This window comes from Streptomyces sp. NPDC019396 (assembly GCF_040632375.1).
Taxonomy (GTDB): Bacteria; Actinomycetota; Actinomycetes; order Streptomycetales; family Streptomycetaceae; genus Streptomyces.
Genome location: NZ_JBEYBS010000002.1, coordinates 57,672 through 172,208, shown reverse-complemented (window position 1 = coordinate 172,208; position 114,537 = coordinate 57,672). Strand labels below are relative to the sequence as shown.

General features: G+C 70.7%; 102 protein-coding genes (2 of these 102 running past the window's edge). 39 read left to right on the top strand and 63 right to left on the bottom strand.

The annotated features are described in order from the left end of the window. Positions 1–1,160, bottom strand: partial view of a UPF0182 family protein gene (locus tag ABZ532_RS02805; protein ID WP_361279409.1) — the 5' portion only. The gene continues 1,807 nt to the left of window position 1, outside the view; the window shows 1,160 of its 2,967 coding nt (coding positions 1–1,160); its start codon is at positions 1,158–1,160; its stop codon lies off the left edge, out of view. Positions 1,161–1,332: 172 nt separating this feature from the next. Here ABZ532_RS02805 and ABZ532_RS02800 point away from each other — a divergent pair, with 172 nt between their 5' ends. Continuing rightward, positions 1,333–1,929, top strand: coding sequence for a PPA1309 family protein (locus ABZ532_RS02800; protein ID WP_361278967.1), 597 nt, complete (start codon positions 1,333–1,335; stop codon positions 1,927–1,929). Positions 1,930–2,047: 118 nt separating this feature from the next. Here ABZ532_RS02800 and ABZ532_RS02795 read toward each other — a convergent pair whose 3' ends face one another. The 4 genes from ABZ532_RS02795 to ABZ532_RS02780 all read right to left on the bottom strand — a co-directional run bounded on the left by ABZ532_RS02795 (position 2,048) and on the right by ABZ532_RS02780 (position 5,381). Next, the gene (locus tag ABZ532_RS02795) at positions 2,048–3,136 is read right to left on the bottom strand and encodes a PDZ domain-containing protein (protein WP_361278965.1); all 1,089 of its coding nucleotides are present in this window, start codon (positions 3,134–3,136) and stop codon (positions 2,048–2,050) included. Between the two features lie 131 nt (positions 3,137–3,267). Then, a complete protein-coding gene (locus ABZ532_RS02790; RefSeq protein WP_361278963.1) occupies positions 3,268–3,438 on the bottom strand; it encodes a hypothetical protein in 171 nt (56 codons plus the stop codon). A 268-nt stretch (positions 3,439–3,706) separates the two neighbouring features. Next, entirely contained in the window at positions 3,707–4,165 is a 459-nt protein-coding gene (locus tag ABZ532_RS02785; RefSeq protein WP_361278961.1) for a molybdenum cofactor biosynthesis protein MoaE, read from the bottom strand. A gap of 79 nt (positions 4,166–4,244) precedes the next feature. Beyond that, on the bottom strand, positions 4,245–5,381 hold the full coding sequence (locus tag ABZ532_RS02780) for an SDR family oxidoreductase (RefSeq protein ID WP_361278959.1): 1,137 nt from the start codon (positions 5,379–5,381) through the stop codon (positions 4,245–4,247). A gap of 268 nt (positions 5,382–5,649) precedes the next feature. Between ABZ532_RS02780 and ABZ532_RS02775 the strand changes: the two genes are divergently transcribed. Together ABZ532_RS02775 and ABZ532_RS02770 are read left to right on the top strand one after the other, a co-directional pair. Further along, positions 5,650–7,119, top strand: a complete 1,470-nt coding sequence (locus ABZ532_RS02775) for a zinc-dependent metalloprotease (protein ID WP_361278957.1) — start codon at positions 5,650–5,652, stop codon at positions 7,117–7,119. Further along, on the top strand, positions 7,116–7,667 hold the full coding sequence (locus ABZ532_RS02770) for an NUDIX hydrolase (protein ID WP_361278954.1): 552 nt from the start codon (positions 7,116–7,118) through the stop codon (positions 7,665–7,667). The genes ABZ532_RS02775 and ABZ532_RS02770 overlap by 4 nt, the downstream gene beginning before the upstream one ends. 85 nt (positions 7,668–7,752) lie before the next feature. Here the strand turns inward: ABZ532_RS02770 and ABZ532_RS02765 are convergent, their stop codons facing one another. The 4 genes from ABZ532_RS02765 to ABZ532_RS02750 all read right to left on the bottom strand — a co-directional run bounded on the left by ABZ532_RS02765 (position 7,753) and on the right by ABZ532_RS02750 (position 11,597). After that, a complete protein-coding gene (locus ABZ532_RS02765) occupies positions 7,753–8,508 on the bottom strand; it encodes an AIM24 family protein (protein ID WP_361278952.1) in 756 nt (251 codons plus the stop codon). A 19-nt stretch (positions 8,509–8,527) separates the two neighbouring features. Next, complete coding sequence (locus ABZ532_RS02760) at positions 8,528–9,208, bottom strand: AIM24 family protein (RefSeq protein WP_361278950.1); 681 nt, start codon at positions 9,206–9,208, stop codon at positions 8,528–8,530. 13 nt (positions 9,209–9,221) lie between these two features. Further along, positions 9,222–10,790 carry a TerD family protein gene (locus tag ABZ532_RS02755; RefSeq protein ID WP_361278947.1) on the bottom strand — a complete coding sequence of 523 codons (1,569 nt, stop codon included), beginning with the start codon at positions 10,788–10,790 and terminating at the stop codon, positions 9,222–9,224. Positions 10,791–10,967: 177 nt separating this feature from the next. Next, positions 10,968–11,597 carry a M48 family metallopeptidase gene (locus tag ABZ532_RS02750; RefSeq protein WP_361278945.1) on the bottom strand — a complete coding sequence of 210 codons (630 nt, stop codon included), beginning with the start codon at positions 11,595–11,597 and terminating at the stop codon, positions 10,968–10,970. Between the two features lie 253 nt (positions 11,598–11,850). Here ABZ532_RS02750 and ABZ532_RS02745 point away from each other — a divergent pair, with 253 nt between their 5' ends. Both ABZ532_RS02745 and ABZ532_RS02740 read left to right on the top strand, forming a co-directional pair. Next, on the top strand, positions 11,851–13,008 hold the full coding sequence (locus ABZ532_RS02745) for a ThiF family adenylyltransferase (protein ID WP_361278943.1): 1,158 nt from the start codon (positions 11,851–11,853) through the stop codon (positions 13,006–13,008). A 42-nt stretch (positions 13,009–13,050) separates the two neighbouring features. Then, positions 13,051–14,499 carry an AarF/ABC1/UbiB kinase family protein gene (locus ABZ532_RS02740; protein WP_361278941.1) on the top strand — a complete coding sequence of 483 codons (1,449 nt, stop codon included), beginning with the start codon at positions 13,051–13,053 and terminating at the stop codon, positions 14,497–14,499. Between the two features lie 27 nt (positions 14,500–14,526). Here the strand turns inward: ABZ532_RS02740 and ABZ532_RS02735 are convergent, their stop codons facing one another. From ABZ532_RS02735 to ABZ532_RS02715, 5 genes are all read right to left on the bottom strand, one after another. Next, positions 14,527–14,724: a hypothetical protein gene (locus ABZ532_RS02735; protein WP_361278939.1), complete on the bottom strand. Its 198-nt coding sequence runs from the start codon at positions 14,722–14,724 to the stop codon at positions 14,527–14,529. 133 nt (positions 14,725–14,857) lie between these two features. Next, positions 14,858–15,181, bottom strand: a complete 324-nt coding sequence (locus ABZ532_RS02730) for a hypothetical protein (protein WP_361278937.1) — start codon at positions 15,179–15,181, stop codon at positions 14,858–14,860. Further along, on the bottom strand, positions 15,178–15,546 hold the full coding sequence (locus ABZ532_RS02725) for a WhiB family transcriptional regulator (RefSeq protein ID WP_361278935.1): 369 nt from the start codon (positions 15,544–15,546) through the stop codon (positions 15,178–15,180). The genes ABZ532_RS02730 and ABZ532_RS02725 overlap by 4 nt, the downstream gene beginning before the upstream one ends. A 170-nt stretch (positions 15,547–15,716) precedes the next feature. After that, entirely contained in the window at positions 15,717–16,046 is a 330-nt protein-coding gene (locus ABZ532_RS02720) for a hypothetical protein (RefSeq protein ID WP_361278933.1), read from the bottom strand. Between the two features lie 175 nt (positions 16,047–16,221). Next, on the bottom strand, positions 16,222–18,402 hold the full coding sequence (locus ABZ532_RS02715) for an ATP-dependent DNA helicase UvrD2 (protein ID WP_361278931.1): 2,181 nt from the start codon (positions 18,400–18,402) through the stop codon (positions 16,222–16,224). Positions 18,403–18,574: 172 nt separating this feature from the next. On the opposite strand from ABZ532_RS02715, the gene ABZ532_RS02710 reads away from it, so the two are divergent. Continuing rightward, positions 18,575–18,832 carry a mycoredoxin gene (locus ABZ532_RS02710; RefSeq protein WP_361278929.1) on the top strand — a complete coding sequence of 86 codons (258 nt, stop codon included), beginning with the start codon at positions 18,575–18,577 and terminating at the stop codon, positions 18,830–18,832. A gap of 94 nt (positions 18,833–18,926) precedes the next feature. On the opposite strand, the gene nudC is transcribed toward ABZ532_RS02710, so the two are convergent. The 5 genes from nudC to ABZ532_RS02685 all read right to left on the bottom strand — a co-directional run bounded on the left by nudC (position 18,927) and on the right by ABZ532_RS02685 (position 29,144). Next, positions 18,927–19,874: an NAD(+) diphosphatase gene (gene nudC / locus ABZ532_RS02705; protein ID WP_361278927.1), complete on the bottom strand. Its 948-nt coding sequence runs from the start codon at positions 19,872–19,874 to the stop codon at positions 18,927–18,929. A 50-nt stretch (positions 19,875–19,924) separates the two neighbouring features. Further along, positions 19,925–21,355: a dipeptidase gene (locus ABZ532_RS02700; protein ID WP_361278925.1), complete on the bottom strand. Its 1,431-nt coding sequence runs from the start codon at positions 21,353–21,355 to the stop codon at positions 19,925–19,927. A 10-nt stretch (positions 21,356–21,365) separates the two neighbouring features. Further along, positions 21,366–24,977 carry an ATP-dependent DNA helicase gene (locus ABZ532_RS02695; RefSeq protein WP_361278923.1) on the bottom strand — a complete coding sequence of 1,204 codons (3,612 nt, stop codon included), beginning with the start codon at positions 24,975–24,977 and terminating at the stop codon, positions 21,366–21,368. Positions 24,978–25,092: 115 nt separating this feature from the next. Next, complete coding sequence (locus ABZ532_RS02690) at positions 25,093–28,470, bottom strand: ATP-dependent DNA helicase (RefSeq protein ID WP_361278920.1); 3,378 nt, start codon at positions 28,468–28,470, stop codon at positions 25,093–25,095. 299 nt (positions 28,471–28,769) lie between these two features. After that, the gene (locus ABZ532_RS02685) at positions 28,770–29,144 is read right to left on the bottom strand and encodes an MGMT family protein (protein ID WP_361278918.1); all 375 of its coding nucleotides are present in this window, start codon (positions 29,142–29,144) and stop codon (positions 28,770–28,772) included. Between the two features lie 140 nt (positions 29,145–29,284). On the opposite strand from ABZ532_RS02685, the gene ABZ532_RS02680 reads away from it, so the two are divergent. The 3 genes from ABZ532_RS02680 to ABZ532_RS02670 all read left to right on the top strand — a co-directional run bounded on the left by ABZ532_RS02680 (position 29,285) and on the right by ABZ532_RS02670 (position 35,603). Beyond that, positions 29,285–32,209: a lysylphosphatidylglycerol synthase domain-containing protein gene (locus tag ABZ532_RS02680; protein WP_361278916.1), complete on the top strand. Its 2,925-nt coding sequence runs from the start codon at positions 29,285–29,287 to the stop codon at positions 32,207–32,209. 108 nt (positions 32,210–32,317) lie between these two features. Further along, positions 32,318–33,877 (top strand): alpha/beta hydrolase, encoded by a 1,560-nt coding sequence (locus tag ABZ532_RS02675; protein ID WP_361278913.1) that lies wholly within the window; start codon positions 32,318–32,320, stop codon positions 33,875–33,877. A 181-nt stretch (positions 33,878–34,058) separates the two neighbouring features. Further along, positions 34,059–35,603: an alpha/beta hydrolase gene (locus ABZ532_RS02670; RefSeq protein WP_361278911.1), complete on the top strand. Its 1,545-nt coding sequence runs from the start codon at positions 34,059–34,061 to the stop codon at positions 35,601–35,603. Between the two features lie 97 nt (positions 35,604–35,700). On the opposite strand, the gene moeZ is transcribed toward ABZ532_RS02670, so the two are convergent. The 7 genes from moeZ to ABZ532_RS02635 all read right to left on the bottom strand — a co-directional run bounded on the left by moeZ (position 35,701) and on the right by ABZ532_RS02635 (position 44,275). After that, complete coding sequence (gene moeZ / locus ABZ532_RS02665; protein ID WP_361278909.1) at positions 35,701–36,879, bottom strand: adenylyltransferase/sulfurtransferase MoeZ; 1,179 nt, start codon at positions 36,877–36,879, stop codon at positions 35,701–35,703. 75 nt (positions 36,880–36,954) lie between these two features. Further along, a complete protein-coding gene (locus tag ABZ532_RS02660; protein WP_361278907.1) occupies positions 36,955–37,701 on the bottom strand; it encodes a spherulation-specific family 4 protein in 747 nt (248 codons plus the stop codon). Further along, complete coding sequence (locus tag ABZ532_RS02655) at positions 37,689–38,660, bottom strand: NAD-dependent epimerase/dehydratase family protein (protein WP_361278905.1); 972 nt, start codon at positions 38,658–38,660, stop codon at positions 37,689–37,691. The genes ABZ532_RS02660 and ABZ532_RS02655 overlap by 13 nt, the downstream gene beginning before the upstream one ends. Positions 38,661–38,847: 187 nt before the next feature. Beyond that, positions 38,848–40,023: a hypothetical protein gene (locus ABZ532_RS02650; RefSeq protein ID WP_361278903.1), complete on the bottom strand. Its 1,176-nt coding sequence runs from the start codon at positions 40,021–40,023 to the stop codon at positions 38,848–38,850. Further along, positions 40,016–41,677, bottom strand: coding sequence for a GT4 family glycosyltransferase PelF (pelF, locus tag ABZ532_RS02645; RefSeq protein ID WP_361278901.1), 1,662 nt, complete (start codon positions 41,675–41,677; stop codon positions 40,016–40,018). Before pelF ends, ABZ532_RS02650 begins: the two co-directional genes overlap by 8 nt. A 196-nt stretch (positions 41,678–41,873) precedes the next feature. After that, entirely contained in the window at positions 41,874–43,304 is a 1,431-nt protein-coding gene (locus tag ABZ532_RS02640) for a DUF3152 domain-containing protein (RefSeq protein ID WP_361278899.1), read from the bottom strand. Positions 43,305–43,312: 8 nt separating this feature from the next. Further along, positions 43,313–44,275 carry an alpha/beta hydrolase gene (locus tag ABZ532_RS02635; protein ID WP_361278896.1) on the bottom strand — a complete coding sequence of 321 codons (963 nt, stop codon included), beginning with the start codon at positions 44,273–44,275 and terminating at the stop codon, positions 43,313–43,315. Positions 44,276–44,570: 295 nt separating this feature from the next. On the opposite strand from ABZ532_RS02635, the gene ABZ532_RS02630 reads away from it, so the two are divergent. The 4 genes from ABZ532_RS02630 to ABZ532_RS02615 all read left to right on the top strand — a co-directional run bounded on the left by ABZ532_RS02630 (position 44,571) and on the right by ABZ532_RS02615 (position 46,438). Then, positions 44,571–44,822: a hypothetical protein gene (locus ABZ532_RS02630; RefSeq protein ID WP_361278894.1), complete on the top strand. Its 252-nt coding sequence runs from the start codon at positions 44,571–44,573 to the stop codon at positions 44,820–44,822. A 163-nt stretch (positions 44,823–44,985) separates the two neighbouring features. Further along, complete coding sequence (locus ABZ532_RS02625) at positions 44,986–45,627, top strand: TetR/AcrR family transcriptional regulator (RefSeq protein ID WP_361279407.1); 642 nt, start codon at positions 44,986–44,988, stop codon at positions 45,625–45,627. Between the two features lie 154 nt (positions 45,628–45,781). After that, positions 45,782–46,006 (top strand): DUF3107 domain-containing protein, encoded by a 225-nt coding sequence (locus tag ABZ532_RS02620; protein ID WP_361278892.1) that lies wholly within the window; start codon positions 45,782–45,784, stop codon positions 46,004–46,006. Between the two features lie 159 nt (positions 46,007–46,165). Beyond that, positions 46,166–46,438: a hypothetical protein gene (locus tag ABZ532_RS02615; RefSeq protein ID WP_361278890.1), complete on the top strand. Its 273-nt coding sequence runs from the start codon at positions 46,166–46,168 to the stop codon at positions 46,436–46,438. A 49-nt stretch (positions 46,439–46,487) separates the two neighbouring features. Here the strand turns inward: ABZ532_RS02615 and ABZ532_RS02610 are convergent, their stop codons facing one another. Then, positions 46,488–47,243: a ferritin-like fold-containing protein gene (locus tag ABZ532_RS02610; protein WP_361278888.1), complete on the bottom strand. Its 756-nt coding sequence runs from the start codon at positions 47,241–47,243 to the stop codon at positions 46,488–46,490. Between the two features lie 479 nt (positions 47,244–47,722). Here ABZ532_RS02610 and ABZ532_RS02605 point away from each other — a divergent pair, with 479 nt between their 5' ends. Continuing rightward, the gene (locus ABZ532_RS02605) at positions 47,723–49,381 is read left to right on the top strand and encodes a DEAD/DEAH box helicase (RefSeq protein ID WP_361278886.1); all 1,659 of its coding nucleotides are present in this window, start codon (positions 47,723–47,725) and stop codon (positions 49,379–49,381) included. An 81-nt stretch (positions 49,382–49,462) separates the two neighbouring features. Beyond that, positions 49,463–50,305, top strand: a complete 843-nt coding sequence (locus ABZ532_RS02600; protein ID WP_361278884.1) for an alpha/beta hydrolase — start codon at positions 49,463–49,465, stop codon at positions 50,303–50,305. 2 nt (positions 50,306–50,307) lie between these two features. On the opposite strand, the gene ABZ532_RS02595 is transcribed toward ABZ532_RS02600, so the two are convergent. Continuing rightward, positions 50,308–51,216, bottom strand: a complete 909-nt coding sequence (locus ABZ532_RS02595; RefSeq protein ID WP_361278882.1) for an NYN domain-containing protein — start codon at positions 51,214–51,216, stop codon at positions 50,308–50,310. A 160-nt stretch (positions 51,217–51,376) separates the two neighbouring features. Here ABZ532_RS02595 and ABZ532_RS02590 point away from each other — a divergent pair, with 160 nt between their 5' ends. Then, positions 51,377–51,529, top strand: coding sequence for a hypothetical protein (locus tag ABZ532_RS02590; RefSeq protein ID WP_361278880.1), 153 nt, complete (start codon positions 51,377–51,379; stop codon positions 51,527–51,529). A 114-nt stretch (positions 51,530–51,643) separates the two neighbouring features. Here ABZ532_RS02590 and ABZ532_RS02585 read toward each other — a convergent pair whose 3' ends face one another. From ABZ532_RS02585 to ABZ532_RS02575, 3 genes are all read right to left on the bottom strand, one after another. Continuing rightward, the gene (locus ABZ532_RS02585) at positions 51,644–52,249 is read right to left on the bottom strand and encodes a MarC family protein (RefSeq protein WP_361278878.1); all 606 of its coding nucleotides are present in this window, start codon (positions 52,247–52,249) and stop codon (positions 51,644–51,646) included. Between the two features lie 177 nt (positions 52,250–52,426). Beyond that, positions 52,427–53,323, bottom strand: coding sequence for a PHP domain-containing protein (locus ABZ532_RS02580; protein ID WP_361278876.1), 897 nt, complete (start codon positions 53,321–53,323; stop codon positions 52,427–52,429). Between the two features lie 225 nt (positions 53,324–53,548). Continuing rightward, positions 53,549–54,187, bottom strand: coding sequence for a DUF6758 family protein (locus tag ABZ532_RS02575; protein ID WP_361278874.1), 639 nt, complete (start codon positions 54,185–54,187; stop codon positions 53,549–53,551). A gap of 183 nt (positions 54,188–54,370) precedes the next feature. Between ABZ532_RS02575 and ABZ532_RS02570 the strand changes: the two genes are divergently transcribed. Continuing rightward, complete coding sequence (locus ABZ532_RS02570) at positions 54,371–54,715, top strand: hypothetical protein (RefSeq protein WP_361278872.1); 345 nt, start codon at positions 54,371–54,373, stop codon at positions 54,713–54,715. Between the two features lie 66 nt (positions 54,716–54,781). On the opposite strand, the gene ABZ532_RS02565 is transcribed toward ABZ532_RS02570, so the two are convergent. Then, positions 54,782–55,375, bottom strand: a complete 594-nt coding sequence (locus ABZ532_RS02565; RefSeq protein WP_361278870.1) for a suppressor of fused domain protein — start codon at positions 55,373–55,375, stop codon at positions 54,782–54,784. Between the two features lie 478 nt (positions 55,376–55,853). Between ABZ532_RS02565 and ABZ532_RS02560 the strand changes: the two genes are divergently transcribed. Further along, the gene (locus ABZ532_RS02560; protein ID WP_361278868.1) at positions 55,854–56,969 is read left to right on the top strand and encodes a magnesium and cobalt transport protein CorA; all 1,116 of its coding nucleotides are present in this window, start codon (positions 55,854–55,856) and stop codon (positions 56,967–56,969) included. Positions 56,970–56,981: 12 nt separating this feature from the next. Continuing rightward, positions 56,982–57,503, top strand: coding sequence for a hypothetical protein (locus ABZ532_RS02555; protein ID WP_361278866.1), 522 nt, complete (start codon positions 56,982–56,984; stop codon positions 57,501–57,503). 21 nt (positions 57,504–57,524) lie between these two features. Here the strand turns inward: ABZ532_RS02555 and ABZ532_RS02550 are convergent, their stop codons facing one another. Beyond that, on the bottom strand, positions 57,525–58,277 hold the full coding sequence (locus ABZ532_RS02550; protein WP_361278864.1) for a hypothetical protein: 753 nt from the start codon (positions 58,275–58,277) through the stop codon (positions 57,525–57,527). 188 nt (positions 58,278–58,465) lie between these two features. Here ABZ532_RS02550 and ABZ532_RS02545 point away from each other — a divergent pair, with 188 nt between their 5' ends. The 3 genes from ABZ532_RS02545 to ABZ532_RS02535 are packed head-to-tail and all read left to right on the top strand — an operon-like array spanning position 58,466 to position 61,505. Continuing rightward, on the top strand, positions 58,466–59,734 hold the full coding sequence (locus ABZ532_RS02545; protein WP_361278861.1) for a CBS domain-containing protein: 1,269 nt from the start codon (positions 58,466–58,468) through the stop codon (positions 59,732–59,734). Continuing rightward, positions 59,727–60,329 (top strand): DUF1003 domain-containing protein, encoded by a 603-nt coding sequence (locus tag ABZ532_RS02540; protein ID WP_361278859.1) that lies wholly within the window; start codon positions 59,727–59,729, stop codon positions 60,327–60,329. The genes ABZ532_RS02545 and ABZ532_RS02540 overlap by 8 nt, the downstream gene beginning before the upstream one ends. 42 nt (positions 60,330–60,371) lie before the next feature. Next, a complete protein-coding gene (locus ABZ532_RS02535) occupies positions 60,372–61,505 on the top strand; it encodes an Mrp/NBP35 family ATP-binding protein (protein ID WP_361278856.1) in 1,134 nt (377 codons plus the stop codon). Positions 61,506–61,592: 87 nt separating this feature from the next. Here ABZ532_RS02535 and ABZ532_RS02530 read toward each other — a convergent pair whose 3' ends face one another. From ABZ532_RS02530 to sigE, 5 genes are all read right to left on the bottom strand, one after another. Continuing rightward, a complete protein-coding gene (locus ABZ532_RS02530; RefSeq protein ID WP_361278854.1) occupies positions 61,593–62,258 on the bottom strand; it encodes a hypothetical protein in 666 nt (221 codons plus the stop codon). 240 nt (positions 62,259–62,498) lie between these two features. Next, a complete protein-coding gene (locus ABZ532_RS02525; RefSeq protein ID WP_361278851.1) occupies positions 62,499–62,933 on the bottom strand; it encodes a sec-independent translocase in 435 nt (144 codons plus the stop codon). Between the two features lie 108 nt (positions 62,934–63,041). After that, positions 63,042–64,766, bottom strand: coding sequence for a trypsin-like peptidase domain-containing protein (locus tag ABZ532_RS02520; protein WP_361278849.1), 1,725 nt, complete (start codon positions 64,764–64,766; stop codon positions 63,042–63,044). Positions 64,767–64,894: 128 nt separating this feature from the next. Further along, entirely contained in the window at positions 64,895–65,722 is an 828-nt protein-coding gene (locus ABZ532_RS02515) for a zf-HC2 domain-containing protein (RefSeq protein ID WP_361278847.1), read from the bottom strand. Then, the gene (sigE, locus tag ABZ532_RS02510) at positions 65,719–66,501 is read right to left on the bottom strand and encodes an RNA polymerase sigma factor SigE (protein ID WP_361278845.1); all 783 of its coding nucleotides are present in this window, start codon (positions 66,499–66,501) and stop codon (positions 65,719–65,721) included. The genes ABZ532_RS02515 and sigE overlap by 4 nt, the downstream gene beginning before the upstream one ends. Positions 66,502–66,662: 161 nt before the next feature. Here sigE and ABZ532_RS02505 point away from each other — a divergent pair, with 161 nt between their 5' ends. Then, the gene (locus tag ABZ532_RS02505) at positions 66,663–67,328 is read left to right on the top strand and encodes an O-methyltransferase (protein ID WP_361278843.1); all 666 of its coding nucleotides are present in this window, start codon (positions 66,663–66,665) and stop codon (positions 67,326–67,328) included. Positions 67,329–67,442: 114 nt separating this feature from the next. Here the strand turns inward: ABZ532_RS02505 and ABZ532_RS02500 are convergent, their stop codons facing one another. Next, on the bottom strand, positions 67,443–67,610 hold the full coding sequence (locus tag ABZ532_RS02500; RefSeq protein ID WP_003966491.1) for a DUF3117 domain-containing protein: 168 nt from the start codon (positions 67,608–67,610) through the stop codon (positions 67,443–67,445). Positions 67,611–67,969: 359 nt separating this feature from the next. Here ABZ532_RS02500 and ABZ532_RS02495 point away from each other — a divergent pair, with 359 nt between their 5' ends. Further along, positions 67,970–68,770, top strand: coding sequence for an enoyl-CoA hydratase-related protein (locus tag ABZ532_RS02495; RefSeq protein WP_361278841.1), 801 nt, complete (start codon positions 67,970–67,972; stop codon positions 68,768–68,770). Between the two features lie 52 nt (positions 68,771–68,822). On the opposite strand, the gene ABZ532_RS02490 is transcribed toward ABZ532_RS02495, so the two are convergent. Then, complete coding sequence (locus ABZ532_RS02490) at positions 68,823–69,404, bottom strand: DNA-3-methyladenine glycosylase I (protein WP_361278839.1); 582 nt, start codon at positions 69,402–69,404, stop codon at positions 68,823–68,825. Next, on the bottom strand, positions 69,401–69,733 hold the full coding sequence (locus ABZ532_RS02485) for a DivIVA domain-containing protein (RefSeq protein WP_361279405.1): 333 nt from the start codon (positions 69,731–69,733) through the stop codon (positions 69,401–69,403). Before ABZ532_RS02485 ends, ABZ532_RS02490 begins: the two co-directional genes overlap by 4 nt. 136 nt (positions 69,734–69,869) lie before the next feature. Between ABZ532_RS02485 and folP the strand changes: the two genes are divergently transcribed. After that, positions 69,870–70,742, top strand: coding sequence for a dihydropteroate synthase (gene folP, locus ABZ532_RS02480; RefSeq protein WP_361278837.1), 873 nt, complete (start codon positions 69,870–69,872; stop codon positions 70,740–70,742). Between the two features lie 102 nt (positions 70,743–70,844). On the opposite strand, the gene ABZ532_RS02475 is transcribed toward folP, so the two are convergent. After that, on the bottom strand, positions 70,845–71,627 hold the full coding sequence (locus ABZ532_RS02475; RefSeq protein ID WP_361279403.1) for a TIGR00730 family Rossman fold protein: 783 nt from the start codon (positions 71,625–71,627) through the stop codon (positions 70,845–70,847). A 107-nt stretch (positions 71,628–71,734) separates the two neighbouring features. Continuing rightward, positions 71,735–72,814 carry a succinyl-diaminopimelate desuccinylase gene (gene dapE / locus ABZ532_RS02470; protein ID WP_361278834.1) on the bottom strand — a complete coding sequence of 360 codons (1,080 nt, stop codon included), beginning with the start codon at positions 72,812–72,814 and terminating at the stop codon, positions 71,735–71,737. 80 nt (positions 72,815–72,894) lie between these two features. On the opposite strand from dapE, the gene ABZ532_RS02465 reads away from it, so the two are divergent. Continuing rightward, a complete protein-coding gene (locus ABZ532_RS02465; protein ID WP_361279401.1) occupies positions 72,895–73,854 on the top strand; it encodes a hypothetical protein in 960 nt (319 codons plus the stop codon). Positions 73,855–74,270: 416 nt separating this feature from the next. Then, positions 74,271–74,912 carry an ATP-binding protein gene (locus ABZ532_RS02460; protein ID WP_361278832.1) on the top strand — a complete coding sequence of 214 codons (642 nt, stop codon included), beginning with the start codon at positions 74,271–74,273 and terminating at the stop codon, positions 74,910–74,912. Between the two features lie 129 nt (positions 74,913–75,041). Here the strand turns inward: ABZ532_RS02460 and ABZ532_RS02455 are convergent, their stop codons facing one another. Both ABZ532_RS02455 and fdxA read right to left on the bottom strand, forming a co-directional pair. Next, positions 75,042–76,136 (bottom strand): bifunctional succinyldiaminopimelate transaminase/glutamate-prephenate aminotransferase, encoded by a 1,095-nt coding sequence (locus ABZ532_RS02455; protein WP_361278830.1) that lies wholly within the window; start codon positions 76,134–76,136, stop codon positions 75,042–75,044. A 117-nt stretch (positions 76,137–76,253) separates the two neighbouring features. Then, positions 76,254–76,574, bottom strand: coding sequence for a ferredoxin (fdxA, locus tag ABZ532_RS02450; RefSeq protein ID WP_010474859.1), 321 nt, complete (start codon positions 76,572–76,574; stop codon positions 76,254–76,256). Positions 76,575–76,713: 139 nt separating this feature from the next. Here fdxA and ABZ532_RS02445 point away from each other — a divergent pair, with 139 nt between their 5' ends. The 3 genes from ABZ532_RS02445 to ABZ532_RS02435 all read left to right on the top strand — a co-directional run bounded on the left by ABZ532_RS02445 (position 76,714) and on the right by ABZ532_RS02435 (position 79,059). Then, complete coding sequence (locus ABZ532_RS02445) at positions 76,714–77,730, top strand: GNAT family N-acetyltransferase (protein WP_361278828.1); 1,017 nt, start codon at positions 76,714–76,716, stop codon at positions 77,728–77,730. A gap of 26 nt (positions 77,731–77,756) precedes the next feature. Next, a complete protein-coding gene (locus tag ABZ532_RS02440) occupies positions 77,757–78,596 on the top strand; it encodes a transglutaminase-like domain-containing protein (protein ID WP_361278826.1) in 840 nt (279 codons plus the stop codon). 115 nt (positions 78,597–78,711) lie between these two features. Beyond that, positions 78,712–79,059: an NTP pyrophosphohydrolase gene (locus tag ABZ532_RS02435; protein ID WP_361278824.1), complete on the top strand. Its 348-nt coding sequence runs from the start codon at positions 78,712–78,714 to the stop codon at positions 79,057–79,059. A gap of 67 nt (positions 79,060–79,126) precedes the next feature. On the opposite strand, the gene ABZ532_RS02430 is transcribed toward ABZ532_RS02435, so the two are convergent. From ABZ532_RS02430 to ABZ532_RS02415, 4 genes are all read right to left on the bottom strand, one after another. After that, the gene (locus ABZ532_RS02430) at positions 79,127–81,226 is read right to left on the bottom strand and encodes a hypothetical protein (RefSeq protein WP_361278822.1); all 2,100 of its coding nucleotides are present in this window, start codon (positions 81,224–81,226) and stop codon (positions 79,127–79,129) included. Positions 81,227–81,412: 186 nt separating this feature from the next. Then, on the bottom strand, positions 81,413–81,865 hold the full coding sequence (locus ABZ532_RS02425; protein ID WP_361278820.1) for a DUF6113 family protein: 453 nt from the start codon (positions 81,863–81,865) through the stop codon (positions 81,413–81,415). Then, a complete protein-coding gene (mshB, locus tag ABZ532_RS02420; RefSeq protein ID WP_361278818.1) occupies positions 81,862–82,755 on the bottom strand; it encodes an N-acetyl-1-D-myo-inositol-2-amino-2-deoxy-alpha-D-glucopyranoside deacetylase in 894 nt (297 codons plus the stop codon). The genes ABZ532_RS02425 and mshB overlap by 4 nt, the downstream gene beginning before the upstream one ends. A gap of 25 nt (positions 82,756–82,780) precedes the next feature. Then, positions 82,781–82,975, bottom strand: a complete 195-nt coding sequence (locus ABZ532_RS02415; protein ID WP_361278816.1) for a hypothetical protein — start codon at positions 82,973–82,975, stop codon at positions 82,781–82,783. Positions 82,976–83,131: 156 nt separating this feature from the next. On the opposite strand from ABZ532_RS02415, the gene ABZ532_RS02410 reads away from it, so the two are divergent. Then, positions 83,132–85,363, top strand: coding sequence for a prolyl oligopeptidase family serine peptidase (locus ABZ532_RS02410; RefSeq protein WP_361278814.1), 2,232 nt, complete (start codon positions 83,132–83,134; stop codon positions 85,361–85,363). A 155-nt stretch (positions 85,364–85,518) separates the two neighbouring features. Here ABZ532_RS02410 and ABZ532_RS02405 read toward each other — a convergent pair whose 3' ends face one another. Beyond that, positions 85,519–86,247, bottom strand: a complete 729-nt coding sequence (locus tag ABZ532_RS02405) for a siderophore-interacting protein (protein WP_361279399.1) — start codon at positions 86,245–86,247, stop codon at positions 85,519–85,521. Positions 86,248–86,310: 63 nt separating this feature from the next. Here ABZ532_RS02405 and ABZ532_RS02400 point away from each other — a divergent pair, with 63 nt between their 5' ends. Beyond that, positions 86,311–88,383, top strand: a complete 2,073-nt coding sequence (locus ABZ532_RS02400) for a penicillin acylase family protein (RefSeq protein ID WP_361278812.1) — start codon at positions 86,311–86,313, stop codon at positions 88,381–88,383. 33 nt (positions 88,384–88,416) lie between these two features. After that, on the top strand, positions 88,417–89,028 hold the full coding sequence (locus ABZ532_RS02395) for a GNAT family N-acetyltransferase (protein ID WP_361278809.1): 612 nt from the start codon (positions 88,417–88,419) through the stop codon (positions 89,026–89,028). Here the strand turns inward: ABZ532_RS02395 and ABZ532_RS02390 are convergent. From ABZ532_RS02390 to ABZ532_RS02335, 12 genes are all read right to left on the bottom strand, one after another. Then, a complete protein-coding gene (locus ABZ532_RS02390; RefSeq protein WP_361278806.1) occupies positions 89,025–90,089 on the bottom strand; it encodes a dipeptide ABC transporter ATP-binding protein in 1,065 nt (354 codons plus the stop codon). The two genes, ABZ532_RS02395 and ABZ532_RS02390, sit on opposite strands and share 4 nt — an antisense overlap. Beyond that, positions 90,082–91,059: an ABC transporter ATP-binding protein gene (locus tag ABZ532_RS02385; RefSeq protein ID WP_361278803.1), complete on the bottom strand. Its 978-nt coding sequence runs from the start codon at positions 91,057–91,059 to the stop codon at positions 90,082–90,084. Before ABZ532_RS02385 ends, ABZ532_RS02390 begins: the two co-directional genes overlap by 8 nt. Positions 91,060–91,072: 13 nt before the next feature. Then, the gene (locus ABZ532_RS02380) at positions 91,073–92,065 is read right to left on the bottom strand and encodes an ABC transporter permease (protein ID WP_361278801.1); all 993 of its coding nucleotides are present in this window, start codon (positions 92,063–92,065) and stop codon (positions 91,073–91,075) included. Next, positions 92,058–92,981: an ABC transporter permease gene (locus tag ABZ532_RS02375; RefSeq protein ID WP_361278799.1), complete on the bottom strand. Its 924-nt coding sequence runs from the start codon at positions 92,979–92,981 to the stop codon at positions 92,058–92,060. Before ABZ532_RS02375 ends, ABZ532_RS02380 begins: the two co-directional genes overlap by 8 nt. A 55-nt stretch (positions 92,982–93,036) precedes the next feature. Continuing rightward, positions 93,037–94,674, bottom strand: coding sequence for an ABC transporter substrate-binding protein (locus tag ABZ532_RS02370; protein ID WP_361278797.1), 1,638 nt, complete (start codon positions 94,672–94,674; stop codon positions 93,037–93,039). 171 nt (positions 94,675–94,845) lie between these two features. After that, positions 94,846–95,994, bottom strand: a complete 1,149-nt coding sequence (locus ABZ532_RS02365; protein WP_361278795.1) for a dipeptide ABC transporter ATP-binding protein — start codon at positions 95,992–95,994, stop codon at positions 94,846–94,848. Continuing rightward, positions 95,987–97,045, bottom strand: a complete 1,059-nt coding sequence (locus ABZ532_RS02360; protein ID WP_361278793.1) for an ABC transporter ATP-binding protein — start codon at positions 97,043–97,045, stop codon at positions 95,987–95,989. Before ABZ532_RS02360 ends, ABZ532_RS02365 begins: the two co-directional genes overlap by 8 nt. Positions 97,046–97,055: 10 nt before the next feature. Beyond that, on the bottom strand, positions 97,056–98,012 hold the full coding sequence (locus tag ABZ532_RS02355; protein ID WP_361278791.1) for an ABC transporter permease: 957 nt from the start codon (positions 98,010–98,012) through the stop codon (positions 97,056–97,058). Then, positions 98,005–98,928 carry an ABC transporter permease gene (locus tag ABZ532_RS02350; protein WP_361278788.1) on the bottom strand — a complete coding sequence of 308 codons (924 nt, stop codon included), beginning with the start codon at positions 98,926–98,928 and terminating at the stop codon, positions 98,005–98,007. Before ABZ532_RS02350 ends, ABZ532_RS02355 begins: the two co-directional genes overlap by 8 nt. A gap of 154 nt (positions 98,929–99,082) precedes the next feature. Then, entirely contained in the window at positions 99,083–100,708 is a 1,626-nt protein-coding gene (locus tag ABZ532_RS02345; protein WP_361278786.1) for an ABC transporter substrate-binding protein, read from the bottom strand. Between the two features lie 445 nt (positions 100,709–101,153). Beyond that, positions 101,154–103,061 (bottom strand): translational GTPase TypA, encoded by a 1,908-nt coding sequence (gene typA, locus ABZ532_RS02340; protein WP_361278784.1) that lies wholly within the window; start codon positions 103,059–103,061, stop codon positions 101,154–101,156. 241 nt (positions 103,062–103,302) lie between these two features. Then, the gene (locus ABZ532_RS02335; RefSeq protein WP_361278782.1) at positions 103,303–105,924 is read right to left on the bottom strand and encodes an ABC transporter substrate-binding protein; all 2,622 of its coding nucleotides are present in this window, start codon (positions 105,922–105,924) and stop codon (positions 103,303–103,305) included. Positions 105,925–106,253: 329 nt separating this feature from the next. Here ABZ532_RS02335 and ABZ532_RS02330 point away from each other — a divergent pair, with 329 nt between their 5' ends. The 4 genes from ABZ532_RS02330 to ABZ532_RS02315 all read left to right on the top strand — a co-directional run bounded on the left by ABZ532_RS02330 (position 106,254) and on the right by ABZ532_RS02315 (position 110,161). Beyond that, a complete protein-coding gene (locus ABZ532_RS02330; protein WP_361278780.1) occupies positions 106,254–106,478 on the top strand; it encodes a hypothetical protein in 225 nt (74 codons plus the stop codon). Positions 106,479–106,557: 79 nt separating this feature from the next. Beyond that, entirely contained in the window at positions 106,558–107,385 is an 828-nt protein-coding gene (locus ABZ532_RS02325) for a hypothetical protein (RefSeq protein WP_361278777.1), read from the top strand. A 35-nt stretch (positions 107,386–107,420) separates the two neighbouring features. After that, entirely contained in the window at positions 107,421–109,394 is a 1,974-nt protein-coding gene (locus ABZ532_RS02320) for a fumarate reductase/succinate dehydrogenase flavoprotein subunit (RefSeq protein WP_361278775.1), read from the top strand. Further along, entirely contained in the window at positions 109,391–110,161 is a 771-nt protein-coding gene (locus ABZ532_RS02315; RefSeq protein WP_361278772.1) for a succinate dehydrogenase/fumarate reductase iron-sulfur subunit, read from the top strand. Before ABZ532_RS02320 ends, ABZ532_RS02315 begins: the two co-directional genes overlap by 4 nt. A gap of 72 nt (positions 110,162–110,233) precedes the next feature. On the opposite strand, the gene ABZ532_RS02310 is transcribed toward ABZ532_RS02315, so the two are convergent. After that, entirely contained in the window at positions 110,234–111,289 is a 1,056-nt protein-coding gene (locus tag ABZ532_RS02310; protein ID WP_361278770.1) for a hypothetical protein, read from the bottom strand. Positions 111,290–111,687: 398 nt separating this feature from the next. Here ABZ532_RS02310 and ABZ532_RS02305 point away from each other — a divergent pair, with 398 nt between their 5' ends. Further along, positions 111,688–113,796, top strand: coding sequence for a TPM domain-containing protein (locus ABZ532_RS02305; RefSeq protein ID WP_361278768.1), 2,109 nt, complete (start codon positions 111,688–111,690; stop codon positions 113,794–113,796). A 73-nt stretch (positions 113,797–113,869) separates the two neighbouring features. Further along, positions 113,870–114,537 carry the 5' portion of a PspA/IM30 family protein gene (locus tag ABZ532_RS02300; protein ID WP_361278765.1) on the top strand. It continues 43 nt past the right edge of the window, so 668 of the gene's 711 nt are visible here — the first part of the coding sequence; its start codon is at positions 113,870–113,872; its stop codon lies beyond the right edge, outside the window.

Genomic DNA, 114,537 nt, shown 5'->3' with positions numbered 1-114,537 from the left:
GGCGAGACGACATTGGAGTCGACGAGCCGGTAGCTGGCGGCGGTCGCCGCCTGCTCCCGCTGCTGCGCCTTGCGCTTGGGGTCGCCCTTGCCCGCGTAGTCCTCGGCCTTGGCCTGGTCGATGCCGTACGCCTTGCGCGTGGCCTCGATGTTCTTCTGGATGTACGCGGCTTCCTTGGCCTGCTCGTTCGGCTGGACCTGGAACTTCTGGACGATCGCCGGGTAGAGGCCGCCGATCAGGATCGCCGACAGCACCATCAGCCCGAAGCCGATCACGGGGAGCTGCCAGGTGCGGCGCCACAGGGTCGCGAAGAACAGCACGGCGCAGATCACGGCGATGCAGAAGAGGATCGTCTTCGCCGGCAGATAGGCGTTGGCGTCGACGTAGCGCAGCCCCGTCCAGTTGCCGGTGGCCTTGAAGTCACTGGACTTGACCGCCAGACCGTACCGGTCGAGCCAGTACGCGACGGCCTTCAGCGCGACGAAGAAGCCGAGCAGCACCGACAGATGGCCGGTGGCCGCCGCGGTGGCCCGCGCGCCGGGGCTGGTGATGCGCAGCCCGCCGTACAGGTAGTGGGTGAGGGCGGCGGCGATGACCGAGAGCACGGCCGCGGCGAAGCCGAAACCGAGCAGGAAGCGGTACCACGGCAGGTCGAACGCGAAGAAGGCCACGTCAAGGCCGAACTGCGGGTCCTTCTGTCCGAACGGGACTCCGTTGACCCACATCAGCCAGGTGCGCCACTGCGTGGAGGCGGAGGCTCCGGCGATCAGCCCGACCAGCGCGGTGATCGCGAGCAGCAACCACTTCTTGTAGGGAGCGATCCCCATCCGGTACCGGTCGAGGCTCTGCTGCTCCAGCGACATCGCGCTGAGCGGCGGGCGCAGGCGATAGGCCAGCCAGATGTTCGCTCCGACCGCCGCGGCCATCAGCAGACCGAAGACCGCGAAGAGACCGGCCTTGGTCCAAAGGGTGGTCGTGAACACGGACGAGTACTTCACCGAGCGGTACCAGAGCCAGTCGGTCCAGAACCCGGAGAACATGACAAAGGCCATGGCCAGCACGGCCAGCACGCCGAGTGTCATCAGCAGGGTGCGGACGCGCCGGGACGGCCGACCGACTCTGATCCGTGGCCCGCTTGGGCCTCCGCCGCGGTCCGGCATCTGGAAAGCCAACGTGCGCCCCTCGAAGTTCGCGGTTGTGTAAAAAACGTACAAGCATATCCGCGTGGCGCGGATGTGCCTCGGGCCCTGGCGATCGTAGAGCCCACTCATGGAACTTACTGACGCTTTACCTAGTTCCCGACGGCGGGGGCGGAGGAGGCAGGATATTGGCATGTCCAACGTTTCCTCTTCATCGTCCCCCTCATCTCCTGACGATCAGCCGTCCCGGGCGGCCACCCCGCTGGCCGGGAACCCCCTGACCCGGGCGGTGCTCGAGATCGACGAGTACGCGTCCGGCCTCGGCTGGGACCAGCCCGCGCGGCTGTTCGCCCTGGTCGACACCGCCAAACTGCGCACCCAGGAACCGGGTCTCGCCGACCAGCTCGGGCTGACCGAAGGCGAGACGTCCGGTGCGCTCACCCCGGTCGAGCAGGACGAGATCCCGCCCGGCACCCCGCTGGACGAGTTCCTCGGGACGATCGCCTGGCCCGACGCCGTCGTGGGCTGCGCCCTGACGGTGGAGCGGCTGATGCTGCCGCCGTCGGCTGAGGCGTCCGTACCGAAGGGCCTCGACGAGGCCGGCCTGACCGCCTGGGTGGCGGCGCATCCGGACCGCCAGGAGGTACGGATGACCGTGGCGGTGCTCCGCGACGGCGCGCGGGAGTCGGCGCTGCGGCTGCGCGAGAAGGACTCGCCGAGGGAGGTCGTCACCGGCGCGGACCTGGTGCCGGGGCTGGCCGAGGCCCTGTCGGCGACATTCGAGTCATAGCAGCGCAACGGGGACGGCGGGGATGATCGCCGGGGGTGCGCTCCGCGTGGGCGCACCCGCTGCACTGCCGAACCCGCCGGCTTCCTGGGCCCGGTGGAGGGTCGCCGCGTACGGGCGGTCAGCCCTTCGAGCAGCTCGGCAGGCCCTTGGTGTCCCCGCTGCGGATCTTCTCCAGGGACTTCACGGCGTCGCCGATGGCCTTGACCTTGACCAGGGTGAGCCCGGCCGGGATGTCGGAAGCGGCGGCGGCGCAGTTGGCTTCGGGCGTCAGGAAGTACTCGGCGCCCGCGTCCCGTGCCCCGACCAGCTTCATCTCGATCCCGCCGATCGGGCCGACCGTCCCCTTCTCGTCGATCGTGCCGGTGCCCGCGACGAACTTGCCGCCGGTCAGGTCCTCCGGGGTGAGCTTGTCGACAATGCCGAGGGAGAACATCAGCCCCGCGCTGGGGCCGCCCACGTCGGCGAGCTTGATGTCGATGGTGAAGGGGAAGGTGTGGTCGGTACCCGCGGTGATACCGATGACTGCCCGGTCGCCTTCATCGGACTTCACCGTGTTCACCTGCACGTCCTGGGTGGCCGACGGCTCCTTGCCCGCCTTCTCCGCAGCCGCCGCTTCCTTCGCGGGCACGATCGTGAAGACGGTCTTCTGCCCGGGGCGGTGCTTGGTGACTGCTTTGGCCACCTCGTCCGGTGCCTTGACCGCCGCACCGTCCACGGCCTTGATCACATCCCCCGCGTGCAGGGTGCCCTCAGCCGGGCTTCCCTTGCGGATCGATGAGACCACCACCCGGGTGCTCACCGGAACACCCAGCTGCTTCAGTGCCGCGACCTTGGCGCTCTCCTGGGACTGGCTGAACTCCTCGGCGTTCTCCTGGTTGGACTGCTCCTCGGTCTTGCCGTCCGGGTAGAGCGTGTCGTGCGGCACCACCACGTTGTCATGGGCCAGCCAGCCGTAGATGACTTCGGCGAGGTTCATCCGGTATGCCGCGCCGGTGACCCTGACCGTCGTCATGTTGAGGTTCCCGGAGGTGGGGTAGCTCTTGCGCCCGGAGATCCGCAGCACCGGCTCGCCACCTGCCTCGCCCAGCGTGTTCACCGTCGGCCCGGGCGTCATCTCGGCGTAGGGCGGTGCCAGGTACACACCGACACAGAGCAGCACGATCAGGACGAGGGTGGAGGCGAGCATCGTCGCTGTGCGGCGTGGCATGGAACGACAGTACGGGACTGGTCCGCCAGTGCACTCGCCGGGCCAGTCCGTACGGGCGCGAGAAGCCGGCACGCGCCCCCAGCGAGGGCACGCGCCGGCCAAAGCCTCAGAGCGACGTCAGCGCGGGAACATCAGGCAGCGTCCGAACCGGAATGGGACTTCTCCATCGCGTTCCGGAACCGCGCATAGCCGTCCAGCTCGGCGATGTCCCCGGTAGCTCGGCTGCGCGAGGCCCAGCTTCCCCAGATCGCCGCACCGACGGCGGCGAAGAGCGGAATCAGCAACCAGGCAAGTGCCGCCATCCCTACCTCCCGACCCTTGGGCTGGAACAACCACTGCTACAGCTAGCCGATCAGCAGATTAACCATCCGTCTGTTCAACGCTGGTGGCAGGGTGACAGTTACGCAAACCGGTTTCCCTGCCCGCCGACCGGGTTGCCGCCAGTCCTTCCACGGGTACCCGTGGAGCACACCTGCACGCGCCCTAAAGAGGTACCTAAGAGTGCATATAACCCACTAGCACCCGCCCAAGGGCGCTACGCGCCCACCGGCAACCCCTCGGACGGGGGCGCTACGCGCCCACCCATTCTTCTGACCCGTCCGAGAAGCTCTGGTGCTTCCAGATGGGGACCTCGCGCTTCAGGTCGTCGATCAGCTTCCGGCAGGCTTCGAACGCCTCGCCGCGGTGCGGGCACGAGACGGCGACCACGACGGCGAGGTCACCGACCTCAAGATCACCCACCCGGTGGACGGCGGCCAGGGCCCGGACCGGATACTCGGCGACGACCTTCTCGGCGATACGCCGCATCTCCACCTCGGCCGTGGGATGGCACGAATAACCCAGCGCGTCGACATCGGCGCCGCCGTCGTGATTGCGCACGGTGCCCACGAAGAGCGCGGTGCCGCCTGCCGCGGCGTCGCCGACCGCACGGAAGACCTCGTCCACGGAGAGCGGGGACTCGCGGATCTCCAGCAGCCTGATCGGATCCGCTGCCGCCTGCTCGCCGGGGTGATCGCTCATGTGTGCCATGACTCCATCGTGCCGCACCGCCCCGACACCCCGGAACAGGCGCTTTGGCCCGGGCGCGGACGGCGGCTCTTGGAGCCTCCTACAGTCCGCGCCGCTTACGTGCGCGCCGTACCAGGGCGGCCGTACCAAGCAGCGCGACGGTCGCACCCGCCGCACCCGCCGCCGCCGTCGTCGCATCCTTGCGACCCAGACGGCGACCCGCGACGGTGTGCCGGCCCTCGACCTCTTGCAGCAGCGCGGCGAGCACCTCCTCGTTGGTCCACTCGGGCCGCCATCCGGCGTCGTGCAGCCTGCCCACGCTGACCACCCAGGGGTGCATCGTGTAGGCGAGGTCGCCCGCGGGGGACGGGGTGAGACCGATCCGGTGCAGCCGGGCAGCCGCGCCCAGCGCGACCGCGGACGGCAGCTCCATCCGGCGGATGCCGCTGAGCTCCTCGACCTCCTCCTGCTCGAGCCAGCCGTCGCAGCCGACCGCGAACTCGCCGTCGACCTTCTCCAGTGCCGCGTACTCCAGAGCGCTCACCAGGTCCTCGACATGGCAGAACTGCCAGGTCGGCCGGGATCCGGCGACGACGAGCAGACGCGGTGACTCGAAGTAGCGGGTGAGGGCCGTGTCCGTGCCGCCCACCAGCACCGCGGGCCTGAGCACCGTGACGTTCAGTCCGGGGTGGGCACGCGGAGCACGGCGGCCCAGGCGCTCGATCTCCAGCAGATCGCCGACCCCGGTGGCCTCGGCCGTCGCTCGCAGCTCGGCGTCCTCGGACAGCGGGACGTCGTTGTCGGGCAGAGCCCCGTAGACCATCGCCGACGTGCACAGGACGACCCGGTGGACACCCGCGGCAGCGGCGGCGGTGAGCACGGTCTGCGTACCGCGCACGTTGTACGCGGAACGGGCCGCGGGGTCCGTCTCCAGATCCAGATCGAGCGCCAGGTGCACGACGACGTCGGCGCCGCGCAGCTTCTCGGCGATCGCCGGGTCCCGGACGTCGAGGATGTGCCAGTGGGCCTCCGGGATCTCACCGCGCCGCTCGTCGATGGCGATGACCTGTTTGATCTCGTCGGACGCCACGAGGCGCCTCGCCAGCAGGTCGCCGATACCCGAAGCGGCGCCGGTCACCGCGACCACGGGGCCGCGCCCCGCGGCGGGGCTGAGGGGGTTTCGCGCTGCGCGAACCTGCGGATCTGCTGCACGAACCTGCGGATCTGGGGAACTCACCAGGCGTCTCCAGCGGTTGTCTTCAGTACGTACGCGAAAGCCGTGCACGCACCAGGTGGCGTCCATCCTGCCGCAGGCCGCGGGTCGGCGGAGCACCCAGCCCTCGTCCGGTCCGGATCAGCCACGGTCAGGTCCGGAACCGCCATGGTCTTACGAGAGCAGTCGGCCGATGACGCCACCGCGGCCAGCCGGGCCACGCTTAGGCTGGTGGTGTTGTCGGGCAGCCGCCGCCGGCAGGAGCCGGCGGCCCTACGAGCCGAGGAAACCCGTGAGTGACTCTCCATTCGGATTCGGCCTTCCGCCGGAGGAGCCGGAGAACGGCGACGAGGGCAAGAAGAAGGACCCCGCTGGAGGTGGGCAGGATTCCGGTGGCGGCCAGGGCGGCCCGGCCAACCCCTTCGGGTTCGGTTTCCCGGGAGCAGGTGCCGGAGGGCCTGGCGGAGCGGACAATCCGTTCGCCGCGATGTTCGGCTCGCTGAACCCCAACGACCTCGGCGCGGCCTTCCAGCAGCTCGGCCAGATGCTGAGCTACGAGGGCGGCCCGGTGAACTGGGACATGGCCAAGCAGATCGCCCGCCAGACGGTCTCCCAGGGCACTCAGGACGGCACCAAGGACGCGAGTGTGGGCCCGGCCGAGCGTTCGGCGGTCGAGGAGGCCATGCGGCTCGCCGACCTGTGGCTCGACGGATCGACATCGCTGCCGTCCGGTGCCACGAGCGCCGTGGCGTGGAGCCGCGCGGAGTGGGTCGAGGCGACGCTGCCCGCGTGGCAGCAGCTCGTCGACCCGGTGGCCGAGCGCGTCGGTACGGCCATGGGCGATGTGCTCCCCGATGAGATGCAGGCGATGGCGGGTCCCCTGATCGGCATGATGCGCTCCATGGGCGGCGCCATGTTCGGCCAGCAGATCGGGCAGGCCATCGGCGTGCTGGCGGGAGAGGTCGTCGGTTCGACGGACATCGGGCTTCCGCTCGGTCCTGCGGGCAAGGCCGCGCTGCTCCCGCTGAACGTGGAAGCGTTCGGCAGGGATCTGGGGGTCTCCAAGGACGAGATCCGGCTGTATCTGGCCTTGCGCGAGGCCGCTCACCAGCGGCTTTTCGCCCACGTGCCGTGGCTGCGCTCCCATCTGTTCGGCGCGGTCGAGGGCTATGCGCGGGGCATCAAGGTCGACACGACGAAGCTGGAGGACGTGGTCGGGCAGTTCGACCCGACGCATCCTGAGCAGTTGCAGGAGGCGCTCCAGCAGGGGATGTTCCAGCCCGAGGACACCCCGGAGCAGAAGGCGGCCCTTGCCCGGCTGGAGACGGCGCTGGCACTGGTCGAAGGCTGGGTGGACGCCGTGGTGCACGACGCCGCCAAGAACCGGCTGACCTCGGCGGACGCCCTGCGCGAGACCCTGCGACGGCGGCGCGCCTCCGGCGGTCCGGCCGAGCAGACCTTCGCGACGCTCATCGGTCTCGAGCTGAGGCCGCGGCGGCTGCGGGACGCCTCGCGGCTGTGGGCGTCGCTGACCGACGCACGCGGCCTGGACGGGCGCGATGGTCTGTGGGAGCACCCGGACATGCTGCCGACGGCTTCCGACCTCGACGACCCCGACGGCTTCGTCCACCATGAGCAGCTCGACTTCTCCGAGTGGGACAGGATGCTCGGCGAGGCCGCACAGGGCCGCCGCGAAGGCGGCGAAGGCAACGGCGACAGCGACAGCGACAGCGACAGCGGTAAGGACGACACCGACAAGTGAGCCTGTACGACGACGCCGTACGCGTACTGAAGGACTACGCGCACAGCGGGGACAGCGCCGAGCGGGGCACCGGTCAGGAGTCCCTGTGCCAGGAGTACCTCGACCATCTGGCGGCACACCCGGACGGGATGTGGAAGGCATGCGGGGCGGGGCACCTGACGGCCAGTGCGCTGGTGGTCGACCCGCACCGTGGCCGGGTGCTGCTGACCCTGCACAAGAAGCTGGGCATGTGGCTCCAGATGGGGGGCCACTGCGAGCCGGGCGACGCCACGCTTGAGGAAGCCGCACTGCGTGAGGCGACCGAGGAGTCGGGTATTCCCGGTCTTGAGCTGATGTCCGGCGGCCCGGTGCGGCTGGACCGGCATCCGATTCCCGCGCCCTGTCACTGGCACTTCGACGTGCAGTACGCGGCCGTGGCGCGGCCGGACGCCGTAGCGGCGATCAGCGACGAGTCGCTGGATCTGCGCTGGTTCGGGTACGACGTGGTGGCGGGGGTCGCCGACGGGTCGGTCGTACGGCTGCTGGAGCACACCAGGGCCAGGCTGTAGACACCGCCCGGAAGGGGCGAGCGGGCCCCGGGACTCCTCCCAAGGCTGCTGCCCGCCCCTCCGCGAGGCCCCGCCGGCTGCCCGCTCAGCTCCAGACGTTGCCCTGGTTCTGAGCGTGGGACCCCTGCTGGCCCATGCCGTACTGCGCGCGCACTCCCTGCCCGATCTGGGCGTTCTGCGGCGGCAGCAGCTCACTTGGCTGCACGAGGGCGAAACCCTGGCCGAGGAAGCTGAGCTCCCAGCCCTCACCCGTGTTGCCCCGGCGCCGCCAGACACCCGTCGAATGGGTCTGAGCCTGCATCTGGACCCGCAGCGACGACGACCAGGCGACGATCGCGTCCGCGTCCGCGTTGACGTACTTGTCCGGGGTGACCTGCATCATCAGCGGCTGCCCCGAGGTCATGAGGGCGACCTTGCCCCGCCCGGAGATGTTGAGCTGGTACTTCCCGGAGCCGGAGATCCCGTACTGGCTGTCCACGGCGATGACCTCGGTGTGCAGACCGGAGTCGAGCGCCAGCACATAGGCGCTGTCGACGGTCATGCCCTCCTGGTCGACGTCCACGACATGGATGTACTGGGCGAGGTTGGCGAAGTAGACCGTGCCCTGGCCGGAACAGCGCATCAGGTCAAGGCCCTCGCCTGTACGGGCACGGGCGCGCCGCTGCCCTCCGGACTGGTACTCGCCGTCGAAGTCGATGAGCCCCTGGTAGGCGACCATGGCGCCCTTGCGGGCGAGGACGTCGTCGTGCCCGGTGAGCGCCACCCGCAGGAGCTGCGGGTTCTGGACGGCGTACCGTTCCTGGGACTGCTGTTCGGCGTAGCTGAAAAGCGGGCTCTGCATGGTGTGTTCTCGCTCCCCCTCAGCCCCGGACCCGCAGGCGGTCGGTGCTGTCCTCACTCGGCTGTACGACGACGATGCCCTGGCCCGAGAAGGCCATCTGATACGCCTCGCCGCTGCCCCGGCCGATCAGGGACGAGGCCTTGAAACTGCGCTTGCCCTTCACCTTCAGGTTCGGCGACCAGGCGACGAGGGCGTCCGGGTCCACGTAGGTCTCGTCGTCCCCGCGCCCGCAGTCCACCACGATGGGCGTGCCGCGCGAGGTCAGGGCGACCCAGCCGGTGCCGGCCACCGTGACGTTCCACAGGCCCTGCCCGGCGAACTTGGCGAGGCCCTTGACGCGTTCGACACCCCACTGAAGGTGTGCGTCGAAGGCGAGAAGGTTGGTGCCGTTGACCGAGAGCGAGTCGTTGTTGAGGTTGATGACGATGACATCGGCGCCGTAGTCGGCCAGATAGAGCAGTCCGTCGCCGGAGCACTTCATGATGGGCGCCCCCTCGCCGGTCACCCATTGTGAGGCGACCTGGCGGACAGCGGGCGGGTTGGGCTCGTACTGGATGAAGCCCTCGTACGCGACCATCGAGCCGGCGCGGGCGAACAGGTCCTGGCCCGAGGCCATGGCGACCTTGAGCATCGTGCGGCCGTGGTTCTCCATCCTGGCCACCACGGGGGTCGGGGCGTAGCCCGCGAGTTGCTGGTTCATTCTCCGCGCTCCCTCAGACCTCGTAGGGCTGGACGACGATGAAGTTGCCGGGTGCGCCCCGGAACTGGAGGTTCACGGTCTCTCCGCTGTGGCCCGGGTAGGCGTTGCGGCGCAGCCTGACCTGGCTGGACAGGATCACCTGGGAGGCTGCCGACCAGGCCACGACGGCATTGGAGTCGGCGAAGGTGGTCGGGGTGACCGGGAGTACCACCGGGATGCCGCGGGTCTTCACGACGACCGTGCCGGTGCCCTGGAACATCATGGTGAACAAGGCCCCGCCCGGGATGCCGTGGCCCTCGATACGGCGCACCTCGTGCTGGAGCGACTCGTCGAAGGCGAGGACGTTCTCGGCGGAGACGCAGATTCCGTCGCCCTGCAGCTCGATCGGGTGCAGATGCGCACCCTCCTCGGCGAAGAAGACCTGGCCCCGGCCGGTGCAGCGCATGAGCTGCATCTCCTGGCCGGTCGCGTTGCCGACGATCCGCCCGGCGAATCCGGCGCCCTTGTAGCTGAAGTCGATCTTGCCCTGGTACATCACCATGCTGCCCTGCCGGGCGAGCACGGGTGCGCCGCCCATCGCCAGGTCGACCCGCATGAGCTGCTGGTTCTGCGGGGTCCAGCGCTGGCCTGTGGGCAGTTCCTTGTAGGGCTGGAGGGCCGCCTGGAGACCCGCACCACCCTGGGGTGCGCCTTGCGGGGCACCCTGAGGCACGCCGGGCTGGCCGAACGGGGCGGGCTGCTGGCCGAACGGCGGCTGCGGCGGCTGGTGCTGAGGCTGCTGGCCGTACGGAGGCGGCTGGACCTGAGGGGGGACCGTGCCCGTCGGCGGGGTCATGGGTGCGGCGATCGTAGGTGCCGAGTGGATCTGCGGCTGGGCAGGCGCGGGGGCCGTGGCCTGCGTCTGGGGCGCGCCGAACACGGGCGCGGGCTGCGGGGCCACAGGGGCCTGCGGCGCTGCGGGAACGCCGAAGGACGGCGCCTGCGCGGGCGGGGCAGTCTGCGCGGGCGGGGCGAAGCCGGGCGCCTGCTGCGGCTGCTGCGCGGCGGCCTCCTCCTCGGCCACCTCGCCGCCGAAGTTCTTCAGCAGCGCGTCCAGTCCACCGTCGAAACCCTGGCCCACGGCGGCGAACCGCCAGACGTCCTTCAGGTAGAAGTCACCGAGCATCAGAGCGCGTTCGGAGGAGAACTCCGAGCCCGTGAAGGCGTATCTGACGACCTCCTCGCCGCCCGCCACGATCCGGATGTGTCCAGGGCCGATCTGCGACATCTGCCCGGCACCGTCGACCGTCGCGGTGAACGACAGCTTGTGGATGTTCGCCGGAATACGGTCCAGCGTGACCCGGAACGACTCGGTGTCACCGGCTTGCGCGCCGAGCAGCTGAATGGACTCCTCGGGCGACTTGGGCTGGTTGAAGAAGATGAAATACCGGTCGTCCGAGAGCTGCTCATGGGCATCGAGACCGAAGCAGCTGATGTCGAAGGTCAGTCCGGGCGCCGCGATCTGCACTCCCACGTACAGATCCGTCCCCGGAGTCAGATCACTGATCTTGGCCTTGTGGCCCCGTTGGAATTCCCTTGCCATGCGTAACGACCGTCCCCCATCCCGACGACTTGTGTCTATGCCGCGCCAGGCTAACCGGTACGGACGACATTGAGCCGAGCCGGGACACATTCGGTACAGGATCGGTGAGGCTCGCGCATGGAACCCTGCTGGTGATCCGGCGCCAGACAACAGCGGTCGACGGTCAGTCGTCAGTTGTCAGCCGTCAGTGAGTTGACCGTCCGGTTCGACCGGGTCATCGGGATCGGCGGGCGAGCTCGGAAGCCGGCCCGCAGCCGCTACGCCCTCGAGGTAGCCGCGGGCCCGCTCGGTACGCGGATAGGCCTCGAGGAGCTTCCAGAAACGAGGTCCGTGGCCAGGCACGAGCAGGTGCGCCAGCTCATGGACGAGTACGTAGTCGACGACGTACTCGGGCATGCCCTGGAGCCGGTGGGACAGCCGGATGCTGCCTTCCGCGGGAGTGCAGGAGCCCCAGCGGGTGTTCTGGTTGGTCACCCAGCGGACGGACGCGGGTCCGGCCCGCCCGCCGAAGTACTGTGCGGACAGCCGCCGGGCCCGCTCCACGAGCTCCGCGTCGCCGAGGGTCCGCTTGCTTTCCTGGGCGGCGAGCTTGTCGAGCATGACCGTCACCCAGCGCTGCTCCTCCGCCTCCGACATCCGGGCGGGGATGAGCACGATCGTCCGGTCGCCTTCGCGGTAGGCGGAGACCGTTCTCCTGCGCCGGGCGCTCCTGCGGACCTCGACAGCGCTCGTCACGGTGGACCGGGACGCATATCGGGGCACACTGCGCTGCCGGCTTTCGGCGCTGTGCGGTGGGTCGGCGGACACGCCCCGACGTTACCCGCTGCGCGTCCGGTAAGTCCCGCCCGCGGGTCGCATGGACCTTGATCCATTCGGCGGGCTTCGATGGCGCGCACGATTTGAACGATTAATACGCACTGCCTGTGGATAACTTTCCGCACCCGCCGCCGGGCACCTGCATTCTGATGCCCGAAGGACTCGTCCGGAAAGCCGGGCGGGTGGACGGCGGATGGACGCGGTCCTACATTGCGGTCCGTTTGCCGGAGAGGACGGGGGAGTTGTGCATCCGATGGTGAAGCGGGGACTTCGGCGCGCCTGGCGGGATCTGCGGTATGTGCAGTTCGGTGCCACGTCCGCACATGCGGTGATCGTCGGACCGGTGGACACGGCGACCGGGAGTCTGATCTCGCTGCTCGACGGCACGCGCGGGCTGCCCAGGCTGCGGGACGAGGCCAAGGCGATGGGGCTTCCCGAGAGTCAGGTGGACGCCCTTCTGGCACGGTTGGCCACAGCGGGTCTGGTCGATGACACGACAGGGGGCGGACCGGAGGCCGACGCCTTGCGCGAGCGGGCAGGTGCCGCGCTGGAGCGGCTGCGCCCCGATCTCGCCTCGCTCTCCGTCGTCCATCCGGAACCGGGTGCGGCGATGGCCCGGTTGGCCGCCCGGGGCGCCACGCGTGTCCAGGTGCGCGGCGCCGGACGGGTCGGGGCGGCGATCGCTGCCGTGCTGTCCGCCTCCGGTGTGGGCCGGGTGGATGTCCTGGACTCGGGACACACGGCGCCCTGGGATGTGACACCCGCCGGGCTGGCAGCCGATGCGGTCGGTGAGCGCCGGGACGCCGCGGCGGGCCGACTGGTGCGGCAGTGCGCCCCGGTGAGGCTGCCGCGCGGGGTGCATCGTCCGCCACCCGCCGACCAGCCACGGGACGAGCCACCTCTCTCCTTGGTGGTCGTCGCGCCGCGGGACGGTCTCGCTGTGTACGCCCCGGATCCCGCCGTCGCCGAACAGTGGCTCGGCACCGGCACCCCGCATCTCTACGCGGGGGTGCTGGAGGCCACTGGGGTCGTGGGACCACTGGTGCTACCGGGTGGCAGCGCCTGCGCGGGATGCATGCAGGGGGCGAGGACCGACCGTGATCCCGCGTGGCCGCGGATGCTTGCGCAGTGGCGTTCGGGACGTGACGCGTCTCTGGCCGGACCTTGCGATCTCGCGCTCGCCACCGCGGTGGCTGGGCTCGCCACGGCACATGCGCTGGCGTTCCTCGACGGAGATCTCCCAGCGAGCACCGGTGCTCGCTGGGAGGTGTCGCTGCCTCTCTTGGAGTGGCGGTCGGAGTGGTTCAGAGGCCATCCGGACTGCTCGTGCGGCGCGGTTGGGCACACTGTGGGGGAGCGCGCGCCGGGGGCCGGGGAACCGCACGACACAATGACCGGGTAACCACCGCACGCGGCACGGCAGTCTGGGATCTGGAGGGGCGCAATGTCTGATCTTCCCCGGAAGGCGGTCACCCGCACCGCCAAGTTGGCCGCTCTGCCCCTGGGCATCGCCGGTCGCGCGACATGGGGGCTGGGCAAGCGGCTCGGCGGCAAGTCCGCGGAGATCGTGGCCAGAGAGCTGCAACAGCGCACGGCGGAGCAGTTGTTCAAGGTGCTGGGCGAGCTCAAGGGCGGCGCCATGAAGGTCGGGCAGGCGCTGTCCGTCTTCGAGTCCGCGCTGCCCGAGGAGGTCGCGGGCCCCTATCGGGCCGCCTTGACCAAACTCCAGGACGCCGCTCCCCCTATGCCGGCACGCACGGTCCACCAGGTGCTGGCAGAGCGTCTCGGCGAGGACTGGCGAGATCTGTTCCGGGAGTTCGACGAGAGCCCGGCCGCCGCGGCATCGATCGGCCAGGTCCATCGCGCCGTCTGGCATGACGGGCGCGAAGTCGCGGTGAAGGTGCAGTACCCGGGGGCCGGTGAGGCGCTGCTCTCGGATCTGACCCAGCTGAGCAGGTTCGCCCGACTGCTGGGTCCGCTGGTTCCGGGGATGGACATCAAGCCGCTGATCACCGAGCTTCGGGACCGGATCTCGGAGGAGCTGGACTACGGGCTGGAGGCCCGGGCACAGCGGAAGCACGCGGCGGAGTTCAGCGGCGATCCGGATGTGGTGGTCCCGGATGTGGTCCACCAGGGTGACCAGGTCCTGGTCACCGAATGGATCGGTGGCATACCGCTTGCCCAGGTGATCAGCGACGGCGCCCAGGAGCAACGCGACCGTGCCGGCCAGTTGCTTGCCCGCTTCCTGTTCTCGGGTCCGGCTCGCACGGGGCTGCTGCACGCGGATCCACATCCGGGGAACTTCCGGCTGCTCCCGGCGGATGATAGGGACGATGACGACGAGGGCTCGGGCGCATGGCGACTGGGAGTGCTGGACTTCGGTACGGTCGACCGGCTTCCGGGCGGGCTGCCCGCCACCATAGGCGAGTCGCTGCGGATGACCCTCGACGGTGAGGCCGACGCCGTCTACGAGTTGCTCTGCGAGGAAGGCTTCGTCAAGGAGTCAATCGATCTGGACCCCGACGCCGTCCTCGAGTATCTGCTGCCGATCATCGAGCCGGCCGAGTCCGACACGTTCACCTTCACCCGCGCCTGGATGCGCAGCCAGGCGGCCCGGATCTCCGATCCACGTTCCCCCGCACACCAGTTGGGCAAGCAGCTCAATCTCCCGCCCGCGTATCTCCTGATCCACCGGGTGACGCTGAGCACCATCGGAGTGCTGTGCCAGCTGAACGCGACCGTGCGGCTGCGAGACGAACTGGAGGAGTGGCTGCCTGGTTTCCTGCCGGATGACGCGCTGATGGCCGGGCACGAGGACGAGGACGAGGACAGAGGCAGGGCCGGCGAGCTGAGTACGGTGACCGACGGGGATGAGCTGGTCGCGGGAGCCTGAGACAGGCAGGGACGGCACCGACCATCGTCACCACCACGATGAGTCGAGCCGCCCCTCGATGGCTCTGATATTGGCCCGGGCGCAGTCCTCGCAGAAGTAGCGGCGACGGCCGTTCTCCACGGAGCAGATCCAGGTCGGCGGGGTGCCCTCGGCGACCTTGCCGCACCGGGAACACACGACGTTCTCGGCACCCGGCTGGACTGGGTGATGAGTGTGCTGGTCCACCACGTGACGATAACCCCGGACGGCCCGGACGGCGGGGACAACGCACCGGAGGGTGCAACGCACCGCGGGGGCCGGCCCTGTCGGACCGGCCCCCGCGGGGAAGCTCATGCTCGGGTGGCTACGAGGCCCTGGGTCAGTGCATGACGGCCATGGCCAGCGCGCGGCGGGCGCGCAGTGACACGCGCTCGGCACGGCGCTGCATCCGCCGGGCGGCGATCAGGCGCAGGGCCTGACGTTCCGCTTCGGCTTCCCGCAGGCGGTCGTGCATATGCGCACGAGCCAGGGCTTCTGGGATGAGTTGCATCTCACGGGTCCTGTTCTGGCGCGAGACGTTCGCGCCGGTGGAGCTGAAGACTGGGGTCACGGAGCCGGACGGCTCGCTGGTGGAAGAGGTCATCGGGGCCTGCTTCTGGGGATCGTGCGTGAGGGGACGGTCGATGGTGCCGGCGGTGTTCATGCGGCAACCGGGTTCTTGCGCGGACGGCCACGGGGCCGCTTGCGGGCCACGACCACGCCCTGGACGAAGAGCTCGCCGCCCCAGACGCCCCACGGCTCACGCCGCTCCTTGGCGCCTGCGAGGCAGGCCGCCACAAGCGGGCAGGTCCGGCACAGCGACTTGGCGTACTCGACATCGGCCGGCGACTCGGCGAAGAAGACTTCCGGGTCGTAGGAACGGCAGGGGACGGGTACGCCGAGGTTCTCGATGGCGTCATCGAGCGCGGTCAGCGCGGTGAGGGGGGTCAAGGTGGGGTCCTCCGTGAGGCCGGGCGGGGGGATCGTTTCGGAAGGCGGTACGGACGGGGCGTGCGCTTCGAGTTGCACGGTGGTGTTTTCCTCGTCTGTTCGTTCCGGTCTGTGGACCGGGCTTCGGCTGGTACCGGGTCTTGCTGGTCCCGAGGCTCCTTCGCTCTGTTTCCTCATCGGGGAAAACAGAAGGGCCGCGGATCCCTGGTGGGGTTCCGCGGCCCTGAAGGCGCCGGCCTGATCCTGGATCAGGCTGGATCACTCCAGGGTTCGAGCCCACGGAAGGCCCACATCGTGTGGTGCTGCTTCGTCTGCTTCATTCCGGCACTGGCGGCCGCAAAGGCATAGGTCTTGACCTCTGTCTTTGCTACTCCTGCTGCCAGTGCCTTGGTCGGTCGCTCATTGCGCTCCCGGACGGGCAGAGCCGCGCGCAGGGAGGCCGGAAGTTCGGCTGCGAAGCCGGACAGACCGGTGCCAATGAACGCCGAGCCGGAGAGGCCGAGCGGGCAGACGGAGACGACCGAGCGATCGGTCATTTTGGCGGTGGTGCGGATGGAGCTGGCGTTGATGCTGATCACTGGAATCGCCTCCTCTCGGCGTCTCTGGGACCGGCCGGGGCCGATCGCGCGTATATGGGATAAGTACAGCTAAGTACAGCACGAGGACAGGGCTTCAGAGAAGCGCTGCTCTCGTGGTTAAGAACCTATGGGGACGACCAGGGCGGGCGCAAACTATTTTCTCGACGAGTTTGTATCAGTCCTCTTCACCCTCGTCCTCAACTTCCTGACCTGCACAGAGGGTCAGGACATCGGCTCCGAAACGCTCCAGCTTCCGGCCGCCCACACCGGAGATCGCGGCCAGCTCGCCCTCGCTGCCGGGGACCGCCTCGGCGATCGCCATCAGGGTCTTGTCCGTGAAGACGCAGTACGCGGGCTGGCCGAGCTCCCTGGCCTGCCCGGAGCGCCACTCCCGCAGCCGCTCGTACAGCGCCTCGTCCATGTCAGACGGACACTCCTCACAGCGCATCAGTTTCATCTCACCGGCGTCGGTCAGCGTCTTGCCGCAGACCCGGCACAGCGCCGGACCGCGCCGCCTGCGCCGGGCGGCGGAGCCGCCGCCCCGCTCGACGCCCCCCGCACCGCCCGCGCCGCCGCCACCGGGCGCCGACGAGCCGGGGCGCAGCCCGGCGAGGAAGCGGGTGGGACGGCGTGAGGCCCGGCCACCGGGCGACCGGGACAGCGCCCAGGAGAGCGACAGATGGAGCCGTGCGCGGGTGACACCCACATAGAGCAGCCGGCGCTCTTCCTCGATCTGCTCGTCGGTCTTGGCGTAGGTGATGGGCATCATGCCCTCGGTCAGACCGACCAGGAACACGGCGTCCCACTCCAGGCCCTTGGCCGAGTGGAGCGAGGCCAGGGTGACGCCCTGCACGGTCGGGGCATGCTGGGCGGCGGCCCGCTCATCGAGCTCCGCGACCAGATCGGACAGGGTCGCCTCCGGCTTCGCCCGGGCGAAGTCCTCGGCCAGCCGGACCAGCGCGGCCAGGGACTCCCAGCGGTCGCGAACGGCGCCGGAGCCGGCCGGGGGCTCGGTGGTCCAGCCCTTGGTGGACAGCACCGCCCGCACCTGGGAGACCAGGCCCTCGGCGTCGTCCAGCAGGGAATCGTTCCCCCCTGCCCTGGCGGCCCCGCGCAGGGCGACCCCGGCCTCCCTGACCTCGGCCCGCTCGAAGAACCGCTCGGCGCCCCGCAGCTGGTAGGGCACCCCGGCGTCGGAGAGGGCCTGCTCATAGACCTCTGACTGGGCGTTGACCCGGAACAGCACGGCGATCTCACCTGCGGGGACTCCCGTGGCGATCAGTTCACGGATCCGGCGGGCGGTGCCCTCGGCCTCCGCGGGCTCGTCCCCGTACTCGGCGTACGCGGGCTCGGGGCCCGGATCACGCTGCGAGACGAGCTCGAGGCGGTGCTCGGCGGCACGTCCGCTGGCCTGCCGCAACAGACCGTTGGCCAGGTGCACCACCTGAGGGGTCGAGCGGTAGTCGCGGACCAGCTTGACCACCGTGGCATGCGGGTGGCGGGTCCGGAAGTTCAGCAGGTGGTCCGGGGTGGCTCCGGTGAAGGAGTAGATCGTCTGGCTGGCATCGCCGACGACACAGAGGCTGTCCCGGTCGCCCAGCCACAGGTCCAGCAGCCGCTGCTGGAGCGGCGACACGTCCTGGTACTCGTCCACCACGAAGTGCTGGTACTGGCGGCGGACCTGGTCGGCGATGTCATGGCGGTCCTGGAGAATCCCGACCGTCAGCAGCAGAACGTCCTCGAAGTCGATGGCGGAGCGGTCCCGCTTCAGCTGCTCGTACATCGCATAGATCTGGCCGACCTCGGCCGGGTCGCGAGGGGCGTCCCTGAGCGACTTGGCGACGGCCGCCGGATAGTCGGCGGGCACCGTCTGGGTGACCTTGGCCCACTCGATCTCGCTGGTCACATCCCGGAGCTCATTGCGGTCCAGCCTGATCCGGCAGCGCGCCGCCGCTTCGGCGACGAGCTGGACCTTGCGCTCGAGCAGCCGGGGCAGCTCCCCACCGACGACTTTCGGCCAGAAGTACTGGAGCTGGCGCAGGGCGGCCGAGTGGAAGGTGCGGGCTTGCACTCCCCCTGCCCCCAGCTGACGCAGCCGGCCCCGCATCTCCCCCGCGGCGCGGTTGGTGAAGGTGACCGCCAGCACACTCGACGGCTGGAGTATCCCCGCCCGCACCCCATAGGCGATGCGATGGGTGATCGCCCGCGTCTTGCCCGTGCCGGCGCCGGCCAGCACGCACACCGGACCAGCCAGAGCGGTCGCGACCTCGCGCTGCTCGGGGTCGAGCCCGTCGAGCACCGCGTCCGCCGACTCGGGGACCTGAGGGAAGAGTGTGGAGTGCGTTGCTGCTGTCACGCCGCCATGCTGCCAGGTCCGGGAAGATCACCGGGACCGTTGTCCACAGGCGGAGCCGACCGGTCGTACGAATCGGGTGTGAGGCGTGTGACGGACGCGACGGGGAATGGCGGCGGCATGCCGTACGTTCGAGTAGCCGGACAGCCCACGACCTGGAGCAGCGGGAGAAGACATGCAGGGATCTCTGACGATGTACAGCACGACCTGGTGCGGGTACTGCCGTCGGCTGAAGAGCCAGCTCGACCGGGAAGGCATCTCGTACGTAGAGGTCAACATCGAGGAGGACCCGGAGTCGGCGGCGTTCGTGGAGAAGGCGAACGGCGGCAACCAGACCGTCCCCACCGTCCTTGTGGTCCCGCCGAGCGGTGGGGAGAACGTCGTCATGACGAACCCGAGTCTGGCCCAGGTCAAGCAGGCTCTCGCGAGCTGAGCCGGTCCTGCGGCTGCGCCCGCGCACCACGCCCCTCCGGCACATCGCGATCGGAGGGGCGTTCTTGTGCGCCGGGTGCCCTGTGCGGTGCCCCTCAGCCGGCCGCTCCGGGCTTCGGCAGGGGCTTGCCGTACCACATCTCGACCAGGTGGGACGCGATCGAGATGCCGTACGGAGGCAGCACCTCCCCCGACTCGAAGGCGGCACACAGCTCCTCCCGGGAGAACCAGCGGGCCTCATGGATTTCCTCGCCGTCGACCCTGATCTCCGACGAGGTGGCGCGGGCCATGAAGCCCAGCATCAGGCTCGACGGGAAGGGCCAGGGCTGGCTGGCGACGTACTCGACCTCGCCGATCGTGACGCCGGCCTCCTCGTGGACCTCGCGCGCCACCGCCTGCTCGATCGACTCGCCCGGCTCGACGAACCCGGCCAGGGTCGAGAAGCGTCCCTCCGGCCAGTGCACCTGGCGCCCCAGCAGGGCACGGTCCTCCTCGTCCGTGACCAGCATGATCACGGCCGGGTCGGTGCGCGGGTAGTGCTCGGCACCACAGGCCGGGCAACGGCGGACATGCCCCGCTGCCGCGATGATCGTGCGCTCCCCGCAGCGCGAGCAGAAACGGTGCAGGCGCTGCCAGTTCTCCAGCGCGACGGCGTGCACCATCAGGCCCGCGTCGCGCGGTGAGAGCAGAAGTCCGGCCTCACGCAGTCCCGCGGGGCGCGCCGACTGGTCGATACGTCCGGGCAGGGCGTCCTTCTGGAGGGCGAAGTAGCTGACTCCGTCCTGGTCGGTGCCGAGGAAGTACCGGTGGGTCTCGGTGACGGGGGCTTCGAAGGCCGGGGTCATCACCAGCTCGGTGCCGCCGTCGGGTCTGTCGTCGACGAGTACCTGGCCGCCGGAGACCACGAAGACCCGGGTGGAGGGATGGCTCCACGCCGCCGCCAGCCAGGCCTCGTCCAGGCGGTGATGGGCGGCGCGGTCGATACCGCTCGGCGCGGTCAGCCCGATCGGCCGGCCGCCGACAACGTGATGGAAGGTGCTCACGGGTACGTTCCACTCCCCCTGGTCGTTCGGGTCGTTCGGTGTACTGACGTTCAGCGGCGGGCGGCGCGGGCGGTGGCCAGCTCTCCCCACAGGTAGGCGCTGGCCTCCACGCCTTTGAGCAGCAGATCGAGCTCGACCTTCTCGTTGGGCGCGTGCCATCCGTCGGACGGCACGGAGATGCCCAGAAAGAGGACGGGCGCACCGAGCACGTCCTGGAGATCGGCCGCCGGGCCCGAGCCTCCCTCACGTGTGAAGCGGATCTTCTCGCCTTCGAAGGCCCGGCTCATGGAGCGGACGACCGCCTGGAGGGCGGGGTGGTCCAGCGGGGTCAGGCAGGGGCGGGTCGAGGCGCCGAAGGTGATCTCGTGGCGGATGCCGGCCGGGATCCGCGAGGCGACCCAGTCCCGCACCGCCTCCTCCACGCGGTCCGGATCCTGGCCCGCGACAAGCCGGAAGGACAGCTTCAACATGGCGGACGACGGGATGATCGTCTTTCCACCGGGACCCTGGTAGCCGCCTCCGATGCCGTTGACCTCGGCGGTCGGCCTGGCCCAGACGCGCTCCAGGGTGGAGTAGCCGGCCTCACCGAGCGTCGCGCGGGACTTGGCCGTCCGCAGCCACTCCTCCTCGTCGAACGGCAGCTCGGCGAACAGCTCGCGCTCGGCGTCGGTGAGCTCCGCGATGCCGTCGTAGAAGCCGGGAACGGCCACCCGCTCGTGCTCGTCGTGGAGCGCCGCGACCAGCCGGGCGGCGACCGTGGCCGGGTTGGGCACCGCACCGCCGAAGGAGCCGGAGTGGATGTCCTGCCCGGGGCCGTGCAGCTCGATCTCACAGTCGGCGAGACCGCGCATCCCGGTGCACACCGTGGGGGTGGTGTCCGACCACATCCCGGTGTCGGAGACGATCACCACATCCGCGGCAAGACGGTCCAGGTGCCGCTCCACGAGGGCGCGGAAGTGCGGGGAGCCCGACTCCTCCTCGCCTTCGACGAGCAGTTTCAGATGGACGGCCGGGGCAGTGCGGCCCGTGGCGGCGAGATGGGCGCGCACACCCAGGGTGTGGAAGAAGACCTGGCCCTTGTCGTCGGCCGCGCCGCGTGCGTACATCCGGCCGTCCTTGACGACCGGCTCGAACGGATCGGTGTGCCAGCCGTCCTCGCGGGCCGCCGGCTGCACGTCATGGTGGCCGTAGACCAGCACCGTCGGCGCATCCGGATCATCGGACGGCCACTCGGCGAACACGGCGGGGGCGCCGGGGGCGGCCTCCGGCATGGCCAGCGGTACCTCCCACACCTCGGCGGCCGGAAAGCCGGTCTCCTTGAGCTTGGCGGCGAGCCACTCGGCACTGCGCCGCACGTCCCCGTCGTGCTCGGGCTGCGCCGAGACCGAGGGGATGCGCAGCCACTCGGCGAGGTCGTCGAGGAAGGCCTCGCGGTGCCGATGTATGTGGGTGCGGACGACATTGTCCTGGGTCTCGCTCATGCCCCTGAGCCTATCCGGCGCCCGGGGCGGGCTCGTCTGCGCGGTCGTGCGCCGGCTCCTCCGCTGCCGACCGGTCCGCGAGCAGCTGTTCGAGTCCACTGCGGTCGGGCAGGGCACCGGGGCGTACGACCTCACCGGTGCGGACATAGACGAAGGACGCGGCCACGGAATCCGGTGCGAGACCGTGCTGCTCCGCCCAGGCGAGCCGGTACACGGCGAGCTGCAGCGGGTCCGCGTCGTACTCCCGGCCGGTCTTCCAGTCCACGATCTCGAACGCCCCGGTGGCGGCGTCGCGGTAGACGGCGTCGATGCGTCCCCTGACGATCCGTCCCGCAAGGGTGAGCTGCACCGGTACCTCCACTCGGTACGGGGTGCGGCGGGCGTAGGAGGTGCGCCCGAAGGCCTCCTTGAGCATGGCGAGGTCCCGTTCATCGGCGATCTCCGCCCCGTCCGGGTCGTCCGGGTCGCGGCCAGGAAGCTCATCGGGCCCGAGCATGGGGAGTGGCAGCTCCTCGAACCGCGACTGGACCCAGGCGTGGAAGCGGGTGCCCCTGCGGGCCGCCCGCTGGGGCCGGCGCGGCATGGGACGGGCGAGTTCCTGGGCGAAGCCGTCAGGATCGGCGGCGAGGTGCAGAAGCTGGGATGCCGAGAGGGATGGGGGGACGGGGACCTCTCGCACCGTGGCACGGGCGCGGCGGAGTTCGCCGGTGAGCGCCTCGAGGTCGCGGTCCCAGGAAGCGATGGTGCGGGCGTCCTCGGGGGTGAGGGACTCAGGGGCCGGGGCCCCGGGGCTGCGCTGGCCGGGGAGCCGGGCGTGCGCGTGGTCCCCGGAGTCGTGGTCGTCCCCGGCCCACCGCGCCGGGTCGGGGTCCTCTCCCGTTTCCGTGTCCGCGTCGTCGCTCGCGTAGTCGTGTGTGTCGGCGCAGTCCTGCGGCCACGGCTCGTCGTCGGGCTCCACGGGTTCCTCAGGCCAGAAGACCTCCTGATCCTGGTGGTCCTGGTGGTCCTGGTGGTCCTCGTGAAGGCCATGACCGGAAGGACCCTCGTCGGAAGCCGCAGCCCCGTCTGCCGTCACCGACATCGCCGACAGATGGCTCAGCACCGTGTCGGCTGCCCGGCGGCGGCGGCGCATCGCCTCGGGATCCAGGGGAAGCGGCCAGGCCTGCTGATCGGTCTCCCCGGCCTCCCGGTGCAGGGCCGGGTTCTCCGCGTCCTCGTCCGGCTCTTCCGTCCAGACCTCGATCTCTCCGTAGCCGGCCGCGCAGTGGTCGTACAGCGCGTGCAGAAACGCGGACGGGCCACGGCGCCGCTTCTGGGTCGGGCCCCACCAGTGGGCGGAGCCGAGCAGCAGGGAGCGGGGGCGGGTGAAGGTCACATAGCCGAGGCGCAGCTCCTCGATGTGCTGGTGGTCCTTCATGTCCGCCTTGAAGGCCTTGAGGCCGCCGGCGTCCCACGACGCCATGTCCGGAAGGGTGTCGGCATCCCCCCGCAGCGCATGCGGCAGGACCTTCGCCTGGGCGGTCCAGGACTCACGGGAGCGGGTGCTCGGGAACTGGTCGGCGACGAGCCCCGGCACGGCGACCACATCCCACTCCAGTCCCTTGGCCTTGTGGGCGGTGAGGACCTTCACCGTGTTCTCGCCGCCTGGCAGTGCGTTGTCCAGGCCCTTCTCGTACTGCTCCGCGGTGCGCAGGAAGCTCAGGAAGGCGAGCAGGCTCGCCTCGCCGTCCAGCGAGGCGAAGGAGGCGGCTGTGTCGAGGAAGTTGGAGAGGGTCTCGCGCCGGCGGGCCGCGAGGGCGTGCGGGGACGCGGAGAGCTCGACCTCCAGACCGGTGGTGGCGAGGACACGGTGCAGCACTTCCATCAGCGGGTCGGCGAGAGAACGCCTCAGCTCCCGCAGTTCCTGGGCGAGGTGGGCGAAGCGAACCCGGGCCTCACCTGAGAACGGCAGCCCGTCGTCGGGCTCGCCGGACTCCAGGAAGGTGTCGAGTGCGTCCGCGAGCGATACCACTTCGGCGGGGTCGGTGCCTTCGACGGCCTCGGCGAGCCGCTGGTCCACGTCGGCGGAGCCGTCGTCAGCGCGGGCGCGGTGGACGAGGATACGGGCGCGGCGGCCGAGCAGGGCGAGGTCACGGAGCCCGATGCGCCAGCGGGGGCCGGTCAGGATCCGGACCAGCGAGGCGTTCGCCCCCGGGTCCTGGAGCACTTCGCAGACGGCGACGAGGTCGGCGACCTCAGGCAGATGCAGCAGTCCCGAGAGGCCGACGACCTCCACCGGGACGTCCCGTGCGACGAGGGCGCCCTGAATCGCGGCGAAGTCCCCTGCCGTGCGGCACAGCACCGCGATCTCCCCAGGCTCCTTGCCCGTGCGGACCAGATGGGCGATCGAGTCGGCGAGCCACTGGATCTCCTCCGCGTGGCCGGGCAGCAGGGCGATGCGCACGGACCCGTCGCGTTCGGCGCCGGTCGCGGGGCGCAGTGCCTCGACCCCTTCGTGCATGGCCCGCAGCGGCTCGGCGAGGCCGTTGGCCAGGCTGAGCAGACGGCCGCCGCTGCGGCGGTTCTCACTGAGGGAGTACCGCGCGGCGGGGCGGCCGTCCGCGAACGGGAAGTGCTCGGGAAAGTCGTCCAGATTGGCCACGGAGGCACCGCGCCAGCCGTAGATCGCCTGGCAGGGGTCGCCTACCGCCGTGACCGCGTGGCCGGTACCCGTACCGAACAGGCCCGAGAGCAGCAGCCGCTGGGCCACGGACGTGTCCTGGTACTCGTCGAGCAGGACCACCCGGAACTCGTCCCGCAGGATCCGGCCCACCTCGGGGCGGGTGCGTGCCAGCTCGGCGGAGAGGGCTATCTGATCAGCGAAGTCGAGCAGGTCGCGGGCCTGCTTCGCCGCGCGGTAGCGAACGACCAGCTCGAGCAGCTCACGACGGGCGGCCGCGGCCTCGGGGATCTTGCGCAGTTCGGCGTTGGTCAGCCTGGCGGACTCCAGGTCCCGCAGCAGCGCGGAATCGTATGCCAGCAGGCGATCGGGAGGTACGAGGTGCTCGGACAGCTCGGCGTCGAGCGCGAGCAGATCGCTGACCAGGGAGGGAAAGGACTTGGTCAGCGCCGGGTACGGCCCGGGGGCCTCCCTCAGCACACGCGCGGCGAGCTGGAAACGGGTGGCGTCCGCGAGGAGCCGGGAGGTCGGCTCCAGACCGATCCGCAGCCCGTGGTCAGTGAGCAGTTGCCCGGCGAAGGCGTGGTAGGTGGAGATACGGGGCTCGCCGGACGGATGGGCTCCGGTCACGGATCCGGGGCTGGCGAACTCCTCGGGAACGGCCCACTGGATCGCCTCACCGTCGGTCACCCCCGCCCGTACCAGCGCCGTGCGGACCCGCTCGGCGAGCTCGCCGGCGGCCTTGTTGGTGAACGTCAGACCGAGCACCTGCTCGGGTGCGACCTGTCCCGTGCCCACCAGCCAGACCACGCGGGCCGCCATCACCGTCGTCTTGCCCGAACCGGCACCGGCCACGATGACCTGCGGGGCGGGCGGCGCCGTGACGCAGGCCATCTGCTCCGGGGTGAACGGGACACCCAGGAGCTCCTTGAGCTGCTCGGGATCGGTGATACGCGCGGACACCCGAGAGAGGCTAACGGCCGCCACTGACATCGACCGCCGATGCCCGGTATCGGGCATCGGGCATCGGGCATCGGGCATCGGGCATCGGGCATCGGGCATCGGTGGTGCCGTCGGCTCACTCCACGATGTGCCGGCCCTCGGGCTGGGCACTGCACGAGGCCCGGAACGCGCACTGACCGCAGTGCGGGCCGGTGGTGGGCGTGAAGCGTTCGTCCAGAACCCTGCCCGCGGCGGTGGCGAGCAGCTCGCCCACCCATGCCCCGGACAGCGCCTCCTGAGCCTGGATCTTCGGCAGGGCGTCACCGCCCTCCTTCTTGAGGGCGGGCTGGCGCAGCTGCACGAGTTCGGCGCCGCCGGGCTCGGGCCTGCGCCCGTCGAAGACCTCGTCCACCGCGCCTTCGCGTACCGCGAGCTGGTAGACCGCGAGCTGGGGGTGGTGGGCCACCTCGTCCCTGGTGGGTGCCTGCTTGCCGGTCTTGAAGTCGACCACGTAGGCCCGGCCGTGCTCGTCCTGTTCGACGCGGTCCATCGAGCCGCGGATCCGCACCTCGTACTCCCCCGCCTCCAGAGTGACGTCGAAGGCGTGCTCGGTGGCGGCGGGGCTGCGCCCACCACGGTCCATGACATGCCAGCGCAGAAAGCGTTCCAGGGCGGCGCGCGCCTGTTCCTTCTCCTGCGCGGACTTCCACGGGGCGTCGAAGGCGAGTGCGTCCCAGACCGCGTCGAGGCGTTCCACGAGGACGGCGAGGTCGGCCGGCGTGCGGCCCGACGCGACATCGTCTGCGAGCACGTGGACGACATTGCCGAAGCCCTGTGCGGCGCTCGCGGGGGCGTCGGCCCGGACCTCCCGCCCGAGGAACCACTGGAGCGCGCAGGTGCTGGTCAGCTTCTCGAGAGAGCTCGGGGACAGGGCCACGGGACCGTCCCGGTCACGCAGCGGGGCACCGCTGTGCGTCGGTTCGTTCAGCCCCCACCAGCGGTACGGATGCGCGGCGGGTACGAGCGGCTGGCCCTCGTCGTCGGTGAGCGCCGCGAGCCGCGCGAGACGGCGGGCGGCGGCGTCGCGCAGCTCATCGGACGCGTCCGGGTCGACGGTGGTGGCGCGCAGCTCGGCGACCAGCGGAGCCACGGCGAGGGGACGCCGCGGGCGGCCCGTGATGTCGCGCGGTTCGATGCCGAGCTCGGCGAGGAACCGCGATGGCTGGTCCCCGTCCTCAGCCGGGGCTTTCACGGCGGTGACGACCAGCCGCTCACGGGCGCGCGTCGCTGCGACGTAGAACAAGCGCCGCTCCTCGGCGAGCAGTGCGCCGGGGGGCAGGGGTTCGGCGATGCCGTCGCGGCCGATGCGGTCGGCTTCGAGCAGGGAACCGCGGCGGCGCAGATCGGGCCACAGCCCCTCCTGCACACCGGCCACGACGACAAGGCCCCACTCGAGGCCCTTGGCGCGGTGTGCCGTCATCAGGCGTACGGCGGCGGGCCGGACACCGCGCCGGGTGAGGGTGTCGGCGGCGATGTCCTGGGCTTCCAGCTCCTCCAGGAAGTTGTGGGCGCCACGGCCACCGGTGCGCTCCTCGGCCCGCGCGGCGGTCTCGAAGAGGGCGCAGATGGCGTCGAGGTCGCGATCGGCGTTGCGCCCGGCGGCGCCGCCGCGCAGCGAGGCCCGCTGGAGGCGCTGTGGCCACGTGGTGCCGTTCCAGAGCTCCCATAGCGCCTCCTCGGCGGTGCCCCCTCCTTCGAGCAGCTCGCGTGCCTTGCGCAGCAGCGCGCCGAGCTGCTGAGCGCCGCGGGCGTACGCGGGATCGTGGGCGGTGAGCCGCTCAGGCTCGGCGAGTGCACGCGCGATGAGCGTGTGGGAGGGAGCGGGGACCCGGTGTCCCGCGGCGCGCTCCTCGTCACGCAGGGCGCGGCCGAGGCGGCGCAGGTCCGCGGTGTCCATGCCGCCGAGGGGTGAGGTGAGAAGGGTGTGGGCGGTTTCGGGGTCGAGCGGGGCGACCGGGGCCAGCGGGTCGACCTGGGCGGCGGCCGGATAGGCCCCCTCCTCGGTGACCGTGTCCTTGGCGTCCTTGGCGTCCTTGGCGTCCTTGGCGTCCTGCTCGGCGTCCCCGGCGGCCTCGGCGCCCGGCACGGCACCAGACCGGGTGGCGTCCGGTGCGGCGGCCACCGCCCGCAGCGCGGTGAGCAGCGGAACGACCGCGGGTTCATGGCGCAGCGGAATGTCGTCGCCGTCCGTCTCGACGGGGACCCCCGCGGCCGCGAGGGCGCGCCGTGCCGATGGCAGGGTCCGCGTACCGGCACGCACCAGGACGGCCATGTCGTTCCAGGGCACGCCGTCCTCGAGGTGGGCGCGGCGCAGGATGTCCGCGATGTTGTCCAGCTCGGTCGAGCCCGTGGGATACGTATAGGTCTCGACCCGGCCGCCCGGACGGACCGCGGTCAGCGCGCGGTGGGCCCGGACCGCCCCGGCCGGCAGCCGGGGCAGCGGCATGCGCTGGGCCAGCAGCCGGGTCGAGGACAGCAGTGCCGCACCCGAGCGCCGGGATGTGGTGAGCACGGCGACGGGTGCCGGGCGGCCGTCCGACCGCGGGAAGGCGCTCGGGAAGTCGAGGATGCCGTTCACGTCGGCGCCCCGGAACGTGTAGATCGACTGGTCGGGGTCGCCGAACGCGACCACTGTCCGGCCGCCCCCGGCGAGCGCCCTCAGCAGCCGCACCTGTGCCGGGTCCGTGTCCTGGTACTCGTCCACGAAGACGGCGTCGTAGCCGGGCAGCGCGGTGGTCTCGGCGAGCAGCGCTGCCCGGTGGACCAGCTCCGCGTAGTCGAGCACCCCCTGCGTGTCGAGCACGTCCAGGTACTCGGCGAGGAACGCGGCAGCCGCGCCCCAGTCCCTGCGGCCCGCGCGTGCCGCGAAACCGGCCAGTGAGCGGGGGCCGAGGCCCAGCTCACGGGTGCGGGCCAGCACGGCACGCACCTCGTCCGCGAATCCGCGTGTGGTCAGGCAGGCCCGCAGCTCGTCGGGCCAACGGACCCTGGCCGGCAGCCCCTCGCTCTCCAGATCCAGCTGGCCGGCCAGCAGGTCCCGTACCGCCACGTCCTGCTCAGGACCCGACAGCAGCCGCAGCGGCTCGGCGAAGAGGTCCGCTTCCTGATGGGCGCGAACCAGCGCGTAGCAGTACGAGTGGAAGGTCGTCGCCTGCGGTGCCCGGACGACCCCGCGGCCGCCCCGTCCGCTGCGCGGCTCACCTTGCCGGCCGTCGATCCGCAGCGCCATCCGGTCGCGCAGCTCGACAGCCGCCTTGCGGCTGAAGGTGAGGACCAGCAGCCGCTCCGGATCGGCACCGGCCGCGATCCGCGCCGCGACCGCCTCCACCAGGGTCGTGGTCTTCCCGGTGCCCGGTCCGGCGAGGACGAGCAGCGGCCCCCGCTCGTGGTCAACCACCGCGCGCTGAGCGGCGTCCAGGAGAGGGGGATGCACCGGGCCCGGCGTGGTACGCACCAGTCGGTACGCGCCCGGGGTCCGCCCCCTGGCTCCTTGCGGGCGCGGGGGGACCCCTTGCCGTACCCGACGGTGCGGTGTACGCCCGGTGGAAGGGGAGGAACTCACGTGGGTCGCCGGTCCTGGTGGGTGTGCTGGTGGTGAGATGTGCGCTTCGCCGCGGTGGTGCGGGCGCCGCGAAAGGCTCCGACGACGCTACGCCACGCGCCGCCCGGCCCGCAGGGAGTCCGGTCCGGGACCCCGCGGGTACCTCGTGCGGGAACCGGGGCACCCATCGCGCCCTCGAATGGCGGAAGCTGTCAGTTGTGAGCTTCCATGTCCGTGACGCCGTCCCAGCGCGCCCGCCGTATGTCCAGGCGGGGGATGTGCCCCTGCGCACCGCGGGCAGCCTCGCGCAAGGGCGTCCCCTCGGCGCGGTAGCGGTCCAGTGCGCTGAGCTCATGGCCCGGCAGCAGGGCTCCGTCCGCACGCACCACGCGCCACCAGGGCACCGCGCTGCCGTACAGCGCCATGACGCGGCCGACCTGGCGAGGGCCGCCCTCGTCCAGCCACTCCGCCACGTCTCCGTAGGTCATGACACGACCTGGCGGGATACGCTCAGCGGCGTCGAGCACCCGCTCCGCATATTCCGGCAGCTCCGGCAATTCCGGCAGCCCCGGCACCTCATCGCTCATCCGGCCCATCCTGCACCATGGCACCGACAGCGACCGGGCACCCTGATGCCCCCGTCCGTCGGCGCGGCATGCCACCATCATCCGGGCGGTGACTGGTGATACGAGATCAAGAAGAGACCGACACGACGAAGGAGCGGGGCGTGCAGCCTGCGACAGCGGCGAGCACATCCGGCTCCGAGTCGCGCCCGGATAAGGCCGGTCAGCGATCCGGTGAAAGCACGGATCCGGGTGAGCACGCGAAGCCGGACGAGAGCGCGGTCCGCGAAGGCGGGCCCGGCACCGAGGCGACGGGTGCCGCGGAACCGCGGGAGGTGACCCCCGCGGGACCGGAGGCCGCCCCCGAGGACAACCAGGGCAGCTGGCCCGGGGCCGCGGAGAGTGTCCGGTCCGACCACGGTGACGACCCCGCCGTCGACTCCCGGGCAGGCGACACCCCGGCGCACGAGACCCCGTCGGCCACCGAGCGGGTGTTCGGCGACGAGCCCCTGCTCCCCGCCCGGGTGCACCGCCCGTCCGACCTGACCCGGCTGCTGACCGGCATCCTGCTGGTCGCGGCGCTCCTTGCCATCGCCGCCTTCGCCCACGGCACCACGTCCGGCCTGGAGTCGGACATCTCCAAGCGCACGGGGCAGGCCCCCGACCTGCTGGTCAAGCTCGCCGGCCTGCTCGCCAGCATCGCCGTGCTGCTCGTCCCCGTGGCTTTCGCCATCGAGCGTCTGATCAAGCGGGACGGACTGCGGATCGCGGACGGCGTGCTCGCCGCCGTGCTCGCCCACGGTGTGACGCTTGCCACCGACCTGTGGGTCGCCGACGCCGCGCCCAGCCAGATCCAGGACGCGCTGACCCAGCCGCAGACGGGCGGAGGCCTGACCGATCCCGTCCACGGCTACCTCGCGCCGGTGATCGCCTATATGACTGCCGTCGGCATGGCCAAACGCCCACGCTGGCGGGTGGCGCTGTGGGGGGTGCTGCTGCTCGACGCGTTCGCGATGCTGGTGGCGGGCTACACCACCCCGTTCTCGATCATTCTGACGGTGCTGATCGGCTGGACGGTCGCGTACGGCACGATCTACGCGGTCGGCTCGCCGAACGTCCAGCCCACCGGGCAGACCCTGCTGGCGGGTCTGCGCCGGGTGGGCTTCCGCCCGGTCACGGCCATGCGTGCGGAGGACGCGCCCGAGTCGCCCGAGAACGGCGACCGGGGCCGCCGCTATCTCGTGACCCTGGAGGACGGCCCACCGCTGGACGTCACCGTCGTCGACCGTGAGCAGCAGGCACAGGGCTACTTCTACCGCGTGTGGCGCCGGCTCACCCTGCGCGGCATCTTCACGCGCCGTTCGATCCAGTCACTGCGCCAGGCGCTGGAGCAGGAGGCGCTCCTCGCGTATGCCGCCATCGCCGCGGGTGCGCATGCCCCCAAGCTGATCGCCACGTCGGAGCTGGGGCCCGACGCCGTGATGCTGGTGTACGAGCACCTCGGCGGGCGCTCGCTGGACTCGCTTCCCGACGAGGAGATCACCGATGCGGTGGTGCGGGGTGCCTTCGAGCAGGTGAAGGCGCTTCAGTCGCGACGCATCGCCCACCGCAGGCTGACCGGCGACGCGATTCTGGTGGATCGTTCCGGCAAGGTGCTGCTGACCGATCTGCGCGGCGGTGAGATCGCCGCCGGCGACATCGTGCTGCGTATGGACATCGCCCAGCTGCTGGCCACTCTGGGCCTGCGGGTCGGGGCCGAGCGCGCGGTGGCGGCGGCCGTCGACGTGCTCGGTCCCGACGCGGTCGCCGACTGTCTTCCCCTGCTCCAGCCGATCGCCCTGAGCCGCTCCACGCGGGCCACCCTGCGGCGGCTCGCGCGGGAGCGTTCACAGCGCGAGCGCGAGGCGGTGCTCGCGACGGCCGAGGCGGCCAAGCAGGCGAGGGCGCAGGCATCCGTCGCTGACGACGGCGAGCAGGGCGGCGAGTCCGACAAGGTCGCCAGAAAGGCCGCCCGGAAGTCGCAGCGCGCCGAGAAGCAGGCCGAGAAGCGCGCCATGGACGAGGCGCTGGACGAGGCACGCGAGGAGGATCTGCTGGCCCAGATCCGGCGGCAGGTGCTGCTGATCCGGCCGCAGGCACCGGTCGAGCCCGTCCGGCTGGAGCGGATCAAGCCGCGCACGCTGGTCTCGCTGATCGCCGGGGCCATCGGTGCGTACTTCCTGCTGTCGCAGCTGACCAAGACCGATCTCACCGTGGTCGCCGAGGCCCACTGGGGCTGGGTGTCGGCGGCGGTGCTCTTCTCGGCCGTGAGCTATGTCGCGGCGGCGATGAGCCTGCTGGGCTTCGTACCCGAGCGGGTGCCGTTCCTGCGGACCGTCACGGCGCAGGTCGCCGGCTCCTTCGTGAAGATCGTCGCCCCGGCCGCGGTCGGCGGAGTCGCCCTCAACACCCGCTTCCTCCAGCGCTCCGGAGTACGCCCCGGGCTCGCCGTGGCGAGCGTCGGCGCCTCCCAGCTCTTCGGGCTCGGCGCACACATCATGCTGCTGCTGGCCTTCGGCTATCTGACCGGTACGGAGAAGACTTCGCCGGTGACCCCGTCCAGGACTGTCATCGCCGGTCTGCTGACCGTGGCCGTGCTGGTGCTGGTGGTGACCGCGATCCCGTTCATGCGCAAGTTCGTGTCGACGAGACTGCGCTCGCTGTTCGTCGGTGTCGTCCCGCGCATGCTGGACGTGCTCCAGCGGCCGGTGAAACTGCTCACCGGAATCAGCGGCATGCTGATGCTGACCGGTGCCTTCGTGATGTGCCTGGACGCCTCGATCCGGGCCTTCGACAACGGCAACCAGCAGCTCAGCTACGCCAGCATCGCCGTGGTCTTCCTCGCGGGAAACGCCCTCGGATCCGCCGCGCCGACACCGGGCGGTATCGGCGCGGTCGAGGGCGCGCTGACGGTCGGCCTGGTCGCTGTGGGGCTGCCGTGGGAGGTCGCGGCCCCCGCCGTGCTGCTCTACCGGCTGCTGACGCTCTGGATCCCGGTGCTGCCGGGATGGGTTTCCTTCACCCACCTCACCCGAAAGGGTGCACTCTGAGGTAGGCGTCACTGACGTACGGCTGCTGGTGCTTCCGCCCGTGTTTCACGCCACCGGCCCGCAGGAGCCCGACAGGCGGGCCGTGGCGCAACGCCGCAGGATGGGCTCATGCCGACCTCCACCCCCCTCCTCGCCGCGGCGACCGCGGCGGTGCTCCTGGTGACCGCAGGATGTTCTGACGGCGGAGGGGGCAGCGGCGCCCGGACGACACAGGACACACACGGCCTCGGCGGCCAGAAGCTCGACTGGCAGCCGTGCCCGGCCCCGTCGGAGGCGGAGGGCGGCGGGCCCGCGCCCTCCCCGCTGCCCGGCGGCGCGAAGTGGGAGTGCTCGTTCATGGAGGTCCCGCGCGACTACGCGGACCCGGACGGCGACACGTTCGAGATCGCCCTCATACGCGCGAAGGCCAAGGACCAGTCCAAGCGAATAGGCTCCCTGCTCTTCAACTTCGGCGGTCCGGGGGGTTCCGGAATCAGCGCGCTGCCCTCGATGGCCAAGGACTACGAGAAGCTGCGCGAGCGCTACGACCTGGTGAGCTTCGACCCGCGCGGCGTCGGCCGCAGCGAGCCCGTCGAATGCGCGGACAACAGGCAGCTCGACGAGTACTACGCCCAGGACGCCACGCCCGACGACGCCAAGGAGGAGGCGGCGTACACGGACCGGCTTCGCTGGTACGCCTCGGGCTGCGAGGAGAACTCCGGCGCCTACCTGCCCTACGTCGGCACCACCAACGCCGCCCGCGACATGGATCTGATGCGCCAGGTGCTCGGCGACGACAAGCTCCACTACCTGGGCTTCTCCTACGGCACCGAGCTCGGTGGCGTCTACGCGCACCTGTTCCCCAAGAACGTGGGCAGGGCCGTCTTCGACGCCGTCGTCGATCCCAACAGCACCTCGGAGCAGGGATCGCTGGGCCAGGCAAAGGGCTTCCAGCTGGCGCTGGACAACTTCGCCGCCGACTGTGTCGCCCGCGGCGACGAGTGCCAGTTGCCGGGCAGCACGGCGCAGGAGGTCGAGCAGTTCATCATCGGTCTGCTCGCGAGGCTGGAGAAGAAGCCCATCCCGGCCAGCGGCGACCGTGAACTCACCCAGACCCAGGCGACGAACGGCATAGCGCAGGCCCTGTACTCCAAGGAGTACTGGCCGCTCCTGGAACAGGGCCTGGACGAGGCGGACGGTGGAAACGGAGCGCTGCTGCTCGCCCTCTCCGACGCGATGAACGGACGCAATCAGGAGGGCCAGTACAGCAACATCCAGGCAGCCAATTCCGCGGTCAACTGCGTCGACTCCAAGGAACGCTTCTCGCTGGAGCAGACGAAGGCCAAACTGCCCGAATTCCGCGAGGCATCGCCGGTCTTCGGCGACTTCCTCGGCTGGGGCCTGATGAACTGCACCGAATGGCCGGTGCCCGGGCAGTGGGAGCACCCGGACGTCTCGGCACCGGGCGCCGCGCCGATCCTGGTCATCGGCAACACCGGTGACCCGGCGACACCGTACGCGGGCGCCAAGGCCATGGCCGAGCAGCTCGGCAAGGGGGTCGGCATCGAGATGACCTACCGCGGCCAGGGGCACGGTGCCTACGGCAGCGGAAGCGCCTGCGTGCAGTCCGCCGTCGACAGGTACCTGTTGGACGGCGTTGTTCCGGCCGCCGGGACGGTGTGCGAGTGACTCCCGCAGCGGCCCTCCGGACGACGTTCCGGGACCGTTCCCGGTGGTGTGCCCCGAGTTGACAGAGATCACAGAGGTGACGTTCTGTCATCGGACCTCCCGGTTATCCACAGGCGCGGTCACTGTCGGTGGCGGAGCCTAGGATGGCGAAGCAGTCGATCACATGGACGGGGGGCCCAGAATGACGTGGCGCACGAGGGCGGGGGCGATGGTGTTCGCGCTGGCGTTGTCGCTCACCTGCGGAGGGCTGACGGCCTGCGACACCGTCGGCGGGGCGAGCGGCGCCCACGGGCGACAGGCGCCCGCGCCACTGCCCGTACGGAAGGGCGATGCGGCGAGCGGACTGCCGGATGTCCTGGTCAAGCAGCGACCGGACTGGCGGTCCTGCGAAGGCGACGGCTGGACCTGCGCCGAGGTGAAGGTTCCGCTCGACTACGCCGATCCGGACGGCGAGACGATCTCGCTCGCCCTGATCCGCCGCGAGGCACGCGACCAGGACAAGCGCCTCGGCTCGCTGCTGTTCAACTTCGGTGGGCCGGGAGGCTCGGGAGTGGAGAGCCTGCCGGGCTTCGCTCCGGAGTTCGAGACGCTCGGCGCCCGCTACGACCTGGTGAGTTTCGACCCGCGCGGAGTAGCGAAGAGCGCCGGTGTGGTGTGCCGCAGCGACCCGGAGCAGGAGGAGGCCACCACCCGTGTCGATCTCACTCCCGACACCCCGGCCGAGGAGGCGGCGTACTTCCGGGACGCCGAGACCTTCGGCGAGGGCTGCGCCGCGCGCTCGGGCAAGATACTCGCCCATGTCGGCACCACGGACGCCGCCCGCGACCTGGATCTGATCCGCCATGTGCTGGGTGACCGCAAGCTCAACTACTTCGGCATCTCCTACGGCACGGAGCTCGGCGGCACCTACGCCCATCTGTTCCCGGGGAACGTGGGGCGGACGGTGCTGGACGCCGTGGTCGATCCCACGGCAGACGCCACGGGCCACGCCCGCAATCAGGCGACCGGCTTCCAGCGTGCTCTGGACAACTACCTGACCGGCAGAGGGGAGGATCCGGCTGCCGGGTCGCAGCGGATAACGCGGCTGCTGGAGCGCATCGACCAGCGACCGCTGCCCGCCGACAACGGGCGCGAGCTCAACCAGAGCCTCGCCCTCACCGGCATCGTCATGGCGCTCTACTCCGAGAGCCTGTGGCCGAAGCTCACCGACGGCCTGAGGGAGGCCGAGCAGCGTGGCCGCGGCACGAAGCTGCTGACGCTCGCCGACTTCTACAACGACCGGGACGCCAGCGGCCATTACAGCACCCAGAGCCATTCACAGCGGGCGATATCGTGCGCCGACAGCAAGCGGCGGCCGAGCCCCACGGACGCGAAGGCGCTGCTGCCGGAATTCCGGAAGATATCCCCGGTGTTCGGCGAGTTCCTGGCCTGGGACACGGCGGGCTGGTGCGCGAAGTGGCCGGTACCCGGCGAGCGGCTGACTCCGGAGGCGAGCGCCCCGGAAGCGGGGCCCATCCTGGTGGTCGGCACGACCGGGGACCCGGCGACACCGTACGAGGGCTCCCGCCGGATGGCCGACGAGCTGGGCGAGGGCGTCGGGGTACTGCTGACCAACAAGGGCGAGGGCCACGGGGGCTACAGCCCGGAGAACCGCTGCGTGACCCGGATCGTTGACGACTATCTGCTGAACGGCACGGTTCCGCAGGACGGAAGGACCTGCGGCTGAGGCAGGCCCGTCATCCGGAGCGATCCGGAAAGAGCTGCGGGCAGGCACCGGCCCGGAGGCCGGCCCTGCCCGCTGAGCTCGAAACGGGACCTGGGGTCTAGTAGATCGGCTTGTCCGGCTCGATCTGGTTGACCCAGCCGATCACGCCGCCGCCGACGTGCACCGCGTCCGCGAAGCCCGCGGACTTGAGCACGGCGAGCACCTCCGCACTGCGGACACCCGTCTTGCAGTGCAGGACGATCTTCTTGTCCTGCGGGAGATCCTGGAGGGCGTTGCCCATCAGGAACTCGTTCTTCGGGATCAGCCGCGCGCCGGGGATCGAGACGATCTCGTACTCGTTCGACTCGCGGACGTCGATGATGTCGATGTTCTCGCCGTCGTCGATCCACTCCTTGAGCTGCTTGGGAGTGATCGTCGAGCCGAGCGCCGCCTCCTGGGCCTCCTCGGACACGACGCCGCAGAAGGCCTCGTAGTCGATGAGCTCGGTGACGGTCGGGTTGTCACTGCAGACCGCGCAGTTCGGGTCCTTGCGGACCTTGACCTGGCGGTACTGCATCTCCAGGGCGTCGTAGATCATCAGTCGGCCGACCAGCGGCTCACCGATACCGGCGAGCAGCTTGATCGCCTCGTTCACCTGGATGGAGCCGATGGACGCGCAGAGCACGCCCAGCACCCCACCCTCGGCGCAGGAGGGCACCATGCCGGGCGGCGGGGGCTCCGGGTAGAGGCAGCGGTAGCAGGGACCGTGCTCGGACCAGAAGACGGAGGCCTGACCATCGAACCGGTAGATCGAACCCCACACGTACGGCTTGTTGAGCAGCACGCACGCGTCGTTCACCAGATAGCGGGTGGCGAAGTTGTCCGTGCCGTCGACGATCAGGTCGTACTGGCTGAAGATGTCCATCACGTTCTCGGCCTCGAGCCGTTCTTCGTGAAGGACCACGTTCACATAGGGATTGATGCCCTTGACGCTGTCACGCGCGGACTCGGCCTTGGAGCGGCCGATGTCCGCCTGGCTGTGGATGATCTGGCGCTGCAGGTTCGACTCGTCGACCTCGTCGAACTCCACGATTCCGAGCGTGCCGACCCCGGCTGCGGCCAGGTACATGAGAGCCGGCGAGCCAAGCCCGCCCGCGCCCACGCAGAGCACCCTGGCGTTCTTCAGCCGCTTCTGCCCGTCCATCCCGACATCCGGGATGATCAGGTGGCGGGAGTACCTGCGGACCTCGTCTACGGTGAGCTCGGCAGCCGGCTCGACCAGGGGTGGCAGCGACACGGAGACCTCATCAATACAGCTGGTGGTCGTTACGTCAGTACGGTTGTTCTGGCTGTAACACTGCCACGCGCCCTCTCATTCCGAGACACCCGGTCCAATACGCGAGACAATTTCGTCCCAGTAGCCGGGCAAGGAGTCGAACGCCCCGGTTCGTCCGGTTCGGTCGGTGAAGAAGATCGTGCCCGCCCCCTGCCAGCGGGCGATGCGCATGGCCTCCTCAAGATGCGTCCGCGGCACCCCGTGCACGAAGTGGACGAACCGCTCGGGCGGATGGTTCGCGGTCCACTCGGCGACCTGGGACCAGCGGTAGTCGGACCAGGCACCGGAGAAGGTGACGAGCTGGTCGGCGACCTCCGCATAGCCCGGGTAGGGATGCGTGCCCTGGCCGAGGACCAGGTGTCCCCCGTCCAGGACGGCATCGAGGGTGGCCGTCAGGCGCCGGACGCCGGGCAGGTCCGCGCGGTCCACCGGGCAGCGGTCCAGCAGGAACCCTCGGACCCGGTACCAGTCGAGATAGCGCTGGGCGTCTGCGACGAGCTCGGCGAAGGGGCGGGCGCCATGGGCCAGGTCAAGATGGCCGAGCACCCGCATCCCGGCGTTGTTCAGCCTGCCCGCGGCCTCCAGGCAGTGCGGGTCCGGCTGGATGCCGGGACCGCCGTCGGCGACATTGAGCACCGCCCAGTGCAACGGGGTTCCGGGGCGGGTCAGCTCCGCCCATTCCACGGGAGCCACCAGCGGATGGGCATAGCCGGGGACGCCGAAACCGAGCCGGTCGGCGCCGGGAGCGGAGAGCACGGGGCCGGTGGAGGTCAGATACGGCACGCCGCCTCCATCCAGATATCCGCGAGGGACTCCTCCAGGTTGATCCGGGGCCGCCAGCCCAGCCGGTCACGGGCCGTGCGCACATCCGCCTGCTGCCAGCTTCCGCAACCGTCGGGGTACGGGAACGGGGTCGCGCCGAGCTGCTCGGCAAGGGACTCGGGGCCGCGCGGGGCACCGATGTGACCATGGCCGGGACGCACGGGGGGTGCGTCCACCTCGTGGAGCGCCCCGGTGAATCCGGCGACCCTGGCGAGCACGGCGGCAGCGTCCCTCAGGCGCACGGAGCGGCCGGTGCCGATGTTGACGACGCCCTGCGCGGCGGACAGTGAGGCGGCGTGCACGGCGCGCGCCACGTCCCGTACGTCCACGAAGTCCCGCTGCACGCCGAGGCCGCTCAGCTTCAGCTCGCCGTCCCCGGACTGCATGGCCCGGCGCATCGCCTCCGCCAGCCGCCCCAGGGGGGATCCGGCGGGGGTGCCGGGACCCACGGGTGAGAAGACCCGGAGCACCACGGCGTCCAGTCCCGAGCCCAGCACCAGCTCGGTCGCGGCGAGCTTGGAGACGCCGTACGGGCCGCCCGGGCGCGGGACGGCGTCCTCGGCCGTGGACGAACCGGCCTGGGACGGCCCGTACTCGGACGCGCAGCCGAGCTGGACGAGCCGGGCGTCGCAGCCGCTGCGTCGCAGGGCCTCGCAGACGGTGGCGACGGCCACAGTGTTGTGCCGGGTGAGGTCGCGGGCTCCGCCGCGGGTCGCCCCGGCGCAGTTGATCACCACGCCGGGGTGGACGGCGTCCAGGAAGCGTGTGAGCGCACCCGGGCTGCCGCCCGAGAGGTCGAACCGCACATCGGCGTCATCGCCGCGCCCCAGGGCCGTGAGGTGCACGGCCGGGTCGGCCAGCAGCCGTTCGGCGACGAAGCGGCCCAGGAATCCATTGGCTCCGAGCAGCAGCACCCTCATCGCGCGGCTCCTCGCTGCCGACGGGCCGCGCCGGCCTGGACAGCCGATGCTGGATGGGACGGGTTCATGTCGTGCGTCTCCTCAGGGATGTTGCTCGGAAATCGGTCAGGTACGCCCGCGGCGTCGGCTCCGCGGGAACGTGGGGGGTGTGGGGGCTCAGAAGGGCCTCAGCAGGTCCTCCGGAGAGTCAGGTGGTGTGCGCGGAGGCCCGGGACAGGGCGGCGGTGGCATGGAGCAGCAGGCCGAGGGCAGCCGCTCCGCAGGCGAGCGCCGGGACGGCACCCTGGCCCCAGGCAAGGACGGCGGACTCCACCGGAAGGGCCACGGCGGCACACCCGGGAAGCAGGCCGACGAGCACGAGGGCCAGGGCGAGTGCCTCCACGACGACGGCCGCAACCAGCCCGGCAGCGGCGGACCGGGCGCATCCATGCACCGTGAGCAGCCGCGCCAGGAACAGCAGCAGGCCCAGGGTGACGGCGGGCGCCGCGTCCACCGGTTGCACGAGCCCGGTCAGCGCCACCAGCGCGATCAGGACGGCTGCGTACAGCGCGACGGTCGCGAGCAGCAGGGGGCGCACCGCGGCGGCGAACTCCTCGAGACTGCGACTGCCGCCCAGCCTGCGCCGCGCCGCGACGGCGAACAGCCGGGCGCTGAACGCCGCGGGAGCGACACCGAGGGCGAGAGCGACGAGCAGCCCCGTCATCGGCGGCCAGAGCCAGCCGGGAGCTGCTGACGGGGGGACAGCGCCGCCCAGGAGCCGTCCCACGAGGCCGCCGCCCGCCAGGGAGAAGGCAAGGAGCCAGCCCACCCACAGCCGACCCGACCGAACCCTGCGTCCTGATGCCCGCAGGGGGCCGCGCCGGAGGCTGTGGGCCAGGGCCACGGCCAGGACCATCACCCCGGTCGCCGCCGCGCCGATGCGGATACCGCCGCTTGTGAGGTTCAAGGCGGTCACGGCGGCGATGGCGACGGCACCCGGCAGCAGCGCGGGCAGCAACAGCACCGTCGCGTGCGCCGCTGGTGCCCGACCTGCCCACTCGGCGGCCCCCGCGCCTTCGGCGTGCGCGCTCGCGGTGGCGGCCTCGCCCCGTGGCACCCGGGCGTACATCTCCTCGGCCAGCGAGAACACATCGCGGTGCCGGAACCTGGCCGCGGTCCGGTCGGTCAGCCCGTGGGCCTCCAACCCAGCCGCGATCTCCAGGGGGTCGACGGCCCGCTCGCACAGCTCGCGGTGCCGGTGCATCAGCGTCTTCACGGGGTCGGCGGGTCCCCGCCGGGCGGCGGTCTGCCCAAGGGAGGCCCCGGGGCGCACGGTGGTCTGGATCGCCGGGATCGCCGGGATCTCTGAGGTGGTGTCAGGCATCGGGGGCTCCTGCGGTGACCGCGTCGGCCAGTGGGCCGTCCGCCCACGTGGGGCGGGTACGGGCCCCGGTCCAGTGGCCCGGGATATGGGCCTCGGCGGGGGTGGTGAAAGGGAGGGACAGGGCACCGGTGTCGCGGTGCGGGCAGCTGTGGGACAGGAGCTCCAGGTAGATGGCGCGGAACGCGGCGAGGTTCTGTTCGACGGTGAAGAGCTCAAGTGCCCTGGCCCGCGCCGCCGCCCCGAGCCGTGCACGGCGTTCCGGGTCGCGCAGCAGCGCGACACAGGCGTCCGCCAGCGCCTTCGGGTTACGCGGAGGCACCACGAGGCCGGTGCCGCCGATGACCTCGACGACGGCCCCGGCGTCCGTGGACACGGTGGCGCACCCGCAGAACATCGCCTCGACGAGGCTGATGGGGAAGCCTTCGACGACGCTCGAAAGCACGACGACGGCGCCTGCGGTGTAGGCATCGGCCAGCTCCGGTGCCTCGGGTCCACCGATCTCCTCGAACGAGACGGGGTTGTCCCCCACCGTGTGCGCACCGACCGCCTCGTCGGGAAACAGCTGCGCGGCCAGCGCCCGGCAGTGCCCGAGGTAGGCGAGCCCCTCGGCCTCCTGCACCGGGGCGGCCAGGATCCGGAGCCTGGCATCCGGCTCCGCCGTGCGCACCTGCGCGAAGGCGTGGAGCAACGCGACCAGGTCCTTGGCCGGTTCGATCCTGCCGACCCAGAGCAAGGTGTGCGGGTCGCCCCCGGCCCCCCCCTCACTCACCTCGGCGAAGCGGTCGCCGTCCATTCCGGGGTAGACCGTGCGCAGCCGTGCGGGGTCGGCACCGCAGCGCTCCTGCCAGCGGCGGGCATGGGTGTTGCCGGGGGTGATGAGGGACGCCTGGCGGTACAACTCGGTGGCCAGCAGCCCCTGGAAGCGCGCCAGCAGGGCCCGCACCGGCACGCTGGCACCCTCGCCCCCGGCTCCGCTCCGGGCCGCGCCCGCGGCGAGATAGTGCGCCCGCAGCTGCACGCCGTACTCGGTGACCAGCAGCGGCACCCCGAAGAAGCGTTTGGCCAGAAGCCCGGGCAGCGCCGCCGATCCACCGGAGGTGGCATGGCAGAGGTCGACGGCGCCGAGCGAGTCGCTCCCGTACCAGTCGAGGCTCAGCGGGCGCAGCGCTCTCTCCAGCTGGTCGGCGAAGGCGAGCAGGTCGGGCACCGTCGCGGTGTGCGCGGCGCGGGTGGCGCCGGGCGCACGGCAGGCGGATTCCATGGCGCGCGCGGCGGGATCGGACCGGAGGGCGGTGTGGAGACCACCGTGCTCCCGCGCCAGCTCCGCGAGTCCGTAGAGCCCCTCGGCGAAGCGGTGCTCGTCGCCGCCGCAGACCCCTGCGGCAAGCTCCCCGAAGTGTTCGGCGAACTGCTTGCGCGCGCGCCGCCCGTGGCTGCGGCCGTCATCCTCAGGCGCCCACAGCGGCGCGGTGCGCACCCGCTCGACCTGCGGCGGAAGGTCGACCCAGCCGGAGTCCTCCTGCTCGGCGCTCCGACTCAGGGCGTAGACATCGAATTCGTGCTGTGTGAGCCCGCGCACGAGCCGGTCGCACCAGAGCCTGGACTCACCCGTCGTATACGGATAGCCACCTTCCGTGAGCAGTCCGATCCGCACGAGTGCACCCCCGATCTCTTCTGTGGACGACCGCCGTTGGTCCCGGCGGCTTGCGGCGGGACGACGTTATGCGGACAAGACGGTGGCGCGACGGACGGTTGTCCATCGCGCCACCGGAAGGGGTGAATACACGTAACTTTCCCGGGCTCGCGGCGTTCGATAGCGCTACGAACCGCGCCCGGGCGGCGACTCCGCGTCAGCCGGTGGGGTAGGCCCAGGGGTTGGGACGGCAGCGGACTCCGTCGATGTCGAGCGACTTGGTCTGCTGCTGCATCACGGGCGCCAGGGCGCCGGGCGTCTCGCAGTTCACGTGACCGTGGCCGAGCCGGTGGCCGACCTCGTGGTTGATCAGCATCTGGCGGTAAGCGAGCATCGCCTTGGAGCCGTAGGTCGGGGAGCCCTGGGCCCAGCGGTAGCCGTTGATCATCACGCGGTTCGTGTTGGGGGAATTGCAGGAGACGTTGCTGACGGTGACGTCCAGGTCGGACTTCGCGCACCAGACCCCGGTGGTCCCTGGGCTGGCCAGGGTGACCACGAACTCGGGTTCTCCGGAGGAGATGCGCTCGAACGTCATGTCCCCGTCGTGAGCCCAGCTCCGCTTGTCGTTGAGGGTCTGCTGGACGGCCTTGGCGAAGAGCCTGCCGTCCAGGGCGAGGCCCTTCTCGACGTCGACCCGGTAGCGGATCTTCTTGCCGGCGCCCGGCGCCTTGTCGGATCCGGGCACTGCTTCGAAGCTCCCCTGCCCCTTGAGCTTGGGGTCCAGCGGGAACTGCCTGGTCATCAGCTGCGCGTAGCCGAGCGGGGCGGCCGGAGCCCGGGGGGCCTGGCGCGGCGGGGCGAGCCGGTCGTCGGAGCGGGACGCGGAGCCGTCCGCGCTGCCCCGGTCCGCTTCAGCCGCCGCCTGCGGATCCGCCTCGTCCGCACCGCTGCCGGCGACCTGTCCGGCGACGACCACCGCGAGGACGGTGGTCACAGCGGCGGCGGCGATCCCGGTGACCGTGCGGCCCTTGATGGTCCTGGCTGCCGGCTCTTCGGGCGCCTCGTCATCCGGTGTGCCGTCAGGAGCGGGCTGCGCCTGGGGCCCTGGTGCGCCTGGCTCGTGGTCGAAGGCATCGACGAACTCCCGCCGTGGGCCGGGGATCCGGGCTCCGGCGCCGATCGGCGTGCTCTGCCGCGCGGGCCCCGGCGAGGCCACGACCGGGTGCGCGCCCGTCGCGGTGGCCGTCTGCCCGCGCGGGACGCCCTGCCAGTCCCCGTACCGGGTGCCGTTCCGCGGCACCCCCCAGGCTCCGCCGGGCTCGTGCTGTTCCGGGTGGCCGCCGCGCACCCGGGGGACGCCGTGCGCCGGGGTGCCGTCGACGGGGATGCCGTGCGCTGGGGTGCCATGCGCCGGGGCGCCGTACACCGGTGACCCGTGTGCGGGCGTGCCGTAAGCAGGAGTTCCGTGTGCGGGAGTGCCATGGGCCGGTGACCCTTGTGCGGACATGCCGTAACCGTGTGCCGGGGCCGGGTATCCCCCCTGTCCCCCGTACTGCCCGGTGTCACCTGCGCTCGCCGCCGTGGCGGTCCCCGCGGTCCTGCTGTCCGCGGCCTTGGGTGCGGGGCCCTTGCGGCTGTGTCGTCCCACGCCCCGGATCAGCTCCTGCCGCTGTTGTCGTCGAGAAGTGATCTGACGGCCGCCGCGACCGTCTCCGGATACTCCATCATGGCGACGTGTCCGGCGTCCGGCAGAGTGAGCAGGCGCGAGTCACGGAACGCCGCGGCCGCCCTGCGCGCCATCCGGTACGAGACGAGCTGGTCCCGGCACCCGTAGATGAGGAGCGTCGGCGCGAGCACCCGTTCCGCCTGTCGCCACAGTCCGTGCTGCCCGCCGAGCGTATAGGCGTCGACGATGCCGCGGGACGAGCGGGCCATCGCGTCCCAGAAGTACGGGAGTTCGAGCCGTCGCTCCATCTCCTCCACAGCATGCCGGAAGCCCTGGTCGGACACCCTGCCCGGGTCCCCGTAGCAGAGGGCCATCACCCCACGGACCCGCATCTCCGGGGTCCAGTCCTTCGTCAGACGGCTGAACAGCCGGGCCACACCGGGCACCGCGAGCGCCACCGTGGGCCAGGCGGGGCGCTGGACGCGCAGCTCGGGCAGCGCGGGCGAGACGAGGGTGAGGCTGCGGACGAGGTCGGGGCGTACCGCGGCGATACGGGTGCAGACCGCACCGCCCAGCGAGTTCCCGAGCAGGTGCACCGGGCCTCGCCCGGAGGCGTCGAGCATCCGGATGACCGCGCGCGTGTGTGCCGTGATCGAGTAGTTGCCGTCGTCCGGTGGCGGGGAGTCGCCGAATCCGGGCAGATCGACGGCTTCACCGTCCACCCGGTCGTCGAGCTGCTCCATCAGTGCGGACCAGTTCTGGGACGAGCCGCCGAGACCGTGGACGTAGAGCGCGGGGGGCAGGCCCGCGGAGGCCGGGGGACGCGCGCGCACGGTGAGCGTCAGACCGGGCAGGGCCACGGAGCGCAGCTCCTCGCCCGCCGCGACCCGGACGGCGCGGATGCGCGGAGCCGGTGCGGAGGCACGGGAATCCGGCAGCTCGGTCGAAGACATGAGGGCAATGTTACGAGACGATCACGCCACCAAAGCTGTGTTCGCCGTCACACGTCCCAGGCCCCCCACCGGTCTCAGGACACGCCCTGCGTTCGTCCGCGCTCGTCTGCGCTCGTCTGCGTTCATCCGCGCCCGCCGACCCCCACGGTCTTCCCGGATCTGCGACTCACACGGACACCGTCACCAAAACAGCACACTCCACCGCATAGCGCTGGGCAGCAGGAACTCCTACGCTCTACATAGGGCACGCGCCCCGCCCACCTGCTGCCCGGATACGCACAGGAAAGGGATCCCGATGGCTGTCGATCCGGCGGACCCGGAAACCTTCACGGAGGACGACCAGGGCCAGGCGATCGCTCTCGACGAGCTCGCCGACCTCGAGGATCTCGATGAGGAGGTCCCCGAAGCGGATGCCGCCGAGCAGCACACGGAGCTGCAGCAGCGACGGGACGACCCACTGACCCGGATCAGCATGTTCGCCGCGAACGAGGCGGATGCGGTGGAACAGGCGCGAGTGGTCGCGCTCGACGAGGACGACTACCGCTGAATTGTTCGGATTCCTGTCCGTTCCGGCTTCCATGGGCGTCCGGTACGTGAAATTCTGCGCTCGCACCGCGCACACCACGGTTACCCAAAAGTACGATGGCGGCGCGGCGCCAGTGGCCGCGGCACAGGACACTGTGCGTGTGACATCGAACGTGGGAGGCGGCGTGACAGCCATCGAGCAGACAGAGGCAGCGCGCCCTCGAGGCACCCGCTTGCCGCGCCGTGCCCGACGTAACCAGCTCCTGGGCGCGGCTCAGGAAGTGTTCGTCGCCCAGGGCTACCACTCGGCGGCAATGGACGACATCGCCGAGCGCGCCGGTGTCAGCAAGCCGGTGCTCTACCAGCACTTCCCCGGGAAACTGGAGCTCTACCTCGCGCTGCTCGACCAGCACTGCGAGTCGCTTCTCCAGGCGGTCCGCGGCGCCCTCGCGTCGACGACGGACAACAAGCTGCGGGTCGCGGCGACCATGGACGCGTACTTCGCCTACGTGGAGGACGAGGGCGGCGCGTTCCGTCTGGTCTTCGAGTCGGACCTCACCAACGAGCCCGCGGTGCGCGAGCGCGTGGAGCGGGTCTCCTTGCAGTGTGCGGAGGCGATCTCTCAGGTGATCGCCGAGGACACCGGCCTGTCCGAGGAGGAGTCCATGCTGCTGGCCGTGGGCCTCGGCGGCGTCTCCCAGGTCGTCGCCCGCTACTGGCTGTCCAGCAGGTCGGCGATTCCGCGGGAGCAGGCGGTACACCTGCTGACATCGCTGGCATGGCGGGGCATCGCCGGGTTCCCGCTCCAGGGCGGCGAGGCACACTGACCGTTCGGCGGGGTCCGTCCGGCGACCCCGGCAAGGGCCCGTGTTCGCTCCCGGCGTGCGCGAGAGCGCCGTACCGGGTCCCCTCACCGGGCTAATGTGTGCAGCGTACGGCGCGGCTGACCGCGCATCGCTGACCGTTCGGAGGGACTAAGCCGTGGAGGTCAAGATCGGCGTGCAGCACGCGCCCCGGGAGATCGTTCTGGAGAGCGGTCAGACCGCCGAGGAGGTCGAGCAGGCCGTGGCCGACGCCCTGGCCGGCAAGGCGCAGCTGCTCAGCTTGACGGACGACAAGGGTCGCAAGGTGCTCGTGCCTGCCGACCGGGTCGCCTATGTGGAGATCGGCGAGCCGGCGACGCGCCGTGTCGGCTTCGGGGCGTAGCTCCAGGCAGAGCGTGGCGTCTCTTGCGCCTTGAGGGCCCGGCGGATACCGCCGGGCCCTTCGCATGCCCGGGTTGCGGTGAGGGTTGCGTCATGGTGGGTTCGGGTAGGACGGGCTGTGACCCGAAATGCCCGGCCGACGCGCGTGAGGTGATCCGTGGTGATCGTGGAAGCTCTCGGCTCCGTACTGCTCGGATGCGTGTTCTCCTGGGCGGCAGTGCGATGGCTCTCCGACCGGCTTCCGGAGCCGCGTGTGGTGTACGCGAGCGGCACGCTCGGGGCGCTCTTCGGGGCGTATCTGACGCACGCGGCGATCGGATCCGGTCATCCGCTCGCCACCCTGCTGGGGGCCCTGCTCGTCGCGGGCGTCACCCTGTCGCTGCTGGTCCGCCCGGCGGCCCGCAGGCTGCGGCGGGGGTCGGCCGCAGCCTGAGCCTGAGCCGGACCCCGACACGCGACGAGCGAAGCTCCTGGAGCGCGTGCTACGCCGCCAGACCCAGTGCCGCCATCCGCTTGGTGTGCGCCTTGGTGATGCGGGTGAACATCTCGCCCACCGCGGCCAGGTCGAATCCGCCCGCGACCCCGCCCACCAGCATGGTCGACAGCGCGTCCCGCTCCGCCACGACCCGCTGCGCCTGGGACAGTGCCTCGCCCATCAGCCGGCGCGCCCACAGCGCGAGCCGGCCACCGACCCGCGGGTCCGCCTCGATGGCGGCGCGCACCTTCTCCACGGCGAAGTTGCCGTGGCCCGTGTCGTCGAGCACGGCCAGCACCAGTCCGCGGGTGTCCGAGTCGAGACGCACCGCGACCTCGCGGTAGAAGTCACTGGCGATCGAGTCGCCGACGTAGGCCTTGACCAGGCCCTCCAGCCAGTCCGACGGAGCGGTCTGCCGGTGGAACTCGTCCAGCGCCGCCGCGAACGGCTCCATCGCCGCGGTCGGGTTCGTCTCGATCGCGGCCAGCTGGTCCCGCAGCCGCTCGAAGTGGTGGAACTCCGCCGAGGCCATCTTCGCCAGCTCAGCCTTGTCCGCGAGCGTCGGTGCCAGCTTCGCGTCCTCGGCGAGCCGCTCGAAGGCCGCCAGTTCGCCGTAGGCGAGCGCGCCCAGCAGATCCACGACCGCGGCGCGGTACTGGGGGTCGGCCGAGGCCGTGGCCCAGTCCTGGGCGGCGATCCCGGTGAGTTCTTCGTCTGTGCCGGATGCGGATGCTGACTCGGTGGCGTTGTCTGACGTCTCCATGAAGCGCACAATAGCCCGCCGCCCGGTTGGGTGAAGGGCCTGGTCAACACCCGCCACAACGCGGCTTGCCGGAATTCGCCCAACACAGATGCGCGATTCCGGGGTACAGTGCTATGAGAGCCTGTCGCATACGCACAGTCGCGTACGCAGATGGGCCCTATGAATGAGGATGCCCGGTCGGTGGCCCGATCGGCTCCGACCCGACAGCTCTCTGTGCACCCTGTTCGCACACGAGGGACCCTCAGCGGCATGAGCGCTCGAGCGACGGCAGTGGTCCCGCGCCTTCCGGCCAATCCACGGCCGGGCCACCAGTACCAAAGGTGCGGTAAGACCCCCAGCGTTCGCCTCGCGCCGCGTCTCACAGAAGAGGCAACACCCTGACTACGCAGATCAAGACTTTCCGGGACCTCGGGATCCTTCCCGAGACCGCCGAGGCCCTTGAGGCCGTCGGCATCATCGCTCCCTTCCCCATCCAGGAGATGACCCTCCCGGTCGCGCTCTCCGGCACCGACGTCATCGGACAGGCCAAGACCGGTACGGGTAAGACCCTCGGTTTCGGACTTCCGCTGGTGGAGCGGGTCACCGTGCCCGCGGACGTCGAGGCGGGCCGTGCCAAGCCGGAGGAGCTGACCGAGGCCCCGCAGGCGCTGGTGGTCGTACCCACCCGCGAGCTGTGCACCCAGGTCACCAATGACCTGCTGACCGCAGGCAAGGTGCGCAACGTCCGGGTGCTCGCGATCTACGGCGGCCGTTCCTACGAGCCGCAGGTCGAAGCCCTGAAGAAGGGCGTCGACGTGGTCGTCGGCACCCCCGGGCGGCTGCTCGACCTGGCGGGCCAGCGCAAGCTGGACCTGTCGAAGGTCAAGGCGCTCGTGCTGGACGAGGCCGACGAGATGCTCGACCTCGGCTTCCTGCCCGACGTCGAGAAGATCATCCAGCTGCTGCCCGCCAAGCGTCAGACCATGCTGTTCTCGGCGACCATGCCGGGTGCGGTGATCGGCCTCGCACGTCGCTACATGTCGCAGCCGACCCACATCCGCGCGACCTCCCCGGACGGCGAGGGCGCGACCGTCGCGAACATCACCCAGCGCGTCTACCGGGCTCACTCGATGGACAAGCCGGAGATGGTCTCGCGCATCCTCCAGGCCGAGGGCCGCGGGCTCGCGATGATCTTCTGCCGGACGAAGCGGACGGCCGCGGACATCGCCGAGCAGCTTGCGCGCCGCGGCTTCGCCTCCGGCGCCGTCCACGGGGACCTGGGACAGGGCGCGCGCGAGCAGGCGCTGCGCGCGTTCCGTAACGGCAAGGTCGACGTGCTCGTCTGCACCGACGTCGCCGCCCGCGGCATCGACGTCGAGGGCGTCACGCATGTGATCAACTACCAGTCGCCCGAGGACGAGAAGACCTACCTCCACCGCATCGGCCGCACCGGCCGCGCGGGGGCGTCCGGCACTGCCGTGACCCTGGTCGACTGGGATGACATCCCGCGCTGGCAGCTGATCAACAAGGCACTGGACCTGGGCTTCAGCGACCCGGTCGAGACGTACTCGACGTCGCCGCACCTCTTCGAGGAGCTGAGCATCCCCGCGGGCACCAAGGGCGTACTGCCCCGCGCCGAGCGCACCCGCGCCGGTCTGGCCGCCGAGGAGATCGAGGACCTCGGGGAGCCCGGCGGCCGTGGCCGTTCCGGGCGGGCGAAGAAGAAGGATGAGGAGGAAGCTCCGGCCCGTACGCGCACTCCGCGCGCCCGGCGTCGTACGCGAAACGGTTCGCCGGTCGACGAGACCGCGAGCACGGCGCCGGAGGCTCTCGAGCCCACCGCGTCCGAGCCGTCGGATTCCTCTGACGCAGCCGACGACACGGCTCCGCGCACGCCCCGCCGTCGCCGCCGCACGCGTGCGGTTGCCACCGAGGCTGTGACCGCCGAGGCCACCGTGACCGAGCCCGCTGCCAGCGAGCCGGCCGAGCCGGCCAAGCCCCGTCGCCGTCGCACCCGCGCGGCCGCCGCCAAGTCCGCGGGCGCCGAGGCCCCCGCGGCCGAGGCCGCGAGCGAGCCGGACGCCGGCGAGGCCGCTGAGGCTGCGAAGCCACGCCGCAGGCGCACCCGAGCGAAGGCCGCGACCACGCCCGAAAGCTGAGCTGGTCCGGTCGAGTATGTGTGAAGAGGGCCCGTACCCCCTGGGTACGGGCCCTCTTCAACTGCTCGGTAACCTCTGCGTATGAGCCGCCCGCCCACCTTTGTGCCACCGGCCTGCGCCCGGTCCCGCATGCTCGACACCTCCCGCGGCGCCTTCGCCGTGCTGGACGCCGCACCGGACGGCTCGCCCCGGGGCACCGCGCTCCTCCTGCCCGGCTACACCGGGAGCAAGGAGGACTTCATCGCCATGCTGGAGCCGCTCGCCGCTGCCGGATACCGTGCGGTCGCGATCGACGGCCGTGGACAGTACGAGAGCGATGGGCCCCAGGCGCGGGAGGCGTACACCCAGGAGGAGTTGGCCCGGGACGTGCTCGCGCAGGCGGCGGCGGTCGGCGGCCCTCTCCACCTGGTCGGCCACTCGCTGGGCGGGCAGATCGCACGTGCCGCCGTCCTCACCGATGCGCGGCCGTTCGTCTCGCTGACCCTGGTCTCGTCGGGTCCGGCCCGGATCGCCCCCGAGCAGCGCGACAAGGTGAAGCTGCTGAGCGACGCGATCGCGGCCATGAGCATGGCCGAGATCTGGGAGGCCATGCGGGCGATGGACACCCCGGAAGAGGCGGAGCTCAACGGGAACCGCGACGACCTGCGGCATCGCTGGCTGCGCCACAACCCGCACCAACTGCTCGCCACCGGCCACCAGCTGACCGTCGAGCCCGATCGGGTGCCCGAACTGGCCGCCGTGCCGCTGCCCAAGCACGTGGTCTCCGGTGAGCACGACGACACCTGGCCCGTGCCCCTGATCGACGAGATGGCCGTACGGCTCGGGGCTCGGCGCACGGTCATCGAGGGCGCCGAGCATTCACCGAACACGGACCGTCCTCTGGAGACCGCCGCGGCGCTCGCAGGGTTCTGGCACGAGAGCTGACGTCAGAACTGGCCCTGCAGGTGCTGCCAGAAGCCGTCGCGCAGGGAACGCCTCAGATGGGCATAGCCCCGCAGTGAGTGCTGGAGCCGCTTCTCCGCCTCCATGAGCAGGTCCTGGTCCACCGGGCCCGGCAGATAGGGGTGCCCGGGCAGCAGCTCCGCCATCGCCGCCCGGCCGCGCTCGGCAAGCCAGGTGGCGGCTATCTGTGCGCCGACGAAGCGCACGTCCTCACGGGAAGGTGTGGGCGTGTCGTCCTCGTACGTGGTGACAGGCCGCCGGGTCACATAGGGCCGGCAGAAGTCGAGGTCGAAGGTGCGCTGGCTGTCGACCTCCCAGAGCAGCGGCTCCGCCTGGTTGCGCCCCTCGGCTGCCTCGATACCCCAGAGGTGGACGCGCGCCCCGTATCCCTGGGCCGCCTCGACTGCGGAGACCAGGTCCTCGTCGCCGCCGACGAGCGCCGCGTCACTGATCGCCCGGTGCCGTGCCAACGACTCCAGGTCGGTGCGGATGAGGGAGTCGACGCCCTTCTGCTGGTTGTTGGCGTTGAGGTTGCCGAGCCGGACCTTGACGTCAGGGAGCTCGGCGATGGACTGCTGCTCGGCGGTGTGGATGCGGCGCCGGGCGCCGTCGTACCAGTAGACCCGCAGCAGCCGGCTGTCCGCGAAGATCGTGCGGGCCTTGTCGATGAAGGCCTCGATCAGTCCTTCGGCGTCCAGGTCGAAGGAGCGCCGGTCCTCGGTGCCCGCCACCAGCAACCCGGCGGAAGCATAGACGTAACCGGCGTCGACGAAGATGGCATGTGTGGAGGGCGTCTTCGCGACCTCGGCGAGCATGCGCTGGAGCAGCTCGTTGGTGCGCTCCAGCCGGGCGCTGATGCGGCTGAGCTGACCGTCGGCGCTCATGTCGTTCATATGGACCTCATGGACATCATGGCCATCATTCTGTGTGGGTGCAGTGTCGTACCCGTGAGTAGTTAGCCATCCAAAAAATTTGTTTAGCGTAGGGAATGTTTGCGGCTCTGCTCCTGTTGGCAAGGGTGGAACTGGGACGGACAGAAGGGAGAGGCCTTTTATGCGCTTCGAGATCATGCGACTCGACGACGTCGACGGCACCGCCGTGGACAGCACCGTTGTGGACGCCGCCTCCGTCAACCGGATGGTCCTTCAGGCCGCCGCGATCGGCCAGCGGATCTACATCCGACCGGCCGATTGCACTGCCTCGTAACGCACGGCACCACACGCCGGCGCCGTCGGCCATGGGCCGGGCGCACCTCGCCCCCGTACGGACGGATCCGTACGGGGGCGAGGTGCGTCTTGGAGGCCTGGGCGCCCGGGCCGTCTACGAGCCCTGGATCACCTGGGTGACTCCGTTGATGATCTGCTGCACGGCGATGGCCGAGAGCATCATTCCGGCGAGCCTGGTCACCAGGACGACACCGCCGTCCTTGATGACCCGGATGATCAGCAGCGAGTAGCGCAGGGTCAGCCACAGCACGACGTGCATCGCCACGATCGCCGCCCAGACCGCGGCCTGCTCCGCGCCCCCGGAGGCGTTCTGCACCGCGAGGATCACCGAGACGATGGCGCCCGGACCGGCCAGCAGCGGCATCCCGAGGGGGACGAGCGCGACATTGACGTCCTTCGTCTGCGTGGGCTCGTCGGTCTTGCCGGTCAGCAGGTCGAGCGCGATCAGCAGCAGGAGCAGACCGCCCGCGATCATCAGGGCCGGCACGGAGACATGAAGGTACCCGAGGATCTGCTGGCCCAGGATGCCGAAGACGGTGATGACGCCGAAGGCCACCGCCACGGCCTGCCAGGCCATCCGGCGCTGCACCTTGGCGGCGCGCCCCGAGGTGAGTGCGAGGAAGATCGGTGTGATCCCGGGGGGATCCATGATCACGAAGAGGGTGAGGAAGAGCGAGCCGAAGACGGCGAGGTCGAACACAGTGGAGCCTTGCAGGGGTGTGGTGGGTGGGTGAGCGCGTACCGGCCCGTGTTCCGGCGTGGTGAGCCGGGTCGGTGGGGGCCGTACGTGTGCCGGGTCAACGGTGGGCTGGGACCGGCCTGGAGCAGCAGTGGGGCGGATCAGCACGGACGGGTCGAGGTGCGGATCAGCATGGGCTCAGTGGGCGGGCGTTCCACCCGTGCCGGGGACGGGGAACGCGCCGGTCGCGCGGCGCGTGATCTCGCCGTAGATCTCCGGGTCGGTCGTGAAGTCGCCGAGCCGGCAGGTCTTGCGGCTGCCGTGGTAGTCACTGGAGCCGGTGGTGAGCAGCCCGAGCTCGGCGGCGAGTGCGCGCAGCCGGATACGTGACGACTCGTCGTGGTCCATGTGGTCGACTTCTATGCCGTCGAGCCCGGCCTCCGCCAGCCGGGCGATGGTGTCCTCGGGCACCACTTCGCCGCGGGCGACGGCGAGCGGGTGGGCGAAGACCGTGACGCCCCCGGCCGCCCTGACCAGGCGGATGGCGTCGAAGGGGTCGAACTCGTGCTTGTCGACGTAGGCTCGCCCGTCGTTCGCCAGCCAGTCGGGCGTGAAGGCGGCTGAGACGTCCGGGACGACGCCCAGTTCGACCAGCGCGGAGGCGATATGGGGTCGACCGACGGAGATCCCGTCCGCTGCCTCGGCGCTGTGCCCCGCGATACCGGCCACCTGCTCCCAGGTGACAGGCACACCCAGCTCCTGGAGCTTGGCGATCATGGCTTTGGCCCGTGGCACCCGGTCGTCCCTGACCAGCTCGCGCTCGCGCGCCAGCTCGGGCTCCTCGGGGTCGAAGAGGTAGGCCAGCATGTGCATGCTCACCCCGTCGACCCGGCAGGAGAGCTCGGCTCCGGGGACGAGGGTGAGATGAGCGCGCAGACCGGCGAGCGCGGCGACGGCCTCGGCGTGGCCCGCGACGGTGTCGTGGTCGGTGAGCGCGACGACATCGAGTCCGGCCGCGACGGCGTTCCTGACGAGCTCGGCCGGGGTGTCCGTGCCGTCCGAAGCCGTGGAGTGGGTGTGCAGATCGATACGCACGACGCATGGCTCCATGGCTCGGGGGCCGCGGGGGCCTCGGGGCGAAGGGGGACGTTCCATCGTAACGGGGCACCGGGGGCCCTCCGGACACCGCCCCGGTGAGGGGCGTCACGGCGGTGCCCGTGCGCCCCGCACCGCGAACGCCCGGCGCACCGTGACCGCTGGCGGCGTTCACCGTTTGACGGCGTTCACCGCTCACGGCGTCCGCCGTTCAGGACAGCGCCCTTACAGCAGCAGCCGCGGCGACAGGGCCCCGCACGGCAGCAGGTCCACCTCCGAGCCGGCGTCCCGCAGATCGGTGAGTATCAACTCGTCGTACATCAGCAGTCCGGTCGACTCCGGCCAGACGACTGCCCACAACCACAGCCCCAGCGCCTCGCCCGCGAAGACCGCGCGATCCTCCGGCACCCCGTTGACCTGCCAGAGCGGGGTGGGCCGGCCGGCGGCGAGCACCTTGGCCTGGGGCGGTTTGTCGACGGTCATATGCGTGCCGGGGTCCGGTCCGTCGATCCCCGCGAACCGGGCGCCGAGGCCCACTCCGAGCTCCTCCGCGACCAGCAGCAACTCCCCCACGCCGCCCAGCGGTCCGGGACCGGAACAGGCGACGGCGGTGGCGCGGCCTCCACTGCGGTCGTCTCCCGCGTAGGCCACGCCGGTGAAGAGCCAGCCGACCGGGAGCGGCCAGGGCATCCACACCGGCACCTTGGCCCGGGCCACGACGACGGTGAGGGCTTCGACGCTGGGCGGGATCACCGGTTGCAGCGGTTGCACGGCACCATGCACATCGCACTGCCACGTGTCGGCGAAGAGACCGGGCGCCCTGACCCGGCCACCGCACTTCGGGCAACTGGGTTCGCCCCTCATAGCGCTCAACGGTCCTACCCGCCCGGCGTCACGTCAAGGACGATCACCCGTCCGGTACGGCGGTTTCACCCTGGTTCACCAGGATGAAGTAGGTGCATATTGAATTCATTAGACGCTCTAACTTATTATTTGCATGGCGCATCGCTCTACGGCGGTCAGGGACCGCCGGACAGGGAGGAAGGAGTGCCGATACACACAGAGGACCCGTTCACCGGGCACACCGCACCAGCGGCGGGAGCGGGGGCACTCACCGCGCTCGCCCTGGGCGTCCCGGACGCGCCCCGACCGGTGGCGAGCGCGGGCCACAACTTCGTGCGCTGGTTCGCGGCCGCGGCGGCCCCGTATCTGGCGTCCCCGCTCGCCGAACGAGCCGGTGTGCGGACGCCGTTCGTGGCGGCGGGGGCCGCGGCGCTGATCGGCACGGTCATCGTCCGGGCGGGCCGGGCCTCACTCGCCCGCCCCGCGCACGAGGCGGAGCCGCGCCCCGTGGCCACGGCCCAGGACGGGGTCGCGGTCCTCGCCGACTGAACCGCCGTCAGAGCGGAACGCGGCCGAACCCGCCCATGAGATAGCTCACTTCAGCGGCCTCTGAACTCACGTCAGCGATACGGGCCCGCGCAGCGGGTCGCGCAGGTCCGTACCGTGCTTCAGCCAGCGCTCCTGGAGCGCCGCGGCCCCGTGCACCCGCTTCCACGCCGCTTCGTTCGGTGTCATCGGCAGCAGGGGGAGAAACCGCACCGGGTCCATCGGCTCCGGCAGCTCCAGATCCTCGACCAGGCCGCCGGGCTCGGCGACCAGCACGGAGGTGAAAGGGGCGTTCGGCCAGAGCGGCTCACCGACGTCCATGGAATTCCCCGGGGCCACGATCACACCTTCCACCTGCGGCGACGAGGCCAGGGCCGCGAGTGGCCGCAGCACCTTGTCGGTGTCGGCGAGCCCGCCCCGTACCGACAGCAGCAGCTCGGCGCGCGGCCCCTTCACCGGGTCGGCGAGTAGGTCCTTGGGGTCGTTCATGGGCTGTGCGGACATGCCCAGCGTGGCGTACCGGACGATGCCCCGGTCGTCTCCGGCAATGAAACGGAGCACTTCGATCCGGTCCGTGCCCAGGAACGTCATCGCCGCACGCGCGTCCGGCTCTCCGAACGTGCTGAACAGACGGGCCTCGACAAGAGCAAGAATTTCTCCCATCCCGCGAGCATAGATCGCATCAGGAACGGGCAAAGGAAGGGATTGACCCTCAGTCGGCTGATACGCTTGGCCGCCTGTTGGGACAAAATATGCGTGACGGCGTCTCCGCGAGCTGACCGGAGAACAGCGCCCGTTCCCGACGACACGTCATCCCTCACGGGGGACCGGCTGGAGGAGGTGGGGCTGCGATGGATCGAAGTCGACCGTGCAGTACCAGCCGCTCTTCCGCGCACTCCCCCGTCATCTGACCGGCATCCAGGGTCACTTGCCCGACTGGACCACCCGGCCCGTAGACATGTCGCGCCGCTCCATGGCAACGCGCACGTCGGAAGAGCACATCGCCCTTGCCTGACTGTCTGTAGCGAACGCCGTCATCGCGTCCCGCGGTGCCGCCCGCTTTGCGGACGTATCGAGACAACGTCCTCATTCCGGGCTGTGCCACGCCTCGCACCGGCGGCTTCCCGTGAAGGAGCCTGCCATGTCGATGATCCGTGACCTGCGCGAAGCGGTCCGCCCCACGCTGCGCAAGACCAGCAGCGCCTACAGCTCGTACGACACCACCCGCGATCCCTCCGCCTCCAGCGCCGTCGTGGACTGCGCCGTGTACCGCGAGGGCAGCCGTGTGATGGACGGCACCTGCCTCACCCCGCGCCAGGCGATGCTGCGGGTGCGCGAGGGCGGCGGCTTCGCCTGGATCGGGCTGCACGAGCCGACGGAGGAGGAGTTCGGCGGAATCGCCGCGGAGTTCGGCCTCCACCCGCTGGCCGTCGAGGACGCCGTGCACGCCCATCAGCGCCCCAAGCTGGAGCGGTACGACGACACCCTCTTCACCGTCTTCAAGACCATCCACTACGTGGAGCACGCCGAACTGACCGCGAGCAGCGAGGTCGTCGAGACCGGCGAGGTGATGTGCTTCACCGGACCCGACTTCGTCATCACCGTGCGGCACGGCGGTCAGGGTTCGCTGCGCAACCTGCGGCACCGGCTCCAGGACGACCCCGAGCTGCTCGCCAAGGGCCCGTCGGCGGTACTGCACGCCATCGCCGACCATGTCGTGGACGGCTACATCGCGGTGGCGGACGCCGTACAGGTCGACATCGACGAGATCGAGAGCGATGTCTTCTCGGCCCCCGCGAAGGGCAGCACCCGGGGCACCGACACCGGGCGCATCTACCAGCTCAAGCGCGAGGTGCTGGAGTTCAAGCGGGCGGTGACGCCGCTGCTGCGGCCCATGCAGCTGCTGAGCGAGCGGCCGATGCGGCTGGTGGACCCCGACATCCAGAAGTACTTCCGCGACGTGGCCGACCACCTGGCGCGGGTGCAGGAGCAGGTGATCGGGTTCGACGAGCTGCTGAACTCGATCCTCCAGGCGAATCTGGCGCAGGCGACGGTGGCCCAGAACGAGGACATGCGCAAGATCACTTCCTGGGCCGCGATCATCGCCGTCCCGACGGCGGTGTGCGGTATCTACGGGATGAACTTCGACCACATGCCGGAGCTGCACTGGCGGTACGGCTATCCGATGGTGCTCGTCGGCATCGTGGGGGCCTGTCTCACCATTCACCGCACACTGAAGCGCAACGGCTGGCTCTAATAGGCTGCGGGCATGACTGACGCCGCCGCCACCTCGCAGCTCGACCACGCCCTGGTCGAAGAGGCCACCAAGAAGTCCGGTCTCATCTGGGTCCGGGGCACCGGCCCCGCCCGCGCGCTGTGGCACGTGTGGCACGAGGGCGCCGTGCATGTCATCGGCGACGGGCCCGGTGAGCAGCCGCTGCCGGGGCTCGCGGCGGGCTCCACGGCAGAGGTGACCGTGCGCAGCAAGGACAAGGGCGGTCGGCTGGTGGCCTGGACGGCCGCGGTGAGCGAGCTGGTGCCGGGATCCGAGGCGTGGGAGGCCGCGGTGGGCGAGCTGAAGGGGAAGCGGCTGAACGCGCCGGACGGCGAGGCGATGACGGAGCGCTGGGCGCGGGAGTGCAGGGTGCTGCGCCTCGACCCGCTTGCGGCGTCCACGGAGCTCCCCGCGGGCTCGCTGGCAGCGGCCCCCCTGGCGACCTCCGCGACCACCCGCCGCCCCATTCCCGCGGCCCTGCCGCGGCTCCTGCTGCGTCGCGGCAAGCGGGGCTAGGCCTGGCCGGGTGGGCGGGGGCTACTGCTTACGTGGGAGCTCCTGGCCGTAGTCGACCGTCTCGCCCTGCTCCGGGGGAGCCAGCGCGAAGTCCTCGTCCCAGTCCGCCAGTGTCAGCAATCCCGCCCCGCCCGCCCGTGCGAAGCGCAGGGGGTACGGGGTGCCCTGGAGGGACACGTCCAGCGTCCCGCCGTTCCCCTCGCCGCCGAGGACCTTGATGGTGCGGACGCCGTCCACGGCGTCGTAGCCGCCCTTGCTGAGCTCACCGTGGAGGCCGAGGACGCCGTCCAGCAGCACGTCCATCTCGGTGAAGCCGCGCAGTTGCTTGTAGGTCGGATCGTCCTGCGGGACCTTCACGTACTTGTCGTCCAGCTTCTCCGCGGCCGTCACACCCGACGCGCCCGCCTGCTTCCAGAAGTCCGCGTCGGCCTTCAGATAGAGCGCGTCGTCGGCCCGCAGCAGCTCGAAGGTGGAGCTCTTCGTCGTGACCGAGCCACTGCCGCCGGTCTTCTTGAGACGCATGTTCAGCTTGTAGGTGCCGCCTTTGGACACGAGTGTCCCGGCGAGCCGTACCGACTGCGCCCCGCCCGCCGCGGTCCTGGCCTTCTCCTCGATGGCGGGGGCGTCGAGCCTGCCGACGCCGTTCGTCCCCGCGTCCGGGTCCTCACTGCACCCGGTGACGGCCGTGAGAGTCGCGGCGAGCCCTGCGCAGAGTGCGACGGACAGTGCTGCCCGGCGGGCCCGGGCTGCGGCAGCCAGGGGGAGAGCGGTCACGTGCGCACTGCCTCTCGTGCTGGTGGTGGGGTGGCAAGAGGGCAGAGTACCCGGGGTTATCGGCCGCTCGGGAGGCGAGCCGTACGGACCGCCCACGGGGGCGGCAGGGACGGGCACGGGCTAGCCTGAACCCGTCTGAACCATCACAAAGTGACACACCAGAGCCATTTCGTGAGGAGGCGCAGAGCATGGCGGCAGGCGCCTCCCGGATCTTCGTGTCGCACCTCGCGGGCGTACCGGTGTTCGACCCCAACGGCGATCAGGTCGGCCGGGTACGTGATCTCGTGGCCATGCTCCGGGTCGGCCAGCGCCCACCCCGGTTGCTGGGGATCGTCGTGGAGGTGCACGGCCGCCGCCGGATCTTCCTTCCCATGACCCGGGTCACCGGTGTCGAGTCCGGCCAGGTCATCACCACCGGCGTGGTCAACATGCGGCGCTTCGAGCAGCGCCCCACCGAGCGTCTCGTCCTCGGCGAGCTCCTGGACCGCCGCGTGAGTCTGACGGACTCCGGCGAGGAGGTCACCGTGCTGGATGTCGCCATCCAGCAGCTGCCCGCCCGCCGCGACTGGGAGATCGACAAGGTCTTCGTGCGCAAGGGAAAGGGCGGGGCCCTGCGCCGCAAGGGGGAGACACTGACGGTCGAGTGGTCCGCGGTCACGGGGTTCTCGCTGGATGAGGACGCGCAGGGCGCCGAGCGCCTGGTCGCCACCTTCGAGCGGCTGCGGCCCGCCGACGTCGCCAACGCCCTGCACCATCTGTCGCCCAAGCGGCGCGCCGAGGTCGCCGCGGCCCTCGACGACGACCGGCTCGCCGACGTCCTGGAGGAAATGCCCGAGGACGAGCAGGTGGAGATCATCGGGAAGCTCAAGGAGGAGCGGGCCGCGGACGTCCTGGAGGCGATGGACCCGGATGACGCCGCCGACCTGCTGTCGGAGCTGCCGGAGGAGGACAAGGAGCGGCTGCTGATGCTGATGCGGCCGGACGACGCCGCAGACGTCCGCCGGCTGATGTCCTACGAGGAGCGCACGGCGGGCGGGCTGATGACGCCCGAGCCGATCGTGCTGCGCCCGGACGCGACGGTGGCGGATGCCCTGGCGCGGGTGCGCCAGCAGGACCTCTCCCCCGCGCTCGCCGCGCAGGTCTATGTCTGCCGGCCGCCCGACGAGACCCCCACCGGCAAGTACCTGGGCACCGTGCACTTCCAGCGGCTGCTGCGCGACCCGCCGTTCACCCTCGTCAGCTCGATCGTCGAGACCGATCTGCCGCCGCTCGCGCCGGGCACGGGACTGCCTGCGATCACCAGCTATCTGGCCACGTACAACATGGTCGCCGCGCCGGTCGTGGACGAGAGCGGCTCGCTGCTGGGGGCGGTGACGGTGGACGACGTCCTCGACCATCTGCTGCCCGACGACTGGCGCGAGGCCGAGTTCGAGGGGACGGGGGCCGCCGATGAGTGACGGGCTCACCGAGCGCGGCGACGGCAGGGAGAGGGAAGGGGAGAGAGACCGGGAGCGCGAGCGGCAGTCGGGCGGGCAGCGGCCACGGACCCGGCTGGATGTGCCCCGGGCCCCCCGGCGCAGGGTGCTCCCCGAATACGACCCGGAGGCCTTCGGTCGGCTGTCCGAGAAGATCGCCCGCTTCCTGGGCACCGGGCGGTTCCTCGTCTGGATGACGCTCACGATCATCGTCTGGGTGCTCTGGAACATCTTCGCGCCGGACGCGCTGCGGTTCGACGAGTACCCGTTCATCTTCCTGACCCTCATGCTGTCGCTCCAGGCCTCGTACGCGGCCCCCCTGATCCTGCTGGCGCAGAACCGCCAGGACGACCGCGACCGGGTCAACCTGGAGCAGGACCGTGCGCAGAACGAGCGGTCGATCGCCGACACCGAGTACCTGACCCGGGAGATCGCGGCGCTGCGGATGGGGCTCGGCGAGGTCGCCACCCGCGACTGGATCCGTTCCGAGTTCGAGGATCTGCTGCGGGAGCTGGCGGACCGGCCCGGTGTATTCCCGCCGGACGAGCCGCGGATACGTGACGAAGGCGACCGCTGACAGGCGTCCCCCAGCCGGGATCCGGCGCCGTACCATCGTCCTATGGTTACGGAAGACGCGGTGCGCGAAGCACTGGCGACGGTGAACGACCCCGAGATCAACAAGCCGATCACGGACCTCGGCATGGTCAAGTCGGTCGAGTTCGGGGACGACGGCGCGGTGGCCGTCACGGTCTACCTCACCGTCTCCGGCTGCCCGATGCGCGAGACGATCACCCAGCGTGTCACGGACGCGGTCGCGGCCGTCGAGGGCGTCACCCGCGTCGACGTCTCCCTGGACGTCATGAGCGACGAGCAGCGACGCGAGCTCGCGGCCACGCTTCGGGGCACGACCGCCGAGCGCGAGGTGCCGTTCGCCAAGCCCGGCTCGCTGACCCGGGTCTACGCGGTCGCGTCCGGCAAGGGCGGCGTGGGCAAGTCGTCCGTGACCGTGAACCTGGCGGCGGCCATGGCCGCCGACGGGCTGAAGGTCGGTGTCGTGGACGCCGACATCTACGGCCACAGCGTGCCCCGGATGCTGGGCGCGGACGGCCGTCCCACCCAGGTCGAGAACATGATCATGCCGCCGTCGGCGAACGGCGTGAAGGTCATCTCGATCGGTATGTTCACCCCGGGCAACGCACCGGTGGTCTGGCGCGGCCCGATGCTGCACCGCGCGCTCCAGCAGTTCCTGGCGGATGTGTACTGGGGCGACCTGGACGTGCTGCTGCTCGACCTGCCCCCGGGCACCGGCGATATCGCGATCTCCGTGGCCCAGCTGGTGCCGAACGCCGAGATCCTGGTCGTCACCACCCCGCAGCAGGCAGCCGCCGAGGTGGCGGAGCGGGCTGGCTCCATCGCCGTGCAGACCCACCAGAAGATCGTCGGCGTGGTCGAGAACATGTCGGGCCTCCCGTGCCCGCACTGCGACGAGATGGTCGATGTCTTCGGTACGGGCGGTGGCCAGGCGGTCGCCGACGGGCTGACGAGGACGACCGGTGCGACGGTGCCGGTGCTGGGCCAGATCCCGATCGACGTCCGGCTGCGCGAGGGCGGCGACGAGGGCAGGCCGGTCGTGCTGACCGATCCCGAGTCCCCGGCCGGTGCCGCTCTGCGGGCCATCGCCGGAAAGCTCGGGGGCCGTCAGCGCGGTCTGTCGGGGCTGTCCCTGGGCATCACCCCGCGCAACAAGTTCTGAGCCGTACGCGGCGGGGGCACCGTTCCGGTGGAACGGTGCCCCCGCCGCGTATCCGGGGTCCGCGTCCAGGGTCCGGGGTCCGGTCCGCTACGTGTACGGCCCGAGGTCCCGCACCACCGAGAAGCCGAGCCCGTACGCGCTCATCCCTCGCCCGAACGCGCCGATGTGCACGCCGTTCTCCGAGGACCCGGCCAGCACCCAGCCGAACTCCGACTCACGGTAGTGGAAGGGCATCGGCACTCCGTCCACGGGCAGCGACAGCTCCGACCAGGCCGGACCCGCCAGGTCGTCCGCCAGCTCGAACGCCGTCTCGGTCTGCTGGCTGAGCCAGTCGTCCCGCAGGACGTGGTCCAGCTGCCCGGGCCAGGTGTAGGCCAGCAGCCCCGAGCCGGCCAGCCATGCTGCGGACGACACCGTGGTGGCGTCCAGGACGCCCGTGCCGTCGCCGGTGCGCCGCACGGGGCTCGCGGCGACCGTCACGACCACAGCGAAGCGTTCCTTCCCGGCGGTGGTGGCGTCGGACTTTATCGTCGGCTCGTCGCCGTGGCCCATGGACCCGTGCTGCACCGTGCCGTCGGCTGCTGCGCCGACCTGGACCAGCCAGCGCGGGCCGCTGAAGGCCTCGTCCAGTCCGTACCAGGGGAACGGTGCGCGCAGATAGCCGTCGACCGTGCGCCGGGCCGCGGGCACCTCCTCAGCGGTGGATGCACCGGGCGTGCTCTGCGCCGCCCCTACCCGACTCGTCGTCTCCATCTATCCGGCCGCCTCCTCGTTCACCAGGGTCCGGAGTGGCCCGCCCCCCTCGGGCGTCCTCGTTTCCCGGACAGATGGAGGATAGCCACCCGGCACCGGCTCACCGGGATTGATCGCCCTGGTCCGTGTTTCAAGAACCCGCGCCGTCCGCCCGAAAGCGCGGCTCGCGGGGTCCGGCGCACGGGCTCATCTCCTCCCGGCACGTGAGCGGACGGGAGTTCTCCCACGGCTCAGGGTGACTCAGGTGGCGTCCGCGTCGAACGGCGGGCGCTCGCCCTTGTCGACCGTTTCGCGCTTCTTGAGCCGGTCACCCGTGCCCGGCGAGCCGTTCACGGCAGCCGAGGTGGAAGCGCTGGGCTCCTTGCCGTTGACCGCGTCGGCGACGTCGTTCAGATCCTGCCGGAAATCGAAGCTGCTGCGGAGTTCCCTGAGGTCGTCGTTCTCGAGCTGCTTGCGGATGTACGCCTTCGGATTGAGGTCCTCGAACTCGAAGTCCTTGAATTCCGGGCCGAGTTCCCGACGGATGTCGTGCTTGGCGTTGTCGGAGAACTCCCGGACCTTGCGGATGAAGCGCGAGACGTCCTGGACGACCTTCGGCAGCTTGTCCGGGCCGAAGACGAGCACGGCGAGGACCACGAGCGTGACGAGCTCGAGTGGGCCTATGTCATTGAACACCTGCTGCTCCTTGTGTTCGCGTTCTCCGTGCCCCGCCTGACCACCACACATGCGGCCGGCTCCACGGTACCCGGCAAATCTGTCGGGGCGGTACCACCGGGGTGTCCGTTACGTACCGCTGGACGAACCGAGGGTCAGCGTCCTCGTCTGCTCCTTGCCACCGCGCAGCACGGTGAGCTCCAGCGCGTCGCCCGGCCGGTGGGCCCGGATCTTGACGATGAGCTCCTCACCGTTGTGCACCCGCTGGCCGTCCACCTTGGTGATCACATCCCCGGGGCGGACGCCGGCCTTGGCGGCGGGGCCACCGGGGGTGACGGACGGGGTCTCGCCCTTGCCCTTGTCGCCGATCCGGGCACCGTCGCCCGTGTACTGCATGTCGAGGCTGACACCGATCACGGGGTGGGTGGCCTTGCCCTTGTTGATGAGCTCTTCGGCGACCCGCTTGCCCTGGTTGATGGGGATGGCGAAACCCAGGCCGATGGAGCCGGCCTGGCCCCCCTCGCCCTCGGACCCGGTGCCGCTGCCGGCCGCCCTGATGGCGCTGTTGATGCCGATCACCCGGGCCCTGGCGTCCACGAGCGGGCCACCGGAGTTGCCGGGGTTGATGGGGGCGTCTGTCTGGAGCGCGTCGACGTAGCTGACGTCGCTGCCGTCGCCCTTCTCACCCCCTGCGGTGATGGGGCGCTCCTTGGCGCTGATGATTCCGGCCGTGACGGTGTTCTGGAGGTCGAAGGGGGCGCCGATGGCCACGACCGGATCGCCGACCCGGACACTGTCGGAGTTGCCGAGGGGCAGCGGCTTGAGGCCGGACACCCTGCTGACCTTCACGACCGCGAGGTCATAGCCGCTGTCCTTGCCGATCAGCTTGGCCTCGGCCGTCTCGCCGCCGCTGAAGGTGACGCTGATCTTGCCCGAGCTGCCGGCCGGGGCGACGACATGGTTGTTGGTGAGGATGTGGCCCTGCGTGTCGAGCACGAAGCCGGTACCGGTGCCCTGCTCGCTGCTTCCGGTCACATGCAGCGTGACGACACCGGGGAGGGCGCTGGCCGCGATGCCCGCGACGCTGTCGGGCGCCCGTCCGGAGTTCTCGGCGGCGGCCTGAGGCAGTTCCAGTGCCGTGATGCCGCCCCCGTTGCGCTCCAGGTAGGCGCCGACGGCTCCCCCGGCGACCCCGGTGACCAGTCCGAAGGCAAGCAGCACGGCGATTCCCGCGCCCCTGCGTGGCTTCTTCTTCGGGGACTCACCGGTCTGGCTCAGTGTGGCCGTGCCGGGCACGCTCCAGGGGTCGTACTGCCCCCACTGCGGCGGCTGCGCGGCGGCGGGCGCGGGCACAGGAGCGGGCGCGGGCGGGGCGTATCCGCCGGCGGCCGGGGGCTGGGTGGGTACGGCGGTGCCGTGCGCCGGGGTGCCGGACGGCCGCTGGACCGGCGGAGCAGGGGCCCAGGGCCCCGGGCCACCGTAGGGAGGAGTGCGGTACTCGTCGGGCTCGTGCAGCGGGTGTACGCCGGTGGCCTGGGCCGGGATGGTGGGGCCCGGGGCATCGAGACCGGGACCGTCGGCACCCGGGACGTCTGGGCCCGAGGTGTCTGAGCCCGGGGTGTCTGAGCCCTGGGCGTCGGCGGAGGACTCACCCGCCCTGGGAGCGGGCACCGTGGGCGCCTCGGCGGTCAGAGGCGCGGGCCCGGGCGCCGCGAGGGTGTACTCGGCCTGGTCGTCCACGGGAAGCACGTCAGCGGGGGCCGGAACCGTATCCAGCAGGCCGGGCTCCGGGGTGGCATCACCGGGTCGGCTCCACCACTTCGGCTTCGGACCCGTCTGCTTCCCGTGCTCCATGCTCTTCCCCGCAACCGCTCGTCCTTGCGCCCCGCCGGGCACCCCACCCTGGATTCAACCAGGTTTGCGGATGGCGTCACACAGTGCGGGCGGCCCGGAGACCGGATGGGAGCTGCCCGGGGAGGGCGTCAGCGGGTGCGGGGCGCGATGAGCCGGGTGGGACGCGGGGAGGCGGACGGCGTCGGCCCGTGGGCGTCCGCGAGCTGGTAGACGGAGTCCACGGGCCGTATGAGTGCCGGTGGCGTGGGGCTGAACAAGCTCGACGGCATCAGGGGCTGGGACAGGGGCCGCACCGGCGCCAGGGACGCTGAGCCCGCACCGGTCGCCTGCTGCGCCGCACCGCCGCCGCGGCGCCGCCCGTCCGTGCCCGACATCTGGGCGGGCGTCACACTCCGCTGCGGGGTGACGTTGTTCCCCCGGCCGTCTCCGCGGGCCGTGCCATCGCCCGAAGGGCCCATCGGCAGAGTCCCGCCCAGCGCGATCGCCGCGAACGACACCGCGCTGGCCGCCGTCAGCGCGAACCTCCGGCCACGCCACACCGACCGCTCGGCCTCCTGCCGCCCCACGTCGTGGATCCGGAAGCCGGCCTCGGAACGGGAGCCATGGCCCGGTGCGTACCCGAAGCCCTCCGGGGTCACGCCGAAGACGCCCCCGGGGAGGCGCCCTCCGCCGAAGGGTCCACGATGGTCGCTGTCATCGGCGGGCTGCCCTCCGGGCGGCCCGCCCGGCAAGCCCTGCAGGCGGGCGAGGAACCCTTCGGACGGCGGCGGGGGTGCGGTCGCCGCGAACACGCTCTTGAGGCGGCGCTGCGCGTCGGCCTCGGCCTTGCATTTGGGACATGTCGCCAGATGCGCGAGCACCCGGTCACGCGTGTCATGTTTCAGCTCGCCGTCGATCAGGGCGGCGAGCCGGTCCCCCAGGTGCTGCTCCGCGGGGGACGGACCGATGCCGCTCACTGCGAACCGACCTCCCCAGCCGCTGTCGCCGCGGCCGCCACTCCCGCGGGGGTCCGCTGCTCGGCCCGGGCCTCCGGGGAGCGGTGCTGGAGCGCCTTGCGCAGATGGGACCGCCCGCGGTGGATACGGCTGCGGACGGTGCCCAGCTTGACGCCGAGCGTGGCCGCGATCTCCTCGTACGAGAGTCCCTCGATGTCGCACAGCACCACGGCCGCGCGGAACTCGGGGGCGAGGGTGTCCAGCGCCTGCTGCACATCGGCGTCGAAGTGGGTGTCGTGGAAGACCTGCTGCGGGGACGGCTCCCGGCTGGGCAGCCGCTCGGCCGCGTCGTCGCCGAGCGCGTCGAAGCGGATCCGCTGCTTGCGGCGGACCATGTCCAGGAAGAGATTCGTCGTGATGCGGTGCAGCCAGCCCTCGAACGTCCCCGGCGTGTACGTGGACAGGGAACGGAAGACCCGGACGAAGACCTCCTGGGTGAGGTCCTCCGCGTCATGCTGGTTTCCGGTCAGACGGTAGGCGAGGCGATAGACGCGGCCGCTGTGCGTACTGACGATGTCCTCCCAGGTGGGAGGGGTCCACGCGGCCGATTCCGCCATCGGTGCGAATGTCGCGGTGGGTACGGAGTCGGCCTGGCCGGAGCGGGCGTCGTCAGCGGTGTTGATCACGGATTTCGGCTCACCCGCCGACCGGAGCAGGCGCCGCAGCACCCCTTTCCGATCCACAGGCGCAGCCGCACCTCCCCTGTCGGCTCTGGTGGTGTCCAGTGGAGCCCCTACCATAGCCACCTCGCCCGTTAGCTCCGGATAAGAATCTTTACGCGAATTTGAGAACGGCGGGTGGTCGCCCGCGCGTCCCTTCCGCCTCTCCACGCCTCGCCTGTGCCCCTACATAACGCCCGGTCCCATCTGCGGGTTCCCGGGCATAGCGGATACAGTCACCGTTGCGCCAACTACGGGAACAGGAGAGGGCCATTACCGCCAACCGGCAGACGAGCTGGGCGTTCGCCGACGCCTTTGTCGCCGAGGACGAAGCGCTGCGCTGGGCCCGTGAGCGGGCCCGGGACGTGGAGCTGCCCTCGGTGTCTCCAGGTACCGGCGCCGCCCTGCGACTGCTGGCCGCGACGGCCGACGCCAAGGCGGTGGCCGAGATCGGCACGGGTACGGGCGTCTCCGGGATCTATCTCCTGCAGGGCATGCGGCCCGACGGCGTGCTGACCACCGTGGACGCGGTACCGGAGCGGCAGCAGTTCGCCCGGGAGGCGTTCCGTGCCGCGGGCTTCGCCGGCAACCGGGCGCGCTTCATCCCCGGACGCGCGCTGGACGTGCTGCCCCGGCTTGCCGACGGCGGGTACGACCTCGTCTTCTGCGACGGCGACCGGCTGGAGCTGCTGGACTACCTCGCTGAATCGTTGCGCCTGCTGCGACCTGGGGGTCTTGTGTGCTTCGAAGGGGCCTTCGCCGATGGCCGCACGGTCGACGCAGCGGCACAGCCGATCGATGTGCTGCGGATGCGGGAGCTGCTTAGGGCGGTCAGGGAGAGCCAGGAACTACTGCCGTCGCTACTGCCAGTGGGTGACGGACTGCTGTGCGCGGTACGGCGCGGGTAGCAGCGCCCCGCCCTGAGGCCACGCGCTGAGGCCGGTCATTCGTGGCAATGCCCCGGCACGGTCGGACCGTGCCGGGGCATTGCGTGAACACAGAAGGGTGCGGGCGCTTCCGCGTCAGCCGACGACCTTCTTGAGGGCGTCACCAAGGGCGTCTGCCTCATCCGGGGTCAGCTCGACCACGAGTCGACCGCCGCCTTCGAGCGGAACGCGCATGACGATGCCCCGCCCCTCCTTGGTCACCTCGAGCGGGCCGTCGCCCGTCCGCGGCTTCATGGCCGCCATGCTCGTTCCCCTTCCTGAAACCAGCTCATCGTCACCGACGGCCCCCTGGGTGGGCACACGTCACCGGCATCGAACACATTGCTTCCCGGCCATTATCCCGCATGGCGGGACCCGATGACCAACATCGGTCTGCATCGCTTGCGCAACGCGCTTTCGCAAAACCACCTAATTCGGGGATCCGCCTGCGATACTTCGCCACCGCGCTCTCACCGGAGGCACGTTTTCTCCGGCGCTCCCTTTGACGCAGGTCACATACCGGTGCGCATGTCCGGCCCGGACGATCTCCGCCATGCTGGGCTCGACACGACCGACACGACGGCAACACCGAGCCGAAACCCAGCCGCGAAGGGGACACGACCATGGCCGACACCGTGCTGTACGAGGTGCACGACGGACTCGCCACCATCACGATCAACCGGCCCGAGGCCATGAACGCGATGAACGTCGAGGCCAAGGAGGCACTCCGGGACAGCCTGCGCGCCGCGGCCGATGACACCGCGGTCCGGGCGGTGCTGCTGACCGCCACCGGCAAGGCTTTCTGTGTGGGCCAGGACCTCAAGGAGCACGTCACGCTGCTGATGTCCGACAAGCAGTCGGGCACCCGCCACACCATGAACACGGTGCGTGAGCACTACAACCCCATCGTGCGGGCGCTCACCGAGATGCCGAAGCCGGTGGTCGCCGGGGTGAACGGGGTCGCTGCCGGAGCGGGCTTCGGCTTCGCGCTGGCCGCGGACTACCGGGTCGTCGCCGACTCGGCGAAGTTCACCACCGCTTTCGCCGGGGTCGCGCTCACCGCCGACTCGGGCGTCTCCTGGACCCTGCCCCGCCTGATCGGCGCGAGCCGCGCCTCCGACCTGCTGCTCTTCCCTCGGTCGATCTCGGCGCAGGAGGCCTACGACCTGGGCATCGCGAACCGCCTCGTCCCCGCGGACCAGCTCGCGACCGAGGCCGAGTCGGTCGCCCGGGCTCTGGCAGAGGGCCCGACGCTCGCATACGCGGCGATCAAGGAGTCCCTGGCGTTCGGCGCCTCGCACTCGCTGGCCGAGGCGCTGGAGAAGGAAGAGGAGGTCCAGAGCCGGGCGGGAGCCTCGGAGGACCACGGGATCGCGGTGCAGGCGTTCCTGAACAAGGAGAAGCCGAAGTACCTGGGCCGCTGAGGGCCTCCGACGGGTGCGGGGTGGGTTCTTGGGTGCGCCCCGCACCAGCCGGCTACGCCCCTCGCGCCGCGCAGTCGGCCAGGTGGTCGTCGACCAGGCCACAGGCCTGCATCAGGGCGTACGCGGTGGTGGGGCCGACGAAGCGGAGCCCGCGCTTCTTGAGGTCCTTGGAGAGGGCTTTGGACTCGTCCGTGACGGCCGGTACGTCCGCCAGGGTTCGCGGCACCGGCCGGGCCGCGGGGTCGGGGGCGAACGACCAGATCAGCGTGTCCAGCTCGCCGGGAGCCCATTCCGCAAGGACCCGCGCATTGGCGAGGGTCGCCTCGACCTTGGCGCGGTTGCGGATGATCCCGGGGTCGGCGAGCAGCCGGTCCCGGTCGGCTTCGGTGAAGGCCGCGACCGAGGCGACACGGAAGCCGTCGAAGGCCAGACGGAAGGTCTCCCGGCGGCGCAGAATCGTGATCCACGAGAGCCCGGACTGGAACGCCTCCAGGCAGAGCCGCTCGAACAGGGCGTCGTCGCCGTGGACAGGCCTGCCCCATTCCTCGTCGTGGTACGCGACGTAGTCCGGGGCCGACAGGCCCCAGGGGCAGCGCAGCCGCCCGTCGGGGCCCGCGATCGCGCCGCCGCTCATCCGTCCTGCTCCCCGCCCGGATCGGGCTCCGGGCGCTTGTCCCACATGCCGCCCGCCTCCCGCCTGCCGGCCAGCGCGGACTCCAGCTCGGAGATCCGCGCGTCTCGCTCGGCGAGCTCGGCTCCCAGGCGGTCGAGCACGTCGTCGACATCGGCCATCCGGTAACCCCGGGGCGCCAGGGGCAGCCGCAGTGCCTCGATGTCGGCGGGTCCCACGGGACGTGTCACCGGCAGCGGGTCCACGAGCTGCTCGGGCGCCGCTTCCGGAAGGACCTCGTTCCCCCCGCCGCCGACCACCGCGAGCGTGACCGCGGCGACGACCACGACCATCGCGATCAGCAAGAACCAGAACACAGCGCGCCTCTCCCCGGAGCAGGAAACCGTCTGCTGCCGATCGTGCCATGCGCCACCGACAGTTAAGGTCGCAGGCGACGGAACGCGGGGAGGAAAGAGGAGGAAACACGGGATGCGCAGCGGAAATCTGCGGCTGGGCCGGCGCGAATTCGGTGCGCGTGAACCGGTGATCATGGCGATCGTGAACCGGACCCCGGACTCCTTCTACGACCAGGGCGCCACGTTCCGGGACGAGCCCGCGCTCGCCCGCGTCGAGCAGGCGGTGTCCGAGGGCGCCGCCATCGTCGACATCGGGGGCGTCAAGGCCGGTCCCGGCGAGGAGGTGTCGGCCGAGGAGGAGGCCCGCCGCACGGTCGGCTTCGTCGCCGAGGTCCGCCGTCGCTTCCCCGATGTGGTGATCAGCGTGGACACCTGGCGGCACGATGTGGGTGCCGCGGTCTGCGAGGCGGGCGCCGACCTGCTCAACGACGCCTGGGGCGGGGTGGACCCGAAGCTGGCCGAGGTGGCCGCCCGCTATGACGTGGGTCTGGTGTGCACGCATGCCGGAGGGGCCGAGCCGAGGACCCGGCCGCACCGGATCGCGTACGACGATGTGATGGCGGACATCCTGCGGGTGACGACGGGGCTCGCCGAACGGGCGGCGGGGCTCGGGGTGCGCAGGGACGCCATCCTCATCGACCCCGGCCACGACTTCGGGAAGAACACCCGGCATTCGCTGGAGGCGACCCGACGCCTCGGTGAGATGGCAGATACGGGCTGGCCGGTGCTGGTGTCGCTGTCCAACAAGGACTTCGTGGGCGAGACCCTCGACCGCCCGGTCAAGGAGCGGCTGATCGGCACTCTCGCGACCACGGCGGTCTCCGCGTGGCTGGGCGCTCGGGTCTACCGCGTCCATGAGGTGGCGGAGACCCGCCAGGTGCTGGACATGGTCGCCTCCATCGCCGGGCACCGGCCTCCGGCCGTGGCCCGCCGCGGGCTGGCCTGAGCCGGCGGCAGCGCCCCGCAGCCGCGGCCGGAGGGTGCGGCAGCCGGTCAGGCTCGCGCCGCCTGCCGCGGGCCTCGGGCCTCGGGCCGCGTCATGGGCCCGTCAGGCCTCGTACCCCTCGAAGGGCGCCGGGACGGGCGGGCCCGTCTCCTTGGTGACCAGCGCGACCGCCTCGTCCACGTCGTCCGTGACGTGGAACAGCAGCAGATCGTGCTCGGACGCCTTGCCCTGCGCGACCACGGTGTCCCGCAGCCAGTCGACCAGCCCGTTCCAGTAGGCCGAGCCGAAGAGCACGATCGGGAAGCGGGTCACCTTTCCGGTCTGGACGAGGGTGAGGGCCTCGAACAGCTCGTCCAGGGTGCCGAGCCCACCGGGCAGCACGACGAAGCCCTGTGCGTACTTCACGAACATCGTCTTGCGGACGAAGAAGTAGCGGAAGTTCACCCCGATGTCGACATGCGGGTTGAGGCCCTGTTCGAAGGGCAGCTCGATGCCGAGGCCGACGGAGACTCCGCGGGCCTCTCTCGCACCCTTGTTGGCGGCCTCCATCGCCCCCGGGCCGCCACCGGTGATCACCGCGAAGCCGGCGTCGACGAGCGCCCTGCCGATACGGACGCCCGCCTCGTACTCGGGGCTGCCGGCGGGGGTCCGGGCCGAGCCGAAGACACTGATGGCGCTCGGCAGTTCGGCGAGGGCACCGAAGCCCTCCACGAACTCCGACTGGATACGCATGACCCGCCAGGGATCGGTGTGCACCCACTCGGAGTCACCCTCGGTGTCCAGCAGACGCTGGTCCGTGGTGCCGGGCTGGATCTGGTCCCTGCGGCGCAGTACCGGCCCGGTCCGCTGCTCCTCCGGTCGCCCTGCTTCCTCGGGATTGCCCATGACCTGCTCCCTCCGCTGCATGCTCGTTCCTGGTCAGCGTAGGTCCACGGAGGTGGACAAGAGCGAAATTCCACAGGTCGGACAGGCAGATCCACAGAAGCCGGAGTTCAGGCGGTGAGCCAGTTCCGCAGCCGCTCCTCGCAGTGCGTGATCCGTTCCGTGGCCACATGCTCGTCCCGCTTGTGGGCGAGGAGCGCGTCTCCCGGCCCGTAGTTCACCGCGGGTACGCCCAGACCGCTGAACCGCGACACGTCCGTCCAGCCGAACTTGGGCTGGGCCGTGCCGCCCACGGCCGTCATGAACGCGATGGCCGCCGGGTGCGAGAGCCCCGGCAGCGCACCGCCGGTGTGATCGTCGACGACGAACTCGGCGACACCGCAGTCCGCGAACACCTCGCGCACATGGGCCTCCGCCTCCGCCATGCCGCGGTCCGGGGCGTAGCGGTAGTTGACCACCACGGTGCACGCGTCGGGGATGACGTTGGTGGCGACACCGCCCTCGATGCCCACGGCGTTGAGGCCTTCGCGGTATTCGAGCCCGTCGATCACCGGGCGCCGCGGCTCGTAGGCGGCGAGCCGGGCCAGCACGGGCCCCGCCGCGTGGATCGCGTTGGCGCCCATCCAGCTGCGCGCGGAGTGCGCGCGCTCTCCGGTCAGCCGCAGATGGACCCGCAGCGTCCCCTGGCAGCCGCCCTCGACCTGGGCGTCGGACGGCTCCAGCAGGACGGCGAAGTCGCCCTCGAGCCAGTCGGGGTGCGCCTCGGCCACATGCCCGAGTCCGTTGAGGTGTGCGGCGACCTCTTCGTTGTCGTAGAAGACGAAGGTGAGGTCGCGGTTGGGCGCGGGCACGGTCGCGGCGATCCGCAACTGCACGGCCACGCCCGACTTCATGTCCGAGGTGCCGCAACCCCAGAGCACGCCGTTCTCGTCCAGACGGGAGGGGACGTTGCCGGCGATCGGCACGGTGTCGATATGCCCGGCGAGCACGACCCGCTCGGCCCGGCCCAGCCGCGTACGTGCCACGACGTTGTTGCCGTGCCGGTCGACGGTGAGGTGCGGCAGCGGGCGCAGCGCCTCCTCGATCGCGTCGGCGAGGGGCTTCTCGTTCCCGCTGACCGAGGGGAAGTCGACGAGGCGGGCGGTCAGCGCCGGGCCGTCCAGGCTGAGATCAAGCGCGTTTTCGGACATGCCCCGACCCTAACGTTGCCCTCGCCCCCGTTCCTGGGGGGGCATGCGGCCGGGGCCGGTACCGTGGGCGCGTGACCGAGATCGCCTCGACCGCCTCCCCCGTCCGGCGTGGCCGCCTGGTGCGCGTCGCCGCCGCGTTCGCCGTGCTGCTGGCGCTCGTCGCGTATGTGGTCATGCAGTACGTCAGCAAGGGCACGGGCGCACCAGGATGCGTGGTGCGTTCCGCCGGCGGTCCCGACTCCGGCCAGGACTCGGAGACCTCCTTCGAGCTGACCCCGGAGATGGCCGCGAACGCCGCCACGATCTCCGCCGTCGGCACCACCCGCGGGATGCCGGAGCGCGCGGTGACCATCGCCCTGGCGACGGCCCTCCAGGAGTCCACGCTGCTCAACATCAGCTATGGCGACCGGGACTCGCTCGGGCTGTTCCAGCAGCGGCCGTCGATGGGCTGGGGAACCCCACGGCAGATCCTCGACCCGGTCTACTCCGCCGGGAAGTTCTACGAGCACCTCGACGAGGTGCCGGACTACGCGAAGCTCCCCCTGACCGATGCCGCCCAGCTGGTCCAGCGCAGCGGGTACCCCCAGGCGTACGCCAAACACGAGCCGGACGCCGCGCTGCTGGCCGCGGCCCTCACCGGACGTGCCTCAGCCGCGCTGACCTGCACCACGGGGCAGCAGCCTGGGGCCGGTGACCCGGCGAAGGTTCGCGCCGCGCTGACCCGGGCCTTCGGCAACGGTGTGCTGCCCCCGGCCACGGGTTCGGGCCGCGCCGCCGCCCCGCACGCGAGAGGGGCCGGGGCGGGGAGCGAGCTGAGGGTGCCGGTCACCAGGGCGACGGGTGGGGACTCCGGGGCCGCGAAGGCGCGGCGGGGCTGGGAGCTGGCGCACTGGGCGGTGGCCCAGGCGGACGAGCTGCGCATCGCGGAGGTCTCGTACGGGGACCGGGTCTGGAGCGCGGACGAGGCGTACGACGGCTGGCAGCAGGTGGGGCAGGGGCCGGGCGGCACCGGCGAGGTCAGGATCCGGGTCGGCCGGTAGGCCCTGCCCGTCCGCGGGGCCGGCTCGGGCCGCCTGGCAGGACCGACCGGCCGGACAGGCCGGGCAGGACGCAAGGCTGACGGTCCGGATGGGCCGGACAGGCCTGTAAACAGGGTCGGGCATATGTCCGGGACATCGCCTGGAAGTGGTCACCCACGCCGTGCCGGGTGGCCGTCCACGGGCCCGTTCGGCGACGTTCGACGCAACCCGTCGCTTCCCTTGTCACGACAGGGAAGTGACGGTTCAGCGGACTGTCGGAACGGGCGCTGTTCGCCCGTTTTTGTCCACAGCTGATTATGCGATGCATTACCGACTCTTTACCTTCGGGTACCGCAACCATCCCGGGCCCACGAGCGGTTGTCATGGCGTCCGATCGCCGGACAGGCAACACCAAACGTTCTCGTCGAAGGAGCACCATGTCCCTCCCCCTGACCCGCCGGATCGCCCGCGCCGCGCTGCTCGTCGCGGCCGGCGCAGCTCCCGTGGTCGGTGCGGCCGGCTCCGCGAGCGCCATGGACCTCGCGCCCACCCACGACCTGGGCGGTGGCCTGACCCAGCTCGACGGAGTCGCGGTCGGCGACGCCACGGACGGTACGGCGCAGAAGGCGGCCACGACGGCCACGGAGGCCGGCGGGAAGCTGGTCGGCACGGCCCTGCCGGTCGCGAGTGGCACCTTCACCCAGGCGGCCCGCGGCAGCGCTCCGGCCGCCGAGGAGACGGCCGGGCAGGCCGTCGACTCCGCGACGACCGCGCTGGGCCAGGCCTCGGCGAACACGCAGGGCCTGCCCGCGGCCGGGGAACTGGCCGCCGGTGTGCCGGACGCGGGGACCACCCTGCCCGCCGACGCCCTCCCCGCGGACCCGATGGCGACCACGCCGATCCCCGCCCACACGCTCCCGGCCCAGGCGCTGCCCACCGACACGCTGACGGCCACCCCGATCCCGGCGAACGCGGTGCCCGCCACCCCGCTTCCGATGACCGCGCTGCCCGTCGACACCCTCCCGGCCAACACGCTCCCGGCCGACGTCCTTCCGGCGCACACGCTGCCGGCCCAGTAGTCGCGAGCGCCGACCTCGGGCGCACATGGAAGGGGCCCCGGGAGCACAGCGTCACACGTGCTCCCCGGGGCCCTTCCGTCCGCCTCACGCCCGGACCGTCCCGGCCGTACGCAGGCGTGGTGCCGCCACTCAGCCCAGCCGCTTGACCGCCGCCTCGACACGCTCGTCCGTAGCCGTGAGGGCGACCCGCACGAAGCGTTCCCCGGCCGCTCCGTAGAAGTCCCCGGGAGCCACGAGGATGCCCAGCTCGGCCAGGTGGGCGACGGTGTCCCAGCAGGGTTCGTCGCGAGTCGCCCACAGATAGAGGCTGGCCTCACTGTGCTCGATCCGGAAGCCGTGCCCCAGCAGTGCCTCACGCAGCGCGGCCCGCCGCGCCGCGTACCGCGCCCGCTGCTCCCCGACATGGACGTCGTCGCCGAGTGCGGCGACGGTCGCCGCCTGCACGGGCGCGGGCGTCATCATGCCGCCGTGCTTGCGGATCCCCAGCAGTTCGCCGAGCACCGCCGCGTCACCGGCGATGAACGCGGCGCGGTAACCCGCGAGGTTCGAGCGCTTGGACAGCGAGTGGACGGAGACGATTCCCTCGTACGTCCCCCCGCAGACGTCCGGATGGAGCACGGAGACCGGCTCCGTCTCCCAGCCCAGCTCCAGATAGCACTCGTCGCTGAAGACCAGCACACGGTGCTCGCGCGCCCAGGCGACGATGCGGGTCAGCTCGTCCTTGGACAGGACCCGTCCCGTCGGATTGGACGGCGAGTTCAGCCACAGCAGCTTCAGCCCGGCGGGGTCCAGCTCCGTGGGGTCGTCATAGACGACGGGCGCCGCCCCGCACAGCCTGGCGCCGACCTCGTAGGTCGGATAGGCCAGGCGCGGGTAGGCGACCTTGTCACCGGCACCGAGACCGAGCTGCGTCGGCAGCCAGGCCACCAGCTCCTTGGACCCCACCACCGGAAGCACGTTCGGGTGGGCGAACGACACCGCGCCGAGCCGCCGCTCGCACCAGCCCACCAGGGCGTCGCGCAACGCGGTCGTGCCCCACACCGTCGGATAGCCGGGCGAGTCCGCGGCGGCGATCAGGGCCTGCTGGACGATGGCCGGCACCGGGTCGACGGGCGTGCCGACCGAGAGGTCGACGATGCCGTCGGGATGGGCGGTGGCGGTCGCCTTGTACGGCTCCAGCTTGTCCCAGGGGAAGGCGGGAAGACGCGAGGAGACTGCGGACACGGTGCTCACTTTCTCGATTTCTCGTTCTCGGCGGGCACGGGCGCAGACGCCGGTGGCCGCCCGTAAACGCCACGGTCCCGTACGGCGGACGCACCGTACGGGACCGGGATCGAACTATCAGCCGTTCTGCGGAGGCAGAGCGGCGATGAAGGGGTGGTCCCGCTCGATCAGGCCCAGCTTGGAGGCGCCACCGGGCGAACCGAGCTCGTCGAAGAACTCGACGTTCGCCTTGTAGTAGTCCTTCCACTCCTCAGGAGTGTCGTCCTCGTAGAAGATCGCCTCGACCGGGCAGACCGGCTCGCAAGCACCACAGTCGACGCATTCGTCCGGGTGGATGTACAAGGACCGCTGGCCCTCGTAGATGCAGTCGACGGGGCACTCCTCGATGCACGCCTTGTCCTTGACGTCCACACAAGGCTGCGCAATGACGTAGGTCACGCTGTCGTTCCTCCTCCGTAGGGCGCGGCGTCCGGTCTGCGGCTCGCCGCGGGGCTGCGCGGGAGCGCGGCGTCGTCGATGCCCGCACCTAGTATCTCCGTTCCTGGGGATGATCCGAACAGGAGGGGCGGACCTAGCTGTGGAATTCACTGCGAGCGGACCTTGGGAGGTCCGTATCACCCCTCTTGACGTGGGGAAACGAGTATCCGTGCGACGGCTCGCCGAGGGCGGTGAGGCTGACGCGAAGTTCACCGACACGGTCGGGGTTCTCATATCGTGGGACGACGGTGTGCTGGTGATCACACGAAGGACCGGGGAAACCGTCCGGATCCTGGAATCTTCGCTGGTCGCGGGCAAGGTCATCCCTTCGGTTCCGGCGCGCAGACGCGGGCTCCCGGCAGCCTCTTTCGAAGAGCTTGCGCGGATCTCGGCGCGGGCTTGGCAGCCGGTCGAGAGCGAACCGCTCGGCGGGTGGCTGCTGCGGGCGGCGTCCGGGTTCACCCGGCGGGCGAACTCGGTGCTGCCCCTGGGTGACCCGGGCGTGCCCCTGGACGACGCGCTGGAGCGGGTGCGGGCCTGGTACGGGTCGCGCGACCTGCCCGCGTACATCCAGACCGCGACCGGAGGGGACGGCACCCAGGAGGCACTGTGCGTGGAGCTGGAGCGGCGCGGCTGGGAGCGTGAGGTGTCGGCGGAGCTGCGGGTGGGCGGTCTCGCACCCGTCGGCGACCTGGACGCGGATGTGTCCCGGGTGCGGCTGGACCGGTCGATCGACGACACGGGCGGCGCCGGCGAGGGCTGGCTGCGCCGCTACCACCGTCTCGGTGTGCCCGGGCCCCATGTGCGCTCGGTGCTGTCCAGCGGGCCGTCGGTGTGGTTCGCCACCGTGCCGGGCGAGTCCGAGGTGCCTGCGGCCATCGGCCGGTGTGTGGTCGACGGACGCTGGGCGGGGTTCATGGCGGTGGAGGTCGACCCGGCCCGCCACAGACAGGGTCTGGCGAAGTCCGTGATGACGGCGCTGGCGCGCCGGGCCCTGGACGAGGGCGCATCGGCGGCCTGGCTCCAGGTCGAGAGCGACAACGACGGTGCCCGCGCGATGTACGAGGGGATGGGCTTCGCGGTCCATCACCTCTATCACCATTTCCGCCGCTCCTGATCTTCCTGAACGGGTACGAGACGCGTATGCACCCGCCACAGCCCGAGGCCACCCCGTGGCGCAGTCGGTTCGCCGACGAGGCACGCTCCGAGCGGCCCGATCTCGCGACCCTGTGCCTGCTGGTCGGGGCCGAGGCGGATCCCGCCTTTGACGAGACCGGTCTTGACGTGGCCCACATCGAGCTGGACCGGCTCGCCGGCCTGCTGCCCTACGGCCTCCGGGAGCCGGAGGCGTGGGCGGCGGCGCTGGCCTCGCTGCTCGGTGAGCGCTGCGGCTTCCGCGGCACCCCCGGCTGCTACGAGCGCCTGGAGTCGTCCCTGCTGCCCGAGGTCCTGCGGCGGCGCCGCGGGCTGCCCATCCTGCTCTCCGTCGTGTGGCTGGAGGTCGCACGACGCGCGGGCGCACCGGCGTACGGGGTGGCCCTGCCCGGCCACTTCGTGGTCGGCTTCGGCGACCCGTCGCAGCCGGTGCTCGCCGACCCCTTCGCGGGTGGCCGGCTGCTCACCGGCGCGGACGCCGAGCTGCTCGTGGCCGGGGCGACCGGCGAGCCGCTCGACCCCTCGATGCTGGTGCCCGCCGGGCCCCTGCAGATCGTGCTGCGCATCCTCAACAACATCCGCGCCTGGTCCGCCGCCCGCCCGGAACGCACGGACGTGGCCCTGTGGGCTGTCGAACTCTCGCTGCTGCTCCCCGCCCACCCGGCCAGACTCCGCTTCGAGCGCGCCCAACTCCTCGTCCAGCGCGGGGACTTCCTCGCGGGTGCGGCGGAGATGGACGCGTACGCCGACATCGTCGCCGCAGTCGAGCCCACCGCGGCGGCGGCCATCAGAGAACGCGCCAACGCGGCACGGTCGATGCTGAACTGAGCCGCCGGCGCCCCTTCGGTCCGCCGTCCCTCGCTCGACACCCGGGAACCGGCTCGAGGTCGCCCGCCCGATCGGGGAGACGGCGGCCGGCTGAACCGCTCACCATAATGACCCCATGACCGTGCTGATCGTGGATGCGGCGAACGTGGTGGGCTCCGTGCCCGACGGCTGGTGGAAGGACCGGCGCGGCGCCGCCGAGCGGCTGCGCGACCGGCTGGCGGCGAGGTCCGGCGACGAGGAGATCATCCTGGTCGTCGAGGGCTCCGCACGCGACGTCGCGTCCGTGCCCGGGGTGCGGGTGGATTCCGCGCCAGGCAGCGGCGACGACCTGATCGTGGAACTCGCCGCCGGGTACGCCGGACAGGACTGCGTGGTGGTCACGGCCGATCGTGAACTGCGCGAGCGGGTGGAGGCAGTCGGCGCCCGGTGTGTGGGACCGCGGACGGTGCGCCCGGCGGACTGACTCCGAGGCCCTGCCCCCGTCGTGACGGGAGCAGGGCCTCGGACATGACCTGCCGCTGTGACCGGAGCTAGCCCTGCGGACTGAGCGGGATCTCCTGGGTCCGCTGCTGGGGGGTCTTCCCCAGTAGTGCCTGCTGCATCGCCAAGGCGACGTCGTCGGCGGACACCGGGTGCTCCTTGCCGTCGCGCTTGGTGATGGTGATGCCGTCGAAGACGCCGTCCAGCAACTCGGTGATCGCCTGCTTGTTGTAGACCTCGACAAGCCGGCCGTCGACGGGCTTCATCGAGAGGATCTTCGGCAGCGAGCGGGCGGGGCCGAACTGGATCTCCTTGCCCCCGGCCTGGATGGTGACGAGTCCGGACATGGCGGGCTCGGCGAACTCCTTCATCGCCCGGTCCAGTTCCTCCTGGGTGATGGTGGGCTCGCTGGCACCCACCGGCAGTTCGACCAGATTCGGACGGCCCGTCTCGACCTGGGCGCGATAGGCGTCCTTGACCGAGATCATCGACTTCCCGACATCCAGTGACAAGCCCGCCTTGCCCGGCACGGCGACGGCCTCGCCCGGCTCGAACCTGATCGTGCCCTCGGTGGCGGAGCCCGAGGCGATCGCCAGGTCCGAGAGCGCGACCTGGAGCTTCTCCTCGTCGACGGGGATGACGGGCTGGGCGACCCGCTCGGCGCCGAAGAGGGAGCCGATGACGGAGACGGGGTTGTAGTCGGTGCCCGCGGCGGCGCGCACGGTCGCCTGGCTGTCCAGGGCGAGGCCGGCCTTGACCGGAGCTAGCTTCTCCTTCTTCTGGCCGACCGCGAGCTCCAGCGGGGCCGTGGCCCGGCTGCCGAGCGCGGCGTCCAGCTTGGTGACCGCCTCTTCCTTGGTGCCGCCGCCGATGTCGACGCCCAGGACCGTGGTGCCCTTGGGCACATCGGAGTGGTTGAGCAGCAGTCCGGTGCCGTACGCGACGACCAGCACCCCGAACACGCCCGCTCCCGCGAGGACGGTCTTGGACCGGCCCTTCTTCACGGGCCTCGCCGGACGCGGCGAAGCGGCCGGGGCGGGCGCGTCGTCGTGCGCCGGGGCACCGGGGGCGAAGGTGGACGGCGGTCCGGACGGGCCGGGGAAGGCCCGGCCGGCGTAGTCCGGCGCGGCGAAGTCCGCGGCCGGACCGGACGAGGGCCAGGGGCTCACATCCGGGCCACCCGCGGGTGCCACGGGGTCCGGTGGCGCGAACGGCGAGCGCTGCTGGGACGGGACCACGGGGATACCGCTGGTCAGCGTGTCACCCGAGACGTTGCCCGCGGGGGTGGACGGTCCCGGCATGGCGGTGGGTCCGGTGTCGGACGGCGACTTCTGCGGGGTCAGTACGGCCGTGTCGTCGCCCATCCGCGGGACGGCGCGGTCGCCGCCGGGGGCCTGGGTTCCCGGCACTCCCGGGGCTCCTGAGCCGCCCGGGGCTCCCTTGGCGAACGGTGAGGTGCCGGTGACCGGACCGCTCGTCGGCCCAGCGGGTCCGGCCGGGCTCGGGGTGCTCTGGGGGCGCGGCCCCGGGGGCGCGGTGCGTCCGGCCGGGGCTCCCGGAGCAGCGGGCGCGGGAGGCGCGGCCTGCGCGGGTACGGAAGCCTGGGCCGGCGGTTTGCGCGGTGCGAACCAGTCGCTGGTCCGCTGCTCGGCCGGCTTGTCCCCCGGCACCTCGGCCGGGTTGTCCGCCTCGGCCGGAGACTCGTCGCGCGGCCGGACGGGCGCGGGCGCCTCCGGAACCTCGGCGGGCGCCGCGGGCCGCGGGGTGCTGCCGGTGCGCTCGGACACCCGCTCACCGCCGCTCCCCTGCGCACCCAGCGCGCCCGGTGCGGCTTTCGCGGTGTTCGCGCCCTCCGTGCCGTTCGCGCCCCCCGCTGTGCGCCGTGCGTCCACGTCACTCATCGGCGTACGCATGACGACCGGCGGAATCGGACGCGAGCCCGGAATGTTGATCCGGATGCGCGTCGTCAGCGTGGTCTCTGTTCTGGGCTCGTCCGGCTTCGGAGCGGCTTCGGCTCCCTCGTCCGGTGCGTCCTGCGTGGGGTGCAGCGACGGATACTGGCGCGATCCGTACGGCGGTGTACCCGAGGGGTACGCGGCTCCACCGCGCCCCTGGGGGCCGGAGGACGAACTGTCAGTTTCACGACTCAAAGCTGGTTCTCCCGATCGGCTCCGCCGCCCGTTCCTACTGGTACCACTGCTTCGGGCGACTCGGCAGCGCGCACCACCATACTGGCCGCCGCCGACCCCGCACCCATGGACAGGGGAAGCTGTACGGTGCGCACGCCGCCCGTCACCGTCCGGCCACAGGGGCCATTCCGGCCCGAGAAGGACACCTCACGCGCCAAGTCGGCTGATTTGCCCGGCCGATGACCACGACCGCGACATGGTGGCACAGATCACAGCCAGCGCCACTCCCCCCAGCAGGAACAGGATCTCGCCGAGCCCGCCCGCGAAGAGGCCGTCGCCTTCCGGCCGTCCGGCACTCAGCAGCAGCACCGCCGCCATCCAGCCACCGGCGGGTACCAGCGCTCCGAACTGCGTCCCGGCGGCACGCGCACCCCCGTAGAACAGCCCCGCGCAGCCGAACAGGGCGAGCAGCAACCCGGCAGGGAACCATGCGGCTTGGACCAGCGATCCCGCGGCGCCCACCACGAACCCGAGGGCCAGCAGCCCGACATATCCAGCGATCCGTCCGGGTTTCAGCCCGCGGGTCGGCCGGGTGCCGGGCTGGGCCGTTCCGGACCCGGGCCGCTCGTTCGGCTGACGCGACTGGCTCTGCTCACTCACAGGGCTACTCCCTCGAACAGGTCGTGCTCGCGGTCGCCCGCGCGAGCGCCGGACGTGCCACGCGCCAACTGGTAGCACTCGGTGGTGAACAGCGGCTGGCCGAGGCCGTTGGAAAGCGCGAAGAACGGACCATCCACCACGATCTGGGTGACATGGGCGCGCATCGCCGCCACCTTGCGGTCGGCGTACACGCCTCCGTCGATCTCGGCGGTGATCTCCGCGTCGTCCACGATGCCGGGGATGTCCGCCATGTCGGCGATCCCGGGAAAGGCGCCCGAAGGCCCGGCCGCACGCAGTGCGGCGAATCCGTGCTCGGCGGCGGACTCCGGGACCCGGTTCCAGTAGATCTTGGCGATGGAGTGCGGTTCGCCGAGATCGGGCCGGCAGGCGGGATCGGCGGCGAGTTCGGCGGCTCGCATCGCGACCCGGTGCGCCTGGATGTGGTCGGGGTGGCCGTAGCCGCCGTGCGGGTCGTAGGTGACGAGGACCTGCGGCCGTACCGAACGGATCACCTGAACGAGGTGGCACGCGGCCTCGTCCACGTCCGCGCTCCAGAAGGCGCCGCTGCGTTGGTTCTGCGGCAGGCCCATCATCCCGGAGTCGCGGAAGCGGCCGGGGCCGCCGAGGAAGCGGTGGTCGGTGACGCCCAGCGCGGCCATGGCGGCGGCCAGTTCCCCGATCCGGTGCGTGCCGAGTCCGTCTTCCCGGTCGGCGGTCAGATGGCCGAGTGCGGGCGGGATGACCTCGCCCTCCTCGCCGAGGGTGCATGTCACGAGGGTGACATGGGCGCCTTCGGCCGCGTACCGCGCCATCGTGGCACCGTTGTTGATCGACTCGTCGTCGGGGTGCGCGTGCACCAGCAGCAGACGACGGGCTGGGAGGTCCGTCATGCCCCCCAGCCTACGAGGCGCGGGACTAGAACTTGAGGCCGCCGATCATCCCCGCGACGTTCGTGGTCAGCTCGCTGATCGTGGGCGCGATGGACGAGCTCGCGAGATAGAACCCGAGCAGCATGCAGACTGCGGCGTGCCCCGCCTTCAGGCCAGATTTCCTGACCAGCAGGAAGACGATGATCGCCAGCAGCACCACCGCCGAAATCGAGAGTGCCACGGCGGTTCACCTCCACAGATATTCGGCCGGTAAGGGGCAGATCGCATGTGCCGGAGGAGTCATACCCACCTCGCGCTAGGGATCATAACTATCCATAGGCACGCATCGATCGGTGCACGGCAGCACACGGGGGCGCACGGCATTAGATTCGGCCATATGACCTCGAGGCAGCAGCACTCCCCCACTCCCCCGGCCCCTTCGGTCCCTGCCACCGGCTCAGCCCCGCTCAGCTTCCCCCGCCAGTACGCCAGAACCCAGCGCTTCGGGCTCGGCGCTCCCAGGGCGTTCACGGTGTCGCCCGACGGCTCGCGCGTGGTGTTCCTGCGCTCGGCCTCAGGAACGGAACGGGCCCACCGGCTGTGGGTGCTTGACCTCGAAGGCACTGACGGGACTGAGGGCACTCACGGCCCCGGCCGTTCCGGTGGCCAGGTGCGCGAGCGGGTGGCGGCGGACCCCGATGTGCTGCTGGGCGGGTCGGTGGAGGAGTTGTCCGCCGAGGAGCGGGCACGGCGGGAACGCAGCCGTGAGGGCTCCGGGGGCATCGTCTCGTACGCCGTCGACCGTGCAGCGGAGTTGGCCGCGTTCGCGCTGTCCGGGCGGCTGTTCACCGCGGAGTTGCGGGCCGGTACGGCACGCGAACTGCCCGCGGCCGGGCCCGTGATCGATCCGCGGCCGTCTCCGGACGGGAGGTTCGTCGCTTACGCGGCGCGGGGCGCGCTTCGGGTGATCGGCGCGGAGGGCGAGGGGGACCGTGCGCTGGCGGCGCCGGAGGACACCGGTGTCTCCTACGGCGTCGCGGAGTTTCTGGCGGCCGAGGAGATGGGGCGCACCCGCGGGTTCTGGTGGTCGCCCGAGAGCGACCGGCTGCTGGTGGCTCGGGTCGACGAATCCCCCGTACAGCGCTGGTGGATCGCGGATCCGGCGCGGCCGGAGACGGAGCCGGCTCGGGTCGCCTACCCGGCGGCGGGGACGGCCAACGCGGAGGTGCGGCTGTTTCTGGTCGCTCTCGACGGGTCCCGTACCGAGGTCGTGTGGGACCGGGCGCGGTACCCGTATCTGGCCCGGGTGCACTGGTCGGCGTACGGGGCTCCGCTGCTGCTGGTACAGGAGCGCGGGCAGGGCAAGGCGGCGTATCTCGCCGTGGACACCGCGAGCGCTGCCACGCGCACGGTGCGCGGGGACGAGGACCCCGTCTGGCTCGAGCTGTGCGGCGGGGTGCCCGCCTGGGCGCCGGACGGGCAGTTGGTACGGATCACCGACGAGGGCGGGGCCCGGGTGCTGGCATGGGGCGACCGGCCGCTGACCGGGCCTCGGTTGCATGTGCGGTCCGTGCTGGACATCGGTGAGTCGGACGTCCTGGTGTCGGCGTCCGCGGGGGCGGAGGCGACGGAGCGGGAGATCGGCGAGACCCATGTCTACCGGGTCGATGAGCTGGGCGTTGAGCGGGTCTCCGATGGCGTGGGGGTGCACTCGGCGGTGCGTTGCGGCGGGGTGACCGTGCTCGCGTCCGCCCGGCCGGAATCGAGCGGCACGACGGTACGGGTGGTGAAGGACGGCAAACCGGTCGCCGTGATCGCCTCGTATGCGCAGCAGCCGGTGCTGTCCCCGCGCATGGAGCTCACGGAAGGGGGCACGCGGAGGATCCCGTGCGCTGTCCTGCTTCCGTCCGACTGGCGGGAATCGGACGGTCCGCTCCCGGTTCTGATGGACCCGTACGGGGGACCCCACGGGCAGCGTGTTGTCGCCGCGCACCATGCGCACCTCACCTCCCAGTGGTTCGCCGAGCAGGGCTTCGCGGTGGTGGTCGCGGACGGCCGGGGCACCCCGGGCCGCTCCCCCGCCTGGGAGAAGGCCATTGCCCACGACTTCACCCGCACGCTGGACGACCAGGTCGAGGCGCTGCACGCACTAGCCGGGCGCTACCCCCTGGATCTGGGCAGGGTCGCGATCCGCGGCTGGTCGTTCGGGGGGTACCTGGCGGCGCTGGCGGTGCTGCGACGGCCGGACGTGTTCCACGCGGGGGTCGCGGGCGCGCCGGTGACCGACTGGCTGCTCTACGACACCCACTACACCGAGCGCTATCTGGGCCTGCCGGAGGAGCGGCCCGCTGTGTACTCCGCCAACTCCCTGGTCACGGACAAGGGGCTGAGCGGGGCCGCGGACCCGGCGCGACCGCTGATGGTCATCCACGGTCTGGCGGACGACAACGTGGTGGCGGCGCACAGCCTGCGGTTGTCGTCCGCCCTGCTGGCGGCGGGCCGCCCCCACGAGGTGCTGCCGCTCAGCGGGGTCACCCACATGACCCCGCAGGAGGAGGTCGCGGAGAACCTGCTGCTGCTTCAGGTGGACTTCCTGAAGCGGGCCCTGGGGATGACGACCGGGGAATGAGAGCGACCGGCCGGGGGACTCCCGTCTCCCCGGCCGGTCAACGGCACCCGCACGGCCGTACGGAGCTCAGCGTGCCGTGTCCGTATATCGGATGCGCTTCGGTGGCGTTGCCCGGGCGTTAACGCGCGGGCCCAAGTGAGGCCGCCCGGAGGGAATCAGACGGTGCGCCAGTAGCCGAGGGCGTTCACCCGGCCCTTGGGGATGCCGAGTTCCCTGCGCAGGTACGCGGCGAGCCGGCGGGTCGTCGCGGCGTCGCAGGCGATCCACACGTAGATCTCGGACGGGTTCCCGCCGAGCAGCGCGGGAAGCGCGGCCCGCACCTCGTCCACGAGGTGCGCCCCGGCGTCCCGGCGCGGCACCCTGCGCAGGTCATGGCGCTCCGCGTCGGTCCGCACCGGGAGGTCGGCGTCGGACGGGTGCGGGATCTCGAACCAGATGGTGGCGGGGGTCTCCGGCATGGCACCGAGCAGGGAGTTGATCGCCGGAAGGGACGCGGGGTCGCCGATCACGAACATCCGCGACGGCAGCGGGTCGGGCACGGTGAAGCCGGTGCCCTGGACGGTCGCCTCGATGGTGTCACCGGGCTTCGCGGTACGGGCCCAGTCGCTGGCACACCCGTCGTGCAGGGCGAACTCCAGGCTGAAGGTTCCCTCGACCGGGTCCGGGTCCACGAGTGTGTAGGCCCGCTGGTGCGGCTTGCCCTCGCTCTCGAACCAGAGCCGCACCCACATCGTGGGATGCACGCCGGTCGCCCGCAGCATGCCGCCGTCGCTCAGGCGCAGCCGGTGGTACCGCTCGGTGACCTGCTCGGCGCCGGTCACCGTGAAGGTGAAGTCCCTGCCCCGCATCAGCTTGAGGACGACGCCCTCCCAGCCATGCCCCACCATGCTCTCCTCCCCATGCGAACGGCTAAGGTTAGGGCAGCCTAACCTAAAGGAGTGTCGTTGTTGAGGACCGAGGTCTTCCGTGACGCGTGGGGCATCCCGCATCTGCGCGCGGGCAGCGCGAACGAACTCGCGTACGCCCAGGGCCACAACGCAGCCGTCGACCGCGCCTGGCAGCTCGAGGTCGAGCGGCACCGTGCCCAGGGCACCTCGGCCGCGTTCCTGGGCGCCGAGGCCCTCGCCTGGGACCGGTTCGCCCGGCAGGCGCGGCTCGCGGACACCGCGCGGCGCTGCTACGAGGCCCTCGACGGGGACACCCGCGACTGGGTTGCGGCGTACGTGGACGGGGTGAACGCCGGCCTGGGCCGGGGCGCGGCGAAGGCGCCCGAGTTCGCCGAAGCCGGACTCGCCCCCGGGACGTGGGAGCCGTGGACCCCCCTGTCGCTCTGGCTGTCCACGCACATCCTCTTCGCCGGTTTCCCGACCAAGCTGTGGCGCGATGAGGTCGCGCGGCGTCTCGGGGACGAGGCGATCGAGCTGTTCGCCGTGGACGGGCCCGGCACCGCCGGCTCCAACGGCTGGCTCGTCTCCGCGGGACGCACCAGCACCGGCGCCCCGCTCATCGCGGGCGACCCGCACCGCTTCATCGAGGACCCCGGCATCTATCAGCAGGTCCATCTGGTCTGCCCCGAATACGACGTGGTCGGGCTCGCCTTCCCCGGTGTGCCCGGTGTCGCCCACTTCGCCCACACCGGAAGCGTCGCCTGGGCGATCACCAACGCGATGGCCGACTACCAGGACCTGTACCGGGAGCGGCTGCGGCGCACCGCCGACGGCGTCGAGGCCCTCGGCCCCGACGGGTGGCGACCAGCCGCACACCACACCGAGACGGTCGATGTCGCCGGAGGTGACCCGGTGCGCGTCGAGGTGACCGAGACCGCCCGCGGCCCGGTGATCATCGGTGACGCCCCCGACGGCGACGGGACCGTGGAGGCCGTCAGCCTGCGGTACGTCCCGCGCGTCACCGCGGAGCTGGGCTTCGCGGCGATCGCCGAGCTGATGAGGGCGCGTACGGTGGCCGACGTCGACCGGGCGTTCGAGCGCTGGGTCGAGCCGGTGAACGTGGTGCTGGCCGCCGACACCTCGGGCGGGCTGCTGCACCGGACCGCGGGCCGCGTGCCGCTGCGGCACCGCGACAACCGGCTGCGGGTGGTGCCGGCCTGGGAGCACGGGCACGAATGGCGGGGCATGCACGAGCCGATGCCACGCACCGAGGTCGCCGACTTCGCGGTCATGGCCAACGAACGCGTACTGGCCGGACCCCTGGGCGTGGAGTTCGCTCCGCCGCACCGCGCGGACCGTATCGCCGGCCTGCTGCGCACCTCGGACCGCTGGAGTGCGGCGGAGATGACGACGGTACACATGGACACCCATCTGGGGTCCGCCCGCCCGCTGCTGGACCTGATCGCCGGTCCCGACGGGCCCGACGGGCTCAGCCCGGCGGCCTCGGAACTGCGCGAGCGGCTGCTGGCATGGGACCGGCGCATGGACGCAGGCAGCACGGCAGCCGCCGCGTACGCCGAGGTGCGGCACGCGGTGGTGCGGCGGATCGCCGCCCATCCGGAACTGACCTGCCTGACCGAACCGCCGCCGTACCCAGACGTGTTCCAGCCCTGGCTCAATCTCCTGGTGAAGGTCGGCTACGCCCTGGAGGGGCTGCTCGCGACCCGGCTGCTGCCGGGCATCGACCGCGCCGAAGTGGTCCGCGAGGCGCTCGAAGAGGTCGCGGCGGACCCGGCCCGCACCCGGGGCACCTGGGGCGAGCGGCACCGGCTCGCGCCCTGGCGGGCACTGCCGCTGGGCGACGAGCAGTGGCCGGGGCTGGCCGGTGACCACGACTGCGTCCTGGCCACCTCCAGCGTCCCCGGCCTCACGGACCACGCCGCCCGGGGCCCCGCCGCACGCTACGTCTGGGACCTGCGGAGTCGCGAGGACAGCCGCTGGTTGGTCCCGCTGGGTGCCCGCGGCATCCCGGGCGATCCCCACCACCGCGACCAGCTACCACTGTGGCTGCGCGGTGAACTCGTCCCTGTCGTCACCGACTTCAGCCGGCTCAGCCCCGAGACCACCGCCTGAGCACCACCGCAGTACCGCGCACCAAGGAGAGGTATGACCACTGAGCCCGCCCACCGCTCGGCCGTCTACGAGAAGGCCGTCGACGGCTTCGGAACGCTGAGCATCCGCCCGCTGGACCCCGAACGCGACGCCGGTCTCATCCACGCCTGGGTCACCGAGGACCGTGCCCGCTTCTGGGGCATGGGCGAGACCACACGCGACCAGGTTCGGGACATCTACCGGCACATGGACACGCTCACCACCCATCACGCCTGGCTGGTGGAGAGCGACGGCACACCCCTGATGCTGTTCCAGAGCTACGACCCCGAGGCCGACCGGGTAAGCGAGTGCTATGACGCCAGAACGGGGGACATCGGCCTCCACCTCCTCGTCGGCCCGGCCCACGGCGCTCCGCGCCCCGGCTTCACCGGCGTTCTGCTGTCCTTCGTCACCGGCTTCCTCCTGCGGGACCCGGGGAACCTGCGGGTCGTGGTGGAACCCGATCTGCGCAACGAAAAGGCAGTGAAGCGGCTGGAGCGCTCCGGTTTCGAGCTGGGCGCCGAGGTGGTCCTGCCCGAGGTGAACCTCCCGGAAGTGTTCATCCCGCGGAAGGCGGCCCGGCTGGCCTTCCTCGACCGCGCCAGGGTCGAAGCCACCGCCGACTAGGGCCTGGCCCCGAGACCGGGCGGGCCGTCCCCGCCCGGTCCGGGCACCACCCGCTTCTCCGCGGCGAAGTGGCAGGCCGAGTCGTGCGTCGCGGGTCCCTCGGCCAGGCGGAACGCCTCCGGTACCGCGAGTGCGGGCACCTCGGCGGCGCACCGCTCCTGTGCCTTCCAGCAGCGGGTACGGAAGCGGCAGCCGGACGGGACGTTCGCCGGGGAGGGCACATCACCGGAAAGGATGATCCGCCCGCGCCGCTCACGTGCCTCGGGGTCCGGCACCGGGACGGCCGAGAGCAGCGCCTGGGTGTAGGGGTGCGTCGGGTGGTCGTAGATCTCCTCGTTCCGGCCGAGTTCCACGACCCTGCCCAGATACATCACGCCCACCCGGTCCGAGATATGACGCACGACCGACAGATCGTGGGCGATGAACACGTAGCTGAGCCGGAACTCGTCCTGGAGCTTCTCCAGGAGGTTGACGATCTGCGCCTGCACGGAGACGTCCAGCGCCGACACGGGCTCGTCCGCCACGATGACCTCGGGCCGCAGCGCGAGGCCGCGGGCGATGCCGATGCGCTGGCGCTGACCGCCGGAGAACTGGTGCGGATAGCGGCTCACGTACTCCGGGTTGAGCCCGACCACGTCCAGCAGCTCCTGCACCCGGCGGCGCCGGTCGCCCTTCGGTGCGGCCTCCGGGTGGATCTCGTACGGCTCCCCGACGATGTCCCCGACCGTCATCCGCGGGTTGAGCGAGGTGTACGGGTCCTGGAACACCATCTGGATCTGGCGGCGCACGGCCTTCAGCGCGCGACCGGACAGCCTGGTGATGTCCTCGCCCTTGTAGCGGATCTGCCCGCTGGTCGGCCGCTCCAGATGGACGAGCAGACGGGCGAGCGTCGACTTGCCGCAGCCGGACTCGCCGACGATGCCCAGCGTCTCACCCGGGAACAGGTCGGCGTCGACCCCGTCGACGGCCTTCACCTCCCCCACCTGCTTCCTGAACAGCACGCCGCGGGTGAGCGGGTAGTACTTGTGGAGCCCGCGCACCTCGATGATCGGCTCAGCCATGGAGGCACTCCCTCCAGAAGAAGCAGGCACTCGACCGGCCCGGCCGGTCCACGGCGGCCAGCTCAGGCTCGTCCGTCATACACACGTCCCGGGCCATCGGGCAGCGCGGGTGGAAGGCGCATCCGGGCGGGATGTGCATCAGGTTCGGCGGCAGCCCCTTGATCGCGTACAGTTCGCGGCCCTTCTGGTCCAGGCGCGGAATGGAGTCCAGCAGACCCCGGGTGTAGGGGTGGGCAGGTGCCTTGTAGAGCTCGTGGACGGGCGCGGTCTCGACGATCCTGCCCGCGTACATCACGGCGATCCTGTCCGCGACATCGGCGACGACCCCGAGGTCGTGGGTGATCAGGACCAGCCCCATGCGGTACTCGCGCTGGAGCTCCGCGAGCAGCTCCATCACCTGGGCCTGCACGGTCACGTCGAGCGCGGTGGTCGGCTCGTCCGCGATGATCAGGTCCGGCTCCAGTGCCAGCGCCATGGCGATCATGATGCGTTGGCGCATGCCCCCGCTGAACTGGTGGGGGTACTGGCTGACGCGCTCCCTGGCGGCCGGGATCCTGACCCGGTCCATCAGCTCGACGGCACGGGCCCGGGCGTCCTTCCTCGACATGCCCCTGTGCACGGTGAACATCTCGCCGAGCTGGTCGCCGACGGTCAGCACGGGGTTGAGCGCGGAGAGGGCGTCCTGGAAGATCATGGCCATCCGGGCACCCCGGATCCCGCGGCGCTCGGCCTCCCCGAGCTTCAGCAGGTCCTTGCCCTGGAAGAGCACCTCACCGCCGGTGATCCGGCCTGGCGGGACATCGAGGATGCCCATGATCGCCTGGGCGGTGACGGACTTCCCGGAGCCGGACTCACCGAGCACGGCGAGGGTCTCGCCCTCGTCCACGGCGTAGCTGACGCCGTTGACGGCCTTGGCGACCCCGTCCCTGGTACGGAACTCCACGTGCAGATCGCGTACTTCGAGCAGCATGGCGGCGGGCTCCTCAGCGCAGTCGGGGGTCGAGCGCGTCACGCACCGCGTCGCCGAGCATGATGAACGCGAGCACGGTGATCGCGAGCGCGCCGGCCGGCCACAGCAGCATGTGCGGGGCGTTGCGGATGTACGGGGACGCGGCGGAGATCTCGATGCCCCACGAAACGGTGGGCGGGCGCAGCCCGACACCGAGGTAGGAGAGCGTCGCCTCCAGCGCGACATACGTACCGAGGGCGATGGTGGCCACGACGATCACCGGGGCCACGGCGTTGGGCGCGATATGACGGAGCAGCAGCCGCGCGGGGGACGCGCCGAGGGCTCGCGCGGCCTGTACGTAGTCGTTCTCCTTGACGGTGATCACCGAGCCCCGGGCGATCCTGGTGATCTGCGGCCAGCCGAGCAGCACCATGAAGCCGATCACCGGCCAGATGGTGTCGCTGGTGACGACGGAGAGCAGCACCAGGCCCCCCAGCACCACGGGGATGGCGAAGAAGACGTCCGTGAGCCGGGAGAGCAGGGAGTCGGCGACCCCGCCGAAGTAGCCGGCGAGACCGCCGAGTACGGACCCGAGCAGCGCGACGCCCAGCGTCGCGCAGACGCCGACGGCGACGGAGGTGCGGGCGCCGTAGACGACCTGGGTGTAGACGTCGCAGCCCTGGCCGTCGAAGCCGAAGGGGTGTCCTGGCTGGGAGCCCTGCTGGGCCTTGGCCAGGTCGCAGTCCAGCGGATTGCCGGAGGCGATCAGTGAGGGTGCGATCGAGATGACCACCAGGAACAGGATGACCAGGGCGGAGATCACGAACACGGGGTTGCGGCGCAGATCCCGCCAGGCGTCGGACCACAGGCTCCGGGGCCGCCCGCCGGGCCCGCCGGGCGGCGCGCCCGGGCCGCCCGCCGGCCCCCGCTCCAGGGTCGCGCCCTCGCTGGTCGCCAGGTCCATCGCGCCACCGGCACCGGTCGGGGCGATCGCTCCCCCGCCGTCGTACTGCTGCGGCTCATGCATAGCGGATCCTCGGGTCGAGTACGGCGTAGAGCAGGTCGACCAGCAGGTTCACCATCAGGAACACCAGCACCAGCACCGTGACGAAGCCGACGACGGTCTGGGTGTTCTGGCGGAGGATGCCCTGGTACAGCTGGTAGCCGACACCGTGGATGTTGAAGATGCGCTCGGTGACGATCGCCCCGCCCATCAGGGCCCCGATGTCGGCACCGATGAAGGTGACGACCGGGATCAGTGAGTTGCGGAGCAGATGGCGTCCGATCACCCGGCGGCGCGGGAGCCCTTTGGCGATGGCGGTACGGACGTAGTCGGCACGCCGGTTCTCGGCGATGGAGGTCCGGGTCAGCCGGGTGACGTACGCGAGCGAGACGGAGGCGAGCACGAGCCCGGGGACGAGCAGCTCGCCGAGTGGTGCCTCGGAGGAGACCGAGGGCCTGATCCAGCCCCATTCGACGCCGAGCAGCAGTTGTAGCAGCAGCCCTGTCACGAAGGTGGGGACGGAGATGACCACCAGGGTCAGCAGCAGCACGGAGGTGTCGACGGGCCGCCCGCGCCGCAGTCCGGTGAGCACTCCCAGGGTGATGCCGATGACGATCTCGAAGAAGATCGCGACGAGGGTGAGCCGGATGGTGACGGGGAAGGCGGTACCCATCAGCTCGGTGACGGGCTGTCCGTTGAAGGCGGTTCCGAAGTCACCGGTGAAGACGTTGCCCATGTAGGTCAGGTACTGCTGCCAGACGGGCCTATCGAGGCCGAACTCCTTGCGCAGCTGGGCGGCGGTCGCAGGGTCGCACTGGCGTTCGCCGCACAGGCCCGCGATGGGGTCGCCCATCACGTTCACCATCAGGAAGATCAGCAGCGTGGCGCCGAAGAAGACGGGGACCATCTGGAGCAGGCGGCGGATCACATAGCGTCCCATCACGGACTCCCTGGGGTGGTACGGGTCCGGGTGAACGGGGCCGGGTGGCCGCCCGTCAGCCGGCCACCTTGATCTCGTTGTAGACGGGGACGCTGAACTGGTTCAGCGAGACATCGCTGATCCGGTCCGAGTAGCCGGCGCTGCCGTTCTGGTACCAGAGCGGGATCGCGGCCATCTGATCGCGCACGACGGCCTCGGCCTGCTTGAAGGTGCCGACGGCCTTGGCCGGGTCGGTCTCGGCGTTGGCCGCGTCGACGAGCCGGTCGAACTCCTCGTTGGTCCACTTGCCGTCGTTGGACGAGGCGTTGGTGTAGTAGAGCGGCTGGAGGAAGTTCTGGATGAGCGGGTAGTCCATCTGCCAGCCGGCCCGGAAGGGCCCGCTCAGCTTGGCCTGGGTGATCTTGCCGCGGTAGTCGGCGAAGGTACCGACCGGACTGCCCGCACAGGCCCGGTCGTTTCCGAGGGCGTTGTTGATGGAGTGGCACACGGCGTCGACCCATTCCTTGTGCGAGCCGTTGTCCGCGTTGTACGAGATCGTCAGCCGGCCGCCCGGGATGCCGCCGCCGTCGGCGATCAGCTGCTTCGCGCGGACCGGGTCGTAGGTGCAGTACGAGCCGCAGAGCGCGTCGTCATAGCCCCCGTCGGGGCCCAGCACCGGCGAGGTCCAGTCCTTGGCCGGGGTGCGGGTCTTCATGAAGATGGTCTCGGTGATCTGCTCACGGTTGATCGCCATGGACAGGCCCTGCCGGACCTTCTCCAGGCCCGGCTTGTTCCAGGCCGGGTCGTAGTAGGGGAAGGCGAGGGTCTGGATGATGCCCGCGGGGGTGTTGATGTAGCGGTCGCCGAGGTCGGCCTGCACGTTCTTGAGCTGCGATGCGGGAACGTCGTCGACCAGGTCGAGGTTTCCGGCCGTCAGATCCGTGTAGGCGGTGTTGTTGTCGGTGTAGACCTTGAGGTCGATGCCGCCGTTCCTCGCCTTGTCGTCGCCGGGGTAGCCGTCCCAGCGGCGCAGGGACATCTGCGAGCCCTTGGCGTAGGAGTCGACGACGTACGGGCCGTTCCCGACGGGCTTGGCCAGCCACCCGTCATGGTCGGTGAAGAAGGCTTTCGGCAGCGGCGCGAAGGCGGCGTACCCGAGGGTCTCGGGCCAGGTGGAGAACTTCTGGCTGAGCGTCACCGTGAAGGTCCGCGGACCGGTGACCTCGAGACCCCGCATGGTCTGGGCGGTGGCATCGCCGGACGCGGGATGGACCTGGTCGTAGCCCTCGATGTAGCCGAAGAAGTAGGCGTTGCGCTGGTTGTTCTCGAGGTGGGCGCCGTAGTTCCAGGCATCAACGAAGGACTGCGCGGTGACTGGTTCCCCGTTGGAGAAGGTCCAGCCGTCCTTGACCGTGATGGTGAAGGTGGTGGAGTCCGTGGTGTCGATCTTCTCGGCGAGCATGTTCTGCGCCTCGCCGGTCTTCGGGTCGTACCGCTTGAGCCCCCGGAAGACCATGTCGAGGACCTTGCCGCCCTGGACCTCGTTGGTGTTCGCCGGCTCCAGCGGATTCTGCGGATCCCCCCACGACGAGCTCACGATCCCATCGGCCCCGCCCCCGCCGCTGCTCCCACCGCCGCAGGCCGCCGCGGCGAACGCGAGCGTGAACGCGACGGCGGCCCGTGCGGCGGGTGTGGCATGCACGGCTGGGCGCATGGGTGCCTCCTCGGGGTCCAGGGAGACAAGTAGACCCCAATATCACCCCAAAACCTGACATTACGCGCGGCCATGACGTCGGATGTGACACGAGGAAAACACCCAAGGGCGCTCTTCCCGCGGGAAGAGCGCCCTTGGATGTGCAAGCCGTGGACCTGGCACCGCCGCCTGTCAGGAGGCGTGGACCACGTCCTTCTCCTCGGCGAAGTGGCACGCCGACTCGTGCGCGGCCGGGGTGTCCGCACCCTGGAAGCGCTCGGGGATCGCCAGCAGCGGCACCTCGGTGGCGCACTTGTCCTGGGCCTTCCAGCAGCGGGTGCGGAAGCGGCATCCGGACGGGGGGTCCGCCGGGGACGGGACGTCACCGGTGAGGATGATGCGGTCACGACCCTCACGCGCCTGCGGGTCGGGCACCGGGACCGCCGACAGCAGCGCCTGGGTGTAGGGGTGCGTCGGGTGGTCGTAAATCTGCACGTCGGTGCCGATCTCGGCCATCTTGCCCAGATACATCACGCCGACCCGGTCGGAGATGTGACGGACGATCGACAGGTCGTGCGCGATGAAGAGGTAGGAGAGGTTGAACTCGTCCTGGAGCCTCTCCATCAGGTTGATGACCTGCGCCTGGACCGACACGTCCAGGGCCGACACGGGCTCGTCGCAGATGATGATCTCCGGGTTGAGCGCCAGGCCGCGCGCGATGCCGATGCGCTGGCGCTGTCCGCCGGAGAACTGGTGCGGATAGCGGTTGATGTGCTCCGGGTTGAGGCCCACGACCTCGAGCAGGTCCTGCACCTTGCGCTGCCGGTCACCCTTCGGGGCCACATCGGGGTGGATCTCGAAGGGCTCGCCGATGATGTCGCCGACCGTCATCCGCGGGTTGAGCGAGGTGTAGGGGTCCTGGAACACCATCTGGATGTTCCGGCGGACGGCCTTGAGCGCCCGGCCGGACAGCCTGGTGATGTCCTGGCCCTTGTAGAAGATCTCGCCCGCGGTGGCGGTCTCCAGCAGCATCAGCAGCTTCGCGACGGTGGACTTGCCACATCCGGACTCGCCAACGATGCCGAGCGTCTCGCCCTGGTAGAGGTCGAAGGAGATCCCGTCGACCGCCTTGACCGCACCGACTTGCCGCTTGAAGAGGATGCCCTGGGTCAGCGGGAAGTGCTTGACCAGGTTGCGCACCTGAAGGATCGGCTCACCGCGGTCGACCGGAGCGTCGATGGCCGCTACGGCCTCGGCATCGCTGCTCGCGTCGACCGTCTCGACCTCTGTGACGTTCGGGGTCGCGTCCACGGCCTCGTCCTTCTTGCTGGTCTCAGCCATGGATCGTCTCCTTCCAGAAGTGGCACGCGCTGCCGCGGCCGGGCAGCTCGGTGCCGTCCTGTTCGGTCACCGGGTGCAGCAGCGGCACGTCGGTGCGGCACACGTCCTGCGCCTTGAGGCAACGCGGGTTGAAGGCGCAGCCCGACGGGATCTTCATCAGGTTGGGCGGCAGACCCTTGATCGCGAACAGCTCCTGGCCCTTCTGGTCCAGGCGCGGGATGGAGTCGAGCAGTCCGCGGGTGTACGGGTGGGCCGGCCGCCCGTACAGCTCGTGGACGGGTGCCGTCTCCACGATGCGACCCGCGTACATCACCGCGATCTTGTCGGCGACGTCGGCGACGACGCCGAGGTCGTGGGTGATGAGGATCAGGCCCATGTTCTCCTCGCGCTGGAGTTCCGCGAGGAGGTCCATGACCTGGGCCTGGACGGTCACGTCGAGCGCGGTGGTCGGCTCGTCCGCGATGATCAGGTCGGGCTCGAGGGCCAGCGCCATGGCGATCATGATGCGCTGGCGCATGCCGCCGGAGAACTGGTGCGGGTAGTCGTTGACACGTGCCCTGGCGGCCGGGATCTTCACCCGGTCCATCAGCTCGATGGCCTTGGCCTTGGCTTCCTTGCGGGACATGCCCAGGTGTACCCGGAACATCTCGCCGAGCTGGTACCCGACGCTGAGCACGGGGTTCAGCGAGGAGAGGGCGTCCTGGAAGATCATGGCGATGCGCCGGCCGCGGATCTTGCGCCGCTCCTCGGAGGACATCTTCAGCATGTCCTGACCACGGAAGAGGATCTCGCCGTGCGGGATCTTCCCCGGGGGCATGTCGAGGATGCCCATGATCGCCTGGGCGGACACGGACTTGCCGGAGCCGGACTCGCCGAGCACCGCGAGGGTCTCACCGGAGTCGACGCTGTAGCTCACGCCGTTGACGGCCTTGGCCACGCCTTCCCGGGTGTGGAACTCCACGTGGAGATCCTTCACCTCGAGCAGCGGCGCACTGTCGTGGGCGTCCCCGCGCTGGGCGGGGACCGCGCTGGTCTTGTCGATGGTGGTCACGTACGCCCTCCTAGCGCAGCTTCGGGTCGAGGGCGTCGCGCACTGCTTCGCCGAGCATGATGAAGGCCAGGACCGTGATGCTCAGGAACAGTGACGGGAACAGCACCATGTGGGGGGAGGACAGGAAGCGGTCCTGTCCGTCGCTGATCATCAGGCCCCAGGAGATGTTCGGGGCCTGGACACCGATGCCGAGGTATGAGAACGCAGCCTCGGCGGAGATGTACACGCCGAGGTTGATCGTCGTCATGACGATCACCGCCGCGAGTGAGTTCGGCAGGACGTGGCGCACGGCGATGCGCCAGCCGCTGGCACCGAGGGCCTTGGCCGCCACCACGTAGTCGTTGTGCTTGTTGGTGATGACGCCGCCGCGCATGATGCGGAACAGCTGGGGCCAGCCGAGCACCGCCATGATCAGCGAAACGGTGACCACGTTGCCGGAGCCGAGCATCGCCAGGACGAGCAGACCGCCGAGCATGGTGGGGATGGCGAACCAGATCTCGGTGAAACGCGAGATCAGGGAGTCGAGCAGACCGCCCCGCAGACCGGCGATCATGCCGAGGACGCCGCCGGCCACCGTGGTGAGCACGGAGGTCAGCACGCCGACGATGATCGAGTTGCGGGTGCCGTAGATGGCCCGCGTGTAGATGTCACAGCCCTGGACGTCGTAGCCGAACCAGTGCGCGGCACTGGGCTCCTCCACGGAGTGCGACAGGTCGCAGAAGCCCTTGGCGAACGGGTCGCCGCTGGTGAACAGCTGCGGCACGACGGCCATGACGAGCAGACCGAAGATCATCACACCGGATATGAGGAACACCGGATTGCGCCTCAGGTCGCGCCAGGCGTCGCTCCACATGCTGGCGACCCGCTCGGGCTTCGCTTCCTTGCCCTTGCCGCCCTTGCCGCCTTCGGTCTGGGTCACCGGCGCGGCCACGCTGTCCTCAACGGTTGCAGAGGTGTTCTCAGGCATAGCGGATCCTCGGGTCGAGCACGGCGTAGAGCAGGTCCACGACGAGGTTGGCAAAGATGTAGACGAGGACGAGCACGGTCACGATGCCGACGACGACCGGGCCTTCCCGCAGGTAGACGGACTGGAAGAGCTGTCCGCCGATGCCCGGGATGTTGAACAGGCGCTCGGTGATGATCGCGCCGCCCATCAGGGCGCCGAGGTCGACGCCGAGGAAGGTGACGATCGGGATGAGCGCGTTACGCAGGGCGTGCCGGACGATGACCCGTCCCCGTCCCAGGCCCTTCGCGACGGCGGTACGCACGAAGTCCGCGCGCATCGTCTCCATCATGCTGGTCCGGGTGAGCCGGGCGATGTAGGCGAGGGACGCCGAGGCGAGCACCACACCCGGGAGGATCAGGGTCGTCATGTCCTCCGCGTCGTACGAGATGGGCGCGACGGCCCACTTCACGCCCAGCGTCAGCTGGAGCACGTTACCGAGCACGAACGACGGCACGGCGACGAGAAGAAGGGTCGATATGAGGACGATGTTGTCGAGGAACTTGCCGCGGCGAAGGGCGGCGAAGACACCTGCGACGACACCGATGAGCGCCTCGACGGCGAAGGCGATGAGCGCCAGGTTCAGAGTGACCGGGAAGCGCTCGCTCATGATCTCGGAGACCTGGCGGCCCGTGTAGGTCTCGCCGAAGTCACCGGTGAAGACGCCCGAGATGTAGTACCAGTACCGCATGTAGAGCGGGTCGTTGAGGTGGTACTGCTCGCGCAGCAGCGCCGCGATGGCAGGGTCTGCTCTCTTCTCGCCCGCCAGGGCCTGGATCGGGTCACCTGGCAGCAGGAAGACGAGGCAGTACAGAAGGATGGTCGCGCCGAGCAGTACGGGTATCGCCTGCAGCAGACGCCTAATCAGGTATCGACCCATCAGGTCTCCAGTTGTACGGATACCGGGTGCACAACGGAGGGTTATCAGCACACCCGGCTGGGGTTATCGACAGGGAGACGGCAGAGGGGGGTGACGGGCGCTTAGTCCCGTCACCCCCATGCTGTCAGGACCTCTCAGAAGGTCCCGTGAACCGTCAGGCGGGGTTGACCGAAGTCCAGTCCACCTGCGTCATGTTGTCGATACGCAAGCCCGGCTTGATGTTCTTGCTGGTGCCGGCGTTCAGCTTGTAGAAGTACACCGGGATGTACGGCAGCTCCTTCAGCAGGACGTCGTCCGCCTGCTGGTAGGCCTTGACCGCGGCGTCCTCGCTGGTGGCCGTGTCGGCCTGGTCCAGGAACTTCTCGACGTCCTTGTTGACGTAGCCCGAGTAGTTGGAGCCGTTGGTGATGGCGTCCTCGGAGAAGATCGGACGCAGGTAGTTCTCGGCGGCCGGGTAGTCCATCGACCAGGCCATACGGAACGCGCCCTTGTACTTCTTGGCACCCAGGTCGTCGAGGATGGCGCCGAACTGCTCGAACGGCTTGACCGTGACGTCCAGGCCGAGGTTCTTCTCGAGCTGCGCGGCGAGAGCGGAGATCCACTCCTTGTGGCCACCGTCGGCGTTGTAGCCGAGCTCCATCTTGTTGCCCGGCAGGCCGCCCGCGGCGTCGAAGGCCTTCTTCGCCTCGGTCGGGTTGTACTTGCACGCGTCGCCGCACGCACCCTGGCGGTAGCCCGGAACCAGCGGGTTGATGAAGTCGTCCGCGGGGGTACGGGTGTTGAGGAAGATCTTCTCGGTGATCGCCTTCCGGTCGATCGCCATCGAGATGGCCTTGCGGATCTCGGGCTTCGAGAAGGCCTTGTTGGTCGTCGCCGGCGGGAAGCCGAGGTAACCGACACCGGAGTCCGTGCCCTCGATGTAGCGGTCGCCGAGGTCCTTGGAGGCGGTGGCCATCGCGGACGTCGGGATGTTGTCCATGATGTCGACGGCGCCACCGAGCAGGTCGCGGTAGGACGTGTCCTGGTTGTTGTAGATCTTGAAGGTCACACCCGCGATCTTGATGTCCTTGACATCGGGGTGCTTGTCGTACTTGACCGTCTTGATCTGCTGGTTGTGGACGAACTTGCCGTCCATCTTGAAGGGGCCGTTGCCGATCGGGGCGGTCTCGAAGCCCTTGGGGTCCGAGAAGAACGCCTTCGGCAGCGGGTAGAAGGAGTTGAAGCCCAGCATGGTCTTGAAGCTGCTGAACGGAGCCGAGAGCGTGACCTCGAAGGTCTTCTCGTCGACGACCTTCAGGCCCTTCATCTTGTCCGTGGCAGGCTTCTTGCCCTCACCCGGGTTCAGGTCCGCGTAGCCATCGATCTTGGCGTACAGCGGGTTGGTCTCCTGGGTGTTGTCCTGGTTGGCGCCGTAGTTCCAGGCGTCGACGTAGGACTGCGCGGTGACCTTCTCACCGTTGTGGAAGGTGTAGCCGTCCTTGAGCTTGATCGTCCAGACCTTGCTGTCCTTGGTCTCGATCGACGCAGCCATGTCCAGCTGGGCTTCGTTCTTCTCGTCGTACCGCACGAGGCCGGTGAACAGGGCGTTCATGACCTCGGAGCCCTCGGACTCGTACGTGTTCGACGGGACCAGACCGTTCTGGGGCTCCCCGAGCTCCATCACGATCTGACGGGCAGCGCCGTCCTTGCCATTGCTACCGCTACCGCCACCACAGGCGGTCGCGGCCAGGGCGACAACGATCGCACCCGCGACCCACTTGGCGCTCTTGGCACCGCGCATGGGTTCCTCCTCATGAGTTGTCACTTCGAGAAGGGCACAAAAAATCGCCGACACCCCTGACGGCGATGACTTCCGCACCCTGAGTGTGCTCGTGAGTCGGCGCTCCCCACAGCGCTTGACCCGTTGACCCGAGCTCAATGAAGCCAACTATTGGCTACCTTCGCGCCGTAAACCACACCTAAAGAGTCTCGGTTTGACAACATCACTCGTGCCCAGATGGCCAATATCCGGACAAAGGGAGCACAGACAGACACCCGCGAAACGGACTGTTAATACAAGTTCCGGCGAGCAACGTCCGGAAACCGGACGCTCGCACCGAAAAGTGGTTGACTCCGCTTCCGCGGAGTCCGGGCAGCTCAGGGAGGCCGGACGCCTCGCGCGCACAGCGGTGAACGACGGCCGGCCCCGCAGGATCTGCGGGGCCGGTTCTTCGTCGTCTCTACCGTCAGCCGTGCTTGGCGCGCGAGGCGGCGCGGGCACGCTCCCGAGCGTCCAGGTTGACCTTGCGGATACGCACGGCCTCCGGGGTCACCTCGACGCACTCGTCGTCCCGGCAGAACTCCAGGGACTGCTCGAGCGACAGCTTGCGCGGCGGCACGATGGACTCCGCCACATCGGCCGTGGAGGAGCGCATGTTGGTGAGCTTCTTCTCCTTGGTGATGTTCACGTCCATGTCGTCGGAGCGGGAGTTCTCACCGACGATCATGCCCTCGTACACCTCGGTGCCCGGCTCCACGAAGAGGACGCCGCGCTCCTGAAGGTTTGTCATCGCGAAGCCCGTGACCGAACCGGACCGGTCCGCGACCAGCGAACCGTTGTTGCGGGTCGTCAGGGTGCCGAACCAGGGCTCGTGGCCCTCGTGGATCGAGTGGGCGATGCCCGTACCGCGGGTGTTGGTCAGGAACTCCGTGCGGAAGCCGATCAGACCGCGAGACGGGACGACGAACTCCATGCGGACCCAGCCGGAACCGTGGTTCGACATGTTGTCCATGCGGCCCTTGCGCACGCCCATGAGCTGCGTGACCGCGCCCATGTGCTCCTCGGGCACGTCGATGGTCATGCGCTCGACCGGCTCGTGGACCTTGCCGTCGACCTCCTTGGTGACCACCTGCGGCTTGCCGATGGTCAGCTCGAAGCCCTCGCGGCGCATCTGCTCGACCAGGATCGCCAGCGCGAGCTCGCCGCGGCCCTGGACCTCCCAGGCGTCCGGGCGCTCGGTGTCCAGGACTCGCAGCGAGACGTTGCCGATGAGCTCGCGGTCCAGACGGTCCTTGACCTGGCGGGCGGTGACCTTGCGGTCCTTGACCGCGGCCTTGTTGTCCGCGCCCTTGCCGGTGCCGCCCCGGCCGACCAGCGGCGAGGTGTTCGTACCGATGGTCATCGAGATCGCGGGCTCGTCCACCGTGATCAGCGGGAGGGCGATCGGGTTCTCCGGGTCGGCCAGGGTCTCACCGATCATGATCTCGGGGATACCGGCCACCGCGCAGATGTCACCGGGGCCCGCCTTCTCGGCGGGCTTGCGGGTGAGCGCCTCGGTCATCATCAGCTCGGAGATGCGGACGTTGGCGATGGAGCCGTCCCGCTTGATCCAGGCGACGGTCTGACCCTTGCGGAGCTCGCCCTGCTCGACCCGGAGCAGCGCGATACGGCCGAGGAAGTTGTCGGCGTCGAGGTTGGTGACGTGCGCCTGGAGCGGCGCCTCGTCGTCGTAGATCGGCGCCGGGATGTGATCCAGGATGGTGGAGAAGAAGGGCTCCAGGCTCTCGCTGTCGGCCGGGACGGTACCGTCCTCCGGCTTGGTCAGCGAGGCGATGCCGTCACGGCCGCAGGCGTAGACGATCGGGAACTCGATCTGCTCCTCGTCGGCGTCCAGGTCGAGGAAGAGGTCGTAGGTCTCGTTGACGACCTCGTCGATCCGGGAGTCCGGACGGTCCGTCTTGTTGATGCAGAGGATGACGGGCATCCGCCGCTGGAGCGCCTTGCGCAGCACGAACCGGGTCTGCGGCAGCGGGCCCTCGGAGGCGTCCACCAGCAGCACCACGCCGTCGACCATCGACAGACCGCGCTCGACCTCACCGCCGAAGTCGGCGTGGCCGGGGGTGTCGATGATGTTGATCGTGATCGGGGCCCCGCCGTCCTTGGGGTGGTACTTCACCGCCGTGTTCTTGGCGAGGATCGTGATGCCCTTCTCACGCTCCAGGTCGTTCGAGTCCATGACGCGGTCGTCGACGGAGTCGAGCTGGTGCGCGGCGAAGGCTCCGGCCTGCTTCAGCATGGCGTCGACGATGGTCGTCTTGCCGTGGTCGACGTGGGCGACGATGGCTACGTTACGGATGTCGTGGCGCGTGGGCATGAGTGGCTTGCGCTTCTCTCGGATCGTGGGATGCGGCGTCTGTGTGCTCGTACGCCCGCCGGGCGGACGCGCCACGGCTGTGTCCATGGTACGGGCCCGGCGCGGAAGGGGCTTCCCGGCCCGATCGTGAGTGCGGTTCCAGGCATGGCCCTGCCCGCCGGGTTCCCGGCGGGCAGGGATGTATCCGCGGTTGTGTTCCGGTATCAGGCGCTCTTGATCACTTACATCCGCTTGGAGCTGCTTACGGCTGCTTGAAGCCGATGTCCTGGTAGCGGGGCGACGCGTAGCCGAAGGCCCCGACATTGGCCAGATCGTGCCTGACCGCCACGAGCTGCGGGCGCTGGTAGAGGGGAATGGACCCGGCCGCGGCCCAGATGTGCGCGTCGGCCTGCTTCACCAGCTCCGCCGAGTCCTTCTCGTCCAGCTCCGAGAGCGCCCGCTCGAAGAGCTGGTCGATCCGGTCCGTGCCGACCCGGGTGTAGTTCTGCTCCACGAGCAGGGAGCCGTCGGCGGCGGGACGGGGCTTGGCGAAGATCGGCCTGGCGTCGGTCGCGGGGAAGGCGCTGGTGGGCCAGGAATAGAGGGCGAGGTCGTACTGGCCGGACGCGATGTGGTCCTTGAAGTAGCTCTCGTCGGCGACCTTGGTGATCTCGGTGCGGATGCCGACCTCGTCCAGCATGCGGGCGATCCGGTTGCCCACGGTGCGCAGGGTCCCCGAGCCGGGACCCGAGGGGAGGACGAACCTCAGGGTGAGCGGCTTGCCGTCCTTGCCGAGCGGGCCGCTCAACGGGTGCCGGGCGGTGCCCGCGGGAGCGGGGGCGCGGGTGCCGACCGGGGCGTAGGCGCCGGCCATACCGCCCCCGCCCTGCTTGTCGTCCCCCGCCCCGTATCCGTACCCGTCCACCTCGTCACCGGCCGCGGAGTCGTCGTGGGTGCCGTCACCGAGGTACTCGTCCATGACGCGGGTGCGGTCGCTGTCGACGGTGTCGAGGGCGTCGGCCTGACGGCGCAGGGCCGCGCGCTGGACGGCGGCGCTGCGGGCGGGGGCCAGAACGTTCCATCCCGCCTCACGGCCGGGAACCACATCGCCTGGCTTGTCGTCACTGGGGTTGCCGGGGTCCTCGTCCGGCATTGCCTCGTCGTCGTCCGGTGCGAAGCCCGCGGCTCCGCTGTCCTGGCCGGAGGCGCTGTCGTCGGACTCGTCCTGGGTGCCAGAGCTGTCCATGCGGTCGGACCCGTTGCCGTCGCCGGCGTACCGGTTCTGGTTCTGGTTCTGGTCCTCGTCACCGGAGCCGGCTTCGGTCGCGCCCGGGGACTCGGCGCCGGGCACCCCGCCGGACGGCACGGCCGGGGTCTGCGTAGCGGGGGCCTGTGCGGCGGAGCTCTCGGCCACGACGCCCGGAGCGGCCGGGTTCTGGACGGCGGGGGTCTTCCCGGCCGTGCCCCTGCCCGCGTCCGCCTCCGCTCCCGCCTTGGTCCCGTCCGGGACCTTCTGGCGTGCGCCCTCCCTCGTCCACCCCGCGTCGGCGAGCAGCGCCTGCGCCTCCTCGGTGTCGTGACCGCCGAGTGCCGCGCTGCTGTCGGCGTAGGCCCGCTGGCCGACGAGCGCGACATGGCTGCCGACCGGCTGCGCGGGCAGGCCCAGCGGCCCCAGCACGGTCTCCGCGAGCGCCTTTCGGTCGAGCGCGCGGGCCACCGCACGGCGCACCCGCTCGTCCGCGAGCGGCCCGGACTCCCCGTTGAGGGCGAGCTGGGTGTAAGCGGGCTCCAGAGACTTGCGGACCACGAAGTCCCGCAGCGCGATCTGCTCCTTCGCGTACTCCGCCTGGGCGGCCTCCCCGGGTCCCCCGGCGAGCTGGGCCGTCTCGGCCTCGTCCTCGTCGGCCCCGTAGGCCTTGGCCAGGGAGGTCGGCGTGGATCCCGTTCCCGGGGCGCCGGAAGTCCGCGCGGTGGGGCCGTTCTTCCCGTCCCGTACGGCGACGGCGATCCGGTCCGCGACACTCCGGTCGATCTCGGCCACGTCGACCGTGCCCGCGGCGAGTGCGGTGGCGCGCTTGTCGCGCGCCACCGCCCGCAGCACAAGCGAGTCGAGCCGGGCGGGCGTCCCCCACCAGCGCGGGTTGCGGACGAGTGTCACCGTCCCGGCCTCGCGGTTGGTGGACTGGAGCATGAAGGGGCCCGCGGAGGTCTTCAGTGCCTTGCGGGCCTCCTCGTTGAACGCCGCCGGAGCCCCCATGACCTCCTTGGGGTACAGCGGTGTGAACAGGGCCTGCCAGTCGGCGTAGGGCTTGGCGAAGGTGACCCGGACCTCAAGGTCGTTCTTGCCGCGCTCGACCTTCTCGATCCGGTCGTAGCCGGCGTTGCGCGCACTCCAGTACGCCGTGTCCTTGCCGCTCAGCGCCCGCCACTGGGCGACGAAGTCGGGCGCCCCGATCTCCCGGCCGTTGCCCCAGACCGCCTGCTCGCTGAGCTTGTAGACGACGACCTGCCTGGGCTCGCGCTGTGTGACCTCGGCCGACACCAGATAGTCCGCGTTGCGCTGCGGACGGCCGTGCTCGTCGAGCCGGAAGAGGGCCGGGAGCACCGCGCCGGTGACCCGGGAGGTCGCGGCGTCGGCATCGGCCTGGAAGGCGTTGAAGGTCGCGGGCACGGCGTCGACGGCCCAGTGCAGGGTTCCGCCGTCGTCGAGCCGGTCGGGGGCGGCTGCACCGATGTCCATGGGCACCGGCTTCGCGCGCGCCCCCGGCTGCGCCGTGGTGCACCCGGCCAGCACGGGCAGCGCGATCACCCCGCTGGTGAGGAGGGCGAGAGCGGAGCGCAGGGTCCTGCGGCGCAACCGGCGCACGGCGACGACGTCGGGCATGGCCTGTACCTCTTCGTGCTGGTTCGAATTCGTCTTGGTTCCGGACACTTCAGGCTGATATGGAAATTTAGCGATGATCACACTGATTCCGCCTACACTGAAAGGCACGGTGGCCAGGACGCACCGCCGACACGGCGGGGCGGCCGGTAAACCCACCCATGCGGCCCACCGGGGATGCCCTCCTCCGGGTGGCGCGCGGCGGGAATCGGTGCACACGCCTTCACAACGGGGGATGTGACGCGCGACACTCGCAGGCGCACAAGGAGCCCTCTGGGGAGCGACCCCAGACACCCGCATGCCACCCGCGACCGCGGAAGTGAGGGCAACACATGTCCGTGCAGGACGAATTGACGGCGGTCAAGCGCTGTCTCGACGACCTGACCCGTACGGTCAACCGGCTGGAGCAGAGCCTTCAGCGTGAGGACGCGTCCCGCGCCCAGTCGGTCCACCGCCCCGAGCATCTGGTCAGCATTCCCGACACCCCATACGACAGCACTCTGTGGACGGACTCGGACGACGAGGGCTTGGGCGCGCGCGACCGACACGCCCCTTAAAGGCCGACGTTCCTCCGGACTCGCAAGGCTCGCGTGCCGCTGACGCACGCCCCCGAAAGAGCTGTCCTAGGAGACCTCGTTGGCCACAGGCACCCAACCTCACAGCGCTCACAGCGGGACGGGCGTGCACAGCGCATCCCGCGCCGAGATCACCCCCCGCCACCTCCGGACCGACCGCTGGTGGCTGGCGCCCGGCGTCACCGCGGCCGGTCTGCTCGCCTTCGTCGTCTACTCGACCTGGCGAGCCTTCGCCAACAGCGACTACTACGCCGCGCCCTACGTCTCGCCGTTCTACTCGCCCTGCCTCGCCGAGAACTGCGAGACCATGCGGGGCGGGCCCAACTGGGAGATCTTCGGAAGCTGGTGGGGCCTCTCCCCCGCGCTGCTGATCCTGATCTTCCCGCTGGGCTTCCGGCTGACCTGCTACTACTACCGCAAGGCCTATTACCGGGGCTTCTGGGCGTCACCACCGGCCTGCGCGGTGGCCGAGCCGCACAGCAAGTACACGGGCGAGACCCGCTTCCCGCTGATCCTCCAGAACGTGCACCGGTACTTCTTCTACCTGGCGCTGCCGGTCGCCGGAATCCTCACCTACGACACCGTGCTGGCGTTCCGCGACGAGCACTACGCCTGGGGCCATATGGGGCTGGGCACGCTCGTCTTCCTCGTCAACATCGTGCTGATCTGGGCGTACACCCTGTCCTGCCACTCCTGCCGGCACATCATCGGCGGACGCCTGAAGCACTTCTCCAAGCACCCGGTGCGCTACCGCCTGTGGGGCCTGGTCAGCAGGCTGAACGGACACCACATGCTGCTCGCCTGGGCATCGCTGGTCAGCGTGGCGCTCGCGGACTTCTACGTGTATCTGCTCGCCAGCGGCGCCTTCGCCGATCCGCGGTTCTTCTAGGTGCTTCGTCCAGGTGCTAGGGAAGGTGCTCATCGATGACCGAGCTGGAACGCCAGGAGTGGGACGTCGTCGTGGTGGGTGCGGGGGGCGCGGGGCTGCGGGCCGCCATCGAGGCGCGTGAGCAGGGCGCCCGTACCGCCGTGATCTGCAAGTCGCTCTTCGGCAAGGCGCACACGGTCATGGCGGAGGGCGGGATCGCCGCCTCCATGGCCAATGCGAACGCCCATGACAACTGGCAGGTCCACTTCCGCGACACCATGCGCGGCGGCAAGTTCCTCAACCAGTGGCGGATGGCGGAACTGCACGCCCAGGAGGCGCCCGAGAGGGTCTGGGAACTGGAGACCTGGGGCGCGCTCTTCGACCGCACGAAGGACGGGAGGATCTCCCAGCGCAACTTCGGCGGCCATGAGTACCCGCGCCTCGCCCATGTCGGCGACCGGACGGGCCTGGAGCTGATCCGGACCCTCCAGCAGAAGATCGTCTCCCTCCAGCAGGAGGACAAGGCCACGTTCGGGGACTACGAGGCCCGGCTGAAGGTCTTCCAGGAGTGCACGGTGACGCGCGTCCTCAAGGACGGCGAGCGAAGCGAGGCGGGGGCACCCCCCGGCCGAGGGCCCGGGGGGAGTGTCTCGGGGGTCTTCTGCTACGAACGCGAGTCGGGCCGCTTCTTCGTGCTCGAAGCGCCCGCCGTGGTGCTGGCCACCGGCGGGATCGGCAAGTCCTTCAAGGTGACCTCGAACTCCTGGGAGTACACGGGCGACGGGCAGGCGCTGGCGCTGCTCGCCGGGGCTCCGCTGGTCAACATGGAGTTCGTGCAGTTCCATCCGACCGGGATGGTCTGGCCGCCGTCGGTGAAGGGGATCCTCGTCACCGAGTCGGTGCGTGGCGACGGAGGGGTGCTGCGCAACAGCGACGGCAAGCGGTTCATGTTCGACTACGTCCCGGATGTCTTCAAGGAGAAGTACGCGGAGTCCGAGGAGGAGGGCGACCGCTGGTACGAGGACCCGGACAACAACCGGCGGCCGCCCGAGCTGCTCCCCCGTGACGAGGTCGCCCGCGCCATCAACGCCGAGGTGAAGGCTGGCCGTGGCTCCCCCCACGGCGGGGTGTTCCTTGATGTGTCGACCCGGATGCCCGCCGAGGTGATCCGGCGTCGGCTGCCCTCCATGTACCACCAGTTCAAGGAGCTGGCGGACGTGGACATCACGGCGGAGGCGATGGAGGTCGGACCCACCTGCCACTACGTGATGGGCGGTGTCGCCGTCGAGTCCGACAGCGCCGCCGCGGTCGGCGTCCCCGGCCTCTTCGCGGCGGGCGAGGTCGCGGGGGGAATGCACGGGTCCAACCGGCTCGGCGGCAACTCCCTCTCCGATCTGCTGGTGTTCGGCCGCCGGGCCGGGCTGCACGCCGCCCGGTATGCGGCCAGCCTCGACGGGAACAGGCCGGTCGTGGACGGGGCCCAGATCGACACGGCCGCGGCGGAGGCGCTGCGGCCGTTCAGCGCGGCGAGCCCGGAGCCCGGTGCGGCGCCCGAGAACCCGTACACGCTCCACCAGGAGCTCCAGCAGTCCATGAACGACCTGGTCGGCATCATCCGGCGCGAGCCCGAGATGCTGCAGGCCCTCAAGAAGCTGGCGGAGCTCAGGGTCCGCGCCCGGCGTGCCGGGGTCGAGGGACACCGGCAGTTCAACCCGGGCTGGCACCTGTCCCTGGATCTGCGGAACATGCTGCTGGTCAGCGAGTGCATCGCCCGCGCGGCGCTGGAACGCAACGAGAGCCGCGGCGGGCACACCCGTGAGGACTTCCCCGGGATGGACCGCGAGTGGCGCCGGATCAATCTGCTGTGCCGCCTGGCGGACCCCACGGGAGCACTCGCGGCCGCCGATCCGGCCCGGGGCCAGATCGAACTCGTCCGCACGACCACCGAGCCCATCCGCAACGACCTGCTCGCCCTCTTCGAGAAGGAGGAGCTGGTCAAGTACCTCGCCGAAGAGGAGCTGTACGCATGAGCACGTACGACGCTCGGTTCAGGGTGTGGCGAGGCGACCCGGAGGGCGGGGATCTCACGGACTTCACGGTCGAGGTCCACGACGGTGAAGTCGTCCTCGACATCATCCACCGGCTCCAGGCCACCCAGGCACCGGATCTGGCGGTGCGCTGGAACTGCAAGGCGGGCAAGTGCGGCTCATGCAGCGCGGAGATCAACGGCCGCCCGCGGCTGATGTGCATGACCCGGATGTCGGTCTTCTCACGCGAGGAGACGATCACGGTCACCCCGCTGCGGGCCTTCCCGGTGGTGCGCGACCTGGTCACGGATGTCTCCTTCAACTACGCCAAGGCCCGTGAGGTCCCCTCCTTCGTCCCGCCCCCCGGGCTCGCCCCGGGCGATTACCGCATGCAGCAGTCCGATGTGGACCGCTCCCAGGAGTTCCGCAAGTGCATCGAGTGCTTCCTGTGCCAGGACACCTGCCATGTGGTGCGTGACCACGAGGAGAACAAGCCCGCCTTCGCCGGCCCCCGCTTCCTGATGCGGGTCGCCGAGCTGGACATGCACCCACTCGACGCGGCAGCCGATTCCGGCATCGACCGCAAGCGCACCGCCCAGGACGAGCACGGCCTGGGCTACTGCAACATCACCAAGTGCTGCACCGAGGTGTGCCCCGAGGGCATCAAGATCACCGACAACGCCCTGATCCCCCTGAAGGAACGCGCGGTGGACCGCAAGTACGACCCGCTGGTCTGGCTGGGGAGCAGGATCCGGCGCCGGACGCAGTGACGGGCCGCGCCGCGCATCCGGCGGCCCGTCCTGTGACGGCCGCCGGATGCCCGGTGCCCTGCCCTGGCCCGGTCAGTGCCAGCCCTCGCGGTAGGCCGCCCAGTCCCCCTCCTGCGCCGCGAAGTCGACGTACAGCGCCACACCGAACCGCTCCCGGCCCGGGTCCGTGCGCCCGAGGCCGAGCCGGACGCCCCGGATCGCCGCGGACACCGTCTCGGCGTTCTCCCAGTGCCCGATGTCGTCCTCGTGGAAGAACGGCAGGCCCATGAGCACGTCGGTGCCGTCGGGGGCGACTTCCAGGGCCAGCGAGGTCTGCTGGGCGACATAGCCGCCGTACAGGCTCTCCAGCGGCATCCATGTGTCGTACGACATCACCGCTATCTGGTCCACCCGGCGCGCCACCTCGCCGAAGAACTGCTGGGACCACCACTTGCCCCGCCCGGTGAGCGCGCTGTTGGCCGCGTGCGCGGCCGGCAGCGGGTCTATCTGGTGGGCGGCCACCGAGAGCGGGACCCGGCGCTGCGCCGTGAGCCGCCGAAGATCGTCCAGCAGTGACAGGTAGTCATGGTCTCCCGATTGCAAGGGCTCCAGATCGAAGTGCACTCCGTCGAACCCGGCGTCCAGCACCTGATCCGCGGACCGCACCACCGCCGCACGGCTCGCCCGGTCGGACAGCCTCAGCCCGTCCGGCGACTCGCCGGCCAGCTTGTCCCCGAGCCAGGCCTGCACCCGCACCTCCGGCATCGCGCGGTGCACGCCGTCGATCAGCCACCGTGCCCGCACATAGCGCTCCGCGGGCAGCGTCCCGTCGTGTTCCAGCGGTCCCGCGTGCACATACAGGTCCCGTATCCCCGTCCCCCGTATCCGCGCGGCGAATGCGGCGAGGTCGGCGTCCTTCCGTCTGCCGTCCACCCAGGCGTGGCCGAGCCAGACGGCGTCCTTGCCACGGGTCGTGGTGCCCTTCCCGTACTCCCCCGCGTAGTTGAGCCGCAGAGCCGCGGCCCCCGTCGTGACGGGCACGACCAGGAGCAGGGCAAGCGCGAGCGCGATCCGCCGCGGCCACCTCAGCCGTGGACTCCCGAGCGACGAGCACACGCGGCGCGGCAGGGCGCGTAGTCGCGCCTTCATCAGTCGTGCCTTCAACATAACCCCCGTCAGCAATGCTGTGTGCAGCAGTGGTGCGTACGATCACCACCCTAGGACCCGCCACTGACAGTGACGATCACGCAGCGTGCACAGCTTGCTCGGCGCGCGAGAGGCATCCGATATCCGTCGGCGAACCAGGCTCCTTCAGCCGGCGCAGCTCTCCGCCGGCAGCACAGAACCGTGCCCGACGCCACCGAAGAACTTCCGCGCCCCGCCGCGCTCGCGCGGCGGGGTGACCCGCTCGCGCGCTCCCGCCCACGTCATCCGCGTCGCCTCCCCATGCGGCCGGATGAGTACGAGGCGTTCGCACGGTCTCACGGGTGTCCGCTCCGCCCGGTCTCCGGTCGCGCACCCCCCGGCACGGACATAACCTCCGAAACGTGACACGAATAGCCACCCGGGCGTTGCTCGCCCTGCTGGTGGCGGCGTGGTGGCTCATCGTGCCCGCCGCTCACGGCGACGCACGCGCCGAGGACCCGGTGCGGCTGTCGGGACAGGGCCAGATCACCGATCCCGTGGACGCACTCGGCGATCTGGACGGGCAGGTGGCGGCGGCTCTGGACCGTCTCTACGACGACCACCAGGTGCAGCTGTTCGTCGTGTACGTGCATGACTTCTCCGGCCGCCCCGCCCAGACCTGGGCCGACGAGACCGCGACGAAGAACGGACTGGGCCGCGACGACATCCTGCTCGCGGTGGCCACGCGCGACCGGCAGTACGCCTACTCCGCCGACCCCGACTCACCTCTGTCCCAGGACCAGCTCGGCGACGTGGCCCGTACGGCGATCGAACCGGCACTGCGGCAGAACGACTGGGCGGGTGCCGCGATCGGGGCGGCGAACGGCTACACCGCCGTGCTGTCCGGACGGCCCGTGCCCACCCCCTCCATCACTCCCGGGGTCGCCGACCCCGGCGGCGGCGAGCAGCAAGGGGCGTCCGGCACGGACCTGATCGTGCCGATCGCCGTGGCCGGCGGGGCGAGTGCGCTCGCCGTGTACGCCTACACCCGCCGCAGGCGGCGGGCCACGGAGCGCACCACTCCCGGTGGCGCGGTGCGCGAGCAGGGCTGGAGCCACCGGGAGGAGCCCGGCACGGAGCACGCCGCTGCGCTGCTCGGGCTGCCGGAGCTCGACGCCCAGGCCAAGCAGACCCTCGTCGAGACGGACGACGCGATCCGCACGAGCCGGGAGGAACTGGGCTTCGCCACGGCGCAGTTCGGCGAGGAGGCCACCAAGCCCTTCACCGAGGCGCTGAAGTACGCCCAAGGCGAGCTGACGGCCGCCTTCCGGCTGCGGCAGGCTCTCGACGACGCCTATCCGGAGGACGACGCGACCCGGCGTCAGATGCTGGACGAGATCATCTCCCGCTGCGCGGAGGCCAACCGGAGGCTGGACGCGGAGACCGAGGGCTTCGACCGGTTGCGCGCCCTCGAGGAGAACGCGCCACACGCCCTCGCCGCGGCCGACACGGTCTACCGCGAGCTCACCGGCCGGGCGGACACCGCCGAGGCCACACTGAACGTGATGCGCCGGCGCTACGCCGAGTCCGCTTCCGCGCCCGTGGCCGTGGACGTCGAACAAGCCAGGCAACGGTTGCTGTTCGCGTCGACCACCCTCGACGGGGCGCGCCGCGCCCTGGAGGGGGGCGACAACGCCGCCTCGGCCGTCCGGATCAGGGCGGCCGAGGGCGCGGTCGACCAGGCCACCCGGCTCATCGACGCGGTCGACCGGCGCGCCCAGGACCTGGCGGAGGCGGCGGGCAAGCTCCCGGGTGCGCTCAGCGAGACCGACGCGGACCTGGCCGACGCACGGGGTCTGCTGGAAGGGACGGTGGCGGGCATGTCGACGGCCGACCTCCAGGGGCGTATCGCCCGCGCGGAATCGGTCGTCGCCGAGGTGCGGCACGCGGTGGAGACCGGCCCGTACGACCCGATCGACGCACTGCGTCGGGTGGAGGAGGCTGACGCCATGCTGGACGAGGCACTGGCGGGTGCGCGGGAACGCGAGCAGGCGGTACGCCGGGCCGGGGCCCTGCTCGAACAGGCGACGCTCACCGCCCGTTCGGCGGTCACCGCGGCCACGGACTTCATCACCACACACCGCGGGGCCGTGGGCGCCCAGGCCCGCACCCGGCTCACGGAGGCGCACCGCCGGCTGGGGCGGGCTGACGAGCTCGCGGACGCGGACCCCCAGGGCGCGCTGACCGAGGCCCAGCAGGCGGACGCGCTCGCCCGGCAGGCGCAGAGTCTCGCCGAGCAGGATGTGCGGTCCTACGGAAGCCCCTTCGGGTCCGGCGGCCCTGGCGGAGGCGGTGGACGGGCAGGCGGGGGCGGGCTCAGCGGGGCCGTGCTCGGCGGGATCATCCTGGGCGGGCTGTTCGGCGGTGGCGGATTCGGCGGAGGGCCGGGCGGTGGCGGCTTCGGCGGGCGGCCCGGGAGTTTCGGCGGGGGCGGCACACGCGGCCGGATGGGAGGCGGCGGCCGCTTCTGACCCCGCCGGCACAGGAGCGAAGGAACCAAGGGACCACATTCCGCACAAGGGATTCCGCACAAGGAGAGGCGCCATGACCAAGCAGACCATCCTCGGCCGGGTCGGCCAGCTGGCGAAGGCCAACATCAACGCGCTCCTGGATCAGGCCGAGGACCCGCAGAAGATGCTCGACCAGCTGATCCGGGACTACACCAACAACATCGCCGAGGCCGAGCAGGCCGTCGCGAGCACCATCGGCAATCTGCGGTTGATGGAACAGGACCACAGGGAGGACGTGGAAGCTGCCGGGGAGTGGGGCGGGAAGGCGCTTGCGGCGAGCAGGAAGGCCGATGAGCTGAGGACGTCGGGGCAGGGCGCGGAGGCGGACACCTTCGACAATCTCGCCAAGGTCGCGTTGCAGCGGCAGTTGCAGTCCGAGCGGGAGGCGAGGACGGCGGAGCCCACCATCGCCGCGCAGACGGAAGTCGTGGACAAGCTCAAGGAGGGGCTCGGCCAGATGCGGGCCAGGCTCGGTGAGCTCAAGGCGAAACGGGACGAGCTGGTGGCCAGGTCCAAGTCCGCGCAGGCGCAGAACCAGATGATGGACGCGGTCAAGAACATCGACGTGCTGGATCCGACGAGCGAGCTCAGCCGGTTCGAGGACAAGGTGCGCCGGGAGGAGGCCAAGGCCGTGGGCAAGCAGGAGCTGGCCGCCTCGTCGCTGGACGCGCAGTTCGAGCAGCTGGACGCCCTGGGCGACGG

Excerpts from the sequence above, each read along its gene's own strand:
- ABZ532_RS02520 (WP_361278849.1), bottom strand. The coding sequence starts at position 64,766 with ATGGAGCACGGGAAGCAGACGGGTCCGAAGCCGAAGTGGTGGAGCCGA.
- ABZ532_RS02755 (WP_361278947.1), bottom strand. The coding sequence starts at position 10,790 with ATGGCAAGGGAATTCCAACGGGGCCACAAGGCCAAGATCAGTGATCTG.
- ABZ532_RS02575 (WP_361278874.1), bottom strand. The coding sequence starts at position 54,187 with ATGAGGGGCGAACCCAGTTGCCCGAAGTGCGGTGGCCGGGTCAGGGCG.
- ABZ532_RS02355 (WP_361278791.1), bottom strand. The coding sequence starts at position 98,012 with ATGCCTGAGAACACCTCTGCAACCGTTGAGGACAGCGTGGCCGCGCCG.
- ABZ532_RS02670 (WP_361278911.1), top strand. The coding sequence starts at position 34,059 with ATGACGTGGCGCACGAGGGCGGGGGCGATGGTGTTCGCGCTGGCGTTG.
- ABZ532_RS02475 (WP_361279403.1), bottom strand. The coding sequence starts at position 71,627 with ATGGGCAATCCCGAGGAAGCAGGGCGACCGGAGGAGCAGCGGACCGGG.
- ABZ532_RS02435 (WP_361278824.1), top strand. The coding sequence starts at position 78,712 with ATGACCGTGCTGATCGTGGATGCGGCGAACGTGGTGGGCTCCGTGCCC.
- ABZ532_RS02485 (WP_361279405.1), bottom strand. The coding sequence starts at position 69,733 with ATGGTCGTGGTCGTCGCCGCGGTCACGCTCGCGGTGGTCGGCGGCGGG.
- ABZ532_RS02490 (WP_361278839.1), bottom strand. The coding sequence starts at position 69,404 with ATGAGCGGCGGCGCGATCGCGGGCCCCGACGGGCGGCTGCGCTGCCCC.
- ABZ532_RS02370 (WP_361278797.1), bottom strand. The coding sequence starts at position 94,674 with ATGCGCCCAGCCGTGCATGCCACACCCGCCGCACGGGCCGCCGTCGCG.
- mshB (WP_361278818.1), bottom strand. The coding sequence starts at position 82,755 with ATGACGGACCTCCCAGCCCGTCGTCTGCTGCTGGTGCACGCGCACCCC.
- ABZ532_RS02330 (WP_361278780.1), top strand. The coding sequence starts at position 106,254 with ATGTCCGTGCAGGACGAATTGACGGCGGTCAAGCGCTGTCTCGACGAC.
- ABZ532_RS02535 (WP_361278856.1), top strand. The coding sequence starts at position 60,372 with ATGGTTACGGAAGACGCGGTGCGCGAAGCACTGGCGACGGTGAACGAC.
- dapE (WP_361278834.1), bottom strand. The coding sequence starts at position 72,814 with ATGTCCGAAAACGCGCTTGATCTCAGCCTGGACGGCCCGGCGCTGACC.
- ABZ532_RS02600 (WP_361278884.1), top strand. The coding sequence starts at position 49,463 with ATGAGCCGCCCGCCCACCTTTGTGCCACCGGCCTGCGCCCGGTCCCGC.
- ABZ532_RS02800 (WP_361278967.1), top strand. The coding sequence starts at position 1,333 with ATGTCCAACGTTTCCTCTTCATCGTCCCCCTCATCTCCTGACGATCAG.
- ABZ532_RS02555 (WP_361278866.1), top strand. The coding sequence starts at position 56,982 with ATGACTGACGCCGCCGCCACCTCGCAGCTCGACCACGCCCTGGTCGAA.
- ABZ532_RS02635 (WP_361278896.1), bottom strand. The coding sequence starts at position 44,275 with ATGTCTTCGACCGAGCTGCCGGATTCCCGTGCCTCCGCACCGGCTCCG.
- ABZ532_RS02495 (WP_361278841.1), top strand. The coding sequence starts at position 67,970 with ATGGCCGACACCGTGCTGTACGAGGTGCACGACGGACTCGCCACCATC.
- ABZ532_RS02655 (WP_361278905.1), bottom strand. The coding sequence starts at position 38,660 with ATGAGGGTGCTGCTGCTCGGAGCCAATGGATTCCTGGGCCGCTTCGTC.
- ABZ532_RS02610 (WP_361278888.1), bottom strand. The coding sequence starts at position 47,243 with ATGGAGACGTCAGACAACGCCACCGAGTCAGCATCCGCATCCGGCACA.
- typA (WP_361278784.1), bottom strand. The coding sequence starts at position 103,061 with ATGCCCACGCGCCACGACATCCGTAACGTAGCCATCGTCGCCCACGTC.
- ABZ532_RS02700 (WP_361278925.1), bottom strand. The coding sequence starts at position 21,355 with ATGAGCGAGACCCAGGACAATGTCGTCCGCACCCACATACATCGGCAC.
- ABZ532_RS02380 (WP_361278801.1), bottom strand. The coding sequence starts at position 92,065 with ATGCATGAGCCGCAGCAGTACGACGGCGGGGGAGCGATCGCCCCGACC.
- ABZ532_RS02350 (WP_361278788.1), bottom strand. The coding sequence starts at position 98,928 with ATGGGTCGATACCTGATTAGGCGTCTGCTGCAGGCGATACCCGTACTG.
- ABZ532_RS02740 (WP_361278941.1), top strand. The coding sequence starts at position 13,051 with ATGTCTGATCTTCCCCGGAAGGCGGTCACCCGCACCGCCAAGTTGGCC.
- ABZ532_RS02375 (WP_361278799.1), bottom strand. The coding sequence starts at position 92,981 with ATGGGACGCTATGTGATCCGCCGCCTGCTCCAGATGGTCCCCGTCTTC.
- ABZ532_RS02530 (WP_361278854.1), bottom strand. The coding sequence starts at position 62,258 with ATGGAGACGACGAGTCGGGTAGGGGCGGCGCAGAGCACGCCCGGTGCA.
- ABZ532_RS02310 (WP_361278770.1), bottom strand. The coding sequence starts at position 111,289 with ATGAAGGCGCGACTACGCGCCCTGCCGCGCCGCGTGTGCTCGTCGCTC.
- ABZ532_RS02675 (WP_361278913.1), top strand. The coding sequence starts at position 32,318 with ATGCCGACCTCCACCCCCCTCCTCGCCGCGGCGACCGCGGCGGTGCTC.
- ABZ532_RS02385 (WP_361278803.1), bottom strand. The coding sequence starts at position 91,059 with ATGCTGCTCGAAGTACGCGATCTGCACGTGGAGTTCCGTACCAGGGAC.
- ABZ532_RS02765 (WP_361278952.1), bottom strand. The coding sequence starts at position 8,508 with ATGCAGAGCCCGCTTTTCAGCTACGCCGAACAGCAGTCCCAGGAACGG.
- ABZ532_RS02560 (WP_361278868.1), top strand. The coding sequence starts at position 55,854 with ATGTCGATGATCCGTGACCTGCGCGAAGCGGTCCGCCCCACGCTGCGC.
- ABZ532_RS02595 (WP_361278882.1), bottom strand. The coding sequence starts at position 51,216 with ATGAACGACATGAGCGCCGACGGTCAGCTCAGCCGCATCAGCGCCCGG.
- ABZ532_RS02390 (WP_361278806.1), bottom strand. The coding sequence starts at position 90,089 with ATGGCTGAGCCGATCATCGAGGTGCGCGGGCTCCACAAGTACTACCCG.
- ABZ532_RS02650 (WP_361278903.1), bottom strand. The coding sequence starts at position 40,023 with ATGCCTGACACCACCTCAGAGATCCCGGCGATCCCGGCGATCCAGACC.
- ABZ532_RS02320 (WP_361278775.1), top strand. The coding sequence starts at position 107,421 with ATGACCGAGCTGGAACGCCAGGAGTGGGACGTCGTCGTGGTGGGTGCG.
- ABZ532_RS02365 (WP_361278795.1), bottom strand. The coding sequence starts at position 95,994 with ATGGCTGAGACCAGCAAGAAGGACGAGGCCGTGGACGCGACCCCGAAC.
- ABZ532_RS02500 (WP_003966491.1), bottom strand. The coding sequence starts at position 67,610 with ATGGCGGCCATGAAGCCGCGGACGGGCGACGGCCCGCTCGAGGTGACC.
- ABZ532_RS02440 (WP_361278826.1), top strand. The coding sequence starts at position 77,757 with ATGCACCCGCCACAGCCCGAGGCCACCCCGTGGCGCAGTCGGTTCGCC.
- ABZ532_RS02540 (WP_361278859.1), top strand. The coding sequence starts at position 59,727 with ATGAGTGACGGGCTCACCGAGCGCGGCGACGGCAGGGAGAGGGAAGGG.
- ABZ532_RS02710 (WP_361278929.1), top strand. The coding sequence starts at position 18,575 with ATGCAGGGATCTCTGACGATGTACAGCACGACCTGGTGCGGGTACTGC.
- ABZ532_RS02790 (WP_361278963.1), bottom strand. The coding sequence starts at position 3,438 with ATGGCGGCACTTGCCTGGTTGCTGATTCCGCTCTTCGCCGCCGTCGGT.
- ABZ532_RS02785 (WP_361278961.1), bottom strand. The coding sequence starts at position 4,165 with ATGGCACACATGAGCGATCACCCCGGCGAGCAGGCGGCAGCGGATCCG.
- ABZ532_RS02605 (WP_361278886.1), top strand. The coding sequence starts at position 47,723 with ATGACCCTCCCGGTCGCGCTCTCCGGCACCGACGTCATCGGACAGGCC.
- ABZ532_RS02730 (WP_361278937.1), bottom strand. The coding sequence starts at position 15,181 with ATGAACACCGCCGGCACCATCGACCGTCCCCTCACGCACGATCCCCAG.
- sigE (WP_361278845.1), bottom strand. The coding sequence starts at position 66,501 with ATGGTAGGGGCTCCACTGGACACCACCAGAGCCGACAGGGGAGGTGCG.
- ABZ532_RS02565 (WP_361278870.1), bottom strand. The coding sequence starts at position 55,375 with ATGGGAGAAATTCTTGCTCTTGTCGAGGCCCGTCTGTTCAGCACGTTC.
- folP (WP_361278837.1), top strand. The coding sequence starts at position 69,870 with ATGCGCAGCGGAAATCTGCGGCTGGGCCGGCGCGAATTCGGTGCGCGT.
- ABZ532_RS02410 (WP_361278814.1), top strand. The coding sequence starts at position 83,132 with ATGACCTCGAGGCAGCAGCACTCCCCCACTCCCCCGGCCCCTTCGGTC.
- ABZ532_RS02345 (WP_361278786.1), bottom strand. The coding sequence starts at position 100,708 with ATGCGCGGTGCCAAGAGCGCCAAGTGGGTCGCGGGTGCGATCGTTGTC.
- ABZ532_RS02395 (WP_361278809.1), top strand. The coding sequence starts at position 88,417 with ATGACCACTGAGCCCGCCCACCGCTCGGCCGTCTACGAGAAGGCCGTC.
- ABZ532_RS02460 (WP_361278832.1), top strand. The coding sequence starts at position 74,271 with ATGTCCCTCCCCCTGACCCGCCGGATCGCCCGCGCCGCGCTGCTCGTC.
- ABZ532_RS02590 (WP_361278880.1), top strand. The coding sequence starts at position 51,377 with ATGCGCTTCGAGATCATGCGACTCGACGACGTCGACGGCACCGCCGTG.
- ABZ532_RS02795 (WP_361278965.1), bottom strand. The coding sequence starts at position 3,136 with ATGCCACGCCGCACAGCGACGATGCTCGCCTCCACCCTCGTCCTGATC.
- ABZ532_RS02630 (WP_361278894.1), top strand. The coding sequence starts at position 44,571 with ATGGCTGTCGATCCGGCGGACCCGGAAACCTTCACGGAGGACGACCAG.
- ABZ532_RS02335 (WP_361278782.1), bottom strand. The coding sequence starts at position 105,924 with ATGCCCGACGTCGTCGCCGTGCGCCGGTTGCGCCGCAGGACCCTGCGC.
- ABZ532_RS02760 (WP_361278950.1), bottom strand. The coding sequence starts at position 9,208 with ATGAACCAGCAACTCGCGGGCTACGCCCCGACCCCCGTGGTGGCCAGG.
- ABZ532_RS02315 (WP_361278772.1), top strand. The coding sequence starts at position 109,391 with ATGAGCACGTACGACGCTCGGTTCAGGGTGTGGCGAGGCGACCCGGAG.
- ABZ532_RS02545 (WP_361278861.1), top strand. The coding sequence starts at position 58,466 with ATGGCGGCAGGCGCCTCCCGGATCTTCGTGTCGCACCTCGCGGGCGTA.
- ABZ532_RS02685 (WP_361278918.1), bottom strand. The coding sequence starts at position 29,144 with ATGAGCGATGAGGTGCCGGGGCTGCCGGAATTGCCGGAGCTGCCGGAA.